General features: G+C 68.3%; 100 protein-coding genes, 3 tRNA genes and 1 riboswitch (1 of these 104 cut by a window edge). Of the genes, 50 read left to right on the forward strand and 53 right to left on the reverse strand.

The window, feature by feature from the left end; all coding sequences use genetic code 11:
* Both ROJ8625_RS08005 and ROJ8625_RS08010 read left to right on the forward strand, forming a co-directional pair.
* Nucleotides 1-344, forward strand: a 344-nt coding sequence (locus ROJ8625_RS08005; RefSeq protein WP_143535081.1) for an integrase core domain-containing protein, incomplete at its 5' end; no start/stop codon positions are given.
* A 37-nt stretch (nt 345-381) separates the two neighbouring features.
* Nucleotides 382-2,214 (forward strand): TniQ family protein, encoded by a 1,833-nt coding sequence (locus ROJ8625_RS08010; protein WP_085791377.1) that lies wholly within the window; start codon nt 382-384, stop codon nt 2,212-2,214.
* A 181-nt stretch (nt 2,215-2,395) separates the two neighbouring features.
* Here ROJ8625_RS08010 and ROJ8625_RS08015 read toward each other — a convergent pair whose 3' ends face one another.
* Entirely contained in the window at nt 2,396-4,681 is a 2,286-nt protein-coding gene (locus tag ROJ8625_RS08015) for an adenosylcobalamin-dependent ribonucleoside-diphosphate reductase (protein WP_085791378.1), read from the reverse strand.
* Between the two features lie 92 nt (nt 4,682-4,773).
* Between ROJ8625_RS08015 and ROJ8625_RS08020 the strand changes: the two genes are divergently transcribed.
* The gene (locus tag ROJ8625_RS08020; RefSeq protein WP_085791379.1) at nt 4,774-5,205 is read left to right on the forward strand and encodes a DUF1489 family protein; all 432 of its coding nucleotides are present in this window, start codon (nt 4,774-4,776) and stop codon (nt 5,203-5,205) included.
* 354 nt (nt 5,206-5,559) lie between these two features.
* Complete coding sequence (gene yghU / locus ROJ8625_RS08025; protein ID WP_085791380.1) at nt 5,560-6,417, forward strand: glutathione-dependent disulfide-bond oxidoreductase; 858 nt, start codon at nt 5,560-5,562, stop codon at nt 6,415-6,417.
* 57 nt (nt 6,418-6,474) lie between these two features.
* Here yghU and choX read toward each other — a convergent pair whose 3' ends face one another.
* Nucleotides 6,475-7,404 carry a choline ABC transporter substrate-binding protein gene (choX, locus tag ROJ8625_RS08030; RefSeq protein ID WP_085791381.1) on the reverse strand — a complete coding sequence of 310 codons (930 nt, stop codon included), beginning with the start codon at nt 7,402-7,404 and terminating at the stop codon, nt 6,475-6,477.
* Between the two features lie 236 nt (nt 7,405-7,640).
* On the opposite strand from choX, the gene ROJ8625_RS08035 reads away from it, so the two are divergent.
* The 7 genes from ROJ8625_RS08035 (at nt 7,641) to ROJ8625_RS08065 (ending at nt 14,352) form a co-directional block, all read left to right on the forward strand.
* Entirely contained in the window at nt 7,641-8,945 is a 1,305-nt protein-coding gene (locus ROJ8625_RS08035; protein ID WP_085791382.1) for a DUF8689 domain-containing protein, read from the forward strand.
* 102 nt (nt 8,946-9,047) lie between these two features.
* Nucleotides 9,048-9,124 (forward strand) — tRNA-Met (locus ROJ8625_RS08040).
* 500 nt (nt 9,125-9,624) lie between these two features.
* Nucleotides 9,625-9,738, forward strand: a riboswitch (guanidine-I (ykkC/yxkD leader).
* A 96-nt stretch (nt 9,739-9,834) separates the two neighbouring features.
* Nucleotides 9,835-10,902, forward strand: coding sequence for a putative urea ABC transporter substrate-binding protein (locus ROJ8625_RS08045; RefSeq protein ID WP_085791383.1), 1,068 nt, complete (start codon nt 9,835-9,837; stop codon nt 10,900-10,902).
* A gap of 75 nt (nt 10,903-10,977) precedes the next feature.
* Nucleotides 10,978-11,790, forward strand: coding sequence for an ABC transporter permease (locus ROJ8625_RS08050; RefSeq protein ID WP_085791384.1), 813 nt, complete (start codon nt 10,978-10,980; stop codon nt 11,788-11,790).
* Nucleotides 11,787-12,572 carry an ATP-binding cassette domain-containing protein gene (locus tag ROJ8625_RS08055; RefSeq protein ID WP_085791385.1) on the forward strand — a complete coding sequence of 262 codons (786 nt, stop codon included), beginning with the start codon at nt 11,787-11,789 and terminating at the stop codon, nt 12,570-12,572. Before ROJ8625_RS08050 ends, ROJ8625_RS08055 begins: the two co-directional genes overlap by 4 nt.
* 108 nt (nt 12,573-12,680) lie before the next feature.
* Nucleotides 12,681-13,940: an agmatinase family protein gene (locus ROJ8625_RS08060; protein ID WP_085791386.1), complete on the forward strand. Its 1,260-nt coding sequence runs from the start codon at nt 12,681-12,683 to the stop codon at nt 13,938-13,940.
* Nucleotides 13,930-14,352 (forward strand): hypothetical protein, encoded by a 423-nt coding sequence (locus ROJ8625_RS08065; RefSeq protein ID WP_085791387.1) that lies wholly within the window; start codon nt 13,930-13,932, stop codon nt 14,350-14,352. Before ROJ8625_RS08060 ends, ROJ8625_RS08065 begins: the two co-directional genes overlap by 11 nt.
* A 30-nt stretch (nt 14,353-14,382) precedes the next feature.
* On the opposite strand, the gene ROJ8625_RS08070 is transcribed toward ROJ8625_RS08065, so the two are convergent.
* From ROJ8625_RS08070 to pdxH, 7 genes are all read right to left on the reverse strand, one after another.
* On the reverse strand, nt 14,383-15,207 hold the full coding sequence (locus ROJ8625_RS08070; protein ID WP_200813300.1) for a sulfite exporter TauE/SafE family protein: 825 nt from the start codon (nt 15,205-15,207) through the stop codon (nt 14,383-14,385).
* 316 nt (nt 15,208-15,523) lie between these two features.
* On the reverse strand, nt 15,524-19,180 hold the full coding sequence (locus ROJ8625_RS08075) for a vitamin B12-dependent ribonucleotide reductase (protein WP_085791389.1): 3,657 nt from the start codon (nt 19,178-19,180) through the stop codon (nt 15,524-15,526).
* Nucleotides 19,181-19,595: 415 nt separating this feature from the next.
* Complete coding sequence (locus tag ROJ8625_RS20980; RefSeq protein WP_159456742.1) at nt 19,596-19,748, reverse strand: hypothetical protein; 153 nt, start codon at nt 19,746-19,748, stop codon at nt 19,596-19,598.
* 127 nt (nt 19,749-19,875) lie between these two features.
* Nucleotides 19,876-19,952: transfer RNA gene (locus tag ROJ8625_RS08080), tRNA-Pro, on the reverse strand.
* 45 nt (nt 19,953-19,997) lie between these two features.
* Nucleotides 19,998-20,480: a DUF192 domain-containing protein gene (locus tag ROJ8625_RS08085; protein WP_085791390.1), complete on the reverse strand. Its 483-nt coding sequence runs from the start codon at nt 20,478-20,480 to the stop codon at nt 19,998-20,000.
* Complete coding sequence (locus tag ROJ8625_RS08090) at nt 20,450-20,986, reverse strand: cold-shock protein (protein ID WP_085791391.1); 537 nt, start codon at nt 20,984-20,986, stop codon at nt 20,450-20,452. Before ROJ8625_RS08090 ends, ROJ8625_RS08085 begins: the two co-directional genes overlap by 31 nt.
* Before the next feature lie 152 nt (nt 20,987-21,138).
* Nucleotides 21,139-21,744, reverse strand: coding sequence for a pyridoxamine 5'-phosphate oxidase (gene pdxH, locus ROJ8625_RS08095; RefSeq protein WP_085791392.1), 606 nt, complete (start codon nt 21,742-21,744; stop codon nt 21,139-21,141).
* A gap of 105 nt (nt 21,745-21,849) precedes the next feature.
* Between pdxH and fabI the strand changes: the two genes are divergently transcribed.
* The 5 genes from fabI to ROJ8625_RS08120 all read left to right on the forward strand — a co-directional run bounded on the left by fabI (nt 21,850) and on the right by ROJ8625_RS08120 (nt 26,983).
* On the forward strand, nt 21,850-22,656 hold the full coding sequence (gene fabI / locus ROJ8625_RS08100; RefSeq protein WP_085791393.1) for an enoyl-ACP reductase FabI: 807 nt from the start codon (nt 21,850-21,852) through the stop codon (nt 22,654-22,656).
* Nucleotides 22,657-22,668: 12 nt separating this feature from the next.
* On the forward strand, nt 22,669-23,283 hold the full coding sequence (locus ROJ8625_RS08105) for a LysE family translocator (protein WP_085791394.1): 615 nt from the start codon (nt 22,669-22,671) through the stop codon (nt 23,281-23,283).
* A 5-nt stretch (nt 23,284-23,288) separates the two neighbouring features.
* Nucleotides 23,289-23,792 (forward strand): xanthine phosphoribosyltransferase, encoded by a 504-nt coding sequence (gene gpt / locus ROJ8625_RS08110; RefSeq protein WP_085791395.1) that lies wholly within the window; start codon nt 23,289-23,291, stop codon nt 23,790-23,792.
* 99 nt (nt 23,793-23,891) lie between these two features.
* A complete protein-coding gene (locus ROJ8625_RS08115; RefSeq protein ID WP_085791396.1) occupies nt 23,892-25,085 on the forward strand; it encodes an aminotransferase in 1,194 nt (397 codons plus the stop codon).
* Between the two features lie 47 nt (nt 25,086-25,132).
* On the forward strand, nt 25,133-26,983 hold the full coding sequence (locus ROJ8625_RS08120; protein ID WP_085791397.1) for a peptidyl-prolyl cis-trans isomerase: 1,851 nt from the start codon (nt 25,133-25,135) through the stop codon (nt 26,981-26,983).
* Between the two features lie 101 nt (nt 26,984-27,084).
* On the opposite strand, the gene ROJ8625_RS08125 is transcribed toward ROJ8625_RS08120, so the two are convergent.
* The 5 genes from ROJ8625_RS08125 to purC form a co-directional block, all read right to left on the reverse strand.
* Nucleotides 27,085-28,419: a sigma-54-dependent transcriptional regulator gene (locus tag ROJ8625_RS08125; protein ID WP_085791398.1), complete on the reverse strand. Its 1,335-nt coding sequence runs from the start codon at nt 28,417-28,419 to the stop codon at nt 27,085-27,087.
* 6 nt (nt 28,420-28,425) lie between these two features.
* Nucleotides 28,426-30,192 (reverse strand): sensor histidine kinase, encoded by a 1,767-nt coding sequence (locus tag ROJ8625_RS08130; protein ID WP_085791399.1) that lies wholly within the window; start codon nt 30,190-30,192, stop codon nt 28,426-28,428.
* 36 nt (nt 30,193-30,228) lie between these two features.
* Nucleotides 30,229-30,897 (reverse strand): phosphoribosylformylglycinamidine synthase subunit PurQ, encoded by a 669-nt coding sequence (purQ, locus tag ROJ8625_RS08135; protein ID WP_085791400.1) that lies wholly within the window; start codon nt 30,895-30,897, stop codon nt 30,229-30,231.
* Entirely contained in the window at nt 30,897-31,127 is a 231-nt protein-coding gene (purS, locus tag ROJ8625_RS08140; protein ID WP_085791401.1) for a phosphoribosylformylglycinamidine synthase subunit PurS, read from the reverse strand. Before purS ends, purQ begins: the two co-directional genes overlap by 1 nt.
* 136 nt (nt 31,128-31,263) lie before the next feature.
* Nucleotides 31,264-32,025, reverse strand: a complete 762-nt coding sequence (purC, locus tag ROJ8625_RS08145) for a phosphoribosylaminoimidazolesuccinocarboxamide synthase (protein WP_085791885.1) — start codon at nt 32,023-32,025, stop codon at nt 31,264-31,266.
* Nucleotides 32,026-32,186: 161 nt separating this feature from the next.
* On the opposite strand from purC, the gene ROJ8625_RS08150 reads away from it, so the two are divergent.
* The 4 genes from ROJ8625_RS08150 (at nt 32,187) to ROJ8625_RS08165 (ending at nt 36,774) form a co-directional block, all read left to right on the forward strand.
* Nucleotides 32,187-32,501 (forward strand): DUF1476 domain-containing protein, encoded by a 315-nt coding sequence (locus ROJ8625_RS08150; RefSeq protein ID WP_085791402.1) that lies wholly within the window; start codon nt 32,187-32,189, stop codon nt 32,499-32,501.
* A 160-nt stretch (nt 32,502-32,661) separates the two neighbouring features.
* A complete protein-coding gene (locus ROJ8625_RS08155; protein WP_085791403.1) occupies nt 32,662-33,345 on the forward strand; it encodes a response regulator transcription factor in 684 nt (227 codons plus the stop codon).
* A gap of 44 nt (nt 33,346-33,389) precedes the next feature.
* Nucleotides 33,390-34,562 (forward strand): FIST N-terminal domain-containing protein, encoded by a 1,173-nt coding sequence (locus tag ROJ8625_RS08160; RefSeq protein WP_234984213.1) that lies wholly within the window; start codon nt 33,390-33,392, stop codon nt 34,560-34,562.
* A 4-nt stretch (nt 34,563-34,566) separates the two neighbouring features.
* Nucleotides 34,567-36,774 (forward strand): hybrid sensor histidine kinase/response regulator, encoded by a 2,208-nt coding sequence (locus ROJ8625_RS08165; RefSeq protein ID WP_085791405.1) that lies wholly within the window; start codon nt 34,567-34,569, stop codon nt 36,772-36,774.
* Nucleotides 36,775-36,802: 28 nt separating this feature from the next.
* On the opposite strand, the gene ROJ8625_RS08170 is transcribed toward ROJ8625_RS08165, so the two are convergent.
* Entirely contained in the window at nt 36,803-38,089 is a 1,287-nt protein-coding gene (locus ROJ8625_RS08170; protein WP_085791406.1) for an ATP-binding protein, read from the reverse strand.
* Between the two features lie 78 nt (nt 38,090-38,167).
* On the opposite strand from ROJ8625_RS08170, the gene ROJ8625_RS08175 reads away from it, so the two are divergent.
* The 3 genes from ROJ8625_RS08175 to ROJ8625_RS08185 all read left to right on the forward strand — a co-directional run bounded on the left by ROJ8625_RS08175 (nt 38,168) and on the right by ROJ8625_RS08185 (nt 40,533).
* Nucleotides 38,168-39,082 carry an MBL fold metallo-hydrolase gene (locus ROJ8625_RS08175; protein ID WP_085791407.1) on the forward strand — a complete coding sequence of 305 codons (915 nt, stop codon included), beginning with the start codon at nt 38,168-38,170 and terminating at the stop codon, nt 39,080-39,082.
* 80 nt (nt 39,083-39,162) lie between these two features.
* Nucleotides 39,163-39,237, forward strand: a tRNA-Asn gene (locus ROJ8625_RS08180).
* A gap of 426 nt (nt 39,238-39,663) precedes the next feature.
* Complete coding sequence (locus tag ROJ8625_RS08185; RefSeq protein WP_085791408.1) at nt 39,664-40,533, forward strand: bifunctional allantoicase/(S)-ureidoglycine aminohydrolase; 870 nt, start codon at nt 39,664-39,666, stop codon at nt 40,531-40,533.
* Here the strand turns inward: ROJ8625_RS08185 and bhcR are convergent.
* Entirely contained in the window at nt 40,514-41,362 is an 849-nt protein-coding gene (gene bhcR / locus ROJ8625_RS08190; protein WP_234984214.1) for an HTH-type transcriptional regulator BhcR, read from the reverse strand. The genes ROJ8625_RS08185 and bhcR overlap by 20 nt on opposite strands.
* A gap of 166 nt (nt 41,363-41,528) precedes the next feature.
* Between bhcR and bhcA the strand changes: the two genes are divergently transcribed.
* The 4 genes from bhcA to bhcD all read left to right on the forward strand — a co-directional run bounded on the left by bhcA (nt 41,529) and on the right by bhcD (nt 45,954).
* Entirely contained in the window at nt 41,529-42,719 is a 1,191-nt protein-coding gene (gene bhcA / locus ROJ8625_RS08195; RefSeq protein WP_085791409.1) for an L-aspartate--glyoxylate aminotransferase BhcA, read from the forward strand.
* Nucleotides 42,719-43,699 (forward strand): beta-hydroxyaspartate dehydratase BhcB, encoded by a 981-nt coding sequence (gene bhcB, locus ROJ8625_RS08200; RefSeq protein WP_085791410.1) that lies wholly within the window; start codon nt 42,719-42,721, stop codon nt 43,697-43,699. Before bhcA ends, bhcB begins: the two co-directional genes overlap by 1 nt.
* Nucleotides 43,700-43,713: 14 nt before the next feature.
* Entirely contained in the window at nt 43,714-44,877 is a 1,164-nt protein-coding gene (gene bhcC, locus ROJ8625_RS08205) for a 3-hydroxy-D-aspartate aldolase BhcC (protein WP_085791411.1), read from the forward strand.
* A 111-nt stretch (nt 44,878-44,988) separates the two neighbouring features.
* A complete protein-coding gene (bhcD, locus tag ROJ8625_RS08210) occupies nt 44,989-45,954 on the forward strand; it encodes an iminosuccinate reductase BhcD (protein ID WP_085791412.1) in 966 nt (321 codons plus the stop codon).
* Between the two features lie 223 nt (nt 45,955-46,177).
* On the opposite strand, the gene ROJ8625_RS08215 is transcribed toward bhcD, so the two are convergent.
* The 4 genes from ROJ8625_RS08215 to puuE all read right to left on the reverse strand — a co-directional run bounded on the left by ROJ8625_RS08215 (nt 46,178) and on the right by puuE (nt 50,295).
* Nucleotides 46,178-46,795 (reverse strand): deaminase, encoded by a 618-nt coding sequence (locus ROJ8625_RS08215; protein ID WP_085791413.1) that lies wholly within the window; start codon nt 46,793-46,795, stop codon nt 46,178-46,180.
* Between the two features lie 129 nt (nt 46,796-46,924).
* Nucleotides 46,925-48,349: a uracil-xanthine permease family protein gene (locus tag ROJ8625_RS08220; protein WP_085791414.1), complete on the reverse strand. Its 1,425-nt coding sequence runs from the start codon at nt 48,347-48,349 to the stop codon at nt 46,925-46,927.
* A 51-nt stretch (nt 48,350-48,400) separates the two neighbouring features.
* Nucleotides 48,401-48,886, reverse strand: coding sequence for an ureidoglycolate lyase (locus ROJ8625_RS08225; RefSeq protein ID WP_085791415.1), 486 nt, complete (start codon nt 48,884-48,886; stop codon nt 48,401-48,403).
* Nucleotides 48,883-50,295, reverse strand: a complete 1,413-nt coding sequence (puuE, locus tag ROJ8625_RS08230; RefSeq protein ID WP_234984215.1) for an allantoinase PuuE — start codon at nt 50,293-50,295, stop codon at nt 48,883-48,885. Before puuE ends, ROJ8625_RS08225 begins: the two co-directional genes overlap by 4 nt.
* A 147-nt stretch (nt 50,296-50,442) precedes the next feature.
* Here puuE and uraH point away from each other — a divergent pair, with 147 nt between their 5' ends.
* The gene (uraH, locus tag ROJ8625_RS08235; protein ID WP_085791417.1) at nt 50,443-50,796 is read left to right on the forward strand and encodes a hydroxyisourate hydrolase; all 354 of its coding nucleotides are present in this window, start codon (nt 50,443-50,445) and stop codon (nt 50,794-50,796) included.
* Nucleotide 50,797: 1 nt separating this feature from the next.
* On the opposite strand, the gene ROJ8625_RS08240 is transcribed toward uraH, so the two are convergent.
* A complete protein-coding gene (locus ROJ8625_RS08240; protein WP_085791418.1) occupies nt 50,798-51,721 on the reverse strand; it encodes a LysR family transcriptional regulator in 924 nt (307 codons plus the stop codon).
* Nucleotides 51,722-51,821: 100 nt separating this feature from the next.
* On the opposite strand from ROJ8625_RS08240, the gene ROJ8625_RS08245 reads away from it, so the two are divergent.
* The 3 genes from ROJ8625_RS08245 to ROJ8625_RS08255 all read left to right on the forward strand — a co-directional run bounded on the left by ROJ8625_RS08245 (nt 51,822) and on the right by ROJ8625_RS08255 (nt 57,142).
* The gene (locus ROJ8625_RS08245) at nt 51,822-53,054 is read left to right on the forward strand and encodes a urate hydroxylase PuuD (RefSeq protein ID WP_085791419.1); all 1,233 of its coding nucleotides are present in this window, start codon (nt 51,822-51,824) and stop codon (nt 53,052-53,054) included.
* A 342-nt stretch (nt 53,055-53,396) separates the two neighbouring features.
* Complete coding sequence (locus ROJ8625_RS08250) at nt 53,397-54,527, forward strand: metallophosphoesterase family protein (protein WP_085791420.1); 1,131 nt, start codon at nt 53,397-53,399, stop codon at nt 54,525-54,527.
* Nucleotides 54,524-57,142, forward strand: coding sequence for an AAA family ATPase (locus tag ROJ8625_RS08255; protein ID WP_085791421.1), 2,619 nt, complete (start codon nt 54,524-54,526; stop codon nt 57,140-57,142). The genes ROJ8625_RS08250 and ROJ8625_RS08255 overlap by 4 nt, the downstream gene beginning before the upstream one ends.
* A 53-nt stretch (nt 57,143-57,195) precedes the next feature.
* Here ROJ8625_RS08255 and ROJ8625_RS08260 read toward each other — a convergent pair whose 3' ends face one another.
* Nucleotides 57,196-57,939, reverse strand: coding sequence for an SDR family NAD(P)-dependent oxidoreductase (locus tag ROJ8625_RS08260; RefSeq protein WP_085791422.1), 744 nt, complete (start codon nt 57,937-57,939; stop codon nt 57,196-57,198).
* A gap of 69 nt (nt 57,940-58,008) precedes the next feature.
* Entirely contained in the window at nt 58,009-59,286 is a 1,278-nt protein-coding gene (locus tag ROJ8625_RS08265; protein WP_234984216.1) for an NAD(P)/FAD-dependent oxidoreductase, read from the reverse strand.
* Between the two features lie 89 nt (nt 59,287-59,375).
* On the opposite strand from ROJ8625_RS08265, the gene ROJ8625_RS08270 reads away from it, so the two are divergent.
* Nucleotides 59,376-59,774 (forward strand): rhodanese-like domain-containing protein, encoded by a 399-nt coding sequence (locus ROJ8625_RS08270; RefSeq protein WP_085791423.1) that lies wholly within the window; start codon nt 59,376-59,378, stop codon nt 59,772-59,774.
* Between the two features lie 140 nt (nt 59,775-59,914).
* Complete coding sequence (gene katG / locus ROJ8625_RS08275; protein WP_085791888.1) at nt 59,915-62,134, forward strand: catalase/peroxidase HPI; 2,220 nt, start codon at nt 59,915-59,917, stop codon at nt 62,132-62,134.
* Between the two features lie 79 nt (nt 62,135-62,213).
* On the opposite strand, the gene ROJ8625_RS08280 is transcribed toward katG, so the two are convergent.
* The 10 genes from ROJ8625_RS08280 to dusB form a co-directional block, all read right to left on the reverse strand.
* Entirely contained in the window at nt 62,214-62,519 is a 306-nt protein-coding gene (locus ROJ8625_RS08280) for an SH3 domain-containing protein (RefSeq protein WP_085791424.1), read from the reverse strand.
* 68 nt (nt 62,520-62,587) lie between these two features.
* The gene (gene hflX / locus ROJ8625_RS08285) at nt 62,588-63,841 is read right to left on the reverse strand and encodes a GTPase HflX (RefSeq protein WP_085791889.1); all 1,254 of its coding nucleotides are present in this window, start codon (nt 63,839-63,841) and stop codon (nt 62,588-62,590) included.
* Nucleotides 63,842-63,858: 17 nt separating this feature from the next.
* Nucleotides 63,859-64,098: an RNA chaperone Hfq gene (gene hfq / locus ROJ8625_RS08290; protein ID WP_085791425.1), complete on the reverse strand. Its 240-nt coding sequence runs from the start codon at nt 64,096-64,098 to the stop codon at nt 63,859-63,861.
* 128 nt (nt 64,099-64,226) lie between these two features.
* Entirely contained in the window at nt 64,227-65,741 is a 1,515-nt protein-coding gene (locus tag ROJ8625_RS08295) for a TrkH family potassium uptake protein (RefSeq protein WP_085791426.1), read from the reverse strand.
* A 7-nt stretch (nt 65,742-65,748) separates the two neighbouring features.
* Nucleotides 65,749-67,125 carry a Trk system potassium transporter TrkA gene (gene trkA / locus ROJ8625_RS08300; RefSeq protein ID WP_085791427.1) on the reverse strand — a complete coding sequence of 459 codons (1,377 nt, stop codon included), beginning with the start codon at nt 67,123-67,125 and terminating at the stop codon, nt 65,749-65,751.
* Between the two features lie 189 nt (nt 67,126-67,314).
* A complete protein-coding gene (ntrX, locus tag ROJ8625_RS08305; RefSeq protein WP_085791428.1) occupies nt 67,315-68,739 on the reverse strand; it encodes a nitrogen assimilation response regulator NtrX in 1,425 nt (474 codons plus the stop codon).
* Between the two features lie 15 nt (nt 68,740-68,754).
* The gene (locus tag ROJ8625_RS08310) at nt 68,755-71,019 is read right to left on the reverse strand and encodes a sensor histidine kinase NtrY-like (RefSeq protein ID WP_085791429.1); all 2,265 of its coding nucleotides are present in this window, start codon (nt 71,017-71,019) and stop codon (nt 68,755-68,757) included.
* 121 nt (nt 71,020-71,140) lie between these two features.
* The gene (locus ROJ8625_RS08315; protein ID WP_085791430.1) at nt 71,141-72,511 is read right to left on the reverse strand and encodes a response regulator; all 1,371 of its coding nucleotides are present in this window, start codon (nt 72,509-72,511) and stop codon (nt 71,141-71,143) included.
* Nucleotides 72,511-73,596, reverse strand: coding sequence for a two-component system sensor histidine kinase NtrB (locus ROJ8625_RS08320; RefSeq protein WP_085791431.1), 1,086 nt, complete (start codon nt 73,594-73,596; stop codon nt 72,511-72,513). Before ROJ8625_RS08320 ends, ROJ8625_RS08315 begins: the two co-directional genes overlap by 1 nt.
* A complete protein-coding gene (gene dusB / locus ROJ8625_RS08325; protein ID WP_085791432.1) occupies nt 73,593-74,576 on the reverse strand; it encodes a tRNA dihydrouridine synthase DusB in 984 nt (327 codons plus the stop codon). Before dusB ends, ROJ8625_RS08320 begins: the two co-directional genes overlap by 4 nt.
* Nucleotides 74,577-74,760: 184 nt before the next feature.
* Between dusB and ispD the strand changes: the two genes are divergently transcribed.
* Genes ispD through ROJ8625_RS08345 form a run of 4 tightly spaced genes read left to right on the forward strand, consistent with a single transcriptional unit; the run spans nt 74,761 to nt 76,853 of the window.
* Complete coding sequence (gene ispD, locus ROJ8625_RS21175; RefSeq protein ID WP_085791433.1) at nt 74,761-75,441, forward strand: 2-C-methyl-D-erythritol 4-phosphate cytidylyltransferase; 681 nt, start codon at nt 74,761-74,763, stop codon at nt 75,439-75,441.
* Nucleotides 75,413-75,892, forward strand: a complete 480-nt coding sequence (ispF, locus tag ROJ8625_RS21180; protein ID WP_085791434.1) for a 2-C-methyl-D-erythritol 2,4-cyclodiphosphate synthase — start codon at nt 75,413-75,415, stop codon at nt 75,890-75,892. Before ispD ends, ispF begins: the two co-directional genes overlap by 29 nt.
* Nucleotides 75,889-76,374, forward strand: a complete 486-nt coding sequence (locus ROJ8625_RS08340) for a phosphatidylglycerophosphatase A family protein (protein ID WP_085791435.1) — start codon at nt 75,889-75,891, stop codon at nt 76,372-76,374. Before ispF ends, ROJ8625_RS08340 begins: the two co-directional genes overlap by 4 nt.
* Complete coding sequence (locus ROJ8625_RS08345) at nt 76,371-76,853, forward strand: CinA family protein (protein ID WP_085791436.1); 483 nt, start codon at nt 76,371-76,373, stop codon at nt 76,851-76,853. Before ROJ8625_RS08340 ends, ROJ8625_RS08345 begins: the two co-directional genes overlap by 4 nt.
* Nucleotides 76,854-76,856: 3 nt before the next feature.
* On the opposite strand, the gene ROJ8625_RS08350 is transcribed toward ROJ8625_RS08345, so the two are convergent.
* Nucleotides 76,857-77,300 (reverse strand): type II toxin-antitoxin system RatA family toxin, encoded by a 444-nt coding sequence (locus ROJ8625_RS08350; protein WP_085791437.1) that lies wholly within the window; start codon nt 77,298-77,300, stop codon nt 76,857-76,859.
* A gap of 72 nt (nt 77,301-77,372) precedes the next feature.
* On the opposite strand from ROJ8625_RS08350, the gene hpt reads away from it, so the two are divergent.
* Together hpt and ROJ8625_RS08360 are read left to right on the forward strand one after the other, a co-directional pair.
* Nucleotides 77,373-77,912 carry a hypoxanthine phosphoribosyltransferase gene (gene hpt / locus ROJ8625_RS08355; protein ID WP_085791438.1) on the forward strand — a complete coding sequence of 180 codons (540 nt, stop codon included), beginning with the start codon at nt 77,373-77,375 and terminating at the stop codon, nt 77,910-77,912.
* The gene (locus tag ROJ8625_RS08360; RefSeq protein WP_085791439.1) at nt 77,909-78,088 is read left to right on the forward strand and encodes a hypothetical protein; all 180 of its coding nucleotides are present in this window, start codon (nt 77,909-77,911) and stop codon (nt 78,086-78,088) included. Before hpt ends, ROJ8625_RS08360 begins: the two co-directional genes overlap by 4 nt.
* Nucleotides 78,089-78,090: 2 nt before the next feature.
* Here ROJ8625_RS08360 and arsJ read toward each other — a convergent pair whose 3' ends face one another.
* From arsJ to ROJ8625_RS08400, 9 genes are all read right to left on the reverse strand, one after another.
* Nucleotides 78,091-79,368 (reverse strand): organoarsenical effux MFS transporter ArsJ, encoded by a 1,278-nt coding sequence (arsJ, locus tag ROJ8625_RS08365; protein ID WP_143535082.1) that lies wholly within the window; start codon nt 79,366-79,368, stop codon nt 78,091-78,093.
* Nucleotides 79,365-80,366 (reverse strand): ArsJ-associated glyceraldehyde-3-phosphate dehydrogenase, encoded by a 1,002-nt coding sequence (locus tag ROJ8625_RS08370; RefSeq protein WP_085791440.1) that lies wholly within the window; start codon nt 80,364-80,366, stop codon nt 79,365-79,367. The genes arsJ and ROJ8625_RS08370 overlap by 4 nt, the downstream gene beginning before the upstream one ends.
* Nucleotides 80,367-80,469: 103 nt before the next feature.
* Nucleotides 80,470-82,164: an adenine deaminase gene (ade, locus tag ROJ8625_RS08375; RefSeq protein ID WP_085791441.1), complete on the reverse strand. Its 1,695-nt coding sequence runs from the start codon at nt 82,162-82,164 to the stop codon at nt 80,470-80,472.
* A gap of 126 nt (nt 82,165-82,290) precedes the next feature.
* Nucleotides 82,291-82,443 (reverse strand): hypothetical protein, encoded by a 153-nt coding sequence (locus ROJ8625_RS20985; RefSeq protein ID WP_159456743.1) that lies wholly within the window; start codon nt 82,441-82,443, stop codon nt 82,291-82,293.
* Nucleotides 82,444-82,558: 115 nt separating this feature from the next.
* Nucleotides 82,559-83,299: a gamma-glutamyl-gamma-aminobutyrate hydrolase family protein gene (locus ROJ8625_RS08380; protein ID WP_085791442.1), complete on the reverse strand. Its 741-nt coding sequence runs from the start codon at nt 83,297-83,299 to the stop codon at nt 82,559-82,561.
* A complete protein-coding gene (locus ROJ8625_RS08385; protein WP_085791443.1) occupies nt 83,296-84,252 on the reverse strand; it encodes an amidoligase family protein in 957 nt (318 codons plus the stop codon). The genes ROJ8625_RS08380 and ROJ8625_RS08385 overlap by 4 nt, the downstream gene beginning before the upstream one ends.
* A complete protein-coding gene (locus ROJ8625_RS08390; RefSeq protein WP_085791444.1) occupies nt 84,252-85,979 on the reverse strand; it encodes a sensor histidine kinase in 1,728 nt (575 codons plus the stop codon). The genes ROJ8625_RS08385 and ROJ8625_RS08390 overlap by 1 nt, the downstream gene beginning before the upstream one ends.
* A 3-nt stretch (nt 85,980-85,982) precedes the next feature.
* Entirely contained in the window at nt 85,983-86,540 is a 558-nt protein-coding gene (locus ROJ8625_RS08395) for an RNA polymerase sigma factor (RefSeq protein ID WP_085791445.1), read from the reverse strand.
* On the reverse strand, nt 86,537-86,737 hold the full coding sequence (locus ROJ8625_RS08400) for a NepR family anti-sigma factor (RefSeq protein WP_306372289.1): 201 nt from the start codon (nt 86,735-86,737) through the stop codon (nt 86,537-86,539). The genes ROJ8625_RS08395 and ROJ8625_RS08400 overlap by 4 nt, the downstream gene beginning before the upstream one ends.
* A gap of 100 nt (nt 86,738-86,837) precedes the next feature.
* Here ROJ8625_RS08400 and ROJ8625_RS08405 point away from each other — a divergent pair, with 100 nt between their 5' ends.
* Both ROJ8625_RS08405 and ROJ8625_RS08410 read left to right on the forward strand, forming a co-directional pair.
* Nucleotides 86,838-87,638, forward strand: coding sequence for a response regulator (locus ROJ8625_RS08405; protein ID WP_085791446.1), 801 nt, complete (start codon nt 86,838-86,840; stop codon nt 87,636-87,638).
* Between the two features lie 155 nt (nt 87,639-87,793).
* Nucleotides 87,794-88,042 carry a hypothetical protein gene (locus tag ROJ8625_RS08410; RefSeq protein WP_085791447.1) on the forward strand — a complete coding sequence of 83 codons (249 nt, stop codon included), beginning with the start codon at nt 87,794-87,796 and terminating at the stop codon, nt 88,040-88,042.
* Nucleotides 88,043-88,057: 15 nt separating this feature from the next.
* Here ROJ8625_RS08410 and ROJ8625_RS08415 read toward each other — a convergent pair whose 3' ends face one another.
* The 3 genes from ROJ8625_RS08415 to ROJ8625_RS08425 form a co-directional block, all read right to left on the reverse strand.
* Nucleotides 88,058-89,458 carry a TRAP transporter large permease gene (locus tag ROJ8625_RS08415; RefSeq protein ID WP_085791448.1) on the reverse strand — a complete coding sequence of 467 codons (1,401 nt, stop codon included), beginning with the start codon at nt 89,456-89,458 and terminating at the stop codon, nt 88,058-88,060.
* On the reverse strand, nt 89,458-90,087 hold the full coding sequence (locus tag ROJ8625_RS08420; protein ID WP_085791449.1) for a TRAP transporter small permease subunit: 630 nt from the start codon (nt 90,085-90,087) through the stop codon (nt 89,458-89,460). The genes ROJ8625_RS08415 and ROJ8625_RS08420 overlap by 1 nt, the downstream gene beginning before the upstream one ends.
* A gap of 76 nt (nt 90,088-90,163) precedes the next feature.
* Nucleotides 90,164-91,183 carry a C4-dicarboxylate TRAP transporter substrate-binding protein gene (locus tag ROJ8625_RS08425; RefSeq protein ID WP_085791450.1) on the reverse strand — a complete coding sequence of 340 codons (1,020 nt, stop codon included), beginning with the start codon at nt 91,181-91,183 and terminating at the stop codon, nt 90,164-90,166.
* 420 nt (nt 91,184-91,603) lie between these two features.
* On the opposite strand from ROJ8625_RS08425, the gene acs reads away from it, so the two are divergent.
* The 7 genes from acs (at nt 91,604) to ROJ8625_RS08460 (ending at nt 100,396) form a co-directional block, all read left to right on the forward strand.
* Nucleotides 91,604-93,556 (forward strand): acetate--CoA ligase, encoded by a 1,953-nt coding sequence (acs, locus tag ROJ8625_RS08430; RefSeq protein ID WP_085791451.1) that lies wholly within the window; start codon nt 91,604-91,606, stop codon nt 93,554-93,556.
* A 5-nt stretch (nt 93,557-93,561) separates the two neighbouring features.
* Nucleotides 93,562-94,251: an adenylate kinase gene (locus ROJ8625_RS08435; protein WP_085791452.1), complete on the forward strand. Its 690-nt coding sequence runs from the start codon at nt 93,562-93,564 to the stop codon at nt 94,249-94,251.
* Nucleotides 94,252-94,352: 101 nt separating this feature from the next.
* Nucleotides 94,353-94,637 carry a DUF4212 domain-containing protein gene (locus ROJ8625_RS08440; protein WP_085791453.1) on the forward strand — a complete coding sequence of 95 codons (285 nt, stop codon included), beginning with the start codon at nt 94,353-94,355 and terminating at the stop codon, nt 94,635-94,637.
* Between the two features lie 6 nt (nt 94,638-94,643).
* Nucleotides 94,644-96,428: a sodium:solute symporter family protein gene (locus ROJ8625_RS08445; RefSeq protein WP_085791454.1), complete on the forward strand. Its 1,785-nt coding sequence runs from the start codon at nt 94,644-94,646 to the stop codon at nt 96,426-96,428.
* 224 nt (nt 96,429-96,652) lie between these two features.
* Entirely contained in the window at nt 96,653-98,476 is a 1,824-nt protein-coding gene (locus tag ROJ8625_RS08450) for a DUF294 nucleotidyltransferase-like domain-containing protein (RefSeq protein WP_085791455.1), read from the forward strand.
* 19 nt (nt 98,477-98,495) lie between these two features.
* Entirely contained in the window at nt 98,496-98,999 is a 504-nt protein-coding gene (locus ROJ8625_RS08455) for a hypothetical protein (protein ID WP_085791456.1), read from the forward strand.
* A gap of 5 nt (nt 99,000-99,004) precedes the next feature.
* A complete protein-coding gene (locus tag ROJ8625_RS08460) occupies nt 99,005-100,396 on the forward strand; it encodes a 3'-5' exonuclease (protein WP_085791457.1) in 1,392 nt (463 codons plus the stop codon).
* A gap of 21 nt (nt 100,397-100,417) precedes the next feature.
* Here the strand turns inward: ROJ8625_RS08460 and ROJ8625_RS08465 are convergent, their stop codons facing one another.
* Together ROJ8625_RS08465 and uvrA are read right to left on the reverse strand one after the other, a co-directional pair.
* The gene (locus ROJ8625_RS08465; protein WP_234984217.1) at nt 100,418-101,422 is read right to left on the reverse strand and encodes a LacI family DNA-binding transcriptional regulator; all 1,005 of its coding nucleotides are present in this window, start codon (nt 101,420-101,422) and stop codon (nt 100,418-100,420) included.
* 101 nt (nt 101,423-101,523) lie between these two features.
* Nucleotides 101,524-104,388, reverse strand: a complete 2,865-nt coding sequence (gene uvrA, locus ROJ8625_RS08470) for an excinuclease ABC subunit UvrA (protein WP_085791459.1) — start codon at nt 104,386-104,388, stop codon at nt 101,524-101,526.
* Nucleotides 104,389-104,587: 199 nt separating this feature from the next.
* Here uvrA and ROJ8625_RS08475 point away from each other — a divergent pair, with 199 nt between their 5' ends.
* On the forward strand, nt 104,588-105,736 hold the full coding sequence (locus ROJ8625_RS08475; protein WP_085791460.1) for a hypothetical protein: 1,149 nt from the start codon (nt 104,588-104,590) through the stop codon (nt 105,734-105,736).
* A gap of 6 nt (nt 105,737-105,742) precedes the next feature.
* Here the strand turns inward: ROJ8625_RS08475 and ROJ8625_RS08480 are convergent, their stop codons facing one another.
* The 5 genes from ROJ8625_RS08480 to ROJ8625_RS08500 all read right to left on the reverse strand — a co-directional run bounded on the left by ROJ8625_RS08480 (nt 105,743) and on the right by ROJ8625_RS08500 (nt 112,309).
* Nucleotides 105,743-106,828: an ABC transporter ATP-binding protein gene (locus ROJ8625_RS08480; RefSeq protein ID WP_085791461.1), complete on the reverse strand. Its 1,086-nt coding sequence runs from the start codon at nt 106,826-106,828 to the stop codon at nt 105,743-105,745.
* Nucleotides 106,829-106,853: 25 nt separating this feature from the next.
* On the reverse strand, nt 106,854-108,509 hold the full coding sequence (locus ROJ8625_RS08485) for an alpha-glucosidase (protein ID WP_085791462.1): 1,656 nt from the start codon (nt 108,507-108,509) through the stop codon (nt 106,854-106,856).
* Nucleotides 108,510-108,634: 125 nt separating this feature from the next.
* A complete protein-coding gene (locus ROJ8625_RS08490; protein WP_085791463.1) occupies nt 108,635-109,903 on the reverse strand; it encodes a carbohydrate ABC transporter permease in 1,269 nt (422 codons plus the stop codon).
* Nucleotides 109,904-109,916: 13 nt separating this feature from the next.
* Nucleotides 109,917-110,894 (reverse strand): carbohydrate ABC transporter permease, encoded by a 978-nt coding sequence (locus tag ROJ8625_RS08495; RefSeq protein WP_085791464.1) that lies wholly within the window; start codon nt 110,892-110,894, stop codon nt 109,917-109,919.
* A gap of 62 nt (nt 110,895-110,956) precedes the next feature.
* The gene (locus ROJ8625_RS08500) at nt 110,957-112,309 is read right to left on the reverse strand and encodes an ABC transporter substrate-binding protein (protein WP_085791465.1); all 1,353 of its coding nucleotides are present in this window, start codon (nt 112,307-112,309) and stop codon (nt 110,957-110,959) included.
* A 263-nt stretch (nt 112,310-112,572) separates the two neighbouring features.
* On the opposite strand from ROJ8625_RS08500, the gene ROJ8625_RS08505 reads away from it, so the two are divergent.
* Nucleotides 112,573-113,146 carry the 5' portion of a substrate-binding domain-containing protein gene (locus ROJ8625_RS08505; protein ID WP_085791466.1) on the forward strand. It continues 458 nt past the right edge of the window, so only the first 574 of its 1,032 coding nucleotides appear in the window; it begins with the start codon at nt 112,573-112,575; the stop codon falls past the right edge of the window.

The following is a 113,146-nucleotide window of genomic DNA, read 5'->3' on the forward strand; positions in this document are numbered from 1 at the left end:
CCGAGGCCCGCGGCTATCCCTGCATGGTGGTCAGCGACAACGGAACTGAACTGACCTCGAACGCCATCCTGAAGTGGCAGGAGGAGCGCCATGTCGAGTGGCACTACATCGCGCCAGGCAAGCCCATGCAGAACGGCTTCGTGGAGAGCTTCAATGGCCGGCTCCGCGACGAATGCCTCAACGAGCACCTCTTCGCCAGCCTGCGCCATGCCCGCCATTTGATTGCGACATGGCGCGAAGACTACAACCATCACCGCCCGCACACGAGCCTCGACGGGCTTACCCCGCGGGAATACTTCAACAGGTCAGAGAAGGACCAAACCCGGAACGGACTAAACTTCTGAACGAGGACAATCCGGGGAGCAGGTCAACGGCCAATACATGCTGCGAACGCCATTGCCGTTGCGTGTCGACCTCGCAGATAGGGAGACTGCCTTTTCATTCATGGCGTGTCTCGCCGCGATGAATGGGACCGATGCGCAAGGCTTCGGCCTGGAACAGGACATCGCGTTCCAGCGCGTTCTCGATGGTGAGCCCCAGGCGGTCGCTGAACTGGCCGTGCTGGGAGGCACTGATGCGTTTCAACTGGCGGCTTGGACGGCGCGGAAACGGGAGGGGCGGCGCCACGTTCTGTGCGGCGAACCGTTCCCCGGCAAACTCATCCGTGAGCCCGTGATCCGAGGGTGTCCGGTCTGCTTGCGGCAGGATGCGGCCGCCTCCCTTCTGCCACCCGAACAGGCGATGGCTCTACGCGGCATCTGGACGGTGCCGAACCTGACGATCTGCCTGAAGCACGATCACCCGCTCGTTCCCCTTTGGCGCCACGTGCGGCCGACCGAGCGGTACGACACGGTCGTGCGCTTTCGGTCCATCGCGCCGGACATCGTATCTGGAGTGTTCGACCGCGAGACACGGGAGCCGACCGAGTTCGACGAATGGATCGAGGCACGCCTGACAGACGGACCAGGCTCGTCCTGGCTTGACCAGCACCCCCTGCATGCAGCTGCTACGTTCTGCTACCTGCTCGGCAGCGCGCTAATGCGCCACGAGACCGCCGCGCCGTCGGATGTTCACCCCGACGACCGCTGGGCGCTTCTGCAGATGGGTTTCGCCGTGGCGCGACACGGTCCGACGCGCATCCGCGAGGCCTTGCAGCGCCTCCAGGATCTGCCTGGTGAACCACATCGGGGTCCGAAAGCGATCTATCCGGTCCTCTATGATCGCCTGTCCCGAGATTACCGGCACGCTCCCGAGTTCATTCCGTTTCGCGAGGTGTTGCGCACCCATCTCATCGAGACCTGGCCGTTCGGGACCGGCGACGACCTGCTGGGCGAACCGGTCGAGCAACGCAAGCTCCACTCCGTCCAGTCGGCATCCCGAGAAACCGGTATCGATCCTCGGCGGCTCCGAAAGATGCTGAGAAGCAGAGGACTGATCGCCGATCAGCGACCCGATGCCTGGGAGGTCTTCGATGCAGCAGCAGCCGAGCCGCTCCTGAACGCGATGACCCGCCTTGTGCCAGCCACGCACTTCGCCAGGTCCCTGGGCATGTCACGGTCTCAGTTCGACCGCCTGGTGGCCGACGGAATTCTCCAGCCTGCGCTCGATACATCCGGGACGAAATCGGTCTGGGACCCGCGGGCCGGCCAAGCAATGCTGACCGAGCTCTTCGCCGGCGCAGAACCGCTTCGCCAGGCGCAGCACGGCTGGGAGCACATCTCGAAATCGGCAAGCCGCTTGAAGATCGGTCCAGGCGTCATCATTGACGGCATCAGGGAGGGCCTGATCCGTCGCGTCGGCCGACACTCGGATTTTGATGGCTACGCGGCTCTCTATGTCTACCACGACGAGGTCGCATCGGCTGTCGCCGATGAGGCTCCTGAGGCCATGTCTCTTGAGCTCTTCGCGAAAACGGTCGGGATCGGCCGACCGGCACATCTGAGGCGGCTGGTCGCAAACGGGCATACGACCGCCACAAGGCTCCGCAATCCGCGCACGGGCGCTCTCCAGCCTTACATCACCGGCGAGGATGCGGACGCCTTCCACGCCACTTTCTACACGCTACGCACCGCATCGAGATCACACGGCTTCTCGTGGCAGAGCCTCGTTGCCCGCCTCAAGCGAGCCGGGGTGCAGCCGTTCAGCTCGGCGGACGAGGAATATGGTGACCTCTATCTGAAACGCGACGTCGACGAGGCCCTGGAGCAGCCCTAGAGGGCGGCGCTGGACGGAGCCGAGCGAATTGTCCATTCAAGTCGGGAGCTTAGACCTTCGGACGTGGTGTTGTGCGAGCCTAGAACAAACGCTGACAAAACGGCTTGACAGAGCTTGCGCATTCTTTTCGCGTCGTTTGCGCACTCTTTTGGTTTTTCTGGCTACGCCTCGCACCCGCGCGTCAGCCGCACTTGGAATGGCCGCAACTCGCGCAGGTCATGCAGCCCTCGACCATGCGCATCTCGAATTGACCGCAGGAGGGACAGGCCTTTCCGCGCGGCGCGTCGAGGCCGACGACACGGGCCTGCGGATCGGACTTGAGCCCCATGCCCTCGCTTTCGAGAAAGCCGGTTGCGACGAGATGCTGTTCGATCACGCCGCCGATCGCGGCAAGGATCGAGGGGATGTACTTTCCCTTCACCCACGCGCCGCCGCGCGGGTCGAACACCGCCTTGAGCTCCTCGACGACGAACGACACGTCGCCGCCGCGCCGGAACACCGCCGAGATCATCCGCGTGAGCGCCACCGTCCAGGCGAAATGCTCCATGTTCTTGGAGTTGATGAACACCTCGAAAGGCCGCCGGCGCCCGCCCACGACGATATCGTTGATCGTCAGGTAGATCGCGTGCTCGCTGTCGGGCCACTTGAGCTTGTAGGTGTTGCCCTCGAGCGCCTGCGGACGGTCGAGCGGCTCGGACATGTAGACCACCTCGGCGCCGTCCTCGGCCTCCTTCACGAGGACCGGCGTGTCGCCCTGCCCGGCCGTGTCGCCCTCCGACACGCTCAGCACCGAGCCCGTCACCTCGTTCGGCCGATAGGTGGTGCAGCCCTTGCAGCCGGTCTCGTAGGCCTGAAGGTAGACATCCTTGAACGCCTCGAACGAGATGTCCTCCGGGCAGTTGATCGTCTTGGAGATCGAACTGTCGATCCAGCGTTGCGCCGCCGCCTGCATCCGCACGTGATCCTCGGGCGGCAGGGTCTGGGCGTTGACGAAGTACTCCGGGAACGGCGCGTCGCCCTGGGTTTCGCGCCACATCTGCACCGCGTAGTCGACGACCTCTTCCTCGGTGCGCGAGCCGTCGTTCTGCAACACCTTCCGTGTGTAGGCATAGGCGAAGACGGGTTCGATCCCCGACGACACATTGCCGGCATAAAGCGAGATCGTGCCCGTGGGCGCGATCGAGGTGAGAAGCGCGTTGCGGATCCCGTGGGCGCGCACGGCGTCGCGCACCTCGTCGTCCATCGCCTGCATCATCGGCGTGGCGAGGTAGGCCTCGGCATCGAAGAGCGGGAACGCGCCCTTTTCCTTGGCCAGCTCGGCGCTGGCAAGGTAGGAGGCGCGCGCGATGCGGCGCAGCCAGTCCTCGGTCTGGGCGGCGGCGGCCTCCGAGCCGTAGCGCAGGCCGAGCATGAGAAGCGCATCGGCGAGACCGGTGACACCGAGACCGATCCGGCGCTTGGCCGCCGCCTCGCGCGCCTGCGCCTCGAGCGGAAAGCGCGAGGCGTCGACGACGTTGTCCATCATCCGCACGGCCATGCGTACGAGATCCTCGAGCGCGGCATCGTCGATGCGCGCTTCGGGCGTGAACGGATCGGTGACCAGCCGTGCCAGGTTGACCGAACCGAGCAGGCACGCGCCGTAGGGGGGCAACGGCTGTTCGCCGCAGGGATTGGTCGCCGCGATCGTCTCGCAGTAACTCAGGTTGTTGGTCTCGTTGATGCGGTCGATGAAGATCACGCCCGGTTCGGCGTAGTCGTAGGTTGCGCGCATGATCCGGTTCCAGAGCTCGCGCGCCGGCAGCGTGTGGTAGACGCGACCGTCGAAGACGAGATCCCAGGACCCGTCGGCCTTGACCGCCTCCATGAAGGCGTCGGACACGAGAACCGAGAGGTTGAACATCCGCAGCCGCGCACTGTCGGCCTTGGCGCCGATGAACTCCTCGATGTCGGGATGATCGCAGCGCATCGTCGCCATCATCGCGCCGCGGCGGCTGCCGGCGGACATGATGGTGCGGCACATCGCGTCCCACACATCCATGAAGCTGAGCGGGCCCGACGCATCGGCGGCCACGCCGGTCACCGCCGCGCCGCGCGGGCGGATCGTCGAGAAATCGTAGCCGATGCCGCCGCCCTGCTGCATCGTCAGCGCGGCCTCCTTCAGCATGTCGAAGATCCCGGCCATCGTGTCGGGTATCGTGCCCATGACGAAGCAGTTGAAGAGCGTCACGGACCGCGCGGTGCCCGCCCCCGCGACGATGCGGCCGGCCGGCAGGAAGCGGAAATCCTCCAGCGCCGCGTAGAACCGAGGCTCCCATTCCTCGGGATCCGCCTCGGTCTCCGCGAGCGCGCGGGCGATCCGACGCCACGTCTCCTCGACGCTGCGGTCCACCGGGGTGCCGTCCGCCTCTTTCAGACGATACTTCATGTCCCAGATCTGTTCGGCGATGGGAGCGGCGAAACGGCTCATGGGGGCGGCTCCTGTGGCTGGCGCGACGTCCGCTAGGGTTTGCCCCGAGCGACGGAAGGACTACAATATAGAGCGTGGTGAGTGGAGATTCCATGACAGATGTCGTGCATCTGGTAAAACTGAGCGCGGGCACCGAAAGCGTCGAGCAATTGCAGCGCTGGCAGGCCTCGCGCGCGGCGCAGGGCCCCGACGGCCACCCGCGCCACGTGACGCGGATGTGGCCCAAACGCGAGCAGGCGATCCTGGCCGGGGGCTCGATCTTCTGGGTGATCAAGGGCCTGATCCAGTGTCGCCAGCGGATTCTGCGCCTCGACGAGGTCACCGGTCAGGACGGCATCCGCCGCTGCGCCATCGTGCTCGAGCCCGAGATCGTGCGCGTGACCCCGGCCCCGCGCCGGCCGTTCCAGGGCTGGCGCTACCTCGCCGCCCAGGACGCGCCCGCCGACCTGAGATCGGCGCGCGCCGACGACGACGCGCTGCCGCCCGAACTCGCCGGCGCCCTGGCGGAGATCGGCGTGATCTGAGCGACCGCCGACTTGCTGGGTGCGCAGGGTATGAGGACCGGACCGGGGGCGCTGCCCCCGGACCCCCGGAGTATTTGTCCAAGGAGAACGGGCTGGGGCGGGCGTCGCTGCCGGTGTGTGCGCCTGACGGGGCGAGCGCGGGGTCATGTCGATGCGCGCACACGCCGCGCGGGGGCCGGCGCGCGGGCAAGGGATCGTCGAAGGGTCTTGAAGCCGGAGAGAGCCCGGGCGCGGCGGGGTGCCGGGCGGGGGGCTGTGCGGTGCCGCAGATGTGGTGTGTCCGGCGGAGGCGGCTCTGGCGTTCCGGGCGCACGACGTTAGCTTCGCCGTGACCGCAGCCGACAGGAGGCCGACATGAGCTACACCCCGCCCGAGATCTGGACCTGGGACGCCGAGAGCGGCGGCACCTGGGCGAGCCTCAACCGGCCGATCGCCGGACCGACGCACCAGCGCGACCTTCCCGTCGGCGCGCACCCCTTCCAGCTCTATTCGCTGGCGACGCCGAACGGCGTGAAGGTGACCGTTCTCTTCGAGGAACTGCTGGCGGCGGGCCACGAGGGCGCGGAGTACGATGCGTGGCTGATCCGGATCCAAGAGGGCGACCAGTTCGGATCGGGCTTCGTCGAGGTCAATCCGAACTCGAAGATCCCGGCTCTTGTGGATCGCAGCGGATCCGAGCCGGTGCGGGTGTTCGAATCGGGCGCGATCATGCTGCACCTCGCCGAACGGTTCGATGCGTTCCTCGGACCGAAAGAGAGCCGGCCGGAGATGCTGTCATGGCTGTTCTGGCAGATGGGATCCGCGCCCTATCTTGGTGGCGGGTTCGGGCATTTCTACGCCTATGCGCCCGAGCCGATGGAATACCCGATCAATCGCTACGCGATGGAGGTGAAGCGGCAGCTCGACGTGCTCGACCGCACGCTAGCCGATCGCCGCTTCCTGACCGGCGAAAGCTACACGATCGCCGACATGGCCAACTGGGCCTGGTACGGACAGCTCGCGCTGGGGCGGCAATACAACGCCGCGACCTTCCTGCAGGTGGAGAGCTACGAAAACGTGCAGCGCTGGGCGACGGAGATAGACGCCCGGCCGGCGGTGCAGCGCGGGCGCATGGTCAACCGGACCTTCGGCGAACCGCAGATGCAGCTGCACGAGCGCCACGCGGCGGAAGATTTCGAGACGCGCACCGAAGACAAGCGCGCGTCCGAGTGACCGGACGTTCCGCGGGCGGCGGGGCCCCGTGCGGCACCCCGCCGCCCGCAGGCGGTGTCAGCCGAGCTCGGCCATGACCGCCTCGACGCCGTCTTCGCCGTCGACGGTCGTCACGCCGTCCAGCCAGCCTTCGACCATGTCGGTGTTCTCCGACAGCCAGGTGCGCGCGGCCTCGGTCGGGTCGGTGCCGTCGTTGAGGATCGCGCCCATGATCTCGTTCTCCATCTCCAGCGTGAAGGAGAGGTTCTCGAGCAGCGCCTGCACGTTCGGGCAATCCTCGGCGAAGCCTGCGCGGGTGTTGGTGTAGACCGTCGCGCCGCCGAGATTCGGCCCGAAATAGTCGTCCCCGCCCTCGAGATAGGTGAGATCGAAGTTGGCGTTCATCGGGTGCGGCTCCCAGCCGAGGAACACGATCGGCTCGTCGCGGTCGCTGGCGCGGCCGACCTGGGCCAGCATGCCCTGCTCGGAGCTCTCGCGGATGTCGAACTCGCCGAGGCCGAAGGCGTCCTCCTCGATCATCGACAGAATCAGCCGGTTGCCGTCGTTGCCGGGCTCGATGCCGTAGATCGTCTGGTCGAGCGCATCCGCGTTCTCGGCGATGGCGTCGAAGCTGTCGATGCCGAGCTCCGCCCCGGCGGCGTTGGTGGCCAGCGTGTACTTGGCGCCCTCGAGGTTGGCGCGCACGGTTTCGACCGTGCCGTCCTCGCGATAGGGCGCGATGTCGTTCTCCATCGTCGGCATCCAGTTGCCGAGGAACACGTCGACATCGCCGTCCGACATCGCCGTGTAGGTCACCGGCACCGAGAGCACCCGCGTTTCGGTGTCGTAGCCGAGCGCCTCGAGCACCACCGTCGTCGCGGCGGTCGTCGCGGTGATGTCGGTCCAGCCGACATCGGCGAAGACGACCTCGGAGCAGGTCTCCTGGGCCTGCGCGGCGCCGCCGGCCGCGAGCGCAAGCGCGAGGCTCGCCGTGAACGTGCGTGTCATGTTCGTCTCCCCTGTCGATGTGATGATGGGCGCATCATGGCCAAATTGACTCGTGAATCAACCGTTGCGGCCCCGGCGGTTTCCACTGCGTCGTCCAGGGGCGCTCCCCAACGATCTTCCCGAGCCCACAAGCGAGGGCGACGCCGCATATTTTCAAGGTCGGGCCGCTGTCCTGCCACAAAGCTCTGCCAGCGTCCCGCGCGAGGACATCACAGAGCAGCAGGGGGACACCCGCGATGAACATGCAGACCTCGGTCATGGCGCCGCCGCCGCCGAAGCGGCTGGAGGACATGCAGCTGCCTCGGGTGATGATGCGCGACATCGTCCTCAAGACCATGTTCCGCAAGAACGCGAGCACGGCGAGCGAGCTCGCCGCGGCGATCTGCCTGCCGGTGCCGATCACCCAGGAGCTGATCGACCTGGCGCGCTCGCAGCTCCTCCTCGAGGCGATGGGCACGATGAGCGCCGGCGCCAGCACCGAGATGGGCTATCAGCTGACCGACACCGGCAAGGCCCGGGCGATGGACGCGCTGCAGCAGTCGGAATATTACGGCGCGATGCCGGTGCCGCTGCCGGTCTACCGCGAGCAGGTCGCCCGACAGTCGATCCGCAATGTGCAGATCACCCGCGATCAGCTGATGGGCGCAATGGGTCACCTGATCCTGCCGCCGTCGCTTCTGGACAATCTCGGCCCCGCCGTGGGCGCGGGCCGCTCGATCCTGATGTACGGCCCCCCGGGCAACGGCAAGTCGTCGATCTCGAACGGGATCCGCGACGCGATGGGCGACAAGATCTACGTGCCGCGCGCGCTCGAATACGCCGGCCAGGTCATCACGGTCTACGACCCGATCGTGCACTCGGCCGCCGAAGAGCAATCCGAGGATCCCACGCAGCTGCGCCGCCGGATCCTGTTCGACACGCGCTACGTTCTGTGTGACCGGCCGACGGTGATCACCGGGGGCGAGCTGTCGCTCGACATGCTCGACCTCGTCTACAACCCGACCGCGCGCACCTACCAGGCGCCGTTGCAGCTCAAGTCGACCGGCGGCATCTTCATCGTCGACGACCTCGGCCGGCAGGCGGAGCCGCCGCAGAAGCTCGTGAACCGCTGGATCGTGCCGCTGGAGGAATCCAAGGACATCCTCGCGCTGCAATCGGGCGAGAAGTTCGAGGTGCCGTTCGACACGCTGGTGATCTTCTCGACGAACTTCCACCCCAACGAGATCTTCGACAAGGCGGCGCTGCGGCGGATCTTCTTCAAGATCAAGATCGACGGCCCGGACCAGGAAAACTTTCTCAAGATCTTCGCGCTGGTGGCCCGCAAGAAGAAGATGCAGCTCTGCGAGAAGAGCCTCGTGCACCTGCTGAAGACGAAGTACCCGACGATCGACAACGTCTATGCCAACTACCAGCCGGTGTTCCTCATCGACCAGATGATCGCCGTCTGCGACTTCGAAGGCATCCCCTACAAGATGACTCCCGAACTGGTGGACCGGGCCTGGGCGAACATGTTCGTGAAGGACGAGACAATCGTGAAATGACGGCCCGGCAGAGCCGTCCGGGCCGCCGCGATTTTTTCGCCGCGGCGCCCGGAAAATCGGCTTGACCGTCGCGGGGGCGCCCGATACTCAGCGCCACGCTCTGGCGGAGTAGCTCAGTTGGTTAGAGCAGAGGAATCATAATCCTTGTGTCGGGGGTTCAAGTCCCTCCTCCGCTACCATCCCCCACCTCGACCGCGATGCGGATTGGCGCGACGGCGTGCCGATTGTGATTGGTGGCGGCTTTGCCTCATCCGTGTGCATCGCTTTGAAGCGATCCGACGGGGTCAGAGCGTCAGCCTTCCGGCATCTGAGCCGCACCTTCCGCGCTGGCGCCTGGTCCGACGCGGGAGAGCGTGTTGCACCGCTTTGTCCGCAGGCGGCGCGCAAACCTGCGGCAGCCACATGACCCTGCAGACGCCGCGCCTGTAACCTCCCAAAAGATCCCAAGACGTTGCCAAGCGGCGCAGTCGCTCGGCACGCCCCTGTGCGTTTGATCACCGCCACAGGCGGCGGCTCGTCTCCATTCGCCCCGCGCCAGGGACAATGCCCGCGTCGGCGAAGCGCCCGCGAAATGGGCATCGGCCGCGATGACCGCCCGTTCCACGTGCAGATCGGCCCGATCCGCGCGGCGCCGCGGTGCAACGATTGAAGCGTCGCGGCCCGCGATGCTCCGGTGAAACTGCAGGGCTCTTAGGGTTCCGCTGCCGGTGTGTCCGGCAGGACCGGTCCGAGAAGAGCCACCCCGCCGGCAAATTCCGGCCGGGGCACACGGCGGGCCAAAATCCCGGGAGAGTACTGCGCAGGTCCGGCCCGCGCTCAGTGTTCTTGTTCCGCCGGCGGCCGGATCCGTTCGACGAGGGATGGCGGGACGTCGACAACGGGGAAGACCATGACAAAATCGATGATCACGTCCGCCGGTGTGGTGTCCTTGGCGGCTCTCGCGGCGCTCGGCGCGCCCGCAGCCGCGCAGGAAAAGACCGAGTTCCGGGTCGCCTGGTCGATCTACGTGGGATGGATGCCCTGGGGCTATCTCGAGGATTCGGGCATCATGGACACGTGGGCCGAGAAATACGGCATCGACGTCGAGATCGTTCAGATCAACGACTACGTCGAATCGATCAACCAGTACACGTCCGGCGCCTTCGACGGAGTTTCGGCGACCAACATGGACACGCTGTCGATCCCGGCCGGCGGGGGCGTGGACACGACCGCGCTCATCATCGGCGACTATTCCGACGGCAACGACGCGGTCATCACCAAGGGCGACACGACGCTCGAGGGGCTGGCCGGCACGCGGGTGAACCTCGTTGAACTCTCGGTGTCGCACTACCTGCTCGCTCGGGCGCTCGACAGCGTCGGTCTGGCCGAGCGCGACCTCGACGGTGTGGTGAACACCTCCGACGCCGACATGGTCGCGGCCTTCTCCAGCGAGGACGTGCAGACGGTGGTGACGTGGAACCCGCTCGTGTCGGCGATCCTCGACGGCAACCCGGACGCGCAGACGCTCTTCGACAGCTCGGCCATCCCGGGCGAGATCCTCGACCTGATGGTCGTGAACACCGAAACGCTCGAGGCGAACCCGGATTTCGGCCGGGCGCTCGTCGGCGCGTGGTACGAGGTGATGGGCCTGATGGCCGAGGGCGACGAGGCGGCACTGACCGCGATGGCCGAAGCGGCGGGCACCGACCTCGAGGGCTACCGCGCGCAGCTCGAGGCGACCGCGATGTTCTACGACCCGGCCGAGGCCGTGGCACAGGCCGAAAGCGACTCGCTTCCCGAGACAATGACGACCGTGGCGGAGTTCCTGTTCGAGCAGGGCATCCTCGGCGTCGATGCGCCCTCGCCCGATTTCGTCGGCATCGAGTATCCCGACGGCACGATCACCGGCAGCGACCAGAACGTGCAATTCCGGTTCGACTCCTCGTTCATGCAAATGGCCGCCGACGGCGCGCTCTGAGCCGTCGCGGCGCGCCCGTGGCCCGGCCGCGTCCCGGCCGGGCCCGTTCCTTCCGGACGAGACAGGCCGACACTCATGCGCCTCATCAACAGACGTCCCGCGCGGCCCGCCGCGGTCCTTCTGACCGCCCTGCCCTTTGTCGCGGTGGCGATCGCCTACGCGATCGCGTCCGAGATCCGGCTCGCCGCCAACCCGCAGGACAAGCTCCTGCCGGCACCGGCGACGATCTGGGACACGGCGGTCCGGCTCTTTTCCGAACCCGACCGGCGCACCGGCGAGATCCTGTTGTGGCGCGATACGGCCGCCAGTCTGCGCCGGCTGGCCGTCGGTGTCGGCGCCGGCGCACTGGTTTCGCTCCTGCTCGGCGTGCTGATCGGCCTGCTGCCCTATGTCCGGCGCACGCTGTCGGATTTCGTGGCGGTGATCTCGATGGTTCCGCCTTTGGCCCTGCTGCCGATCCTCTTCATCGTCTTCGGACTGGGCGAGATGTCGAAAATCGTGCTGATCGCCATCGGGATCACGCCGCTGATGATCCGCGACCTCGCGCAGCGCGTCCTCGACATCCCGCACGAAGAGATCGTCAAGGCGCAGACGCTCGGCGCCTCGACCCCGGTGATCGCGCTCCGCGTCGTGCTGCCGCAGATCCTGCCGCGCCTCATCTCCGCCGTGCGGCTTCAACTCGGGCCGGCCTGGCTTTTCCTCATCGCGGCCGAGGCCGTGGCAGCCGAAGTCGGGCTCGGTTACCGGATCTTCCTCGTCCGGCGCTACCTCGCGATGGACATCATCCTGACCTACGTCATCTGGATCACGCTGTTGGCGTTCGTCATCGACTGGGCGCTGAAGCAGCTGTCGCGGCGCGCCTTCCCGTGGAAGGAGGCCGGGCTGTGAGCTTCGTGACCGTCCGGGACGTCTGGCAAAGCTACGGCGCGCGATCGATCCTCGAGCGCGTAACCCTCGACGTGTCCGAGGGCGACTTCGTGTCGATCGTCGGCGCGTCCGGCTGCGGCAAGTCGACCTTCCTGCGGCTGCTTCTGGCCGACGAACGCCCGGTCCGCGGCGAGATCCGGGTCGACGGCGCCGAACCGGCGACAGAGCCCGGCCGATCCCGCGGCGTCGTCTTTCAGCGCTACTCGGTCTTTCCGCACATGACCGTGCGCGAGAACATCGTCGCGGCGGAAACCTTCTCGCGGCCGTTGGGCCGGGTCTGGGGCCGGGCGCGGCGGGAGGCCCGGGAACGGGCCGACGCGACGCTGGAGCGGGTGGGCCTCGCGCATGTGGCCGACGCCTACCCGGCGACGCTCTCGGGCGGGATGCAGCAGCGGCTGGCGATCGCGCAGGCGCTGACGGCGCGTCCGCGGATCCTGCTTCTCGACGAGCCCTTCGGCGCGCTCGATCCCGGCACGCGGCTGTCGATGCACGCGTTCCTGCAGGACCTGCGCGCCGAGACCGGCATGACCGTCTTCATGGTGACCCACGACCTCGAGGAAGGCTTCAAGCTCGGCGACCGCGTTCTCGTGTTCGACAAGCCCCGCTGGGACACGCAGGCGCCCGAGCGCTTCGGCGCCACGATCACCTACGATTTCGATGCGCGCGACGGCGGCGTGCCGTTCCAGCGCATCCTCGACCGGTATCCATCGCTCGCGCCGCGTCCGCCCGCGGCGACGGGCTGACCCCGACCCCCATGCGCGCCGCCGGACCCCGCGCATGGGCCGTGCCAAGGTCCGGAAAGCCGTGCCCCGCGCGACGCTGCCGCCGGGGCCAGTGAATGGGAGACAGCGATGTTGTCCGAACCGCCCCGCGCCGGCCGCCGCGCACATCATCCGCGCGACCTCGCCGCGCGCCTCGCCGCCCGAGAGCGCCGGAACCACCACCCGGATCTGACCAGGCTCGCCGGCTGGAAAGCCATGCAGAAAGAGGGCGAGATCCCCGAAGGCCGGTGGGATCAGGAGCGCCGCTGGGCGCTGCGCATGGGTCTGACCGGCGCGGACACGATCGAGGATCGCTCGATCCCCACCTTCGCGCGCGGCGAACTGCCCCACTACGCGGGCATCAACACCTTCCTCAAGGCGCCCTATGCCGAGGACGTGCTGGAGGTCGCCAACTACGATGCGACGGTGCTGGGCATCCCGTTCGACGGCGGCACGACATACCGTCCGGGCACGCGCTTCGGGCCGCAGGGCGTGCGCAAGATCTCGGCGCTCTACACGCCCTACAATTACGAGATCGGCGTCGATCTGCGCGAGCAGATGACGCTCTGCGATGCGGGCGACGTCTTCACCATCCCGGCCAACATCGAAAAGAGCTTCGATCAGATCAGCCGGGCGGTCAGTCACGTGTTCTCGTCGGGGTCCCTGCCGATCATGATCGGCGGCGATCACTCGATCGGCTTTCCCTGCGTGCGCGGCATCGCCGAGTGCACGTCCAGGAAGATCGGCATCGTGCATTTCGACCGTCACGCCGACATCCAGGAAAAGGACCTGGATGAACGCATGCACACAACACCCTGGTTTCACTCCACGAACCTGCCCAACGTGCCGGCGCGCAACCTCGTGCAAGTGGGCATCGGCGGCTGGCAGGTCCCGCGCGAGGCGGTCAAGGTCGCGCGCGAGCGCGAAACCAACATCATCACCATGGGCGACATGGAGAAGATGGGCATCGACCGCACCATCGAGATGGCGCTCGAAATGGCGTGGGACGGCGCCGACATGGTCTACATGTCCTTCGACATCGACTCGATCGACTGCGGCTTCGTGCCCGGCACCGGCTGGCCGGAGCCCGGCGGCTTTCTCCCGCGCGAGGCGCTGGCGCTTGCCGCCGGCGTCGCGGCCGAGGGGATCTGCGGGCTCGAACTCGTCGAGGTCTCGCCGCCCTACGACCAGTCCGAGATCACCGCGCTCATGGGCACGCGCGTCATCGTCGACGTGCTCGGATCGCTGGTGGCGCACGGCAAGCTCGGCACCCACAAGCCGCACATCGACAAGCCCGTGCAGATCCCGCATGGCGAGTTCGAAGGCAAGAGGTGGTCCAATGCCACATGACCACGCGGGCCCCGGCCACAACCACGCGCATGGCACGGACCACCTGCACAGCCACGTTGACGGCGGCGACGCCGCCGAAGACCTGCAGGTCCTCGCGACGCAGTTCATCGACGGCTTCGTCGCGGCGCGGGACAAGACCAGCTACCTGCGGCTGGCCGGTGTCCCGTTCGAGCGCCCCGGGCGCGACGGTGCCGCCGCGCTCAAGCTCGTTGACGTGGACCTCCGGACCGAGTGGCAGGTCGGCACCGCCTCGCCGAGCTTCGGCTCGCGCGAGCTGAGCTACCTGCCCTTTCCGGGCGAGATGGTCCGCGAACGCACGAACATGGGCTTCGTCTACGTGTCGCTCGACGAGAAGGTGACGGTCGATTTGCGCGATGTGCTCGCCGAGCGGCAGGCGCACGGCGCGATGTGACCGGGCCGGCGGCGCCCGCGCCGCCGGATCTCAGCCGCCGAAGACGAGGTCGCGCGCCATGTTCAGCGCGGTCGCGATCAGGAACAGCCCGAACAGCAGTCGCAGCCGCCGCTGCGGGATCGCGTGCGCGATCCGCACACCCACCCGCGCAAAGGTCATGGTCAGCGGCACGAGGCAGACGAGCGACAGAAGGTTCACGTACCCCAGCGAAAACGGGGGCAGATTCTCCTGCCCGAGCCCGGTCAGCGCGTAGGTGATCGCCCCCGGCACGCCGATGACGAATCCGATCGCGGCCGAGGTGCCGACCGCGCGCCGGATGTCGTAGCCGAGGAAGTTCAGCGTCGGCACGCAGACGGTCCCGCCGCCGATCCCCATCATCGCCGAGATCGCGCCCGCGCCGAGGCCCGACGCCGCCCAGACCGGCGCCGAGAAACTGCGTGGCGTGTCGGACGGCGTGGCCGTCCGGAAGATCATGTCGAGCGCCACCGCCAGCGCAACGACGACGAACACGGCGATCAGCACCTTGCCCGATACCAGCCCGCCGATCAGCCCGCCGAGGATCGTCCCGACAAGGATCCACGGCCCCCAGCGCTTCAGCAATGCCACGTCGATCGCCCCCTTGCGCCAGTGCCCGTAGGACGACGAGGCGGAGGTGAAGATGATCGAGGCCAGCGACGTGCCCACCGCGACCTGCATCATCAGGCCCGGGTTCATGTCGGTCAGAGACAGCGCCCAGTACAGCGCCGGAACGATGACGATGCCGCCGCCCACCCCGAGAAGCCCGGCCAGCGTGCCGCCGAAGATGCCGGCCGCCACCGCGATGCCCACGAACAGGGCGATCGTCCCGCCGTCCATCACGTGGCCTCCCGCTGGCGTCGCGTCTCGGTTTTCGCTGTCGGTGCAGTCACCTGCGGATCTCCCGGTTGTCTTCGGTGAACTGGCGCCCGCGCCCGCGGGGCCGCCGTCGCGCCAGCCGGTCGGACATTCCACACCCCCGCCGCGGCGTCAACGCGAGCGCCCCGGACCCACGTCCCCCACGCACGAAAAAGGGGCGCCCGAAGGCGCCCCGCAGTCGATCCGGCTGGGCTCATCGTTACACTGCCCTGATGTGTTCTGCCTGCGGCCCGGGCGGCCGGCGCCGTGGCGCCGCCCGTCCCGACCTCTGGCCCTCTCAGCTACATCCCGACGTGCCGCCGCAGGTGTTGCACTTCATGCAGGTGCCGTTGCGCACCAGCGTGTAGTTGCCGCACTCGCCGCAGGGATCGCCCTCGTAGCCCTGCATCCGCGCCTTTGTGGCGGCGTCGACCTTGGGGGTCGCGCGGGTTGCCACGGCGACGGTGCTCTCGGCCTCGCCCACGACCGCCGACAGCGCCGAGGACGGATCCTGCGGGCTGGCGAAGCCGGTAACCTGGCCGCCACCCTGCAGCACCACCAGTTCCTGCGGCACGCGCTTGCGCAGATACCCCGAGGAGCTGATCTGCTTGAGCACTTCGAGCGACTTCGACGCGGCGCTCTCGGAGATTTCCTTGACGTTGGACACGCCCTCTTCCTCGCCGCGGCCGATGTCGTCGAAGGTCGCGCCCTCGGGCTTGACGTGCGCGAGGTCCGTCCGGTCGAGGTAGCTGACCGCCAGTTCGCGGAAGATGTAGTCGAGGATCGAGGTCGCGTTCTTGATGCTGTCGTTGCCCTGCACCATGCCCGCGGGCTCGAACTTGGTGAAGGTGAAGGCGTCGACGAACTCCTCCAGCGGCACGCCGTATTGCAGGCCGACGGACACCGCGATGGCGAAGTTGTTCATCATCGCCCGGAAGCCCGCGCCTTCCTTGTGCATGTCGATGAAGATCTCGCCCAGGCTGCCGTCGGCGTATTCGCCCGTGCGCAGGTAGACCTTGTGACCGCCGACGATCGCCTTCTGGGTATAGCCCTTGCGGCGCTCCGGCATCTTGGTGCGGGCGGTGGCGCGCTCGACCTCCTTGACGATGATCTTCTCGACCACCTTCTCGGCCAGCACGGCGGCCTTTTCCTGCATCGAGCCCGTCTCCAGCACCTCGGCCGCTTCGTCGTCATCCTCGACGAGCGCCGCGGCGAGCGGCTGGCTGAGCTTGGAGCCGTCGCGGTAGAGCGCGTTTGCCTTCACCCCGAGCGACCAAGACAGCTCGTAGGCCGCCTGGCAGTCCTCGATCGTGGCGTCGTTGGGCATGTTGATCGTCTTGGAGATCGCCCCCGAGATGAAGCTCTGTGCCGCCGCCATCATGTGAATGTGGCTCTCGACGGACAGGTAGCGCTTGCCCTTCTTGCCGCAGGGGTTGGCACAATCGAAGACCGACAGATGCTCGTCCTTCAGGTGCGGCGCCCCCTCGAGGGTCATCGTCCCGCAGACATGGTCGTTCGCCGCCTCGATGTCGGCCTTGGAATAGCCGAGATGCCGCAGCAGGTCGAAGGACGGATCCACGAGCTTCTCGGCGGGGACGCCGAGAACGCCGGTGCAGAACTCCTCGCCCAGCGTCCACTGGTTGAAGACGAAGCGGATGTCGAAGGCCGAGGCCAGCGCGCTTTCCACCTTCTCGATCTGCGCCGGGCCGAAGCCGTGACCGATCAGCGAGGTGTGGTTGATGCCGGGCGCGTTCCCGAGGCTGCCGTGACCGACCGCGTAGCTGACGATCTCCTCGATCTGGTTCGACGCGTAGCCGAGCTTTTCGAGAGCCGCCGGAACGGATTGGTTGATGATCTTGAAGTAGCCGCCGCCGGCCAGTTTCTTGAACTTCACCAGCGCGAAGTCGGGCTCGATGCCGGTGGTGTCGCAATCCATCACCAGGCCGATCGTGCCCGTGGGCGCGATCACCGTGGCCTGCGCGTTGCGATAGCCGTGCGTCTCGCCCAGCCGCAGCGCCTCGTCCCACGAGGTGACCGCGAGATCGATCAGGCGGCTGTCCGGGCAGTTGGCGTGATCGAGCGGCACCGGCGGAACCGCCAGCCCCTCGTACCCCTGCGTCGCGCCCTGCGCGGCGTTGCGATGGTTGCGGACGACCCGCAGCATGTGCTCGCGGTTGCGCTCGTAGCCGGCGAACGGGCCAAGCTCGCCCGCCACCTCGGCCGAGGTCGCGTAGGCCACGCCGGTCATGATCGCGGTCAGCGCACCGCAGAGCGCGCGGCCCTCGTCGGAATCGTAGCTGAGGCCCATGTTCATCAGCAGGCCGCCGATGTTGGCGTAGCCGAGACCCAGCGTCCGGAAGTCGTAGCTGAGCTGCGCGATTTCCTTCGAGGGGAACTGCGCCATCGTCACCGAGATCTCGAGCGTCAGCGTCCAGAGCCGGGTGGCATGCATGTACGCCTCGGCGTCGAACCGGCCGTCACGGTAGAACGTCAAAAGGTTCATCGAGGCGAGGTTGCACGCCGTATCGTCGAGGAACATGTACTCCGAGCAAGGGTTCGAGCCGCGGATCGCACCGTCCTCCGGGCAGGTGTGCCACGCGTTCACGGTGTCGTGGAACTGGATGCCGGGGTCGGCGCAGGCCCACGCGGCGTGGCCCACCTGCTCCCACAGGTCGCGCGCCTTGATGGTCTTGGCGACCTTTCCGTCGGTGCGGCGGATCAGCTCCCAGTCGGCGTCATCCTTGACCGCCTGCAGGAATGCATCGGTGACGCGGATCGAGTTGTTGGAGTTCTGGCCCGACACCGACGCGTAGGCCTCGCTGTCCCAGTCGGTGTTGTAGGTCGGGAACTCGATCGAGGCGTAGCCCTGCCGCGCGTAGTCGAGCACGCGCTTCACGTAGGTCTCGGGGATCTGCACGCGCTTGGCGGCGCGGACCGCCTGCTTCAGCGCCTCGTTCTTGGCGGGATCGTGGGCGTCGGCCTCGGCACCGTCCCAGCCGCGGATGGCGGCGAAGATGCCGTTCAGCATCTTCTCGTGCATCTTGGAGCCGGCCACGATCGACGCGACCTTCTGCTCCTCGCGCACCTTCCAGTTGATGAATTCCTCGATGTCCGGGTGGTCGGCGTCGCAGATCACCATCTTGGCCGCGCGCCGCGTGGTGCCGCCGGACTTGATCGCGCCCGCCGCGCGGTCGCCGATCTTGAGGAAGCCCATCAGGCCGGAGCTGCGGCCCCCGCCCGACAGGGCTTCCCCTTCGGCACGAAGGGAGGAGAAATTCGTGCCGGTTCCGGATCCGTATTTGAACAGGCGCGCCTCGCGCACCCACAGATCCATGATGCCACCCTCGTTCACCAGGTCATCCCCGACCGACTGGATGAAGCAGGCATGAGGCTGCGGATGCTCATAAGCCGACTTCGACTTGGTGAGTTTGCCGGTTTTGTGGTCGACGTAGAAATGGCCCTGGCCCGGACCGTCGATGCCGTAGGCCCAGTGCAGGCCGGTGTTGAACCATTGCGGGCTGTTCGGCGCGGCGGTCTGGGTCGCCAGCATGTGCCGCATCTCGTCGTAGTAGGCGCGCGCATCCTCTTCGGTCGAGAAGTAGCCGCCCTTCCAGCCCCAATAGGCCCAGGCGCCGGCGAGACGGTCGAAGACCTGCTTGGCCGAGGTCTCGCCGCGCGTCTCGGTGTCCTTTTCGGCGGGCACGGAGCGCCACAGGAACTCCGGCACGTCCTTTTCGGCCACGCGCTTCAGCGCGCCGGGCACGCCGGCCTTGCGGAAATATTTCTGCGCGATGACGTCGGACGCGACCTGGCTCCACGCCGCGGGGACCTCGACCTCGTCGAGGCGGAACACGATCGTCCCGTCGGGGTTTCGGATCTCCGACGCGGTGGTGACGAAATCAATGCCCGCATATGCGTCTTCGCCGGCCTGCGTGTAATGTCTCTCGATCTTCATTTTATGCCCCGTGTCAGATCGTCTTCGTTCGCCATCCGACCCCGCCGCGCCGCGCGCAGAGACACCTCCGCCGCCGCCGGTTCCGCACCGGGGCGCCCTTGGATCGGATGCTCGTGTCTCTGTTCGCCGTGCCGCGGCCCACTACATCTTGTGCGACTTGGGGCCAGCCCGCACAACCTGACGCGACTCGCGGGTCTGAGTCAAAGAGTTTTTAACCAAATGTTGTGCGTATTGGAGAGTGCCCCACCACCCCTGCGATACGGCGCCGAGTTACCCACATGGCGCGAAGGCGCGGAACCCGCAGGCACCACCGCCTTCCGCACAGCTTTTCCACAGAGCTTTCCGGCCGAAGGTCGGGACAATCCGCACACCCGAACGTGGCGCTTCGGACACGCCCGGCGGCGCGCTTGGACAATCAGCGCGTCTCGGCCTCCGTCAGCATCGCCTCGAAAAGGAATCGCAGGCGCTCGAATTCGCGGCGCTGGTCGTCGAGGCCATGCAGCGCGCAATAGCGTTCGAGATCGCGTAGCGTCTCGAGCATCGCGTGATCGTCGCCGCTGTCCTGCATGACCCGGTCTCCTCGGTCGAGCGCGCGCGCACTCGTACGCACGCGCACGCGGCCGCAGGAGTTTCAACCTTTCAGGAAAATTGGAAGGCGTAACGCAACGTCCACACGAGCCATCGCGCCGTGCCTGTGGTCGGGGCGAGAGGATTCGAACCTCCGACCTACGGTACCCAAAACCGTCGCGCTACCAGGCTGCGCTACGCCCCGAACGGCGCGTGTGTAGCCGCAGCGATGCACTTTGAAAAGGCCCGATCAGCCCTCGTCGCAAGGCCAGGCGGCATCGTCGATCGCCGGGTGGCGCAGCTCCGCCCCGGCCTCGATCCCGAGCTCGGCAGCCAGCCCGCCGTTGATCTCCAGAACGTACTGGATCCCGTCGCCGCCGGGGATGCCCGACAGGTCGCCCGGCTGCGCCTCGGGATGGACGCGCTGCACCACGCCGGCCGCGTCGGCAAAGATCATGTCCAGAGGAATCAGCGTGTTCTTCATCCAGAAGCGGACCGGCTGCGGTCGCTCGTAGACAAAGAGCATGCCGGCAAAGCGCGGCATCTCCTCGACGAACATCAGCCCCTGCGCGCGTTCCTCGGCATCGTCGGCGACATCCGCGCGGAAGCTGACGCTCCCGAAATCGCCCCGGATCTCGACCTTGTCGGTCGCGCACTGCGCGATGGCCGCCATCGGCGCCATCATCGCCATTCCGCCCGCGATCACTGCCCGGCGGACACCGCGTATTCCCATGCGCTCACCTCGGTCGCCATGCGGCCCCTCTTGCCGTCCACCACCCGGATGGCGAGCGCCTCGCCGGGCTGAAGCTCCGCCAGACCGGACCGGCGCAAGACTTCGATGTGGATGAACACGTCTTCGGCACGTCCGAACACGTTGGCAAAGCCGAACCCTTTCGCCTTATCGAACCACTTGACCCGCGCAGGTTCAAGCGGTGCGGCACGCAGGACGTCCGGATCCATGTCCTCGAAATCCACGAGCGGCGCGGCCTCCGACGGCTCCGGCGGCGAGATCTCGAAAACCTGAACGGCCTGGACGCCGCGTTCGGTGCGCTGCGTGGCGATGTCGATGCGCGCGCCGTCGGCCACCGAACTCTGCCCGAAGTTGCGCAGGACATTGGCGTGCAGCAGGATATCGGGTCCGCCGTCCTGCGACAGCACGAAGCCAAACCCCTTGTTGGGGTCGAACCACTTCACCCGGCCCTGAACCCGTTCCATCTGATCGTCGCGTTGATCGCGCATCTCGTTCCACCCGATATGCCGTTTTCCGCACGCAAATCCTGATTCACACGTGCAAAGAAGGTAGGGCGCTTATGGACACATTCAAAAAGTGAGTTCAACTCCGCCGTTTCATTCGACTATTCGCAGCAAGAACCCGCCGACCCGACACTCAATCAGGGGCTGAGCCGCTCGACCGACCACACCCCGTCCGTCGCATCACGACGCCACACGAACCGGTCGTGCAGGCGGTAGGCGCCGTCGGCCCAGAACTCGATCTCCAGCGGCCGAATCCGGATGCCGCCCCAGAACGGCGGGCGCGGCGGATTGACACCCTTCTCGGCGGTGACCTTCGCGACCTTCGCCATCAGCGCCGCGCGGCTCTCGAGCGGCGAGGATTGAGCAGAGGCCCAGGCGCCCAGCCGGCTCTTGAGCGAGCGCGACGCGAAATAGGCGTCCGCCTGCTCTCCGTCCTCGATCTCGGTCAGCCCCCGCACCCGGATCTGCCGGCGCAGGCTCTTGGCGTGCCAGACGAAGGCGGCCCGGCCTGCGGCCGCGATCTCGCGGCCCTTCGCGCTGCCGTAATTGGTGTAGAAGACGAATCCCGCGTCCTCGATATCCTTCAGAAGCACCATGCGCGCGTTCGGCAGGCCCTCCGCGTCCACCGTCGACAGCGCGATGGCGTTGGGGTCGTTGACCTCGCTCTGCTCGGCCGCGGCGAGCCAGTTCCGGGCGATCTCGAACGGGTCGTCGCCGGCAAAAACCCCTGTCCTCTCCGTCATCTCCGTCTCCGTCGCTGGGGATCCGCCGTCCGGGGCGCAGCCCTTGATGGCCGCAGGTCCTTCGCCTAAAGGACGGCATCACGCAATGTCGGCTGGAGGGCGCGGATGTCAAACACTCTGATGGCGGGGAAGCGCGGGCTCATCATGGGGCTCGCCAACGACAAGTCCATCGCCTGGGGCATCGCGCGCGCCTGTGCCGATGCCGGCGCCGAGCTCGCCTTCTCCTACCAGGGCGACGCGCTGAAAAAACGCGTGGCGCCGCTCGCCGAAAGCCTCGGCTCGTCGGTGGTGCTGCCCTGCGACGTCGGCGACGAGGCCTCGATCGACGCGCTCTTCGACGAGCTGAAAAAGAGCTGGGACAGCCTCGACTTCATCGTTCACGCCATCGGCTATTCCGACAAGTCCGAGCTGCGCGGCCGCTACGTCGACACCTCTCGCACCAACTTCCTCAACTCGATGGACATCTCGGTCTATTCGTTCACCGCGGTCACGCAGCGCGCCGCGGCGATGATGAATGCCGGCGGCTCCTGCCTGACGCTGACCTATTACGGCGCCGAACGCGTGATGCCGCACTACAACGTCATGGGCGTTGCCAAGGCCGCGCTCGAGGCCTCGGTGCGATACATGGCCGAGGACCTCGGCCGCGACGGTATCCGCGTCAACGCGCTCTCGGCGGGCCCGATCCGAACCCTCGCGGCCTCGGGCATCGGCGATTTCCGCTACATCATGAAGTGGAACGAGCTGAACTCGCCGCTGCGGCGCAACGTGACCACCGACGATGTCGGCAAATCGGCGCTGTACCTGCTGTCGGATCTCGGTTCCGGCGTGACCGGCGAGACCCATCACGTCGATTGCGGCTATCACATCGTCGGCATGAAGGCGCCCGACGCTCCCGACATCGAAAAGGCCTGAGCGGCCGCCCGCATGGACTGGCCGCACCTGATCGCCTTCAACCTCACCCTGCTCGCGGCGATGGCGAGCCCGGGGCCCGCGCTGCTTCTGGCGCTGCGCACCTCGCTCGCCCAGGGCCGCGCCGCCGGCATCGCCGCCGGGTTCGGCCTCGGTCTCGTGGCGGCGGGCTGGACCGCGGCGGCGCTCCTGGGGCTCGAGGCGGTCTTCGCCCTCGTGCCGGTCGCCTACACCGCGCTCAGGATCGCCGGCGCGCTCTACCTGCTGTGGCTCGCGGTCGGCATGTGGCGCGACGCGCGGCGCCCGGCGCCGCCGGCACGCGCCCCGGCCCCGCGCGCGATCGCCCGCGCGTTCCGCACGGGGCTTCTCGTCAATCTCGCCAACCCCAAATCCGTGCTCTTCGCCTCGGCGGTGCTCCTTGTCGTCTTCCCGCCCGGCCTCTCGGGCGCGGACAGGGCGCTGATCGTCGCCAACCACCTCGCGGTCGAATGGGCGGTCTACACGCTCTTCGCCCTCCTCCTCGCCACCCGCCCCGCGCGCGACGGCTACCTCGCGCTCAAGCCCATGCTCGACCGCGTCGCCGCGGTCGTCCTCGGCGCGCTCGGGCTCAAGCTTCTCATCGACAGGTGACCGCCATGGACCGACTGCCGCACGAAAAAGGCTTCCACGTCAGCTGGGACCAGCTCCACCGCGACGCGCGCGCGCTCGCCTGGCGGCTGCAGGACACCGGCCCGGGCGAGACCGGCTGGCGCGCCGTGGTCGCCATCACCCGCGGCGGGATGGCCCCGGCGATGATCGTCAGCCGCGAGCTCGATATCCGCACCGTCGACACGATCTCGGTCAAGTCCTACAACCACCAGACCCAGGCCGAGCCGCAGGTGATCAAGGCCCCGGACATGGATCTCGTGGGCGACGGGACCGGCGTGCTCATCGTCGACGATCTCGTCGATACCGGCCGCACGCTCGAGGTCGTCCGCGCCGCCATGCCACGGGCGCATGTCGCCACGGTCTACGCCAAGCCGCAGGGCAAGCCCCAGGTCGACACCTTCGTGACCGAGGTCAGCCAGGACACCTGGATCTTCTTTCCCTGGGACATGGCCCTGCAATACGTCAAACCCTACCACGGCGCCGACGACTGACCGCGCGCGCGGCGCGTCCCTCTTCATCTTGCCGGGAAACCCCGGGGGTCCGGGGGCAGCGCCCCCGGTCCCGCAGCCTGCCACAGGACGGACCGCCCGATGCCGAGCCGCACCGAAGCCACCTTCGCCCCGCCGGTCATGGAAGCGCGCCGCTGGCTCGCGGAGGCGACGCTGCCGCCGACCCTGCCGCTCCTGAACGTGAGCCAGGCCGCCCCGGTCGCGCCGCCGCCCGAAGCCCTGCGCGACGCGATGGCCCGCGCGCTCGCGGCGCCCGAGACGCATCTCTACGGCCCCGTGCTCGGGCGGCCCGAGCTGCGCGCGGCACTCGCGGCGGACTGGGCGCGGCACTACGGCGGGCCCGTCGCCGCAGACGAGGTGGCGATCACCGCCGGCTGTAACCAGGCCTTCGCGGCTACCATCGCGGCGCTGACGACCGAGGGCGACGAGGTCGTCGTCCCCGTCCCGTGGTACTTCAATCACAAGATGTGGCTCGACATGGCCGGCGTCCGCGCGGTGTCGCTGGCGACCGGCCCAGACCTTCTGCCGTCGGCGGACGCGGCGCGCGCACTGGTCGGCCCGCGCACCCGCGCCATCGCGCTCGTGTCGCCCAACAATCCCGCCGGCGTCGAATACCCGGCCGCGACCCTCCGCGCGTTCCGCGACCTCGCGGCCGCGGCCGGCATCACGCTGATCGTCGACGAGACCTACCGCGACTTCGACAGCCGCGCCGGTGCGCCGCACGATTTGCGCGCCGGCGGCCCGGATCCGCATCTCGTGCAGCTCTACTCGTTCTCCAAGGCCTACCGGCTCACCGGTCACCGCGTCGGCGCGATCGTCGGGCCGCCGTCGCTGATGCCCGAGGTCGAGAAGTTCCTCGACACCGTCGCGATTTGCGCGCCGCAACTGGGCCAGATCGCGGCCGCGCACGGGCTGGCGCATCTCGGCGACTGGGTCGCCGGGGAACGCGCCGAGATCCTCGGCCGCCGCGCCGCGATCGAGGCGCAGATGCCCGCGCTCGCCGCGAAAGGCTGGCAGTGTCTCGGGCTCGGCGCCTATTTCGCCTATCTCGCGCATCCCTTTGCGGAGCCGTCCGACACGCTCGCCCGCGCGCTCGTCTCCGACGCCGGCATCCTCTGCCTGCCGGGCACGATGTTCCGCGCCGCGGACGACCCCCTTGGCGCGCGCGAGCTGCGCATCGCCTTCGCCAATATCGATGCAGACGGCATCGCCACGCTCTTCGGCCGGCTCGCCGCGCTCGACCGGCCCCTTGCGAGCCGGGCCGCCCGCGCATAGAGATCGCGCGATTTCGCAGACAATCCTCGGGCAGGAAGGATATCCGCATGGCATTGAAGGCCAAGGGCCTGTCGAAGGCCTTCGTCTGGGCGCTGATGGGGCTTCTGTTCCTCGGCCTCATCGGCTTCGGCGCGACCAACCTCTCGGGCACCGTGCGCAGTGTCGGCAGCGTCGGCGACGAGGACATCCCGGTCGACGCCTATTCCCGCGCGCTGCAGAACCGTATCTCGCAGATGCAGCAGCAGAGCGGCCAGCCGGTGACCCTGGCGCAGCTTCAGGCCGCCGGCATAGACCGACAGATCCTCGGCCAGCTCGTGCGCGAAACAGCGCTCGACTGGGAGGCCGGCCGCATCGGCATATCGGCGGGCGATTCCGTGCTCGCCGAGGAACTCGCGCGCATCGGCGCGTTCCAGGGGCCCGACGGGTCGTTCGACCGCGACGCCTACAGCTTTGCGCTGCAGAATGCCGGACTGACCGAATCCGAGTTCGAGGAGGACCTGCGCGACGAGGTCGCCCGCTCCGTGCTGCAGGCCGCCGTGTCGCAGGGCAATCGCCTGCCCGACGCCTATACCGACACGATCGTCGCCTTCGCCGCCGAGACGCGCGATTTCACCTGGGCGATCCTCGACCGCGCCGATCTCGAGACCGACATCGCCGAACCGTCCGAGGACGACCTGCAGGCGTGGTACGACGCGAACGTCGACAGCTATACCCGCCCCGAGACGAAGCGCATGACCTATGCCTGGCTCACGCCCGACATGATCGCCGAGGAGGTCGAGGTGTCAGAGGCGCGCCTGCGCGAGGCCTACGAGGAGCGCGAGTCGGAGTTCAACCTGCCCGAGCGCCGGATGGTCGAACGGCTCGTGTTTTCGTCCGAAGACGCCGCGGAGGACGCCGCCGCGCGCCTGGCCTCCGGCGAGACCGATTTCGAGAGCCTCGTCGCCGCGCGCGGGCTGGCGCTCGCCGATATCGACATGGGTGTTGTCACCGAGGATCAGCTCGACGACGCGGCCGCCGAGGCGGTGTTCGACACTGCCACCGGTGAGGTCGCGGGCCCTGCGCCCTCTCCGCTCGGTCCCGCGCTCTACCGCGTCAACGCCCAGCTCTCGGCGCAGTCCACGCCCTTCGAGGAGGCCGTGCCGGCGCTGCGCGACTCGCTGGTGCTCGACGAGGCGCGCCGGGTGATCGATTCCCAGATCGAGGATCTGGACAATCGTCTCGCCGGCGGCGCCACGCTCGAGGATCTCGCGGCCGAGACCGACATGCAGTTGGGCGAGATCGACTACGCCGGCCAGAACGGCGACGGCATCGCCGGCTATCCGGCCTTCGCCGAACTGGCCGACGACCTGACGCCGAACGACTATCCCGAGATCGCCGAAACCGGCGACGGCGGCATCTTTGCCGCCCGCGTCGACGAGGTGCTCCCCGAGGCGCCGCGCCCGTTCGACGAGGTGCGCGACCGCGTGCGCACCGGATGGGAACGCGCGCAGGTGACCGAGGCGCTGTCCGAGCGCGCCGAGCGGCTCGCCGGGGAGCTGCGTGACGGCGCGGGGTTCGAGGCTGCGGGCCTCGAGCCGACCACGCTCGAGGCGGTGGGCCGCTCGACCCCGCTCGACGCCCTGCCCTCCGGCGCGGTGGAACGGATCTTCGAACTGGAGGAAGGTGAGGTCGCGATCATCCGCGGCCAGGGCCGCGTCGCACTGGTGCGTCTCGACGCCGTCGTTCCGGCCGATCTCGAAAGCCCCGAGGCGCAGCAGATCGTGGAGCGCCTGCGCCAGCAGGCATCGGGCGACATCGCCGCCGATCTCGTGCAGGCGCTGACCGCCGACATCCAGACGCGGGCCGGCGTCCAGATCGACCAGCAGGCGCTGAACGCCGTCCACAGCCAGATGCAGTGAACCTGCGGGTGGCGTACCGGCGCCGCCCGTCCCCGCACATCGGGACATGAAAAAGCCGCCGCGCGAGGTTTCGTCTCGCGCGGCGGCTTTGGTTTGTGAGGTCAGATGTAGTCGGCGCGCTGCAGGCCGTACTTGGCCATCTTCTCGTTCAGCGTCCGGCGCGGCAGGCAGAGTTCTTCCATCACCGAAGAGATCGAGCCCTTGTGCCGCCGCATCGTGTTGTCGATGAGCATCCGCTCGAACGCCTCCACGTATTCCTTCAGCGGCTTGCCCTCGGTGGTCATCACCGGGCGCATTTCCTCGTGGTCGTTCATCAGCAGCGACGCGATCGTGCCGGTGCCGCGGCGCGACTGCAGCGTCGCGCGCTCGGCGAGGTTGATGAGCTGCCGCACGTTCCCGGGCCACGGCGCCTGCAGTAGCTGCGCCGCCTCCTGCGCCGACACTTCCGGTGCGTCGCAGCCATACTCGTCGGCGTATTGCTCGGACAGCCGCGTGAAGAGCGTCAGGATGTCCTCGCCCCGCTGGCGGAGTGGCGGCACGGTAATCCGCAACGCTGCCAGCCGATAGAACAGGTCCGACCGCAGCGCCGTCTCGCAGGTCTTGCCCTCGTCCTGCAGGTTGCAGATCGCGACGATGCGCGTCTCGGGCGGATTGCCCTGCTCGTTGATGATCGATTGCAGGCGCGCCTGCGCATGGTCCGACAGCGCCTCGATATCCTCGAGCACCAGCGTGCCGCCGCGTGCGTCCTCGATCGCCGGAAGCTGCGTGTCGCCGTCCTCCATCGGGCCGAACAGCCGCTTCAGCAGCGTGGCTTCGTCCATCGCGGCGCAGGGCAGCAGCACGAACTTCTTGCCCGCACGGCTGCCCACCGCGTGAAGCGCGTGCGCCACGAGGGTCTTGCCCGTCCCGGTCTCGCCGTCGATCAGCACGTGACCGTCGGCCTGGCCGAGATCGAGGATATCCTCGCGCAGCCGTTCCATCGCCGGCGACGAGCCGATCAGCTTCTGCATGATCTGCGTGCCGTCGGACAGTTCGCGCCGCAGTTGCCGGTTGTCGAGCGTCAGCCGCCGCGCGGCCGTCGCCTTCTTCGCCAGCTCCGACATGCGGTCGGGATTGAACGGCTTTTCCAGGAAGTCGAAGGCGCCGATGCGCATCGCCTCCACCGCCATCGGCACGTCGCCGTGCCCGGTGATCATGATGACCGGCAGCGCGCTGTCGACCCCCATGAGCTTTTTCAGGAAGGCGATCCCGTCCATGCCGGGCATCTTGATGTCGGAGATGACGATGCCGGGATAATCCGTGCCGAGGCTCGACAGCGCCTCCTCGGCGCTCGCGAAGCTTTCGGTGTCGTATCCCGACAGGGCCAGCCACTGGCTGATCGACTGGCGCATGTCCTTTTCGTCATCGACGATCGCAATCTTCATGGCCTTGGCCATCGCGTTTCACTCCGCGGCTTGTTGGTCTTGTTCCCTCAGGATCGGCAGCTGCATCTCGAAAACCGCCCCGCCCCCTTCCGCGTTCCGCGCAGTGAGGCGACCGCCGAGGTCGGCGACGATCCCGGAGGAGATGGCGAGGCCGAGGCCGGTGCCGTCTCCGGGTTGCTTGGTGGTGTAGAACGGCTCGAACAGCGCATCGAGATCCTCGATCCCGTGGCCGTTGTCGCGAACCGACAGGGTCGCTGTCTCGCCCTCGGCCAGCAGCACTTCGATTTCGGGATTGCGCACGCCCTTCGTCGCGTCGAGCGCGTTGCGCAGAAGGTTCACGAGCACCTGCTCGATGCGCACCCGGTCGCCCAGCACACGGACGGGATGCTCGGGCGCGATCCGGCTGATGCGGACCTTTCGGCTCTTGAGTTGCGGCTCCATCATCGACAGGGCAGACCCCAGCGCCTCGCCCATGTCCACCGGGCTCAGCCGGTCGGCGCCCTTGCGTGCATAGGACTTGAGTTGCCGGGTGATCGCCCCCATGCGCTCGATCAGGTCGTCGATGCGATGGAACGCGGTCTGCGCCTCTTCGGGCCGGTTCCGCCGCAGCAGAAGGCGCGCACCGGCCAGGTAGGTCTTCATCGCCGCGAGCGGCTGGTTCAGCTCGTGGCTCACCGCTGCCGACATCTCGCCGAGCGCGGCGAGCTTCGAGCTCTGCTCGAGCGTCTGCTCGGCGACGGCGAGGTTCTCCTGCACGCGCTCGCGCTCCGCGATCTCGCGCTGGAGCCGCACGTTCAGCCGCCGCAGCTCCGCGCTCTCGCGCTGGAACAGCGCCATGCGCAGCGCGGTCTTGCGGCTGAGCGCGTAGAACGCCAGTGCCGCCAGCAGCGCGAAGACCATGATCTCGAGCGCCAGGACCGCGTTCACGCGCTCGCGCACGCTCGCATAGGTCGTGAAGGACGAGATCGACCAGCCCCGGAATGCCAGGTTGCTGTCGACGCGCATCACAGCTTCGCCGCGCAGGTAGGCATCGGCCGACACCGCGGTCCAGTCCGCCGTGGCCTGGATCGCGCGTTCGATCGCGGTGTCCGGCGGCTGCCGCTCGAGCGCCTCGGCCACTTGCAGTCCGCGCCAGCGTGGTTCGGTGGCGAGGATGATCTGTCCCTCGCTGTTCGTCACAAGAACCGCGTCGGTGACGCCCGACCACGCCCGTTCGAACTTGCCGAGGTCGAGCTCGACGAGGATCACGCCGAGGATCGTGCCGCCCGCCGACACGCGGCTCGAGTAGTAGAAACTGAAATCGCCGGTCTCGCGCTGGCGCGTGGTGAACACCTTGGCGTTGGAACGCAGCGCGTCCACGAAATACGGCGCCTGCCGGTGGTTCTCGCCCAGCCGGTTGCGGTCGGTCGCCGCGACGGTCCGCCCGTCGCGATCGAGAAGCATCAGCGACGCCCCGCCGATCTGCTCCGCGTAGAACATCAGCCGCTGCGAACTCTGCACGAACTCGTCGGCCTGCAGCGCATTGATCAGCGTCTGATCGAGGGCCAGAAGCTCCGGCACGATGGCGTTCCGCCGGATCTCGGCCAGCAGGTTGCCGGAATAGAGCGCGAGCCGCAGCTCGGCGCGGTTGCGCGTCGTTTCGGTGAATCGCTGGGTCAGCAGGTGGTTCGTCACCCACACGGTCGCGACCGCCGCCGCGAAGAGCACCAGCAGCGCGGCCCTGACCCGCCAGCTCAGCGGGCCCGGCCCCGCCTGCTCGTCGCTCGTGTCTTCAGCGTCCGACATGCACAGATGCTACGCGGCGCCCGGCACGCTCACAAGTCAAGCGGGATCCATCGCGGCGGTCAGATGGGCGAAAAGCCGCTGCCCGTCGGTCCCGCCATGCCCCCTGTCCGCGGCGCGCTCGGGATGCGGCATCATTCCCAGCACGCGCCGGTTCTCCGACAGGATCCCGGCGATGTCGCGCACCGACCCGTTGGGATTGTCGCCGTAGCGGAACGCGACACGGTCCTCGCCCTCCAGCCGGTCGAGCGTGCCGGCATCCGCGATGTAGTTGCCGTCGTGATGCGCGATCGGCACGTCGATCCGCTCGCCCGCGGCGTAGCCGGCGGTGAACACGCTGTCGGCGGTCCCGACGGTCAGCGGCACGGTCCGGCAGATGTATTTCAGACCCGCGTTGCGCAGCAGAGCGCCCGGCAGAAGCCCGGTCTCGGTCAGGATCTGGAAACCGTTGCACACCCCGAGGACGTAGCCGCCGCGCTCGGCATGGCGGATGACGGCGCCGATCACCGGCGATGTCGCGGCGATCGCGCCGCAGCGCAGGTAGTCGCCGTAGGAGAACCCGCCCGGTACGCCCACGAGGTCGGTACCCTCGGGAAGCGCGGTATCCTTGTGCCAGACCATCGTGGTCTCGATGCCGGCGGCCTCGAGCGCGACGGCGAGGTCGCGGTCGCAGTTGGAGCCCGGGAAGACGATGACGGCCGCGCGCATCACAGGGTCTCGATCCGGTAGCTTTCGATCACCGTGTTCGCGAGAAGCCGCTCGCACATCTCGGCGATCCGCGCCTCCGACGTTCCATCGGCGAGGTCGAGCTCGATCACCTTGCCCTGCCGCACGCCGTCGACGCCGTCGAACCCCATCGCCCCGAGCGCGTGGCGCACCGCCTCGCCCTGCGGGTCGAGCACACCGTCCTTCAGCATCACGTGCACCCGTGCCTTCATGCTTCGTCTCCTTCGATCCGGCGCGGGCCGCGGACCGGGGCGGCATCCCTCGCCGCCGCCGTCACGTGCGACCCGGCCCCCGCGTCTTCTTGGCTGAAGTGGTCAGTACCCGGACGTTGCCGCCGGTCTTTCGCTTTCAATTGATCAGCGTGGGCTTCGTGATCGGCGCGGCGTTCTTGGGCATCACGCCAAGACGACGCGCCACTTCGGTATAGGCATCGGCCAGGTCGCCCAGGTCGCGGCGGAACACGTCCTTGTCGAGCTTCTGGCCGGTCTCGGCATCCCACAGCCGACAGCTGTCGGGCGAGATCTCGTCAGCCACGATCAGGCGCTGGAAATCGCCGTCGAAGACCCGCCCGATCTCGATCTTGAAATCCACGAGCCGGATGCCGACCGCGATCATCACGCCGGACAGGAAATCGTTGACCCGGAGCGCGAGGCTCAGGATGTCGTCCATGTCCTGCTGGCTGGCCCAGCCGAACGCGGCGATGTGTTCCTCGGTGACCAACGGATCGCCGAGCTTGTCGTCCTTGTAGTAGTATTCGACGATCGGGCGCGGCAACGCGGAGCCTTCCTCGAGCCCGAGCCGCTTGGCCAGCGAGCCCGCCGCGACGTTGCGCACGACCACCTCGAGCGGGATGATCTCGCACGAGCGCACCAGCTGCTCGCGCATGTTCAGTCGCCGGATGAAGTGGGTCGGGATGCCGACGTTGTTCAGCCCGGTCATGAAGAACTCGGACAGGCGGTTGTTCAGCACGCCCTTGCCGTCGATCACGTCACGTTTCTCGGCGTTGAAGGCGGTGGCGTCGTCCTTGAAGTACTGGACGATCGTCCCGGGCTCCGGGCCCTCGTAGAGAATCTTCGCCTTGCCTTCGTAGATCTTCTTGCGACGCGCCATGACGGCCCTTTCGATGATGGGTTGCAACAGGCATGCCCCCGCACGCGTCCCTTTAGTCCAAGCCCCGTGCACTCGCAAGCGGCGTAGGCCGCGCATGACTTGCGCCGGACGCGGCAGAGCGGCATACCCGGAACGGGATCCAACAGGCCAGGACCGGGACAATGAGTACCTTCGACGATCGCGAAAGCGCCTTCGAGAACAAGTTTGCCCATGACGAGGAGATGAAGTTCCGCGCAGAGGCGCGTCGCAACAAGCTGCTCGGGCTGTGGGCCGCGGAGAAGCTCGGCCTTTCGGGCGCCGACGCCGACGCCTACGCCAAGGAAGTGGTGAAGGCCGATTTCGAGGAGGCCGGCCACGAGGACGTCGTGCGCAAGGTCGCGGGCGATCTCGGCGACAAGTCGTCGCCGGACGAGATCCGCGCGCGGATGGCCGAGTGCCTGCTCGAGGCCAAGAAGCAGCTCACCGAGGAACACTGAGCCGGCGGCGGCGCGCGACCGGGGAGCCTACGCGCCCCGGCCCCGCCCAGCCTATCGGGGGCGGCGGCAGACCTAAGACCTTTCGGCAAGTGACCAGGGCGCGCGAAGTCGATAGCGTTCGAGGACCGCAAGACGTCACGACCCAGCCCCGGACCCACCGATGACCCGGACCGCCGAAGCGCAGATCTCCACCGTGCCGACCTCGGCGCTCGTCGTCGACGACCATCCGCTGTTTTGCGATGCGCTGACGCTCACGCTCAATTCCATCGCCGACTTCGAACGGATCGAGACAGCCGGCACGCTCGAGGCCGCGCTGGCGGTTCTGCAGTCGGACCCGGTCGATTTCGTCGTGCTCGACCTCAACCTGCCGGACGTGAACGGGCTCGACGGGCTGGTGCGGCTGCGCCGGGCCGCGCCACGCGCCGCGATCCTGGTCGCCTCGTCGATGGCCGACAACCGCATGATCTGCCAGGCGCTGAAGGCCGGGGCCAACGGCTTCGTGCCCAAGCACTCCCAGCGCGGCGTCTTCCGCCGCGCGTTCGAGGCCGTGGTCGCGGGCCAGTCCTTCGTGCCCGAAAGCTACATCGATCCCGAGGGCGGCGCCGACGGGTCGGACACGCTCGCGCGCCTCGCGACGCTCACCAACCAGCAGGCCCGCATCCTCGCACTGATCTGCGAGGGCAAGCTCAACAAGCAGATCGCCTACGAACTTTCTATTGCCGAGACCACGGTCAAGGCGCACGTGACCGCGATCATGCGCAAGCTCGGCGTCCAGAGCCGGACGCAAGCGGTGCTGATCGCAAACGACGCCAGCTTCGCGCGGGTCTTGCCAACCGAAGAATGACACGCCTATCCTGCATCCCAGCTTTTGGGAGGAAAGGCGACATATTGGACGGAGGCCGGCACGGCGGTGCGCCGGGGGCCGATGCCGTGGACGAGATCCTGCGCGTGGCGCAGGCCTCGGCGTCAGCCCCCAGCCCTCTTGACGATGTGGTCCGTGGACTGGGTCCGGGACCGTTCGCGCTCGTGTGCCTCTTCGTGTCGCCCGACGCCGATTTCGTCGCCCTTTCGGCGGACGCGCCTGCCCGCTTCGGCGACGCCGACGTCATCGCCTGCACCACGGCCGGTGAGATCGGGCGCGACGGCTACGAAGACGGCCAGATCATCGCCATCGCCTTCCCGTCCGACCTCTTCGCCGTCGACACCTACACGGTCGAGGGACTCGACACGCTCGACGAAAGCCGCATCACGGACGAGCTGATCCAGAGGCGCATCGCGCTGGCCAATGCGGCCGCGCCCGAGATGGAATCCGAGTTCGCCTTCCTGCTCGTCGACGGTCTGTCGATGCGCGAGGAATACCTCGCTGCGATGCTGTCTCGGGGGCTGGGCTCGATGCCGCTCTTCGGCGGATCGGCCGGCGACGGAGAGCGCTTCGGCGCGACGTGGCTGATGCGGAACGGCCGCGTCCTGCGGAACGCCGCGCTGGTGTCGCTCGTCCGCTCGCGATGCCCGGTGCGGGTCTTCACGCTCGATCACCTGACCCCCACCGCGACGCGGATGGTCGTGACCGCCGCCGACCCGGCGCGCCGCGTGGTGCGTGAGATCAACGCCGAACCGGCCGCGCGCGAATACGCGCGCCTTCTGGGCAAGGATCCAGCACAGCTCGATCCCTTCACGTTCGCGGCCTATCCCGTCGCCGTGCGCCTTGGCGACACGCACCATGTGCGCGCCATCCGGCAGGTGGGCGACAACGAAGAGCTCGTCTTCTTCTCGGCGATCGAGGAAGGCATGGTGCTGACCCTCGCCCATCCCGAGGACATGGCCGAGCATCTGGACCGCAGCCTTGCGGCGCTGGCCGAAGAGCGGGCCCCCGCGCACGTCCTTGCCTGCGATTGCATCCTGCGCAGGATCGCCGCCGGTCAGAGCCAGCAGACCCGCGCGATCAGCCGCATCCTCGCCCTGCACAACGTCAGCGGCTTCTCCACCTACGGAGAGCAATACGGCGGGCTGCACGTCAACCAGACCCTGACAGGCGTCGCCATCTATCCGCCGGAGCGATGAGCCGATGTCGCTGATCGATCCCGCCGATACGCTCGAGCGTCAGAACGACAAGCTGGTCAAGATCGCCGAGGCGCTCATGCGCCGCGTCGAGCACCAGATCGCGGAGGAAGGCGCCGCCTACGCCCAATTCGAGCGCGCCGCGCTCCTCGAGCAGCGGGTGCGAGAGCGCACGCGCGAGCTCGAGCGCACGCTCGACCTGCTGCACCAGTCCAACGCGCAGCTCGCACAGGCGACGAACGAGGCCGAAGCCGCGCGCCGCAACCTCGCCGACGCGATCGGCACGCTGAGCGAGGGGTTCGCGCTGTTCGATCCCGACGAGCGGATGGTGATGTGCAACGCCCGCTTCTGCCGCGACTTCCGCGATGCGGCGCTGGACCTGTCGCCCGGCCTCGCCTTCACCGAGTACGTGCGCCAGATCAGCCGGTCGCGCGCGCTCGCCCTGCCCCCGGGCACCGATCCGGAGACCTGGGCGCAGGAGCGTCTGCAGCGGCACCGCGACCGGCACGTCATGTTCAACGTCGAACTGACCGGCAATCGCTGGCTGCAGGTGTCCGAGCACCGCACCGCGAACGGCGGGACCGTGGTCGTCCAGACCGACGTCACCGATATCGTTCAGATCGAACGGCAGGAACGCGCCCGCCTCAAGGACAGCCAGGCGCGGATGATCCGCGCCACGCTCGACCACCTGAACCAGGGCGTCGCGATCTTCGACGATGGCGGGCGCCTGGTGGGCTGGAACCGCAAGGTCGGCGCGCTGCTGTCCGTCTCTGCGCGCTACCTGCGGATCGGCGCGGGCTTTGACACCCTGCTCGGGCGCCTGTCGACCGACTTCCGCTTCTCCAGCGCCGCGACCCGCGCTGATTTTGCCCGCTGGGCGGCCGAGCGCGGCCGCGCCGGTCCGATCCGCTTCGAGGTGCGGCGTGGCTCCGGTCAGATCCTCGACGTGTTCGGCCAGGGCATTCCCGACGGCGGTTTCGTGGTGTCCGTCACCGACGTCACGCAGGAGCGCGAGGCGGCGGAACGGCTCGCCGATCTGAACGAGGCGCTCGAAAGCCGGGTCATGGAACGCACGCTCGATCTCGAGGATGCGCTGGCCACCGCCGAGCGCGCCAACGCGTCCAAGAACCGCTTCGTCGCGGCGGCCTCGCACGACCTCCTCCAGCCCCTGTCGGCGGCCAAGCTCTTCATCTCCGCGCTGTCCGACCGGCTCGAGACGCTGCGCGACCGCGAGACGCTGGCCAAGGCCGAAAGCGCGCTCACCTCCGCCGAGGGGCTCATCGAGGCCCTTCTCGACATCTCGAAACTCGAAAGCGACCGGCTCAGCTTCGACATCCGCCCCATCGCGCTCGAGGAATTGCTGGCCCCGCTCCGCGACGAGATGGAGGTCCTGGCCGACCGCAAGGGCCTCGGTCTGACCATCGTGCCCTCCAGCCTGTGGGTCGAGAGCGATCCCACCTACCTGCGCCGGGTCGTGCAGAACCTGATATCGAACGCCGTGCGCTACACGCAGACCGGCCGCGTCCTCGTCGGCGCGCGCCGCGCGGCAGGCTGTGCCCGGATCGAGGTCTGGGACACCGGCCCCGGCATCGCCGAGGCCGACCAGAGCGCGATCTTCGAGGAGTTCCGCCGCCTCGATTCGCGCGCCAGCCGCAACGACGGGCTCGGGCTCGGCCTCGCCATCGTGGAGCGGGCCTGCGCGCGTCTCGGGCATCCGGTCGGCCTGCACTCCGAGGTCGGGCGCGGCTCGTGCTTCATGGTCTCGGTGCCGGTCGCAGGCGCCGATGCCAGCCCCCGGGTGGTGCGCGGCCGACCGGTCCGACCGGCCGGCCTGTCGGAATCGGGGCTCATCGTCCTGCTCGTGGAAAACGACGCCGAGTTGCGGCGCGCGCTCACGCAGCTCGTCGAAAGCTGGGGCGTCAGCGTGATCGAGGCCGCCGACGCGGTCGGCGCCATCGGGCTGCTGGAGGATCTCGAGCTCGTGCCGGATGCGGCGCTTCTCGATCAGCAGCTGGGCGACGGCGCGAGCGGCACCGAGCTCTACCGCCAGATCCGCAACCGCTGGGGCGTGGTGCCCACCGCGATCATCACCGCCGACCGGTCCGAAAGCGTCCGGCGCGACTGCGCCAATCTCGGGCTTCTGCGCCTGCTGAAGCCGATCGATGGCGCCGCGCTCGGCGAGTTTCTGAAGGAAGCGGCGGCGCCGCCGGTCTGACGCCGCGCAGCCCCAAGCCCGCCAGCCGTCAGCGCGCGATCACGATATCGGCGCAGAGCCCGCCCAGCCGCTCGCTGTCGCCCAGCCGCAGAACGCCGCCATGTGCCCGCGCGATGTCCGCCGCGATGGCAAGGCCGAGGCCCACGCCGCTGCCGCGATCCTGGTTGCGCGCCGGATCCAGCCGCATGAACGGGCGCATCGCATCCTCGCGCCGGTCGGCGGCGATCCCGGGGCCGTCATCCTCGATCCGGATCCGAAGCGAACGTTCGGACAGGCGGACGCTCGCCTCGCAGCGCGTGCCGTAGCGCACCGCATTCCCGATCAGGTTCTCGACCGCGCGCCGGATCGCCACCGGCTTCAGCGGCACCTCGCCCGTGCCCTCGACCCGGCCGAGCGCGACCGCGTGCCCCGCGCGGGCCGCATCCTCCACCGCGGCGCGCACCAGCGCGGCGGGGTCCGTCGGCTCCGCCTGCCCGCTCTCGGCGTTGTCCCGGGCGAAGTCGAGGAACGCGTCGACGAGCTTCTGCATGTCGTCCACGTCGCGCAGCAGCGGCTCGGCTTCCGCGTCGTCCAGCATCGACAGCCCCAATCGAAGCCGGGTCAGCGGCGTGCGCAGGTCGTGGCTCACGCCCGAGAGCATCAGCGTGCGCTGCTCGATCTGGCGCTCGATCCGGGCGCGCATGTCGACGAAGGCCGCGCCGGCCGCCCGCACCTCGACCGCGCCCGACGGCGCATAGGGCTCGTGCCGGCCGCGGCCGAACGCCTCCGCCGCCCGGGCAAGCCGGGTGATCGGGCGCAGCTGGTTGCGCAGGTAGAGATACGCGATCGCCGTCATCAGGATCCCGAAGACCAGCATGTTGACCAGAAGCTGGTGCGGATTCGACGCCGACACCCGGTCCCGCGCGAAGGCAAAGCGCGTGATCCCCTCTTCGCGGCGCACGTAGATCACCGCTTCCTGGTCGCTCGGGAGGATCACCCGCTCGAGCCCCGGGATGCGCGCGCGCAGTTCCCGGATGACGACCGCCCCGGCGAAATCCCACCAGCGGCGGAAGTCCTCGTCGGGCAGATCCGCCGCCGCCACCGCTTCGGCGTCGAGGTCGAGCATCCCGCTCAACCACGGCGCGTCCGCCGCCAGCGTCGCGTTGACCTGCTGCGAAAGCTGCCCGGTCAGCTGTTCCGTCACCCCCTCGAAATGGCGCTGGATGAACACCACCGACACCACGAGCTGCAGCGTTACCACCGGCAGCACCAGGATGAGGAAGGCCCGGGCATAGATGCCGCGAGGCACGTAGTGTTTGAGCCATCGAAACCACATGCGCTAGGTCTAGGGCCAAGCGCGTCCGGGGGAAACGCCCGGCCGGCCAGTTTTGCGCGATTGCCGGGGCACCCAGTGATGCACGACCCAGAGCCAGAGTTCCGGCCCGTTGCCGGCGTGGCCGAGCCGCTCGCGCCCGGACTGCGTCGCGTGCTCGCGCCCAACCCCTCGCCGATGACCTTCCGCGGCACCAACACCTACCTCGTTGGCGACGCCGAGATCGCGGTGATCGATCCCGGGCCCGCGGACGACGCGCACCGCGACGCGATCCTGCGCGCGGTCGGCCCCTCGGCGCGGGTCGCGGCGATCCTCGTGACGCACGCGCATCTCGATCATTCTCCGCTGGCGCGCGCGCTGGCGTCAGAGACCGGCGCCCCGGTCCTGGCCTACGGCGACGCCCGCGCGGGACGCAGCCCGGCCATGCAGCGCCTCGCCGCCGCCGGCGCGCTCGGCGGCGGCGAGGGCGTGGATCTCGGCTTCGTGCCCGACCGAGAACTGGGGGACGGCGCCGTGGTCGAGACCGCAGAGTGGCGGATCGAGGCGCACCACACCCCCGGTCATTTCGGCAACCACCTATCCTTTTCTTGGGGCGACATCCTGTTCACCGGCGACCTGGTGATGGGCTGGGCCAGCTCGCTCGTCTCGCCGCCCGACGGCGACGTGACCGACTTCATGGCCTCGCTCGAACGTCTCGCGGCGCGGCGCTGGTCGGTCTTTCATCCCGGCCACGGCGCGCCGGTCGCCGAGCCCGGAGCGCGCCTCGCCGCGCTCGCGGCGCACCGCCGGGCCCGCGAGGCCCAGATCCTCCAGGCCCTGACCTCCGGTCCCGCCGACGCGTCCGGCCTGGCCGCGGCCATATACACCGACACGCCTGCCGCCCTGCACCCGGCCGCCGCACGCAACGTGCTCGCGCACCTCATTGACCTTGCGGGAAAAAACCGGATCGAAGCGCTCGACCCCCTCGGCCCCGACGCGCGCTTCGTCCGCCTCTGACCCGGCCGTCATCTTTCGGTGATTTTTCTGCTCCCCCCTCTGGACGCCCCCGACCCGCCTTGCTATACGCCACGCCGTGTTCCGGCGTAGCTCAGCGGTAGAGCAGTTGACTGTTAATCAATTGGTCGTAGGTTCGATCCCTACCGCCGGAGCCAAAACTTCCTCAGTCGTTTGAGATTGAAAGATTTCGGAGATCGGCTCGAACGATGTCCGACTTCTTGAGTGCCCATATCCACACGTCAGCCGAAGCCGACGCGGTGTGATCTTCGGCCGCGCGACGGCAGCGGGATTGCATCATGTCAGCCCCGTGGCGGCCCTGGTCTCGGGGCACGCCTCCTGAACGAATGACGTCGCTCCGTTCCGCCGACGTTACGGCTGTGTCGGCGACCGGAACCCGGACCGTGCGCGCCTCGGGATGCCGGTGATACGCGCGCCGCGCTCGTGGACGATTTCAAACGCGGGCAGCAGACCATTGGCGTCTTTCAAAAAATGCCGAAGGGTGCTGTCGGGCCGCGACCGGTGGCGGCACGTTTCGGCCTGCCCCATACTCCGGCAGAACCGTCAGCACGTTCGGAGCCACCATGACCGCCAAGTACTACGCGCCGCACGGCGGCCACCCGGGCCAGGAGACGCTTCTCACGGATCGCGCCGTCTTTACCGAGGCCTACGCGGTGCTGCCACGCGGCACCATGCGCGACATCGTGACGAGCTTCCTGCCTGGCTGGGACGGCACACGCCTGTGGGTGCTCGCGCGGCCGATGACCGGCTTCGCCGAGACGTTCTCGCAGTACATCATGGAGGTCGCGCCGGGCGGCGGATCGGAGCATCCCGAAACCGACCCGGAGGCCGAGGGCGTGCTCTTCGTCGTCGAGGGACGGGCGACGCTGACGGTGAACGGCGACATGCACGAGATGACGCCCGGCGGCTACGCCTACCTGCCACCGTCGGCGCACTGGACCCTGCGCAACGCGGGCGATGACGCCCTGCGGTTCCACTGGATCCGCAAGGCCTACGAGCCGGTGGACGGGCTCGACGAGCCCGATCCGCTGGTGCTCAACGAGAACGACATCGCGCCGACGCCGATGCCCGGCACCGACGGCAAATGGGCCACCACCCGCTTTGTCGATCCTGCGGATCTGCGCCACGACATGCACGTGACTGTGGTCACGTTCGAGCCCGGCGCCGTCATCCCGTTTCTCGAGACCCACGTCATGGAGCACGGGCTCTACGTGCTCGAGGGCAAGGCCGCCTATCGGCTCAACACCGACTGGGTCGAGGTCGAGGCCGGTGACTTCATGTGGCTGCGCGCCTTCTGCCCGCAGGCCTGCTATGCCGGCGGGCCGGGGCGCTTCCGCTACCTGCTCTACAAGGACGTGAACCGGCACATGGCGCTGCGCCCGGCCGCCGCCGCGCGCCCGGCCGCGCGTCGCCTCAGGTCCGCGGCGGAGTGACCGGCCCGCCGATCGCGGCGGTGAGGGCCCGCGCGGCAGCAATGACGCGCCCGCTCAGGGCGGGTATCTGGTCGCGGTCGATCCGGCTCGTCGGGCCGGACACCGACAGGCCCGCCACGATCTCTCCGCTCAGGTCGAAGACCGGCGCCGCGATACAGCGCATCCCGGCGGTCTTTTCCTCGTTGTCGACGGCGTAGCCGCGCGCACGGATCTGCTGCAGATCGTCCCGCAGCAGCTGCAGATCGGTCAGCGTGTGCTCGGTGAACGCGGCCAGCCCTGCCACGCCGAGCAACCGGTCGCGCCGGGCGTCGTCCATGTGCGCGAGGATGGCCTTGCCGATCCCCGACGCGTGCAGCGGCGACAGCGTTCCGGGCGGAAAGAACGCCCGGATGCTCGCCTCGGTCTCGACCTGGCTCAGGAACAGGACGGCGGCCTCCTTCGCGATCCCGAGGTTGGCGGTCTCCCCGGTCTCTTCCATCAGCGTGCGCAGCACCGGGCGGGCGCGTTCCACGAGGCTCGTGCGGCGCAGGAAACGCGCCCCGATGACGAAGGCCCCGGCACCCACGTGCCACAGCTGCTCGTCGGGTTCGAACTCGACGAGGCCGCGCCCCTCCAGCGTGACGAGAACGCGGTAGACCGTGGCCGGAGACTGCCCCATCTGCCCCGCGATCGCGGTGAGCGCCATGCCGCGCGACTCGCTCAGGAACTCGAGGATCTCCATCGCGCGGTCGAGCGACTTGATCGTGTTCTGCTCGGTCTTGTCGTGCCAGTCGCGGGGCCGGCCGCGCGCCCGGCGTGGCCCCGTCTCGTCGATTTCCTTGGGTTTCACGACAGTCCTTCACGCTTCATTGAAAAACGCGCTCACGATATGAAAAACACAAGACGCTGACAATCCTGCGTTTTCAGAGACCGCGCCATTCTGAAAAACATTTTTAAAAAACTCTGCCGACGCGCGGCGACGCGCTATCGTGCCGCCATCGACGGAGGAGACACCGATGAGCTTTCAGAACCCCGTTTTCATTCCCGGCCCCACGAACATCCCCGAACGCCTGCGCAAGGCCTGCGACATGCCGACGATCGATCACCGGTCGCCGCTCTTCGGCCAGATTCTCCATCCGGCGCGCGAGGGCGTGCGCCGGGTCTTCAAGAGCGAAAGCGCGGAGGTCTTCATCTTCCCGTCCACCGGCACCGGCGGCTGGGAAACCGCGCTGACCAACACGCTGTCGCCGGGCGACCGCGTGCTCGCGGCGCGCAACGGCATGTTCTCGCACCGCTGGATCGACATGTGCCAGCGCCACGGGCTCGACGTCACGGTGGTCGACACGCCCTGGGGCCACGGGATCCCGGCCGAGCGCTACGAGGAGATCCTGACCGCCGACAGCGCCCACGAGATCAAGGCCGTCCTCGCCACGCACAACGAGACCGCGACCGGCGTGACATCCGACATCGCCGCGATCCGCCGCGCGCTCGACGCCGCCGCGCATCCCGCCATGCTGTTCGTGGACGGGGTCAGTTCCATCGGCTCGATGGACTTCCGGTTCGACGCGTGGGGCGTCGACGTCGCCGTGACCGGCTCGCAGAAGGGCTTCATGCTGCCCGCCGGCCTCGCCATCGTCGGCTTCAGCGACACGGCGATGCAGGCGACGAAAACGGCCACCCTGCCCCGCACCTTCTTTGACGTGCACGACATGGCGGCGGGCTATGCCAACAGCGCGTATCCCTACACGCCGGCCGTCGGCCTCATGAACGGGCTGAACGACGCCTGCGGGATGCTTCTGTCCGAGGGGCTCGACGCCGTCTTCGCCCGCCACCACCGCATCGCCGAGGGCGTGCGCGCCGCCGTCGGCGCGTGGGGCCTCGAGCTCTGCGCGGCGACACCGGCGGTCTATTCCGACACCGTCAGTGCGATCCGGACACCAGAAGGCTTCGACGCCACGCGCATCGTCACCCACGCCGCCGACACCTACGGCGTCGCCTTCGGCGTCGGTCTCGGTGACGTGGCCGGCAAGGTGTTCCGCATCGGTCACCTGGGCAGCCTGACGGACGTCATGACCCTTTCGGGTCTCGCCACGGCCGAGATGTGCATGGCCGATCTCGGCCTCGACATCCGGCTCGGCTCCGGCGTCGCGGCGGCGCAGGACTATTACCGCGCGCATCCCGCGCTCGCACGCAAGGACGCCGCCTGATGAAGGACCATGCGATGCAGATCCCGACCTACGAGGACATGCTGGCCGCGCACGAGCGCATCCGGCCGCACATCCGGCGCACGCTTGTCTTGACCTCCGACTACCTCGACGAGATCACCGGCGCGCAGCTCTTCTTCAAGTGCGAGAACCTGCAGGAGCCCGGCGCCTTCAAGGTGCGCGGCGCCTCGAACGCGGTCTTCGGCCTGGACGACGACCAGGCAAAGCTCGGCGTGGCGACCCATTCCTCGGGCAACCACGCGCTGTGCCTCAGCTATGCCGCCGGCCGGCGCGGCATCCCGTGCAACGTGGTCATGCCGCGCACCGCGCCGCAGGCCAAGAAGGACGCCGTGCGCCGGTACGGCGGCCGCGTGACGGAATGCGAGCCCTCCACCACCTCGCGCGAGGAGGTGTTCGCCAAGGTCCAGGCCGAGACCGGCGGCGAGTTCGTGCACCCCTATAACGACCCCCGCGTGATTGCCGGTCAGGGCACGTGCTCCAAGGAACTGATGGAGCAGATCGCCGAGCGTGACGGCGGCGGGCTCGATATCGTCACCGCGCCCATCGGCGGCGGCGGCATGATCTCGGGCACCTGCCTGACGCTGTCGACGCTGGCGCCGGACACGCAGATCATCGCCGCCGAGCCCGAACAGGCCGACGACGCGATGCGCAGCTTCCGCGCCGGGCACATCATCGCCGACGACGCGCCCGACACCATCGCCGACGGGCTCAAGGTGCCGCTCAAGGATCTGACATGGCATTTCGTGTCGTCCCACGTGAGCGACATCCTTACCGCCTCCGAGGACGAGATCGTCGAGGCGATGAAGATCACGTGGAAGTACCTGCGGATCGTGATGGAGCCGTCCTGCGCGGTGCCGCTCGCGATCATTCTGAAGAACAAGGACCGGTTCGCGGGCAAGCGGGTCGGCGTGGTCGTCACGGGCGGCAACGTCGATCTCGACCGCCTGCCGTGGATCAAGTGAAGGGAGACCCAGCCATGAACGCCCCCGTCAATCTCGAGACCCTCGAAGTCGGCTTCGACGTCCCCGCCCAGCCCGGCATGGACGAGGCCGACATCCAGACCCCCTGCCTCGTCCTCGAACTCGACGCACTCGAACGCAACATCCGCAAGATGGGCGACTACGCCCGCGCCCACGGCATGCGCCACCGCGTGCACGGCAAGATGCACAAGTCCGTCGACGTGGCGAAGCTGCAGATGGACCTCGGCGGCGCCTGCGGCGTCTGCTGCCAGAAAGTGTCGGAGGCCGAGGTCTTCGCCCGCGGCGGCATCACCGACGTGCTGGTCTCCAACCAGGTGCGCGACCCGCAGAAAATCGACCGGCTGGCCCGCATGCCCAAGCTCGGTGCGCGCACCATCTGCTGCGTCGATGACGTGGCCAACGTGTCGGACCTGTCGGCCGCCGCGCAAAAGCACGGCACCGAGATCGAGTGCCTCGTCGAGATCGACTGCGGCGCCGGGCGCTGCGGCGTGACCACGACCGAGGCGGTCGTCGAGATCGCGAGGGCGATCGACGCCGCACCGGGCCTCAGGTTCGCCGGCATCCAGGCCTACCAGGGCGCGATGCAGCACCTCGACTCCTACGACGACCGCAAGGCCAAGATCGACGTCGCCGTGGCGATGGTGAAGGACGCCGTGGACGGCCTGAAGGCCGAGGGGCTCGACTGCGACATCGTCGGCGGCGGCGGCACCGGCTCCTACTATTTCGAGAGCACGTCCGGCGTCTACAACGAGCTTCAGTGCGGCTCGTACGCCTTCATGGACGCCGATTACGGCCGCATCCTCGACAAGGACGGCAACCGCATCGACCGCGGCGAGTGGGAAAACGCCTTCTTCATCCTCACCCAGGTGATGAGCCACGCCAAGGCGGACAAGGCGATCTGCGACGCAGGCCTCAAGGCGCAGTCGGTCGACAGCGGCCTGCCGGTCATCTTCGGACGCGACGACGTCGAATACGTGAAGTGCTCGGACGAGCATGGCGTGATCGCGGACCCCGGGGGGGTGCTCGCGGTCGGCGAAAAGCTCCGCCTCGTGCCGGGGCACTGCGACCCGACCGCCAACGTGCACGACTGGTATGTCGGTGTGCGCGGCGGGAAGGTCGAAACGCTCTGGCCCGTCTCCGCGCGCGGCAAGGCCTACTGAGCCAAGGGACGGGAAGGTCCGGTCCCGGAGGGGCCGGAAAGTCGTCCGCGTGTAGGCTCTCCTTCCGGCGGTGGCACGCGGACGCACGACCAAGAACCAGAGGACAGACCCATGCTGATCGTGCCCGAGCGAGAGATCGCAGACCTGATGACCCGCGAGGCCGCCTTTGCCGCCGTCGAAAAGGTCTTCGCCGCCATGGCCGCCGGCGACGCCTACAACTTCCCCGTGGTGCGCGAGGCCATCGGTCACGAGGACGCGCTCTACGGCTTCAAGGGCGGATTCGACCGCGCGGGCCTCACGCTCGGCCTGAAGGCCGGCGGCTACTGGCCGAACAACATTGCCAAACACGGGATCATCAACCACCAGTCCACGGTGATCCTGTTCGATCCCGACACCGGCAAGGCCAAGGCGATGGTGGGCGGCAATCTCCTCACTGCGCTGCGTACCGCGGCCGCCTCGTCGGTGTCGATCCGGCATCTCGCCCGCTCCGACGCCAGGGTGATCGGCATGATCGGCGCCGGCCACCAGGCCAGGTTCCAGCTGCGCGCGGCGCTCGAGCAGCGCGACTTCGAAAAGGTCATCGGCTGGAACCTGCATCCCGAGATGCTGTCGAATCTCGAGGAGGTCGCGACAGAGGCCGGCCTGCCCTTCGAGGCCGTTCAGCTCGACGACATGACACGCGCCGACGTGATCATCTCGATCACCTCGTCCTTCGACGCGATCCTGTCGGCCGACCAGGTGGCGGCCGGCACGCACATCGCCTGCATGGGCACCGACACCAAGGGCAAGCAGGAGGTCGACCCCCGTCTCCTGACCCGCGCGCAGGTCTTTACGGACGAGGTGGCCCAATCGGTCACCATAGGCGAAGCGCAGCATGCCGTCGGCCAGTCGCTGGTCTCGGAGAGCGACATCGCGCAGCTTGGCGCGGTCATCAACGGCGCGCATCCCGGCCGGACCTCGGACGCCGACATCACGCTCTTCGATGGCACCGGAGTCGGCCTGCAGGATCTCGCCGTGGCCGCCGCGGTGGTCGATCTTGCCGTCGAGAGAGGCGTCGCGATCGAGGTCGACTTCTAGCGCGGCGCCCTTCTGCGACACGACACCGGGCGGCCCATGGGCCGCCCGTTTCGGTTTGGATGCGTGGATCCCGTGGCGCTCCGCACTATGCGCTCGGCGCACCGTAACCGGATTGCAGCGCGCCAGCCCCGGCGCCGCGGCCGACATGGCTCCGCTTCACCCGACGCCGATGCGTCTTCGCGTGGCGGCGCCGGGCCCGTCGCGCGACAGGGCCGCGCAGCGCCTAGCTCAGCGGGATGGCTGAGCCGTCCTTCGCGCTTTGGTACGTTCCTGAGAACTCACCGTACAATTCGTACAGACGCGCGGCCCGATCCGACAACGCGGCGCGCTCCGCGTCGTCCAGGCGCGCGATCTCGTCCTTGATGCTCCAGCTCGTCCAGTATGCGTTGCTGCGGTTGTATTCCCCGTCCGTCAGCCCGAAGACCTCGCTCAGGATCTTCAGGTCATGCGGGATCGAAAAGCTGTCGCGGCTGTCCTGGTGGCTGAAGAAATAGAAGAAGTTGTCGAACCCCGCCCACGTGATCGCCGACAGGCACAGCGAGCATGGCTCATGCGTCGACAGAAAAATCAGGTCGCGCGTGTCCGGCCGTTCACCCTGCTCGTAGAACCGCTTGAGACAGTGCATTTCTCCATGCCACAAGGGATTTTCCGTCTCGTTGTTCGTCTCGGCGAGGACCAGCGACAAGTCCGATTTCCGCAGCAGCGCGGCGCCGAAGACCTTGTTGCCGGCGGCCACGCCCTCGGCCGTCATCGGCGCGATGTCGTGCTCCATCGTGTCGAGCAGGCGCGACAGCAGCGCGGCGCGATCTGCGGGAAGGTCGAACGGAGTGCGGGTCGTCATTCTGATGTCCTCGTGACGGTATGATGCGAAGGGCGCCGCGCTGGCCTTCCTCGCGCGAACGATAAGAAAGCCAGCGCAACACATTGAAAAGACGGGCGGCGTCCGGCCAAACGCCGCCCGGAGCGAGCCTCAGGCCCGCCGGTCCTTGGCCAGGCTGCCCCGCGAATGCCCCGACATGCCGCCCGACACCTCCTCGGTCGACTCGTCGGACAGATCCTCGGGCAGAGCGAGGTTCAGCACGATCGCGATGAGCGCCGCCGGCAGGATCCCCGAGGTCGCCAGCACCTGCATCGTCTCCGGCAGGTACTGCAGCGCGTTCGGCTCGAGTTGAAGCCCAAGCCCCAGCGACAGTGCGATGGCGAAGATCACCATGTTGCGGCGGTTCCAGTGGACGTCCGACAGCATCGAGATGCCCGCCGCGACCACCATTCCGAACATGACGATCACGCCCCCGCCCAGCACCTCGATCGGAACCGACGAGATCACCGCACCGATCTTCGGCACGAGGCCGCAGGCGATCAGGAACAGCGCGCCGATGGTGACGACGCCACGGCTCATCACGCCGGTCATGGCGATCAGGCCGACGTTCTGGCTGAACGAGGTGTTCGGCAGCGCACCGAACAGGCCCGAGATCGCCGTCCCGATCCCGTCGGCGAAGGTCGCGCCCTGGATCTCGGTATCGGTCGCCTCGCGACCGGCGCCGCCCTTGGTGATGCCCGAAACGTCGCCCACGGTCTCGACCGCAGACACGAAGGACATCAGGCCGAAGCCGAGGACCGCGGCGACGCTGAACTCCAGCCCGAAGTGCAGCGGATCCGGCAGGGCGAACGGCGCGGCGGTCGCGACATTGCCGAGGCTGACCTGCCCCATCGCGAACGCGAAGACGTATCCTGCCAGCAGCCCGAGAAGGACGGCCGACAGCGACAGCATCCCGCGCGCGAAGAACTTCAGGCCCAGCGTGACGAGGATGACGATCCCCGCCATCGACCAGTTGAGCGCCGAGCCGTATTCCGGCGCGTCCATCGCAGGGACGCCACCCGCGGCGTACTGCACGCCGACCTTGACCAGCGCGAGGCCGATCATCGTGACCACGAGCCCTGTCACCAGCGGCGGCAACGCGAACCGGATCCGACCGATGAACAGCCCGAGAAACGCATGGAAGATGCCACCCACGAGGACACCACCCATCAGCACGCCGATGGCCTCCACGCCCTTGCCGGCGACGAGCGGGATCATGATCGGGATGAACGCGAAACTGGTGCCCTGCACGATCGGCAGGCGCGCGCCAACCGGTCCGATGCCGATCGACTGGAACAGCGTCGCGACGCCGGCAAAGAACATCGACATCTGGATCATGTAGATCATGTCCGGAAAGTCCGGGCTGTCGGACCCGAAGCCGAACCCGGCCGCGCCGCAGACGATGATCGCGGGCGTGACGTTGGATACGAACATTGCCAGAACGTGCTGTATTCCCAGCGGGATCGCCTGTGCGATCGGCGGCGTGAAGTTGGGATCGCGGAGTTGTTCCGGCGACCCGATAGACCCGTCGGCCATGGTGGTTCCTCCCTCTTGAGATACACGCCCGCTCCTCCGCGGGCGGTCGGTTCACGTCACGATGTCGTAGGGCTCCTCGAACCAGTGCTCTTCGAGGTTCGCGCCCGCGCCGATCCGGTCCACGACCGCGAACAGCCCCGGCGCAGCCAGCGGCGTCAGCACGCCGTGCCAGACACCGCGGTGGTAGTTCACGCCCTGTCCCGGCGCCGTTCGGAAAGCGCGCGGCACGCCCGGCACGCCCGCCTCGTCGGGCGCCACGATCACCAGGAACGGCTCGCTGCTCATCGGCAGGAAGGCCTGGCTTCCATCGGGGTGGCGCTCGACCATCTCGAGCCGCAGCGGCAGATCGCGCGGCACCGCGTCGAAAATGCTGATGCCGGCGCGCCCGTCCGAGACATCGATCCGCGCCCGGTCGTGGTAGCGGCCGCACAAACCCTGATTGATGAGCTTGTCCGGCGCGCCGGCGGCGTCGAGCACGTCGCCGAACGGCGCGAACGCCTCGGCGACGAGCGGCTCTATGCGGATCGCCCGGCTCATGTTGCGAACTTGTCCCTCAGGCGCAGCTCCGCGATGCGCTCGACCTGGCGGCAGGCCGTGGCGAATTCCGTCGCACGGTCGTTTTCGAGCCGGTCGCGGAACGCCTGCATGATCGACGCCTTGTCGTGGTCGCGCACCGCGATGATGAACGGAAAACCGAACTTGGCGGTGTAGGCGTCGTTCAACTCGGTGAAGGTCGCACGCTCCTCGTCGGTGAGCGCATCGAGGCCGGCGGAGGACTGTTCCGCCGTCGACTCCGCGGTCAGCCGTTTCGCCGCGGCGAGCTTGCCGGCGAGATCGGGATGCGCCGTCAGGACGCCCAGCCGGCTCGCGTCCGGGGCTGTGCGGAACACGCGCGCCAGCGCGGAATGAACGCCCGTCGCCGTGTCGTGCGTGGGGCCGAGCTCGAGCGCGTGCGCGCCTTCGGCGATCCACGGGCTGTGCTCGAACACGCCGCCGAACTCGGCCACGAAGGTGTCGCGATCCATCTCGGACGGGCGCAGGCCCCTCCGCACCGGGTGTTCCCGCGCCCAATGGTCGGCGATCTCTTCGCGCGTTGCGAACCAGACGCCCTCATGCGCGCGCATGTGATCGAGAACCCGCTTCAGCGCCATCGCCCGGCCGGGCCGCCCGATCAGCCGGCAATGCAGGCCGATCGACAGCATCTTCGGCGCCCCTGCGTCGCCCTCGGCGTAGAGCATGTCGAAGCTGTCCTTCAGGTAGCTCTCGAACTGGTCGCCCGCCGTGAAGCCCGCTTGGATCGCGAAGCGCATGTCGTTGCAATCCATCGTGTAGGGCACGATCAGCTGATCCTTGCCCCCGGCCTTCGTCCAGTACGGCAGGTCGTCGGCATAACTGTCTGCGATATAGGCGAATTCGCCTTCTTCCGCAGCAAGGTCGATGGTGTTCATCGAGCATCGGCCGGTGTACCAGCCGCGCGGCGGCGCTCCGGTCACCTCCGTGTGCAGGCGGATCGCCTCGCGGATCTGCGCGCGCTCCTCGTCAGGGCTCATGTCCTTGTGTTCGATCCACTTGAGCCCGTGGCTCGCAATCTCCCATCCGGCCGCCTGCATCGCTGAAAGCTGCTCGGGCGCCCGCGCCAGCGCGGTCGCGACGCCGTAGACGGTGACCGGCAGATCCGAAAGAAGCCGATGGACACGCCAGAACCCGGCGCGCGCGCCGTATTCGTAGATCGTCTCCATGTTCCAGTGCCGCTGGCCCGGCCAGGGCTGCGCGCCGGTGATCTCCGACAGGAACGCCTCGGAGGCAGCGTCGCCGTGCAGGATATTGTTCTCGCCGCCTTCTTCGTAGTTCAGCACGATCTGAACGGCGATCTTCGCGTCACCCGGCCAGTTCGGCCGGGGCGGATGCGCACCGTGGCCGGTCATGTCTCGCGGATAGCGTGTCAAAGCATCGGTCCTCCAGTTTCCCGGTGGATAAACCGAAAAGTGAGGAACGATTATCAAAAACTTCAGAAAGGAGCCTTCTGCGCGCGCCGCTTTGCGTGTCCGGCACCCCGGGCCTAGAACCTCTCAACGGATCGAGGAGACGCTGCCATGACCGGATACCTGACGACCCACGTGCTCGACACCGCGCGCGGATTGCCCGCCGCAGGCCTCGAGATCGAGCTCTATCGGATCGAGGGCGACAATCGCACCAAGCTCAAGACGGTGCGGACGAACGCGGACGGGCGCACCGACGCGCAGATCCTGCCCGAGGCCGAATTCGCCACGGGCGTGTACGAGCTCGTCTTTCACGCCGGCGCGTATCTCGACGCGACCGGCACGCCGGCGGAGGATCCGCGTTTTCTCGACGTGATCCCGATCCGGTTCGGCATGTCGCAGGCGGCGCACTACCACGTGCCGCTGCTGCTGTCGCCGTTCGGCTACTCCACATACCGGGGCAGCTGAGTCACCGCGTTTTCGACTCGGTGTCGCGGACGGTTGCGCCGATCCGCTCGATGACGAACTCCATGAAGAGCCGGGTCTTCGGATCCTGCCGTCGTCGATGCGTGAACAGGCACGCCATCTGGATCGGCTCGGGCGGGGTTTCCGCGGCGACCGGCACCAGCGTGCCGGCGCGCAGATGATCGGCGATCTCGAACACCGGCTTGAGCGCGATGCCGTGCCCCGCGACCGCCCAGTCGGTCAGCACGTCGCCGTCGTCGGATTCGTAGCGGCCGGCGACGCGAAACCGCTTCGGCCCCTCGGGCGTCGACAGGCGCCACTGGAACTCGGTCGCGCCGGGAAACCGAAGGTTCAGGCATTCGTGCGCGCCCGTTACAAGGTCGGCGCCGCGTCGCGGCATGCCGCGCGCCGCGACGTAGGCCGGCGCGGCGCACAGCACCCGCTTCACGTCGGCGATCTTGCGGATCCGCAGGTTGCTATCTTCCGGCTGACCGAGGAAGAACGCGAGATCGAGTCCTTCGGTCGTCAGGTCGACCTTTCGGTCGGTCAGCCGCAGGCGGACGCTGACCTCGGGATATTCCTTCAGGAATTCAGGCACCTGCGGTGCGATCAGGCGGCGACCGACGCCAAGCGGCGCGGCCACGTAGAGCGAGCCCTTCGGGTTCTCGGTGATGCTGACGATCTGCGCCTCGGCGCTTTCCACCGCCTCGAGGATGTCCATGGCACCGCGATAGAAGGCGTTGCCCTGCTCGGTCGGGGTCAGGCTGCGTGTCGTGCGCTGGAACAGCCGCACGCCGAGATGCTCCTCGAGCTGGGAGATGCGCGCCGAGGTCACCGCCGGCGAGATTCTCAGGTCGCGTCCCGCGGCCGACATGCTGCCGAGTTCGTAGACACGGACAAAGGTGCGGACATTGTCGAGATAGGACATTATTCGGCAATTTTTGATGCTGCTTGGCGCTCATCGCAAATACCAGAACAAACAGGGATGGAATAGGGTCGGCCCGAGTTCTGATCTTTGGAGGCCTGCCATGTACGATCTGGCGATCATCTGGGACTGGATCGCGTTCTCGGTCCGCTGGCTGCACGTCATCACCGCGATGGCGTGGATCGGCGCATCTTTCTACTTCATCGCGCTCGACCTGATGCTGAAGCCCAACCCCGATCTGCCGGACGGCGCCCACGGCGAGGAGTGGGAGGTTCACGGCGGCGGCTTCTACCACACCGTGAAGTACACGGTCGCGCCGGCGCGCATGCCCGAGCACCTGACCTGGCACAAGTGGCAGAGCTACACGACATGGCTGTCCGGGGCGGCGCTGCTGATGATCCTCTACTGGGTCAGCGGCGAGCTTTACCTGCTCGATCCCACGAAGGCCGATCTGACGCTCTGGCAGGGCATCGTCATCTCCGGCGGCTCGCTGACAATCGGCTGGCTCGCCTACGACCAACTGTGCAAGTCGAAACTGGGCGAGACGCCGACCGTCCTCATGCTCGTCCTTTTCGGCATTCTGGTCGTGATGTCATGGGGCTATCACCAGATCTTCACGGGCCGTGCGGCGCTTTTGCATCTCGGCGCCTTCACCGCCACGATCATGACGGCGAACGTGTTCTTCCAGATCATGCCGAACCAGCGCATCGTCGTGGAGGACCTGAAGGCCGGGCGCACGCCCGACGCAAAATACGGCAAGATCGCCAAGCTGCGCTCGACGCACAACAACTACCTGACGCTGCCGGTCGTGTTCCTGATGCTGTCGAACCACTACCCGCTCGCCTTCGCGACCGAGTACGCGTGGATCATCGCGGCCCTGATCTTCCTGACGGGCGTGACCATCCGGCATTACTTCAACACCATGCACCGCACCGGAACGGGGCCGCACTGGACCTGGGCGGTCACCGTCCTGATCATGGTGGTGATCGCGTGGCTCTCGACCGTGCCGGGGGGCGAAAGCTACGAGCAGGCCGAAGCCCGCAGCATGACCGCCCACGAGACGCGGTTCGCCTCGGCCGACGGCTTCGACGACGCGTACTATGCCGTGGTCGGAAACTGCTCCATGTGCCACGCGCGCGAGCCCTCGTGGGACGGCATCCGCTGGGCGCCGCGCAACGTGGTTCTCGAAACCGAGGCGGATGTCGCGCGGCACGCCGAGCAGATCTATCTGCAGGCGGGCCGCAGCCACGCCATGCCGCCGCCGAACGCGATCCAGATGGACCCCGAGGCGCGCGCCGACATCGTCGCATGGTTCCGAAGCGCGACCGCGAACTAGGCGTGCGCTGCGATCTGCCGCCCTGGCGTTTGCGTCCCGCACGCCCTCGGGTGCCGAAGACACCGCCTTCGGACCGCGGTCTTTCGACCGCACGGTCTGCGTCGACGGGCGGCACCCGTCCGAGACCGGCAAGCGCTCTCACCCATGCCGCGCCCACGTCTCCCGACGCCGCAACGGCAAACGTTCCGGCTCGACCGCGCCGAGCCCTAGCCGACCGTCGCAAACACACACCGGCGAGCCCGAATTCTCGCAGCGTCCGCGTGACAGCTTTTGACGCCCCTGTGCGTCATTCATAAACCAGCGGTCAGGCCCGACCGCGGGACTCAGTCATTGGAGAGGCACATGGCGCTTCGTTTCATCCACGCCTCCGATCTGCATATCGGCCGGAAATTCTCCAACATCCCCGAACCGCCCGACGGCAACGTGCGCGGCCGGCTGATGGAGGCGCGGCACGGTGCGATCGGCAAACTGGCGGCGGCGGCGCGTGCGCACGGCGCGGGCCACATCCTTCTGGCGGGCGACACCTTCGACACCGCCACGCCCTCGCCCTCGGTGATCCGCCAGGCGCTCGCCGCCATGAAGGACGCCGCCGACGTGACGTGGTGGCTCCTGCCCGGCAACCACGACAACCTGCGCGACGCCGAACCGCTCTGGGACCAAATCGGGCGCGATGCCCCGGCCAACGTCGTGGCGCTGACCGAGGCGCGGCCGCATGACCTGGGCGAGAGCGCGTGTCTGCTGCCCTGCCCGGTCGCGTTCCGCGCCGGCGCGAGCGACCCGTCCGAGCCCTTGGTCAACATGGACAGCGACGCGGACAAGCTGCGGATCGGCCTGGCCCATGGCGGCGTGACCGACTTCACCGAAAGCGGCGATGCCATCGCGCCGGACCGCGATCGCACCGCGCGGCTCGACTACCTTGCGCTGGGCGACTGGCACGGCCGGATGTCCGTGTCCGACCGCGTGCAGTATTCCGGCACGCCCGAACAGGACCGGTTCAAGCATGGCCGCCGCGGCGTCTGCCTGGCCGTGTCGCTGGAGGGGCCCGGAGCGACGCCGCAGGTGACCGAGGTGGAGACCGGCACCTTCCTGTGGTCCGACGTGGCGCTGCTGCTGCACGCGCGCCAGGACGCCGCCGCGGCGCTGACCGCCGTCCTGCCCGACGGCGGCCGCCGCGATATCCTGCTCAGGGTCACGGCCTCCGGCTGGGCGGCGCTTCCCGACCAGGTCGAATTGCGCCGTGCGGCAGAGGCTTGCGCGCCGGACTTTGCGCATTTCGACCTCGTGACCGGGGCGCTCGGCACGCAGTACGACTCCACCGATCTCGACGCGATCGACCGGGGCGGCGCGCTGCGCCTCGCCGCGCGCGGGCTGATGGACGAAGCGGGGTCCGAAACCCTGTCCCGGCACCAGCGCGACGTCGCGGCAGACGCGCTCGCGCGCCTCTATGCCTATGTCCGGGAGAGCGAGGCATGAAGATCCGCGCCATCACGCTCAACAACGTGCGCCGTTTCACCGCGCCCGCCCGGGTCGACGCCATCGGCGACGGGCTGAACGTGTTGTGCGAGCCCAACGAGCACGGCAAGTCGACGCTGTTCGACTCGATACAAGCCGCATTCTTCAAGCCGTACGGATCGCGCGACCAGGAGGTCCGGTCCCTACGGCCCCATGCCGGGGGCGCGCCCGAAGTGACCGTGGAGCTGGAGATCGACGCCGGCCGCTTCATGATCACCAAGCGCTGGCTGCAGAAGCCCGCGGCGACGGTGCACCGCGACGGCACGCTCATCGCACAGGCGGACGCCGCCGAGGCGTGGATCGCCGATGCGCTGGGCGGCGATGCCGGCGGCCCGTCGGGCCTGATCTGGGTGCGGCAGGGCGTGACGCGCCTGACCGGCGGATCGCCCAAGGAGGAACAGGCGGCGCTCGACGCCCGGCGCGACCTGATGACCTCGGTCGGCGAAGAGGTCGAGGCGATGACCGGCGGGCGCCGGATGGATGCCGCGCTGGCGCGCTGCCGCGCCGAGCTCGAAATCTACGCCACCGGCAAGAACCGCGCCCCGCGCAAGAACGGCCCGTGGAAAGAGGCGCAAGAAGAGGTCGAAAGTCTCGAAGCCCGGCGCGAGGCCCTGGCCGCCACGGCGCAGGATCTTCACGAGTCGCTGGCCGCCCGCAAACGCGCCCGCCGGGATCTTCGCGGCTGGGAGGCGCCGGACGCCGTCGAGGACCGGCGGACGAAACTCGCCGCGGCGCGCGCGGCCCATGCCGCGGCCGAGCGCCATGCCGAAAAGGTCGAGACCGCCACGCGCGCGCTCGAGATGGCCCAGCTCACCGCCGACAACGCGCGCGCACGCCGTGACAGCTTTCGCGAGGCGCTGGCCGAGCGGGCCGCCGCCGCGGAAAAGGTCAGCGCCGCCGACACCGAGGCCGCAGACAAACGCGCCGCGCAGGACGAGGCCCGCCAGCGTCGCGACGCGGCGGCGCGCAAACTCGAAGAGGCGCAGGCCGCCCTCAAGGCTGCGGAGCGGGCCCGCGCGCTGGCGCTTCGGGCACGAACCGCGCGCGACGGCGCCGCGCGGCGCAAGGAGTTCGAGGACCGGATCGCGCGGGCCGAGGGCGCGCGCCGCGAGATGGAAACGGCCGCAGCCGCGGCCCGGACCGGTCCGGACGCCGCCACGCTGCGCCGGATCGAGGCGCTGGCCGCCGCCCACACGGCCGCGATCGCCGCCCGCGAGGCCACCGCCGCACAGGTCGTCGCGCACTACGACGCGGGCCGGGACGGCACGATCCGGGCCGACGGCACGGCGCTCGCCGACGGCCAGCCCCTGCCCCTGCCGCGCGCGACACGCCTGACGATCGAAGGCATCGGCCAGTTGGAGATCCGCCCCGGCGAGGCCGGCCAGAACGACCGGTCCGTCGAGGACGCGGCGGCGGCCCTGGCCAAGGCGCTCGCCGCCGTGGGCGCAGAGGACCTCTCCGGCGCGCGCGCCGGTACCGATGCGCGGGCCGACGCCGAGCGCCGCCACAGCGAGGCCAAGGCGGTGTTGGCGAGCCTCGCCCCCGACGGGATCGACCGCCTGCGCGAGGCGTTGGCCGCCATCCCGCAGCTGGACGAGGTCGTTGACGCGCCAGATCCGGACACGGCCGAGGCCGCGTTCGACGCGGCGCGGGCCGCGCACGAGGCCGCGCGCCTTGCCTCCGACACCGCGACCGAGCGCCTTTCGGACCTGCGGAACGACGCGACCCGCGCCGACACCACGCTCGCATCGCTGCGCGACCGCCTGAAACGCGCCGAGGAGGCGCTGGCAAAGGGCGGCGACACGTCCGAAGCCGATCTTGCCGCCACGGCGGACGCGGCGGCTGTCGCGCTGGAGGCGGCCCGCGCCGCCCACGCAGAGGCGACGAAGGACGCGCCCGATCTCGTCAGCACGCAGGCTGCGCTGTCCCGCGCGGAATCGGTCGAGACCCGCGCGCAGGAAGAAATCGCGCGCCTCAAGCCGCAGCTCGCACAGCTCGACGAGCGGATCCGCCGCTCGTCGGGAGAGGCCGTCGAGGAGCAGCTGGCCGAGACCGAGCAGGAGCTTGAGACCGCCCGCGCCCGCCTCGACCGGATCGAGCACGAGGTGGCCGTCCTCGTCCGCCTGGAGCAGGCGCTCGAGGCCGCGCGTGCCGAGGCGCGAGAGCGGTATTTCGAACCGATCGCCAAGGAGTTGAAGCCGCTTCTTCATCTCCTCTGGCCGGATGCCGAACTGACCTGGCGCGAGGACACGCTGCTGCCTGACGCGCTGATCCGCGACGGCCGGGAAGAGCCGATCTCCATTCTCTCCGGCGGCACGCAGGAACAGGTGGCGCTGCTCGTGCGCCTGGCCTTCGCGCGGATGCTGGGACAGGCCGGCCGGACCACGCCGGTCATCCTCGACGACGCGCTCATCTTCACCGACGACGACCGGATCGAGCGCATGTTCGACGCGCTGCACCGTCAGGCCGGCGATCTGCAGATCATCGTCCTGACCTGCCGCCAGCGTGCGTTCCGCGAGCTCGGCGGCAAGGCGCTTCGGCTCTCGACCGCCGCCGAGTTGGAGGCGCCTGGCTGAGCCTGCAGCCAGGCCGCTGGGGGCCGCCGGCGAACTCCGGCGGCTCGCGCCGGTCAGACGGTGTAGTTCAGACCCAGGCGTCCGCCGTCGATGTAGATCGTCTCGCCGGTGACGTAGCTGGCGCGCTCGCTGGCCAGGAAGGCCACGACCTGTGCCACCTCGTCGGCCCGGCCGACGCGGCCAAGAGGGGTCCGCGACATCACCCGCGCCATCGCTTCCGGGTTCGCGTTCACGCCCGCCATCATGTCCGTATCGATGGATCCGGGCCCGACCGCGTTGACGCGGATGCCGTGCGGCGCGAGCGCCAGCGCCGCCGCCTTCGTCAGCTGCATCACCCCGCCCTTCGACGCGCAGTACGAGGCGATCGCCGGGATCGCGACCTGCGCGTTGACCGAGGACATGTTCACGATCGCACCCCGGATCCCCTCGGCGACCATGCCACGGGCCGCGGCCTGGGTCGCCAGGAACGTTCCGGTCAGATTCACGTCGAGGACCTTGCGCCAATCCTCGAGCGACAGGTCGAGGAAATCGCCCGGCACCGCGATGCCGGCGTTGTTCACCAGAACCGACAGCGCACCGTGATCGGCCTCGATCCGCTCGAAGAGGTCGGTCACGGCGTCCGGCGCGCCCATGTCGCACGCCAGCCCGGTGCCGCCCAGCCGTTCGGCCGCCTCGGCGACCGCGTCGCCCTTGATGTCGGCGAGGATGACCTCCGCGCCATCCGCCGCCAGCGCCTCGGCGCAGGCATATCCGATTCCCTGGGCGGCGCCGGTGATGAGTGCGAGCCGTCTGGCCATATCTGTCGTCCCTTTTTCGATGTGTCTTCGTCTTCGTAGGCAAGGCCGGACCGCGCCGCCAGTCCGCGATCAGAGCGCGCGCAGCGCCTGGTGCGCCGACAGCGCGGCGTCGAGCAGCCGCGCGGTCAGCCGTCCGCGCGGCGCCGTCGCCGGCGACCCGAGCGGCAACGGCAGGTCGTCCGGATCGCCGCCGGTCAGCAGCCGCGCCATCGCCGCGCCGAACACCGTGCCGGTGGTGATCCCCCGCCCGTTGTAGCCGATCGGCGTGTAGAGCCCGTCCGCCAGCTGATGGATCCGCGGCAGGTGATCCGGCGTCATCGCGATCACGCCGTCCCACGCGCTCTCGATCCGCACCGGCGGAAGGTCGGGATAGAGACGCCCGATCTGCCGCATCGCCCACCTGCGGGTGAGGCCGGCGTCGGCGTCGCCGTGAAGCCGGCCCATCGTGCCGAGGATCAGCCGCCCCTCCGCATCGCGTCGCAGCGCGCGCATGACCCGGCCGGTGTCCCACAATCCCTGCCCGTCCGGCAGGATGTCCGCCCCCGCAGTCCCGAGAGGCTCGGTCGCGACCTGTACGAAGCGAAGCGGCACGAGGCTGTCCGCCAGTCCCGGCCAGAGCGTATCGGTATACGCGTTCGTGGCGAGAACCACATCGCGCGCGGCGACCGGGCCGCGCGGCGTGTCGACCTGCCATGCGCCGCCATCGTGCCGGAGACCGGTGACGCGGCAGCCGGTCGTGATCGCGGCGCCGGCACCGCGCGCGGCGCGCGCCAGCCCGCGGCAATAGGCCATTGGGTTGATCGTGCCGGCCCGCGCATCGACCAGCCCGCCGTGAAAGGCCCGCGATCCGGTCAGCCGCGACACCTCCGCGGCATCGAGCAGCGTGACCGGCGCGCCCCGCGCCTCCCACGCGTCATGGCGTCCGCGGAGGTCCGCCATCGCCCGCGGCGCATGCGCGGCGTGGATCGTGCCGGTGCGCGTGGCGGCACACCGGATCTGGTGTCGTTCGATCAGGTCGAACACCGCCCGGGGCGCGTCGCCGAACAGATCGAGAAACCGCTCGCCGCGGTCCTGCCCCAGCGCGGCGCGCACGGCTGCTGGCGGCATCCACACTCCGGCATTGACCAGTCCCACGTTGCGGCCCGATCCGCCCTCGCCCAGCCTGCCGGCCTCGATCACCTGCACCGACAGACCGGCCTGCGCCGCATGAAGCGCGGTCGACAGTCCGGTGATCCCGCCGCCCACGATCGCGAGGTCGACGCGCGGCTCGGGCGCGGTGTCCTGCGCCCCGGGCGCGGACTCGAGCGCGGTGACGTCCCACAGCGACACGGGCGCGTGATCTGGCAAGGCGACCCCTCCGGAGATGCGCGGCTTGCACGCCGCGCGCAGTGCCATCACCATCGACCCGAACGCGCGCACCGGACAAGGGTCATCGCATGAAATCCTCCGCCCAGATGGTCGCCGAGGCGCGTGCCCGCATCCACGAACTGGACACCGCCGAGGTGATGGACCTGCACGGCCGCGACGACGTGGTGATCGTCGATATCCGCGACGTGCGCGAACGCCAGAAAACCGGCTGGATTCCGGGCTCGGTCCATGCGCCGCGCGGCATGCTGGAATTCTGGGTCGATCCCGACAGCCCCTACCACCGCCCCGTCTTCGCCCGCCCGGACGCGCGATACATCCTGCATTGCGCCAGTGGATGGCGCTCCGCGCTGGCGACCGCGACGCTGGCCGACATGGGCTTCGAGGCGGCGCATCTGCGCGATGGCTTCACCGACTGGCTGGCGCAAGACGGCCCGGTCGAGATGCCGGACGACGACGAGCGGCGATAACCTTTTGCAATCGATGCGATCCAAAGATCAAAATTCTACCTATCGGCGAGGGTTGATAAAACCCGCGTGACGACGACGGAGTGCGCGCTGCGCCCGTCCTCGCGATGCAGCGAACCACAGAAGATTGGGAGAGCGACATGATGGACGGCGACGACATCCAGGGCAACGGCGGCTGCCCGGTCGTGCATGGCACGATCAAGCACACGACGTTCGGAGCACGCACCAACAAGGATTGGTGGCCGAACCAGCTGAACCTTAAGATCCTGCACCAGAATTCGCCGCTCGGCGATCCGATGGGCGGCGACTTCGACTACGTCGAGGCCTTCAAGACGCTCGACCTCGACGCGGTGAAGGCCGACATCGCGAAGACGCTGACCGACAGCCAGGACTGGTGGCCGGCGGACTACGGCAATTACGGCCCGTTCATGATTCGCATGGCGTGGCACTCCGCCGGCACCTACCGCACCGGTGACGGCCGCGGTGGCTCCTCCTCGGGCAGCCAGCGCTTTGCGCCGCTGAACTCCTGGCCCGACAACGGCAACCTCGACAAGGCCCGCCGCCTGCTGTGGCCGGTCAAGCAGAAGTACGGCCGGGCGCTGTCCTGGGCAGACCTCTTCATCCTGACCGGCAACGTCGCGCTCGAGACCATGGGCTTCAAGACGTTCGGCTTCGGCGGCGGTCGCGAGGACATCTGGGAACCCGAGGAGGATATCTACTGGGGCTCCGAGGAGAAGTGGCTCGCCACGTCCGACGAGGAAAACTCCCGCTATGCCGAGGGCCGAGCGCTCGAGAACCCGCTCGCCGCGGTGCAGATGGGCCTCATCTACGTGAACCCCGAGGGCCCGGACGGCCAGCCCGATCCGCAGGCATCGGCCAACGACATCCGCGAGACCTTCGCGCGCATGGCCATGAACGACGAGGAAACCGTCGCGCTGACCGCCGGCGGCCACACCTTCGGCAAGATGCATGGCGCCGGTTACGCCGCGCATGTCGGCTCCGAGCCCGAGGGCGGCGAGCTGCAGGCCATGGGCTTCGGCTGGAGTTCGACCTTCGAGAGCGGCAAGGGCAAGCACGCGATCACCTCGGGTCTCGAGGGACCGTGGACCCCGACGCCGACCCAGTGGGACATGAGCTACTTCGACATGCTCCTGGGCTACGATTACGAGCTGGTGAAATCGCCGGCCGGCGCGTGGCAGTGGCATCCCAAGGACCTCAAGGCCGAGGATCACGCGCCGCAGGTCGACGGCTCGGGCGAGACGGTCACCACCGTCATGTCGACCGCCGACATGGCGATGAAAACCGACCCGTCCTATCGCGCGATCTCCGAGCGGTTCCACAAGAACCCCGAGGAATTCGCCGACGCCTTCGCCCGCGCGTGGTTCAAGCTGACCCACCGCGACATGGGTCCGAAGGTCCGCTACCTCGGCAACGAGGTGCCGGCCGAAGACCTGATCTGGCAGGATCCGGTGCCCGCGGTGGATCACCCGCTGGTGGACGAGGCCGACGTGAAGGGTCTGAAGTCGAAGATCCTCGACAGCGGTCTCAGCACGCGTGAACTGGTCTACACTGCCTGGTCCTCCGCCGCGACGTTCCGCGGCTCGGACAAGCGCGGCGGTGCCAACGGTGCGCGCGTCCGGCTCGCGCCGCAGAAGGATTGGGAAGTGAACGAGCCCGAACAGCTCGCCCGTGTCCTCGGGTTCTACGAAGGCATCAAGGACGCGTTCGACGCGCAAGGCGACAAGAAGATCTCGCTCGCCGATCTTATCGTGCTCGGCGGCGGGGTCGGCATCGAAAAGGCCGCGGCCGCCGGAGGCTACCCGATCGAGGTGCCGTTCACGCCCGGCCGGACCGACGCGACCGACGAGATGACCGACGCCGAGAGCTTCGAGGTTCTGGAGCCCTACGCCGACGGGTTCCGCAACTACCTCAAGACGTCCTACGCCGTTCCGGCGGAAGAGCTGCTCATCGACCGCGCGCATCTGCTGACGCTGACCGCGCCCGAGATGACGGTGCTCGTCGGCGGCATGCGGACCCTCGAGGCCAATGCAGGCGGATCCGAGCACGGCGTTCTGACCACGCGCCCGGGCACGCTGACGAACGACTTCTTCGTCAACTTGCTCGACATGGGCACGGAGTGGACGCCGGTGGACGAGACGCAGCAGGTGTTCGAGGGCCGCGACCGCAAGAGCGGCGAGCTCAAGTGGACCGGCACGCGCGTCGACCTCGTCTTCGGCTCGAACTCGCAACTGCGTGCGCTGGCCGAGGTCTACGGCTGCGAAGACGCGGGCGGCAAGTTCGTGCAGGACTTCGTCAAGGCATGGACCAAGGTCATGGATGCGGACCGCTTCGAGGTGAAGTGACCCGGCACCCGGGACCGCCCGAAACGGCGCGCGGGGGATACCCCGCGCGCCTTTTTCGTTTGCGACGCACGGCCCCGGGTCAGAGGCGGCAGAGGTAGCCGGTATAGACGTAGCCATTCGGCTGATCGCGCAGGACGGTGCGGCCGCCCGTTTGCTGCACCGCGACGGCCAGCCAGCCGTTCTGCACGTCGCCGCGGCTCTCGACGACGTCGCCGGGCCCGAGCTTCATGATCATCCGGTTGGATGACCCGGGGCCCGTGCGAAGCGCGAGGAAGTTGTCGCCGTTGGGATCGAGTTTGCACACCGCGTAGCCGTCGCCGGAATAGGCGTGGACCGCGGTCGCAATCGTCAGGGCCAGGCCGAGGCCTGCAACGCCGGAACGCATGATCGAAAATCTCCTGAAGGAATGTCGCCGCCGGACGATAGCACGGTGGCGCCCCCCGCGGGAGAGGCTTAGACCTTCTCGAACTGCGCCGCTTCCTTCGCCGTCCAGCGCACGTGCAGGTCGTAGCCGTCCTCGGTCTGGGCCTCGTCCTCGACAAGGCCGCGCTCGAACAGCCACGCGCGCTTGCGCCCGTCCTCGAAACCGAGATGCAGTGCTTCGCGCGTCTTCTCGCCCTCGATGGCGCGGGCGATACCGGCCAGCAGCGGCGCCATGCCCTCGCCCGTCCATGCCGACAGCGCGAAGATCGAGGGCACGCGCTCGGCGCGGGTCATCGCGGCCTCGCGCGCCTCGGGCCCCAGCTGGTCGATCTTGTTCCACACCTCGATCTGCGGCGTCGTCTCGGCCACGCCGAGCGACGCGAGGATCGCGTGCACGTCGTCCGCCTGCTCCTGTGCGTTCGGATGCGAGATGTCGCGCACATGCACGATCAGGTCCGCCTCAAGCACCTCTTCGAGCGTCGCGCGGAACGCTGCGACGAGCTCGGTCGGCAGGTCCGAGATGAAGCCCACGGTATCCGACAGGATGACCTCGGGCCCATCCTCCAGCTTCACGCCGCGCATCGTCGGATCGAGCGTGGCGAACAGCATGTCCTTGGCCATCACCTCGGCGCCGGTGAGCCGGTTGAACAGCGTCGACTTGCCCGCGTTCGTGTAACCCACGAGCGCGACGATCGGATACGGCACCTTGGCGCGCGCCTTGCGGTGAAGCGAGCGGGTCTTCACCACCTTGTCGAGCTGTCGGCGCAGGCGCACCAGCTGTTCGTCGATGGCCCGGCGGTCCGCCTCGATCTGCGTCTCGCCCGGGCCGCCGACGAAGCCGAGCCCGCCGCGCTGCCGTTCGAGGTGCGTCCAGGCCCGCACGAGGCGGGTGCGCTGATACGACAGATGCGCCATCTCGACCTGCAGAACGCCCTCACGCGTGGCCGCGCGGTCCGAGAAGATCTCGAGGATCAGGCCGGTCCGGTCGAGCAGCTTGACCTTCCACGCCTTCTCCAGATTGCGCTGCTGCACCGGCGTGACCGGCCCGTCGACCAGAACCAGTTCGATGCCCTCGGCGCTGATCCGCTCGCCCAGCTCGTCGATCTTGCCCGACCCGAACAGCGCGCGCGGATGCGGATCCGGCAGCGGCACGACCTCTTGGCCCACGACTTCGAGCCCCGGCAAGGCCGAGGCGAGCGCGACCGCTTCGTCGAGCGCCATCACCGGATCACGGCGTTGGCGGTCACTGCGGATGTCGGGATGCAGGACCCACGCGCGGGTCACATGCGGTGCGGTATCGTTCAATTGCCCTCTTCGGCGTCGTAGAGATTGATCGGCTGCGCCGGCATGATGGTCGAGATCGCGTGCTTGTACACCAGCTGCGACTGTCCGTCGCGGCGCAGAAGCACGCAGAAATTGTCGAACCAGGTAATCACACCCTGCAGCTTCACGCCGTTGATGAGGAAAACGGTAACCGGAACCTTGGTCTTGCGAACATGATTAAGAAATGCGTCCTGCAGGTTCTGTCTGTCGGAAGCCATTGAAAAAGCCTTTTTTCTTGTTGACGCCGCATAGCGGCACGAGCCTCGCCGCAGGGAGTATGGAGTGCGTGCCTCCGGACTTCCAGAGAAAATCCGAAACGTGTGCGCTGCCGTGGCGGAGACCGCGCTCAGTCGCGCCAGAGTTCCGGCGTGACGATGACGGCCAGCGCCAGCACCTCGAGCCGCCCGAGGATCATCGCGAACGCGAACACGAGCTTTGTCTCGGCGCTGAACTGCGCCAGCGCGATCGGCATGTCGGTCGCGAAGGTCACGAGCGGCCCGGCATTCGTCAGCGCCGCGATGGTCACGACGAAGGCGGGCTCGAACCGCAACCCCGTGGCCGAAAGCGCAAGCATCACCGCCGTCAGCGTCAGGGCGAAGATCATGAAGAAGACCCACGCGATGAACGCGCCCTCGCGCCGGGTGCGCCGGCTCAGCAGGCTCGACCGGCCGACCGAGCGGGGATGGATCAGCAGTTCCAGCTCGCGCTTTCCTGTCAGGAACAGGATGTAGACCCGCAAGAGCTTCACCCCGCCGGCCGTCGTCGCGACCCCGCCGCCGATGATCGCGAGGCCCATCAGGACAAGCCCCGGCGTTTCGAGCCCCGACCAATCCTGCGCGCGCTCCCAGTCCGCGCTCTCGAACCCGGTGGTCGTCAGGAACGAGAACGCCGTGAAGAGCGCGCCCCAGAACGCCCGCGCCCCGGCGATTAGGTTTTCCTCGTCGCCGACATCGAAGGAGGCCAGCCAATGGCGCAGGAACAGCGCGGTCGGCACCCCGATCCCGATCAGCAGCCCCAGCCGCACCTCGGGATCGAACCAGAAGCCGCGCTTGCGCGCCACGCTCGTATCTCCCGAGAAGGTCAGCCGCGACAGCGCGAAGCCGAGGAAGACGAGGATTACCGCCTCCGACAAGATCCCGCCCTGCGCCTCGGCGAGACCGCCGATCGGCGATATGCCGGATGTCGACATGGTCGCCATCGCGTGACACAGCGCGACGAACGGCAATTCCCCGGTCATCAGCAAGAGCACCCAGATCGCCGCCGTCAGCCCGATATAGAGCGGCACCAGCGCGCCCACCGCACGCGAGAGACGGCTCGCCGGGTCGGCGATGTCGCGGTGTGCCGCACCCGAGGTCGGGCTCTGCCCCGGCTCGCCCGCGGCCGTGACCTCGAACCCGCCGAGCGTCAGCGGCGCAAGGATCGCCGCAGCCGCGACCCATAGCAGCCCCCCGCCCATCCATCCGACTTGCGCGCGCCACAGGTGCTCGGCATCCGACAGCCGTTCGGGTGCAAACAGCGTCGCCCCGGTTGTCGTCAGGCTGGACACCATCTCGACATAGGCGTTGAGAAAGCTCGTCGTGCGCACCGCCTCGTGGAACGGAACGGCAAGGATCGCCGGCAGGATCAGGTAGCCTGCCGCCAGCGCCAGAAGCTGCCGGGTCGGGTGCGCGTTGTGCCGCCGTCCGGACACCGCCACCCCGATCAGCGCCGCCAGGATCAACCCCGACAGCCCGGAATAGAAGAAGCTGCGCGCGTCGTGATACTCTTCCTGCACCAGCGCCAGCCACGCCGGCGCGATCATCCCGGCCGAGAACAGCCCGACCAGCAGGAGCAGAAGCGGCAGGGTGACGAGCGCGCGCATGCCCGGCTCAGAAGAAGTCGATCGAGACCTGCAGGAGCCGCTCGACCTCCGGCACGTCCTTCGACATGGCGAAAAGCACGATCTGGTCGCCCTCCTCGATCCGGAGCCCGCCGGTGATCTTCTGGATCCGGTCGCCGCGTTTCACCGCGCCGACGAGCACGCCCTCGGGAAAGTCGATGTCGCGGATCCGCTGGCCGGCGATGGTGGAGGTCGACATGACCTCGGCCTCGATCACCTCGGCCTCGCCGTCGCCGATCGAATAGACCGCCCGCACGCGCCCGTGACGGATGTGCCGCAGGATCGAGCTGACCGTGGTGGCGCGCGGATTGATGAAGGCGTCGATCCCCAGCGGCTCCATCAGCGGCACCAGCGTCGGGTCGTTCACCAGGACGATCGACATCTTCGCGCCTGCCGCCTTGGCGCGCACCGCGGCGAGCATGTTGGTCTTGTCGTCGTCTGTCACGCACAGGACGGCGTCGGCGCGGTCGATGTTGGCCTCGGCCAGAAGACCCGCATCGAGCCCGTCACCGTTCAGCACGATCGTCTTCTCCAGCGCCTCCGCCGCGCGCTCGGCGCATTTGCGCTCCTTCTCGATGACCTTCGCGCGAATGCGATGCTCGGCGGTCTCGAGTTCGCGCGCGACCATCAGGCCCACGTTGCCGCCCCCGACGAGCACGACGCGCTCCTGCTGGCGGTAGGGCTTTCCGAGGATCTCGAGAAGCCGCGCGATGTCGTCGCGGTGGCACACGAAATAGGCGGAGTCGCCCTCGAACAGCTGGTCGCGCGGCTCGGGCGCGAAGATGCGGCCATCGCGCACCACGCCGACCACCACCGCGCGCAGCGTCGAGAACAGGTCGGTGAGCTGCCGCAGCGGCGTGTTCACGATCGGGCAGCCTTCGTCGATCGTCAGGCCGATCAGCTGAGCGTGCCCGCCGAGGAAGGTCTCGGTGTCGAAGGCCGCGGGCAAGGCGAGCCTCTGCAGCGCCGCGTCGGCCACCTCGCGCTCGGGCGAGATCACCACGTCGATCGGCATGTGATCGCGGCGGTAGAGATCCGAGTAGATCGCCGTCAGGTAGGACTTGGAGCGCAGCCGCGCGATCTTGCGCGGGATCGAAAACACCGAGTGGGCCACCTGGCAGGTGACCATGTTGACCTCGTCGGAATGCGTCGCCGCGATGATCATGTCGGCATCGCGCGCGCCGGCCCGGTCGAGCACATCCGGATACGACGCGAAACCGGCGATACCCTGCACGTCGAGCGTATCCGTGGCCCGGCGCACGAGGTCGGCGTTGTTGTCGACCACGAACACGTCGTTGCGCTCGCCCGAGAGATGGCGGGCGATCTGCCAACCCACCTGACCCGCGCCGCAGATGATGACCTTCATGGATCGCCTTTTCGCGAAGTGCCCCGACAGGATTAACTGACAGCTTGCCCCAAGACGGTCAATCGCCACCCCGCGTCACCGCTGCCGCGGGCGCGCTCACCGATTTCCCCGGGGCCCGGCGGCCGCCGAAGCGGCCCTGTGGCTCTCGCGGGCCGCTCGGGTCCGAGCGGCCGGCCCCGCCGCCCGGCCTCAGCCGACCTGCCGCTCGGCCTCCCGCTCCTCCTCGTCGAACTGCGCGAGCCGCGCGCCGCCCTTGGACGAGGTGACCACGCCGAGGGACTTCAGCTTGCGGTGCAGCGCCGAACGCTCCATCCCGACGAAGCTCGCGGTGCGCGAGATGTTTCCGCCGAACCGGTTGATCTGGGTCAGCAGGTATTCACGCTCGAACGCCTCCCGCGCTTCGCGCAGCGGAAGGGTGGCCAGCGTGCCGGCCAGGACCACGCGCCCTTCCTCGGCGTCGCGCGGCCCGTCCTGCGGCAACTCGCGCGCCTCGATCGGCCCGCTGCCCTCGCCAAGGATCAGCACGCGCTCGACGAGGTTCTTCAGCTGGCGCACGTTGCCCGGCCAGACCATCGTCTGCAGCAGCGCCACCGCGTCCTCGGAGAAGTCGCGCGCCGGCAGGCCCTGCGCCTTGTGGCATTGCTCGACGAAGTGCCGCGCGAGCGTGGGAATATCCTCGCGCCGGTCCTCGAGGCTCGGCACGCCGATCGGCACCACGTTCAGGCGGTGGTACAGTTCCTGGCGGAACCGTCCGGCGGCGATCTCGTCGTCCAGATCGCGGTTGGTGGACGAGATCACGCGCAGATCCACGCGCACCTTGTCCGACCCGCCGACACGGGTGAACTGCTGGTCAACGAGAACGCGCAGGATTTTCGACTGTGTGCCCAAAGGCATGTCGGCGACCTCGTCGAAATAGACCACGCCGCCATGCGCCTGTTCGAGAAGCCCAGGCTCCACGCCGCGGTCGGCGGTTTCGCGGCCAAAGAGCGTCTCTTCCATCGTCTCCGGCGAGACGCCTGCGCAATTGACGGTCACGAAGGGGCCCTGCGCCCGGTTCGACCGCGCGTGGATGTAGCGGGCCGCCACTTCCTTGCCGGCGCCCGCGGGCCCGGTCAGCATCACCCGCCCGTTCGACTTCGTCACCTTGTCGAGCTGCGAGGACAGCGTGCGGAAGGCGGGACTTTCACCGATCATCTCGGCCGCCTGCGTCTCGCGGCGCTTCAGCGACAGGTTCTCGCGCCGCAGACGCGAAGTCTCCATCGCGCGGCGGATCACCACCAGCAGCTGGTCGATGTTGAACGGCTTCTCGATGAAGTCGTAGGCGCCCTGCTTGATCGCCGCGACCGCGATCTCGATGTTGCCGTGCCCCGAGATGATGACGACGGGAATGTCGGGATTGTCCCGTTTCACCGTCTTGAGGATGTCGATCCCGTCCATCTTGCTGTCCTTCAGCCAGATGTCGAGGATGATGAGCGCCGGCGGCTCGCCGTTCACCTCGGCCATCGCCTCGCCGGAATTGCCGGCCAGCCTTGTGGTATAGCCCTCGTCCTCGAGGATGTCCCCGATCAGCTCGCGGATGTCGCGTTCGTCGTCGACGATCAGAATGTCGCCCATGTCACTGCCCTCCTGTCATGCTGTTTCGACCGCACGCGCGGTCTCCGGCGGCGGCGCCTCGGCCACCGGCAGTCGGACGACCGCCATCGCGCCGCGATGGTGCTCGCCCTCCCGGACCGGCGCATCCTCGAGCGCCAGCGTGCCGCCGTGTTCCTCTATGATCTTCTTGACGATGGGCAGGCCGAGGCCGGTGCCCTTGTCGCGGGTGGTCACATACGGCTCGAAGAGCCGTGCGCGGTCTTCCGGCAGGCCGATCCCGTTGTCGGCGATGCGGATTTCGACGAAGCCGTCGGCGCTGCGGCAGCTGACGCGGATCGTCGGCGTCCAGGCCTCCGGCGCTCCGGCCTCGCGCAGGCTCTCGAGCGCCTCACCGGCGTTCTTCATCAGGTTGGTCAGCGCCTGGCTGATCATCGTGGCATCGAGCTCGGAGTGCAGCGGGCCCTCCGGCAGCTCGGTCTCGAACCGCACGCCCGGCTGGCCGCTTTCCTGCAGAAGGATCGTGCCATTCAGCAGCGCGAGCAGGTCCTCGTGCTTGCGGTCGGGCTCGGGCATCCGCGCGAATTGCGAGAATTCGTCGATGATGCGGCGCAGGTCGTCGGTCTGGCGGACGATCCGGTCGCTGAGCGCCGCGACCCGTTCGGCCTCCGCCCCCTCGAGGTGCTTGGCGAAGGTCCGCGACATGCGCTCGGCGGCCAGCTTGATCGGCGTGAGCGGGTTCTTGATCTCGTGCGCGATGCGCCGCGCCACGTCGCCCCAGGCCGCGAGCCGCTGCGCCGAGACGAGGTCGGTCACGTCGTCAAAGGCGATCACGTAGCCCTCGAGGCTGCCATCCTCGCGCCGGCGCGTGGACATCCGCACCAGCAGATGCTCCAGCCGTCCTTCGCGCGAGACCTTGACCTCGTCTTGCACGACCTCGGCCTGAGTGTCGCGCAACCGGTCGAACAGCGCACCGAATTCCGGCACGGCCACGTGGATCGGCAGGCTCTGGTTCTCCTCCTGCCAGTCGAGCAGGCGCTCGGCCGATCGGTTGACGAAGGCCACCCGGCCCTGCGCATCGAGTCCGGCCACCCCCGAGGTGACCGAGCTCAGCACCGAGTCGAACAGCCGCTGCCTGCGTTCGATCTGGCGCGTGTTCTCCAGCAGGCGCTCGCGCTGCCGCTTCAGCTGCCGCGTCATCTGGTTGAAGTAGCGGCCGAGCATCGCGATCTCGTCGTCGCCGGTATCCTCCTTCACGTGCACGTCCAGATCACCGGCGCCCACGCGCTGCGCCGCGCCGGTCAGCCGCCCGACCGGTCGCGAAAGCCGCTCGGCGAACCACAGCCCCAGCCAGACCGCCGCGAGGATCAGAAGCACCGCGAAGCCCAGGTAAAGAAGCGCGAAATCGAAGAGCCGCCGGCCCCGTTCGCTTTCCTGCTGCTGGTAGAAGCGCGCGGTCTCCTGAGTGTCGTCGAGCAGGTTGAGGATGTCGCCGTCAACCGTGCGCGTGACGTAGAGATAGCGGTCCACGAACGCTTCGAGGGGCACGAGCGCCCGGAACTCGTCATTGTCCCAGTCCGGGATCAGCGCCACGCCGTCGGCATCGGCCTCGATGAAGTCGCCGGGCGCCGGCTGCTCGAAGTAGAACAGGTAGGATCCCTCGCCACGGGCGTGAATCTCGCCCGCACCGTCGATCACGAAGGCCTCGGACAGGCCCCGCTGGATCTGCAGCTGGCCGCTGGCCAGGAGTTCGCGCAGCCGTTCGTCGGTCAGAAGGGGCGCCGCCCGCCGGTTGGCGTCGAGGAACGATGCAAGCTCGCGCGCGTCGGTGTCGAGATCGGCCCGGTGCTCGGCCTCGTAGGCTTCGGCGGCGTCGAGCGAGGCACCGACGACGTTCTGCACGCGCGTCGAGAACCACGTCTCGAGCCCCGAATTGATGGTCAGCACGCCGAAAACCGCGACCGTGATCGTGGGCAGAAGCGCCATCAGCGCGAACACGCCCGTCAACCGCAGATGGAGCCGCGAGCCCGCCGACTGCGCCCGCCGCGCGGCGATGAGCATCGCCACGCGGCTGAGCACGAGACCGGCGATCAGGATGATGTAGACAAGGTCGGCGAGCAGGACGAGGCGAAGCGTCGTCGCGTTCGCCGGGCCGCGATCGAGCGGCCCCAGCACCGCGTAGGTCGCGACGGCAAGGATGGGGCCGAGTATGACCAGCCCCAGTGTGACAGCGTTCTGAACACGGCGCTGCCGCCGCAACCGGTCGAGGCGCGACCAGTCGATTGCACGTGCCCGAGTGGCCACAACCACCCCTCGCCTAGATGGACTGCCTCAGGCAGTCGACCGCCATATCTTGTGATCTCTCCGTCACAGCAGCCGCGCATTCGACGCGACGCTGCCACGGGGCCACGCTTATGTTGCGGTTTTACATCAACTTGCGGCGCCGTGTCACGCGAATATCGAGATCGGTGATCTTCTTTCTCAGCGTATTCCGGTTGATGCCGAGAAGGTCGGCGCATTTCGCCTGGTTGCCGCCCGTCGCCTCGAGCGCGATTTCGATCAGCGGCGCCTCCACTTCGCGCAGGATCCTCGCGTAGAGCCCGGGCGGCGGCAGCATGTTGCCGTGCAGGTCGAAATACCGCCGCAGGTGCCGCGCGACCGACGTTCCCAGCTTCTCCGAATCGCCGCCCTTCAGGATCGGCTCCGTCTCCGGCTGGTTGCCGAGCACGGCCTCGACCTCTCCGCGCGTGATCTCGTCGGCCCGGCTGGTCAAGGAAAGCCGCCGCACCGCGTTCTCCAGCTGACGCACGTTGCCGGGCCAGGAATACGCGCGGAACAGCTCCGCGGCCTCCTCCGACAACCAGCGCTTCGGCCCGCCCTCGCGCTCGACGCGGGCAAGGAAATGGTCGGACAGAAGCGCGATGTCCTCCACCCGCTCGCGCAGCGACGGCACCGCGATCGTCGCCCCCGACAGCCGGTAATAGAGGTCGCGCCGGACGCGGCCTTCCTCCATCGCGTGCGCGAGGTCGATCTGGCTTGTCGCCATGAAGCGCGGCACGTGGTCTCCGGGCGCGTCCATCATCCGCACGATGCGCGCCTGCACCTCGTCGGGCGTGTCCGCGATCTCGTCGATCAGGAGCGTGCCGCCCTTGACCCGCGCGAGCACCCGCGCCGGGCCTTCGAGATCGGCCAGTTCGGTCGAGGTGACGGTCACGAAGGGCAGCGTCCGCCGGTCCGAAAAGTCGTGAATGGCCTTTGCGATCAGCGACTTGCCGGTCCCGCTTTCACCGGTCACCAGAACCGGCAGGTCGGTGTTCATCACCTTGGCCACCAGCCGGTACAGTGCCTGCATCGCGGCGGTGCGCCCGACCAGCGGCAGCTCGTCCGGCGCGTCCGCGCCATGGGTCGGCTCCTCGCGCTTCGGCGCGCGATTGCGGTTGTCGAGCGCCCGCGCGGTCCGCTTCATCAGGTCCGGCAGGTCGAACGGTTTCGGCAGGTAGTCGTAGGCCTCGGCCTCCGCGGCCTGGATCGCCGTCATGATCGTGTTCTGCGCCGAGATCACGATCACCGGCAGGTCGGGACGGTCCTGCTGGATCTTCGGCAGCATTTCCAGGCCGTTGCCGTCCGGCATGACCACGTCCGAGATCACCACGTCACCCTTGCCCTCGGCCACCCAGCGCATGAGCGTTGTCAGCGAGGATGTCGCGTGAACCTTGCAGCCCGCGCGCGTCAGCGCCTGCGTGAGCACCGTGCGGATCGTGCGGTCGTCGTCGGCGACCAGAACCGTGCCGTCCATCAGTTTGTCTCCTTGGCATCGCGGGGGGCGCGCGGCAGCGAGATACGGAACCGTGTCCGCCCCGGCACGCTCTCGACGGAGATCCACCCGTCGTGGTCTGAAATGATCTTGGACACGAGCGCGAGGCCGAGCCCTGTGCCGTTCTCCTTGCCCGACACGAACGGGTCGAACACGTCGCCGCGGATGTCGTCCGGCAGGCCCGGACCGTCATCCTCGATCTCGATCTGCAGCGGCACCGACTGACCGCCGCCATCGGCGCGTCGCAGGCGGAAGCTGTGCTCGTAGAACGTCCGCAGGCGGATCTTGCCGCCGGATTTTGAATCAGCGGCTTCCGCCGCGTTCTTCAACAGGTTCAGCACCACCTGCAGCAGCTGGTCCGGGTCGCCCCGCGCCAGCGGCAGCGACGGGTCGTAATCCTCGATGATCTTCATGTGCCCGCCGAAGCCGAGCAGCGCAGAGCGCCGCGCCCGGTCCAGAACGTCATGGATGTTCACCGCGCGCATCTCGGGCGCCGACAGGTTGCCGAACTGCTCCACCTGTTCGAGCAGCTTCACCACCCGCCGTGTCTCGCCGACGATCAGGTCGGTCAGCTCCAGATCCTCCTTGGAGAGGTTCATCGAAAGGAGCTGCGCCGCGCCGGCGATCCCCGCCAACGGGTTCTTGATCTCGTGCGCGAGCATCTCGGCCATGCCGATGGCGCTCTTGGCGGCGGACTTGACCGAATGGCTCTGCGTCATCCGCCCGGCAAGCTCGCGCGGCGAAATCAGCATGACCATCCAGCCCGGCTGCCCCGACACCGGCGCGATATGCAGCGAGCAGACGAGCGGCGGACGCGCCCCGGTGCCCACGTCGACGTCGTTGACGAACAGCGGCGTGCCCTGCCGGCGGGCGCGCTCGAGGCTCTCCTCGAGCGGCGCGTCGACGGCGAGCCGGTCCCAGATCGGCTGCCCCACCAGCCACTTGGCCGAGTTGTTCATGAAGCCTTCGGCGGCCGGGTTGAGATCCGCGATGCGGTCCGCCCCGTCGATCAGAACCGCCGGCACCGGCAGCGACGACCAGATGTCGGCCTGCGTGGACGCGCTCATGCGGCGACCTGCCGGGCCGCGCCCACCGCCTCGGGCAACCGCGCCAGCACGGCGCCCGGGTCGGCCGCAGTCAGGATCTCGCGCCGCAGGCCCGCCGGCGTTCCGGCGTCATCCATGTACCAGCCGAGATGCTTGCGCGCGACGCGCACGCCCAGAGACATGCCGTAGAAGTCCAGCATCGCCTCGTAATGCCCTGAAACCATGTCGCTGAGGGCCGATCCCTGCGGCACGTCCGGCGCCCGGCCGGTCCCGAGTGCCGCCGCGATCCGCGCCAGCTGCCACGGCCGGCCCTGCGCGCCGCGGCCGATCATCACCCCCGCCGCGCCCGACAGGCGCAGCGCCTCGCGCGCGCTCGCGGCGTCCACGATGTCGCCGTTGGCGATCACCGGGACCGACACCGCGGACGTGACCGCGCGGATCGCGTCCCAGTCGGCCGCGCCCTTGTAGAACTGGCAGCGCGTGCGCCCGTGGATCACGATCATCGCGACGCCCGCGCCCTCGGCGCGGCGCGCGAGATCCGCCGCGTTGAGGCAATCGGCGTCCCAGCCGAGCCGGGTCTTGAGCGTGACCGGCACCTCGACGGCCCCCGCCACGGCCTCGATCAGGCGCTGCGCGTGGTCGAGATCGCGCAGCAGCGCGGACCCCGAATATCCGCCCACGACCTTCTTGGCCGGGCAGCCCATGTTGATGTCGATGACCGCCGCGCCCTGCCCCGCGACCATGCGGGCCGCCTCGGCCATCCAGTGCGCATCGCGCCCCGCCAGCTGGACCGAGGTGTTCGCGGCGTCGATGCCGAGCTCGGCCTTCTCGCGCACCGCCCACTTGCCCTGCACCATTTCCTGGCTCGCGATCATCTCGGACACGACGAGCCCCGCTCCGAAGCCCGAGACGAGGCTTCGGAACGGCAGATCGGTGATGCCCGCAAGCGGCGCGAGGAGCACCGGCATCGAAAGGTCGCGCTGTCCGAGAGTGACGCTCAAGCGATTATTCCTTGTGCACTGGGTTCCAGCTAACCCGCTCGCGTCAGGCGTTCAATTCTCGCCGCCGGTTCCGAACGCGCGAAAAAGAGCCAACGCCTAATTTTTAATCGCACGCGGCGCGGCGATTGCGTGCCTCCCGCGCAGCCCCTAGAGAAGCGCTGACCGGAAAGGAAGCGCCCCCACCATGCGTCACGCCGCCCTCATCGTCGCGGCCGGCCGCGGCACGCGGGCCGGCGGCCCGCTCCCCAAGCAATGGCAGGAGGTGGCGGGCCAGAGCGTCGCGCGCTGGACGCTGCAGGCCTTCGCCCATCTCGACGCCCGCGTTCTGGTGATCCACCCCGAGGACCGCGCCCGCGCCGAGGCCGAGGCCGCCGGCCTCGACACCCGGATCGTGCCGGGCGGCGCCGACCGCGCGGCGTCGGTGCGCGCGGGGCTCGAGGCGCTGGTCGCCGCGGCGCCCGAGGCCGTCCTGATCCACGACGTCGCCCGGCCGGCGGTGCCGCGCACCGTCATAGACGCGGTGCTCGGCGCGCTCTCCGGCGCGCCCGGCGCGGCGCCGGCGCTGCCGGTGACCGACGCGCTGTGGCGCGGCGCGGACGGCCGCGTGGCAGCCAGCGTGCCGCGCGACGGTCTTTTTCGCGCGCAGACACCGCAGGGCTTCCGCTTCCGCGCGATCCTCGATGCGCACATGGCTCATCGCGGCGCCGCCGCCGACGACGTCGAGGTGGCGCGCGCCGCCGGGCTCGACGTGGCGATCGTGCCGGGATCCGAGGACAATCTGAAAATCACCGCGCCCGGCGACTTCGCCCGCGCCGCGCGGATTCTGGAGGACAGGCATGGATATACGGCTCGGGAACGGATTTGACGTGCATCGCTTTCGCGACGGCGACGGCGTGACACTCTGCGGCGTGCACGTGCCCCACGATGCCGCGCTCGACGGGCATTCCGATGCCGACGTCGCGATGCACGCGCTGACGGACGCGATCTACGGCGCGCTGGCCGAGGGCGACATCGGAACGCACTTTCCGCCCTCCGACCCGCAATGGAAAGGCGCGGAAAGCCACGTGTTCCTGCGTCACGCGGTCGATCGCGCGGGCGCGCGCGGCTTCGCCCTGTCCAACCTCGACGTGACGATCATCTGCGAGATGCCCAAGGTCGGCCCCCATGCCGGCGCCATGCGCGCCGCGCTCGCGGGGATCACGGGCATCGACGCGTCCCGCGTGTCGGTCAAGGCGACGACCTCCGAACGCCTCGGCTTCACCGGCCGCGGCGAGGGGATCGCGGCGCTGGCCACCTGCGCGCTGGTGGCGGCATGAGCCGCGCGGTCGCAACCCTCTTCGGCGTCGGCCTCCTGCGGCCCGCGCCCGGCACGTGGGGATCGCTCGCCGCGCTGCCGCTGTTCTGGGCGCTGCACGCGATCGGGGGGATCTGGCTGACGCTCGCGGCGACCGTCGCCGTCACGCTCGGCGGCGTCGCCATCGTCCGTGCCGCGACCCAAGGCGCGGACACGGACCCACCCGAGATCGTCATCGACGAGGTCGCCGGCCAGTGGATCGCGCTCCTGCCGGTGTCCTACGGCGCGGCGTTTGCCGGTGTCGGCGTGCTCGCGCTCTGGCCCGGCTGGGTCGTGGGGTTTGCGGCATTCCGCCTCTTCGACATCCGCAAACCGTGGCTCGTCGGCCGCGCGGACCGCATGGGCGGCCCCTGGGGCGTGATGCTGGACGATGTCGTCGCCGGGATCCTCGCCGCGCTGGTGGTGATCGTCTCGGGCGCGGTCTACCACGTGGTGCTGATGTGACCGGGCACGAGGAAGCCGCCGAGGCGATCCGCCGCGCCGCCACCGACCGCGGCCTGACGGTGACGGCGGCCGAAAGCTGCACCGGCGGCATGGTCGCCGCCGCGCTCACCGACGTCGCCGGCTCCTCGGCGATCTTCGAGCGGGGCTACGTCACCTATTCGAACGCCGCGAAGTCCGAGATGCTGGGCGTGTCGCCCGACACGCTGGCGGCGCATGGCGCGGTGTCCGAACCGGTGGTCCGCGAGATGGCGCAAGGCGCGCGCGACCTCGCGCGCGCCGACATCGCCGTCGCGATCAGCGGGATCGCCGGGCCCGGCGGATCCGACACGAAGCCCGAGGGCCGGGTCTGCTTCGCGCTCGCAACCGACCGCGGCACGGATGTCGAGACGGTGGAGTTCGGCGCACTCGGCCGGGCGGCGGTGCGCGCGGCGGCGCGCGATCGCGCGCTCGCGCTCATCCGCGCCGCGCTCGAGACCTGATCCTCAGCCGTAGAGCTGTGCCGCGCGCCGTTCGAAGGCGCGCACGATTCGCTGCATCGCGTCGTTGAACACGACCCCGATGATCGAGCGCAGCATGGCGTTCTTGAACTCGAAATCGACGAAGAACGACACTTCCACGCCGCCCTCCACGTCCTTGAAATGCCAGCGACTTTCCATGTAGCGGAATGGCCCGTCGATATACTCGGTGTCGATCGTCCGGCTTTCGGGCCAGAGCGTCACCTTCGAGCCGAAGCGTTCGCGGAAGACGCGGAACGAGATCACGAGATCCGCCTGCATCACTGTGTGGTCGCCGTGATCCTCCGTGGAGCGCACGCGCGCGGCGGCGCACCAGGGCAGGAATTCGGGGTACGAACCGACATCGGCGACGAGATCGTACATCTGGTCTGCCGTATACGGCAGCACCTTCGTTTCGGAATGGGTCGTCATGGCCGGTCCGGTGATCTGCGTGACAGTGCGGGTCCATGTCGTATGGTGCGCACGGAAAATCAAGGGAATCCCATGACCACGCGACCCTATGTCATCGACGAGATGATCTCGGCCAAGTCGATCGCCGCCAAGGTCGAAAGCCTCGCGCGCGAGATCGCGTCGGAGTTCCGCGACACCGAACAGCTCGTGGTCGTCGGGCTGCTGCGCGGCTCGTTCATCTTCATCGCCGACCTCGTGCGCGAGCTGAAGCTGCCGGTCGAGGTCGATTTCCTCGAGGTCTCGTCCTACGGCAACGCGATGGAATCGAGCCGCGAGGTCCGGATCCTGAAGGATCTGCGCACCGGCGTGGAGGGGCGCGACGTTCTCGTGGTCGAGGATATCGTCGACACCGGCCACACCCTGCGACACGTGGTCAACCTGCTGCAGTCCCGCGGCCCGCGCCGCCTGCGGACCATCGCGCTTCTCGACAAGCCGTCCCGCCGGGAAACCGACATCAAGGCCGACTGGACCGGGTTCGAGATCCCCGACGAGTTCGTGGTGGGCTACGGCATCGATTACGCGCAGCGCGACCGCAACCTGCCGCATATCGGCAAGGTCCGGTTCACCGAATGAATCTGCACTGGCTCATGCGGATGCGCCGCTGGGCGCAGAATCCGCCGTCGTGGAAGATGGTGAAGTTCGTCTTCGCCATCATCGCGATCTGCGCGGCGCTTTTCTCGGTCGAACGCTATGTCGGCCTGCCCGAATGGATGAACGCGGCGCCCCGCGGACCGATGCGCCTGCCCTGACCTCAGGCCGCGGCGGGTGCCCCATCCGGCCGCAGCCGCGCGGCGCCGAGCGCCGATACCCCGAGAAAGATCGCGGCCGTCATCAGGCAGAGCCCGACCCCGCCGATCTGGTAGGTCAGCCCCGACGCGAGCGTGCCCAGAAGCCGCCCGGCGGCGTTGGCCATGTAGTAGAAGCCCACATCCATCGTCACGCGCTCGCCGCTCGTGAAGTGCAGGATCAGGTAGGAATGGAGCGACGAGTTCACCGCGAACACAGCGCCGAAGACCAGCAGCCCTGCGATCAGGGCGGCGGTTGTGACCGTGCTCTCCCCCCGGGTCCAGACGACGAGGGCGAGGATCGCAGGAATGGCGATCAGTGCCACGACCCAGCCGCGCGCCGCGGACACAAGCTCGCCCTCGGGCCGCGTGTCGGCGCGCAGCAGCTTCGGCGCCCAGGCCTGCACACCGCCATAGAGGATCGTCCAGACCGCCATGAACGTCCCGATCACGAAGAAGGCAAAGCGCGTGCCCTCCTCCGTCCCGTCCGACAACACGGCGTAGAAGTAGATCGGGATCCCGACAACGAACCATACGTCGCGCGCGCCGAAGAGGAACACCCGCGCGGCCGAGAGCCAGTTGACGTTGGCATCCTTGGAAAAGACCTCGCGGAACTTGGCCTCCTTGCGCCCCTTGGGCAGGCCGGACGGCATCTTCAGCGCGATGGCGGCAAAGATCACCGCCAACACGACCGCCATGCCGATGACCGAGGCCGTGAACCCGGCCAGGGCGAGGAGCCCGGCCCCGAGCAGGAAGCCCAGGCCCTTCACGGCGTTCTTCGACCCGGTCAGCACCGCGACCCAGCGGAAAAGTCCGCCGCGCGCCTTCGGCGCCAGGAGCTTGACCGCGCTCTTCGACGACATCTTGGCCAGGTCCTTGGCGACGCCAGACGCGCCCTGCACCGCCATCACGTAGACGACGGACATCCCCACGGCCCAGGACGGATCGAGTTGCGCGAGGGCGATCAGCGCGACGATCTGCAGCCCGAGCCCGGCATAGAGCGTCGAGGTCAGCCCGAACCGCGCCGCGATCCAGCCGGCCGACAGGTTCGTGACGATGCCCGCAAGCTCGTAGAGGATGAACAGGTAGGCCAGCTGCACCGGCGAGAAGCCGAGCGTGTGGAAATGCAGCAGCACGAGCATCCGCAACGCGCCGTCGGTCAGCATGAATGCCCAGTAGGCCGCCGTGACGGCGATGTAGGCCGAGAGGCCCTCCGGCCGGTCCTCGCGCGCCGCGTCTGTCACAGCCGGTCTCCCACCATGCGGGCGATGTCCACCAGTCGGTGCGCGTAGCCCATCTCGTTGTCGTACCACGCGTAGACCTTCACCTGCGTGCCGTTGACGACCATCGTGGACGGCGCGTCCACGATCGAGGATCGCGTGTCGTTCACGTAATCGGCCGACACCAGCGGCCGCTCCTCGAACCCGAGGATGCCGGCCAGCGGCGCGGTCTCCGCGGCCGCCTTCAGGAAGCCGTTGACCTCCTCGGCGTCTGTCGCGCGCTCCACCTCGAAGACGCAGTCGGTGATCGACGCGTTCAGAAGCGGCACGCGCACGGCGTGGCCGTTCAGCCGCCCCGTCAGCTCGGGGTAGATCTGCGTGATCGCGGTCGCGCTGCCGGTCGTCGTGGGGATCAGCGAATTGAGCGCCGAGCGGGCGCGGCGCAGGTCCTTTGCCGGCCGGTCCACCATCGTCTGCGTGTTGGTCACGTCGTGAATCGTCGTGATGCTGCCGTGCTTTATGCCGAGTTTTTCATGGATCACCTTCACCACTGGCGCGAGGCAGTTGGTGGTGCAGCTCGCGGCCGAGACGAGGTCGTGGCGCGCCGGATCGTAGATGTCGTGGTTGATCCCGAAAACGATGTTCGCCGCCTCCGCGTCCTTGACCGGCGCCGACACGACGACCTTCTTCGCGCCGCCGTCGAAATACGGGCGCGTCTTGGCCGCCGTCTTGAACACCCCGGTGCAGTCGATCACCACGTCCACCCCGTCGAGGGGCAGCCGCGCGGGATCGGTCTCCGACAGCATCGGGATGCGTGTGCCGTCGATCGTCACGCTGTTCGCGTCCGAGCCAAAGCGCGCGTTCCAGCGCCCGTGCACGGTGTCGAACTCCAGTAGATGCGCGTGCATCGCCGGATCGCCGACCGCGTCGTTCATCCAGGCGATGTCGAGCCCAGCCTCCAGCATCGGCCTCAGCGCCAGCTTGCCGATCCGGCCGAGCCCGTTCAGTGCGTATGTGGTCATACGAGATCCATACCGTGACGATGTGCAGCACAGATGACACGCGCGCCGCGCCATCCTTCGTTATTTCGGCAATTACCGAAATAACATCGCCTCTGCAAGTGCCTCAGCCGATGATCTCGAATTGGGTGACGTCGACCATGCCGCGATCGGTGATCTTGAGCGCCGGAATGACCGGCAGCGCGAGGAACGCCAGTTGCAGGAACGGCTCGTCCAGCGTGACGCCGAGCGCGCGCGCCGCCGTGCGCAGATCCGACAGCGCCGCCTGCACCTCCTCGAACGGCGCGAGCGACATCAGCCCGGCCACCGGCAGCGCGAGTTCGGCGCTGACATTGCCATCGACCGCGACAACGAAGCCGCCCTCGATTTCCGACAGGCGATTGGCGGCCACCGCCATGTCGCCGTAGTCGGCGCCGACCGCGACGATGTTGTGGTGATCGTGACAGACCGTCGCGGCGATCGCTCCGCGCGTCATGCCGAAACCGCGCACGAAGCCGGTGGCGATGTTGCCGTTGCGGCCGTGACGTTCGATCACCGCGATGCGCATCAGGTCGCGGGCGGGATCGGGCCGCTTGTCGCCGTCGACGATGGGAACGCGCTCGTCCAGGTGATCGGTCAGGATCTGACCGGGACGGATGCCGATCACGTCGGTCTCCTCCCGGTTGCCGGTGGCGCGGAACGCGTCGGCGTCCACGCGCGGCGCGCGGACGGAGTTGCGCCCCACCGGATCGAGCGGTTCGCGCGCGGCGAAGGCCGCGTCATCTGCGACGATACCGCCCGCGATCACCATCTCGACGTCGCAGGCCTCGAGCGATCCGATCACAGCGATGTCTGCCCTGTATCCCGGCGCGATCAGCCCGCGATCCTTGAGCCCGAACGCCTCGGCCGCCGACAGCGACGCGGCCCGGTAGGCGGCGAGCGGTGGCGTGCCGGCGGCGATCAGCCGGCGGATCATGTGATCGAGATGCCCTTCCTCGGCGATGTCGAGCGGGTTCCGGTCGTCGGTGCACAGGCACATGTATGGCGCGGTCCGCTCGGTCAGAAGCGGTTGCAACGCCTCCAGATCCTTCGACACGGACCCTTCGCGGATCAGCACCCGCATGCCTTTCCGGAGCTTCTCGCGCGCCTCTGCGGCGGTGGTGGCCTCATGCTCGGTGCGGATGCCGGCGGCGCAATAGGCGTTGAGATCGGTGCCCGAGAGAAGCGGGCAATGCCCGTCGATATGCCCGCCCTCGAAGGCGAGCAGCTTCTCCATCACCTGAGGATCGCGATGGATCACCCCGGGATAATTCATGAACTCCGCCAGACCGATCCCCGAGGGATGGTGCCGCAGCGGCTCGAGGTCGGACGCCGACAGGTCCGCGCCCGCGGTCTCCATGTGCGTCGAGGGCACGCAGGACGACAGTTGCACGCGCAGATCCATCACCGTGCGCTCGGACGCGCGCTGGAAGTAGCGGATGCCGTCCGCACCGATCACGTTGGCGATCTCGTGCGGGTCGCAGATCGCCGTCGTGATCCCGCGCGGACACACGCAGCGATCGAACTCAAGCGGCGTCACGAGCGAGCTTTCGACATGAAGATGCGTGTCGATGAATCCCGGCACGAGAAGGCGCCCCGTCAGGTCGATGACCTGCCGCCCCTCGTAGGCCGCGCCGGTTCCGACGATCCGGTCGCCGCAGATCGCCACGTCGCCCTCGATCTCGTCCCCGGTCACGAGGTCGAGCACGCGCGCCCCGCGCAGGACGAGGTCCGCGGGGACCTCGCCGCGGGCGGCGGCGATGCGGGTGGCAAGATCGGTCATGGCGGTCCTCCTGTCGGCATTGCCCCAGAGGACCGCGTTCGGCGGCGAAAGGAAAGGTGTCGCGGTCGGACGACGGCACATGTGGAAAGGGGCGCTCCGAAGAGCGCCCCTTTCACGACATGCCGGTCAGGACCGGCCGTCCCGTGCGAGATAGGACGGCTCGCGCCCCTGGTTGGCATGCATGTCACTCTTGCGCGTTGCACGTCCCGTCACGGCCACGATGAGGACCGCGACGAGGAACAACGCGCCGAGCCCTATGACAAAGACGTCAGTGAACATGCGCTCGGTTCCTCGTATGGTTTGCAGTCATAACCATGGCCGAGCCGTCAGGTTCCCGCAGGACAGCCATGACGTGAGGGCGTGTCCCTGCGGACACAGCGGCGCCTTGCCGGGATCAGCCCGGCGCCGAGCCGGCAAGGGCGTTGTCGCGGGCTTCGGCCTCCGCCGCGGCCAGTTGGCCGCCCGCGGTGCCCCGCGCCCGGGCCGCCTCGATCAGCGCGCGAAAGATGCGGCGATGCGCCCGGCGGTAGAAGATGTGCTCGGGGTGCCACTGAACGCCGAGCGCGAACGGGTCGCGCACGCGCTCCACCGCCTGGATCATGCCGCCGGAATCGCGCGCGGCGACCCGAAGCTCGGACCCCAGCCGCTTGACCGCCTGCGTGTGCAGCGCGTTGACCTGCAGGCAATGCGCGCCGGTCGTGCGCGCCAGCAGGCTGTCCTCGGTCACGTCCACGCGCTTGCGCGGCAGGATCGTGCGCAGGTAACGCGAGTCGTAGACCTCATAGGCTTCCTGGTGCAGGTCGCCGCCCAGCACCACGTTCAGCATCTGCGCCCCGCGGCAGATCCCGAGGACCGGCAGGTTCCGATCGAAGGCCTGCCGGATCACCTCCTGCTCCAGCGCGTCGCGGTCGGGATCGAGTCGCACGCCCAGCCGGACCTCGCCGCCATAGAGCTGCGGCGCGATGTCGTCGCCGCCGCCGATGACCACCGCGTCGACCTTGTCCAGATCGACCTCGCGGCCGGCGCGCCACTTGATCGCGCGGCCGCCGGCCAGCCGGATATTCAGCCACATCAGCGGGAAGATGCGCCAACCGGACCGGCGCGACACGGTCACTCCGACGATCGGACGGCTCATGCGACGTCTCCGAGGCGCGCCGCCACCTTGCGGGTCCAGTCTCCGCGCACCGAGGTCAGGGAGTCGCGGTGGGCGCGCCATTCGCGCGCGAGCTCGCGCACGAGCCCGGAATCCTCCGCGATCCGCTCGATCCGCACCCAACGGTTCCACTCGAGCGCCAGCGACCAGTCGGGCTCGTCGATGCGGCAATCGGGCAATCGGTAATGAAAGGTCGGACGCGCCGCGATCGAGGACAGGTCGAGCTTTTGCGCCACCCGGTCGCGATCGATGTGCGCGAAGAGGCACAGCATGTCGAGCCCGTGGTTCCGCGACGGCGCGCGCTCCAGGTAGAGATCGATCAGCGCCGCCATGTCCGGGATCACGCCCTTGGCCAGCCCGTCGAGCAGCGCTCTTGGATACGGGTCGACGAACGGCAGCGCCCGGCGGGCGATGTCGATCTCCATCTCGCGGCGCAGCGCGTCCTCGCAGAAGGCGTAGGCACTGAGGACGGGCTGCACGTCCGACAGGTCGGTCGACACGACCTCCGGGTTGAAATGAACCCCGTAGCCGGCAAAGAGCCCCGAGGCCGTCCCTGTGGCGCCGGCGGCGTGCAGCGCGCCCAGAAGCCGGTCGAGCGCCGCGATGTCGGCGGGCGCGATCGGGCTGGTGACGATTTCGACCGGCACAACGGTGCGTGCGACCGAATGCAGGCTTTCGCCTAGCCAGCCCTCGGGCCGCTTCAGGAGCGCCGTGTCGAGGTAGATCTCGAGGTCGCCGGCCGCGCTCCCCTGGACGACAAATCCCTTCTCGCCGCCAAGCCCGATCTCTCCTCCGAGCGTGTCGGCGGCGATTTCGGCGACCCGGCGCTCCTCGAGGCCGCCGAGCTCGATCTCGACGCCGACGCGCCGCGGCGTGCCCTCTCGGGTATCCGGCCGCGGCAGCTCCGCGATCTTGGGAGGGGTCCGGTCCGGCATCAGAAATCGACCACTTCGGGTTTGAAGTCGGACAGACGGAACAGGACCCGGACGCGATAGCGCCCGTCGACGCTTCCCTGTTCGAGCGCGCCGCCCAGCTGCGTGGCGAAGGCCTGGATCAACCGGTTGCCGAGCCCGGTGCGATCCGCGTCGTCCGCCAGCGGCATGTCTCCACAGCTGTTGACCACCTCCAGCGCCACGCCGCGCTCGGGCCCGTCGCGCTTCAGGTCGACATGAAGCCGATAGACCCCGTCGGCGTCCGGCTGCATGTACTTGCCCGCATTGGTCAGCGCCTCGGCCACGAGCAGCGACATGGGCACGGCCTGGTCCGGGTAGACCTCGATCTCGGCAAGGCTCTTGGTGACTTCCACCGTCACGTTGCTGTCGCGCGAGACGATGTTCATCTGCTCGATCAGCTCCGACAGCAGCTGCGCCGCGTTGACGTGGCCCAGGTCGCCGGTCTGGTAGAGATTGCGATGGATCGTCGCGAGCCCGCGGATGCGCTCCTGCAGACGCTGCAGGACGCGCCGCGTTTCCTCGCTGTCGCTCTGCCGGATCTGCATGTTCATGATCGACGAGATGAGCTGGAGATTGTTCTTCACCCGGTGGTGAACCTCCTTCAGCAGGATCGTCTTCTCGCGCAGCGTGTTCTCGAGCTGCGCCTCGTCCTGCATGATCGAGTCGGCCATGTGCAGGAAGTCGTTCTCCATGTCCCGCAGCTCCAGCGCCATGTCGGCCGAGGCGATCTGCCCTGGCACGCGCCGGTCGCGGGCGAAACTGCGCATCTGGTGACGCAGCGTCCGGATGTGGCGGATCACGAGACGGTTCACCGCGAGGTAGGCAACGATCACGCTTGCCACCCACATCACCAGCGGCAGCGACCGCGCCAGCCCGCCTGTGCCGAGCGTCGTCGCCGCCGAACTGTTCTGGGGCCACACCGACAACGCGTAGACGAGATCCGGAACGACCGGCGTGAACGCGAAGATCCTTTCCTCGCCATCCGCACTCCGCGCGAGAAAACTGTGCTCGGACCCCCCGGCGAGCGCCGCGAGATCCATCTGCGTCGGCAACAGCTCCTGCGCCTGATCGTAGCCAAGACCGGTCGTCAGGATCTGACCGGTGCGGCTGAACGTCAGCAGTTCGAGGTAATCCTCACCGCTCGGCCGGCTCGGGCGGAAGAACTCGACCGGGATCGAGATCGCCACGTGCCCCTGCAGCACGCCATCGGTCGAAAACGGCTCGGTCACGACGACGACCGGACCGGGGCTGACCGACGGGTCGTCGACGCGGATCACCGCCGGGAACGGCTCCTGAACGGCGTCTGTGATCCGCGGAAACCGGTCGAGGCTGATATCGCTGCCGGCCGAGGAACACCGGACGCGCCCGCTTTTCAGCAGGACGCCCACAAAGGTGTAGTTCTGGCTCGATCCACGGAAATCCGACAGGTACAGATCGCAGGTTTCGGTATCCGTGCCGACGATCCCGTCCGTCGCGCCGATTGCCTGCGCGGCGCCGAGCGCGCGCAGAACGTTGCGCCGCTCCGACGTGGCCGCGTTTTCGGTGATGCCGGTGACGCTAAGCTGCGCGCGGGCCCGGGTCTCCTCCTCGAGCTTCGCTGTCTGCCAGTACGCCACGATTCCCAGCGGCACGAGCGCGATGGTCAGGAACCCGATGATACGGGCGCCGAGCCCGCTTGGGACCGGACGCGGACCAGTCGCGCCGATCATGACTTATCCTGCTGCGGAGGATCGGTTGCCCGCGACCACCGCCATCGTTGCGCTGTCGGTCATTTCCAGCGCCTCGTCATCGGTCAGGTGCATCAGCTGCGCAAGTCGCGAGCGTGCGCGGTTCGTCCGGCTCTTGATCGTGCCGACGGCAACGCCACACATGTCCGCCGCTTCCTCGTAGGAAAAGCCGGACGCGCCCACGAGAACCAGCGCCTCGCGCTGTTCGTCATTCAGCTGTGCGAAGGCGCGGCGGAAATCCGAAAGCTGCAGGCGCCCGTCATGGGCCGGCTTTTCGGACAGACCCTCGGTCATCAGGCCGTCGCTGTCCGACACTTCCCGCCCGGCCTTTCGCCGGTTGGAATAGTAGGTGTTGCGCAGGATCGTGAAGAGCCAAGCCCGCATGTTCGTCCCGGGCTCGAACGTATGGATCTTTGTCCACGCCTTTACGAGGCTGTCCTGCACCATGTCGTCGGCGAGGGAAGAATTGCGCGTCAGGCTGAGCGCGAAGGCACGCATCGCCGGCAGGTGCTGAACGATTTCGTCGCGAGGATCCGCATTCATTTGCTGCGCCTGCTTTCCGGCTCCGCGGAAACGCCGTTGAGTTGACCCGCGTCACCCTGCTCCTGTTCCTTCAGCTGCTCCAGCAGCGTGAGGAACCGATCGGGCACGTCTTCCTTGAGCATGTCCTGATACACACGCTTGAGATTATCATCTATCACTTGCGCTTGCTTCGTCTTGTCCCGGGGCTGAGCCATCATTTTCCTTACACGCGCCTGCCATCACTCTGTAACCTGAACTCGGGAACCAACTGCACGCGGGAGCGTTCGGTTCCCAACAAAGTTTTCAAGGGACGTATCCATGACACAAGCCGACCTGAGCAGCGAAATCGGTGCCGCGCTTCCCTACCTGCGCCGGTACGCCCGCGCTCTCACCGGGTCGCAGACGACCGGGGACAAATACGCCGCCGCCACACTCGAGGCGGTTCTCGCGGACAGAACGATGGTGGCCGAAGCGAGTTCCGGCAAGGCGGGACTTTTCCAGGTCTTCCATGGCATCTGGATCACCACCGGGGCACCCGTCACCGAGGACGACACCGGTCCGCGCGCCGCGGCGCAACGCCATCTCGCCAAGCTGACCACCAACAGCCGCGAAGCGCTGCTGCTGCACACCATCGAGGAATTCTCGATGGCCGAGGTGGGCGAGATCATGCAGACCGGCGCCGACGAGGCCGAGACGCTCATCGACACCGCCCGGCGCGAGATGGCCGACGGCATGTCGGGTCGCGTGCTCATCATCGAGGACGAGGCGATCATCGCCATGGATCTCGAGAGCATCGTGGCCGATCTGGGCCATCGGGTCACCGGCGTGGCCCGCACCCGCGACGGCGCGATCAAGCTCGCGCATCAGGAGGCACCCGACCTTATCCTCGCGGACATTCAGCTTGCGGACAATTCGTCGGGCGTCGATGCGGTCAACGACATTCTCGGGCAACTGGGCGAACGGCCGGTGATCTTCATTACCGCGTTCCCCGAGCGGCTGCTGACCGGCGACAAGCCCGAGCCTGCCTTCCTGATCTCGAAGCCCTACTCGGAAGAGCAGGTGCGCTCGGCAATCAGCCAGGCGATGTTCTTCTCCTCGACGGAGACGCTGCGCGCCTGAAATCGCGGCCCGCGCGACTGACACCGACGCCCCGCCGGTCCGCCGGCGGGGCGTCGTCGTTTCCGCCCTTGCCCCTCGCGGTCACAGGGCGCATGACTGAGGCCCGGCCGGGCCCGCACTTCGGGTCCGATGCCCATCCCGACCGGAGAGCCGCCGTGCCCCGCCTCGCCCTCGCCCTCGCGATCATCGCCGCCGCCGCCCCCGTCTCGGCGCAGGAGGCGCCCGCCCGCGCGGAGGTCGCGCAGATCCTGTCGGTGCTGGCCGACATGGGGTGCGAGGTCGCACCGAACGATATCGAGCGTACCGCACAGGGCTTCGCGATCCACGATGCACTGTGCTCCGACGGGCGCTACGAGATCGCGCTCGACCGCGAGTTCGGTGTCATCAACCGCCAGCGGAAGTGAGCGCGCCGCGCCGGCTCACGCCAGCGACGGCAGCCAGAGCACGATCCCCGGAAACGCCACGAGCAGCGAGATCGTCACCGCGTCGGCTATGAAGAACGGCGTGACCCCGCGGAACACGTCCTGCACCGAAAGATCCGGACGAACGCCCGCGACGACGAAGCAGTTGAGCCCGATCGGCGGCGTGATGAGGCAGAACTCGGCCATCTTGACCACGAGAATGCCGAACCAGATCGCGCACATCGTGCCGTTCATGCCGAAGGCCGATTGCTCGGCGCTCACGAACTCGCCGCCGTTCAGCGCCATCACCGCGGGATAGACCACCGGCAGCGTCAGAAGCAGCATCCCGATCGCGTCCATGAACATGCCGAGCACCGCGTAGGCCAGCAGGATGCACACCAGGATGAGAAGCGGCGGATAGTCGAGCGACGTGATCCAGTTCGAGAACGCGTCGGGCAGCTGCGCGAACCCCAGGAAGCGCACGTAGATCAGCACGCCCCAGATGATCGAGAAGATCATGATCGACAGCTTGGCCGTCTCGATCAGCGCGTCCTTCAGCTCGCCCCACCGCATCCCGCGCCAGAGCGCCATGCAGAACACGATGAACGCGCCGATCGCACCGCCCTCGGTCGGCGTGCCCCACGCATCGCCACCGAACGGGTTGTAGACGAAGAAGATGATGATGACGACGACCGCCACGATCGGCAGCGCCGGCGGCAGCGCCACCAGCCGCTCGCGCCACGTGAAGCCCGACACCGGCGGTCCGAAGCCGCGGATCGTCAGCGCCAGCCCGATGATGAGCGCACCGTAGACGAAGGCCGAGAACACCCCCGGAAGGAACCCCGCCAGCAGAAGCTTGCCCACGTCCTGCTCGACGATGATCGCGTAGATCACGAGGATCGCCGAGGGCGGGATCAGGCTGGCCAGCGTTCCGCCCGCGGCCACGACGCCCGCGGCAAACCGCTTGTCGTAGCCGACCTTCAGCATCTCGGGGATGGCGATCCGCGCGAACACCGCCGCCGTCGCCACGCTCGCGCCCGACACCGCGGCAAAGCCCGCGGTCGCGAACACGGTCGACACCGCCAGACCGCCCGGCACCCACGCGATCCAGCGCTTCGCCGCTTCGAACAGCGCCCGCGTCAGCCCCGCGTAGTAGGCGAGGTACCCGATCAGGATGAAGGTCGGAATGAGCGACAGGGCCTGGCTCGACACCTTGGAATGGGGCACCTGCCCCGCGGTCTGGACCGCGACCGACAGCGCCCAGCCGAATTCCTCGGCGGCGTAGTCCTTGCGCACCCAGAAGATCCAGACAAGCCCGAGGAGCCCGGCCAGGCCCGCGGCAAAGGCCACGCGCATGCCGAGCACGACCATGACGAGAAGCCCGCCAGTGACCCACAGCCCGATCTCGATCGGTTCCATCAGTCCCGGCCCTCCACCTGCCGCGCCTCGGCCGCCGCGATCTCGGCCGCGGACTGCACCAACGGCACCGCGACCGGCGACTCGAGCCCGAGCACGAACGCCCGGCCGTAGCCCCAGAGTTGCAGCACCAGCCGCACGCACATGACGGCGAAGGCGATCGGCACCACGAGCTTGGCCGGCCAGATCGGCAGGCCGATGTCGATCGAGCTGTCACGGCTCCACATCGGGGCGCCGAAATCGAAGCTGCGGTCGAAATGCGCCCAGGAGCCCCAGACCAGCGCCACCATCAGCACGAGGATCAGGAAGGTCGTGATCCACTCGGCGAGCCACAGCGCCCGGCCGCGCAGCGCGCCGACGACGATGTCCATGCGGATATGGCCCCCCTGCCGCTGGACATACGAAATTCCGAGGATCGCGATCAGCGGCATGAAAGCCTCGATCCAGTCGACATAGCCGGGCAGCGGCTCGTTGAAGCCGTTGCGGCCCGTGACCGACACGACGGCGAGCACCATCAGCCCAAAGGCGAAGACGCCCGAGATCAGGGCAAGGACGCGCTCGGCCCGCGCCAGCCGCCGATCGAGGCGGCTGAGCAGGCTGTCGTCCTCGAGGACGGCAGCGGCTCCGGCCATGGAGATCCTTTCGCGAGGGGCGGCGTCCGGGCAGGCGCGCAGGCCCGCCCGGAAGCGGAACGGACGGGTCGGCGGATCAGTTCGTGCCGCGCTGCTCGTTCAACGTCGACTTCACGAGGTCGAACAGTTCCTGCGCCGGCAGGCCCTGCCCGCTCATTTCCTCGATCCAGGCCTGTTGGATCGGGGCGCCGCCGACCTCCTCGAACTGCGCGAGCTGCTCTTCGGAGATCATCACCTTCTCGACGCCGCGCTCCTCGAGCACGCTGTCCCAGCGCGCGAGCAGCTCGCCGTAATTGGCGAGGTAGTGGTCGATCGCCTCGGGCACGGAACTGTCGAGCGCCGCGCGCTCGTCCTCGGACAGCGACTCGTAGGCGTCGATATTGACCACGACCGGGCAGTTCACCGTCCCGGGGTTGAGGTTCGCGGTCCACCAGTCGGCCTCGTTGATGGTGCCGAAGGACAGGTGCGCGTGCTGGGCGAAGGCCACGGTGTCGACGACCCCGCCCTCCATCGCCTGGTAGGCCTCGGACGAGGTGACCGACGTCGGCACCGCGCCCACGGCGCGGAACGCCTCGCCCAGGCCGCCGGTCGCCCGGACCCGCATCCCGTCGAAGTCCGCCAGTTCGTCGCGCGGCTCGCCGGTGCCGACGATGTTGTATTGCGGCATCGGCGACGTCATCAGCATCTTGGCGTTCCACTGCGCCATCTCTTCGGTCACCGCGGGGTGATCGTAGACGGCGTGACTGACCGCGGTCTCCTCCTCGAGCGTCGAGACCCCCATGAAGGGCAGTTCCAGCACCGTGATCGCGCGGTTCTTGTCCGGATGGTAGCCGGCACAGAACTGCGCCATCTCGAACGCGCCGATCGAGATCCCGTCGAGGTTCTCGCGGTTGTTCGACAGCCCGCCATACGAAATGTTCATCGTGAATTCGCCGTCCGTCTTCTCCTCGACCAGCTCGGCGAGCTTGTGCACGTGCTCGGTGAAGGCGCGGCGCTTGCCCCAGAGCGAGACGTTCCATTCCGTCGCCATCGCCTCGCCGGCGAAGCTGATGGCGAGCGCGGAGACGACCAGGCGGCCGGTGATGCGTCGTGTCATTGCGATGTCCTCCCTGTGGTGCGGGCTCTGCGGCGCCGCTGCCGATCAGCCTACGGGCTCGGACCCGAAGCGCAAGCGTCGAGTCGCGACAGGCCTCGCGCGCGCTCCGATACCGCCCCGCGCGACCCGCTGCGGGCCAGGCGCGGCGCTGTCGGCGCCCACGCTTGCGACGCAACGTCACGCCAGGGCCTGCGGCGGCGCGGTCGGCGCTTCGGGCCTGATTGCGCTAAACACCCGTATTTCCATGTGATTACGGATTGGGCGGTTAACGAACTTTACAACACGCTGACGTCCGCGGAAAACAATTTACAGAAAAACCATTTCGATTGAGTGACTTATTTCATTGTTTTCGCCGATCGCTATGCTTTGCGCAAAATCGGAGGAGGAGGCCTCCGATCCGGCGATGAGGAGGACCGGTCCATGAACGATCATGCCAAGACCTTCACCCCCAGCGATGCGACCGTGTCGCGGGCGCATGTGGATCATGCGCGGTACGCGGAGATGTACGCGCGTTCTGTGGAGGATCCCGAGGGGTTCTGGGCCGAGGAGGCGAAGCGTCTCGACTGGCGCCGGGCGCCGACGAGGATCAAGGACGTGGACTTCACCCACGGGTCGGTGTCGATCAAGTGGTTCGAGGACGGCACGCTGAACGTGGCCGAGAACTGCGTCGACCGCCATCTCGCCACCCGCGCCGAGCAGACCGCGATCCTGTGGGAGCCCGACGATCCCGAGGAGCCGGCGCAGGCGATCACCTACCGCGAGCTGCACGAGAACGTCTGCCGCATGGCCAACGTGCTCAAGGACCACGGCGTCGGCCGCGGCGACCGCGTGGTGCTCTACCTGCCGATGATCCCCGAGGCCGCCTACGCGATGCTGGCCTGCGCGCGGATCGGCGCCATCCACTCGGTCGTCTTCGCCGGCTTCTCGCCCGACGCGCTCGGCCAGCGGATCAACGGCTGCGGCGCCAAGGTCGTCATCACCGCCGACGAGGCGCCGCGCGGCGGCCGCAAGACCGCGCTCAAGTCGAACACCGACAAGGCGCTGATCCACTGCGACGACCGGGTGAAGTGCCTGGTGGTCAAGCGCACCGGCGGCCAGACCACCTGGACCGGCCAGGACGTCGACCTCACCGCGGCGATGCGGGACGCCGCCACCGACTGCCCGGCCGAGGAGATGGGCGCGGAGGATCCGCTCTTCATCCTCTACACCTCCGGCTCGACCGGCCAGCCCAAGGGCGTGGTGCACACCTCCGGCGGCTACCTCGTCTACGCCGCGATGACCCACGAGATCACCTTCGACGTCCATGACGGCGACATCTACTGGTGCACCGCCGATGTCGGCTGGGTCACCGGGCACAGCTACATCGTCTACGGCCCCCTCGCCAACGGCTCGACCACGCTGATGTTCGAGGGCGGGCCCACCTGGCCCGACGCCTCCCGCTTCTGGCAGGTCTGCGAAAAGCACGCCGTCACCCAGTTCTACACCGCGCCGACGGCGATCCGCGCGCTGATGGGCCAGGGCGACGCCTACGTGACCGGCTCGGACCTGTCGTCGCTGCGCATCCTCGGCACGGTGGGCGAGCCGATCAACCCCGAGGCCTGGGCGTGGTACAACGACGTGGTCGGCCAGAACCGCTGCCCGATCGTCGACACCTACTGGCAGACCGAGACCGGCGGGCACCTGATCACGCCCCTGCCCGGCGCCCACGCCACCAAGCCCGGCGCGGCGATGCAGCCGTTCTTCGGCGTGCGCCCGGTGGTGCTCGAGCCCGAGAGCGGCAAGGAGATCGACGACACCGAGGCCTCGGGCGTGCTCGCCTTCGCCGACAGCTGGCCGGGGCAGATGCGCACCGTCTGGGGCGATCACGAGCGCTTCGAGAACACCTACTTCCAGCAGTACAAGGGCTACTACTTCTCGGGCGACGGCTGCCGCCGCGACGCCGACGGCGACTACTGGATCACCGGGCGCGTCGACGACGTCATCAACGTCTCGGGCCACCGCATGGGCACCGCCGAGGTCGAGAGCGCCCTCGTCGCCCACGAGAAGGTCGCCGAGGCCGCGGTCGTGGGCTACCCCCACGACGTCAAGGGCCAGGGCATCTATTGCTACGTCACCCTGATGACCGGGGTCGAGGCCTCCGACGAGCTCAAGAAAGAGCTCCAGACCTGGGTGCGCCAGGAGATCGGCCCGATCGCCAAACCCGACCTCATCCAGTGGGCCCCCGGCCTGCCCAAGACCCGGTCCGGCAAGATCATGCGCCGCATCCTGCGCAAGATCGCCGAAAACGACTACGGATCCCTCGGCGACACATCGACGCTCGCCGACCCCGCCGTCGTCGACGACCTCATCGAAAACCGGCAGAACAAGGGGTGAGGGCGATGGACGGGCAAAGTCAGGTCTCCGCGACGACACCGGTCTTTCTCCTGCTCGGCCCCCCGGGCGCCGGCAAGGGCACGCAGGCGCGGATGCTGCAGGAGCGCTTCGGCCTCGTGCAGCTCTCGACCGGTGACCTTCTGCGCGAGGCGGTCCGCGCCGGCACCCCCGCCGGCCGCGCCGCCGAGGAGGTCATGGCGCGCGGCGATCTGGTGTCGGACGGCATCGTGGTCGCGATCCTGCGAGACCGGCTCACGCAGCCCGACACCCGCGCGGGCGTCATCCTCGACGGTTTTCCGCGCACCACCGCGCAGGCCGAGGCGCTGGACGGGCTCCTCGCCGAGCGCGGCGAGCGGATCGACGCCGCGATCAGCCTCGACGTCGACGACACCCGGATGGTCGAGCGGATCTCCGGGCGCTTCACCTGCGCCGGCTGCGGCGAAGGCTACCACGAGACGTTCAAGCCGACCGCCGCGCCCGAGACCTGCGACAAGTGCGGCGGCACCGAGATGATCCGGCGCGCCGACGACACCGCCGAGACGGTGGCGACCCGCCTCGCGGCCTACCACGCGCAGACCGCGCCGCTCATCGCCCATTACGACGCGCAGGACGCGCTGGTGCGGATCAACGCGATGGGCTCCATCGGCGAGATCGGCGACCGTCTCGCGGCGGTGATCCGCGCGGCGCGGCACTGACACGACGACCCGGCGGGGCGCGGAGCGACCGCGGCCCGTCGACACGGAGGAACGGGCCGTCACCGGCCCGGACAGTTTCACAGGAGGAGGACCCGCAGCTCATGGCGGATCAGACACAGCACGCGTCCCGCGCGACGTCCGACGGGGTGGCCTACTGGAAGGCCAACATCCGTCTCATCATCGGCTCTCTCATCATATGGGCGCTCGTGAGCTTCGGCTTCGGCATCCTGTTGCGCCCGGCCCTGTCGGGCATCGGCATCGGCGGCACCGACCTGGGCTTCTGGTTCGCACAGCAGGGATCGATCATCGTCTTCCTGGCGCTGATCTTCTTCTACGCGTGGCGGATGAACAGCCTCGATCGCAAATTCGGCGTGGACGAGGAGTAACCCGCCATGGACCAGACGATCATCAACATCATCTTCGTGGGCGCGTCCTTCGCGCTCTATATCGGGATCGCCATCTGGGCGCGCGCCGGCTCCACCAGCGAGTTCTACGCCGCAGGCCGCGGCGTGCATCCCGTCACCAACGGCATGGCGACGGCGGCGGACTGGATGTCGGCGGCCTCGTTCATCTCGATGGCCGGCCTGATCGCCTTCACCGGCTACGACAACTCCACCTACCTCATGGGCTGGACCGGCGGCTACGTTCTGCTCGCGCTCCTGCTCGCGCCCTACCTGCGCAAGTTCGGCAAGTACACGGTGTCCGAGTTCATCGGCGACCGGTTCTACAGCCCGACCGCGCGGCTCGTCGCGGTGATCTGCCTCATCGTCGCCTCGGTGACCTACGTGATCGGGCAGATGACCGGCGTCGGCGTGGCCTTCGGCCGCTTCCTCGAGGTGGACAGCACCACCGGCCTGCTGCTCGGCGCGGTCATCGTGTTCGCCTACGCGGTGTTCGGCGGCATGAAGGGCGTGACCTACACGCAGGTGGCGCAGTACGTCGTGCTGATCTTCGCCTACACCATCCCGGCGATCTTCATCTCGCTGCAGCTGACCGGCAACCCGATCCCGGCCCTCGGTCTCTTCGGCGAGCATCAGGGCTCCGGCGAGCCGCTGCTCGCGCGTCTCGACCAGGTGGTGACGGATCTCGGCTTCAACGAGTACACCGCGCACAATGGCGACACGTTCAACATGCTGCTGTTCACGCTGTCGCTGATGATCGGCACCGCGGGTCTGCCGCACGTCATCATGCGCTTCTTCACCGTGCCGCGCGTGGCCGACGCACGCTGGTCCGCGGGCTGGGCGCTGGTGTTCATCTCGCTTCTGTACTTCACCGCCCCGGCGGTTGGCGCGATGGCGCGGCTCAACATCACCGAACTGTTCTGGCCGAACGGCACGGACGGCGAGGCGGTGGCGATCGAGACGATCGAGAGCGATCCGGCCTATGACTGGATGCCGACCTGGCAGCAGACCGGCCTTCTGGGCTGGGAAGACAAGAACGGCGACGGCCGGATCCAGTACTACAACGACGGCGATGCCGACATGCAGGCGCGCGCCGAGGAAGCCGGTTGGGAAGGCAACGAGCTGACCAACTTCAACAACGACATCCTCGTGCTCGCCAACCCCGAGATCGCCAACCTGCCCGGCTGGGTCATCGGCCTCGTGGCCGCAGGCGGGATCGCGGCGGCGCTGTCGACGGCGGCGGGCCTGTTGCTCGCGATCTCCTCGGCGGTCAGCCACGACCTCGTGAAGGGGGCGATCAACCCCGGCATCTCGGAGAAGGGTGAGCTTCTGACCGCCCGGATCGCGATGGCGGTGTCGATCGCGATCGCCACGTGGCTCGGGCTCAATCCGCCGGGCTTCGCGGCGCAGACGGTGGCGCTGGCCTTCGGCCTCGCGGCGTCGTCGATCTTCCCGGCGCTGATGATGGGAATCTTCTCGACGAAGATCAACAACAGCGGCGCCGTGGCGGGCATGCTCGCAGGTCTCGGCACCACGCTGATCTACATCTTCCTGCACAAGGGCTGGTTCTTCATCCCCGACACCAACATGTTCACCGATGCGGACCCGATGATCGGCACGATCAAGTCGACCTCGTTCGGCGCGGTCGGCGCGGCGATCAACTTCGCGGTGGCCTACATCGTGGCGTCGATGACCAAGCCGGTGCCGGACGACATCAAGGACCTGGTGGAAAGCGTGCGCGTGCCGCGCGGCGCCGGAACCGCCCAGTCCCACTGACCCCGGCGGCGGGCGGCGCATGACGCCGCCCCTGCCACGGCGGCGCATGACGCCGCCCCTGCCACGGCGGCGCATGACGCCGCCCCTGCCACGGCGGCGCATGACGCCGCCCCTGCCCCGGCGGCGCCAGCCGCCCCTGCCCCTGCGGCGCGTGACGCCGCCCCTTGTTCCGGCCCGTCCGCGACACCTCGCGGGCGGGCCATCCATCCACCGGAGACCCGGCCATGGCGCTCGATCCCGACGCTCTCGTCGATTTCCTCTCGGCGATGGATCCCTACGCGGCCCTGACGCCCGAGGCGCGCCGCGCGCTCGCCCACAGGTTCCGCCAGCAGGACGTGGCCGCCGGCCACCCCGTCTACACCTTCGGCGATCGGCTCGACGGGCTCTACATCGTCGTCACCGGAGAGATCGAGGTGCGCGACGAACACGGCGCGCAGATCTCCCTGCTCGGTCCCCGCAACTCCTTCGGCGAACGCGGGCTCGGCCGCGACGGCCTCGCCGCGACCACGGCCACCGCGCGCAGCGACGCCACGCTGCTCGTCCTGCCGGCCGCCGAATATCACGACCTCGTCGCCGCGCACGACCACGTGCGCCGCTTCTTCGACCGCCGCCGCCAGGCCCGGCCCGAGGGCAACGACCTCGCAACCAGCCGGGTCGAGACCCTGATGGCGCGGTCCCCGCTCACCTGCCCGCCCGACGCCACTGCGCAGGACGCGGCACGCCGGATGCGCGCGGCAGGCGTCTCCTCGATCTGCGTGACCGAGGGCGACCGGCTTGCCGGGATCGTCACCCTGCGCGACGTGTCGGGCAAGATCGTCGCCGAGGGCCGATCGCTCGACACGCCGCTGTCGGACATCATGACCCGCGACCCGGTCACGCTCGAACCGTCGGCGCTCGGCTCGGACGTCCTTCACGCGATGATGGAGCACGGCATCGGCCACCTCCCGATCTGCGTCGCCGGGCGGCTCGTCGGGATCGTCACCCAGACCGATCTGACCCGCTACCAGGCGGTCACGTCGGCCGACCTCGTGGGCGAGGTGGCGACCGCCGACACCGCCGAGGAGATGGCGCGCGTCACCGCGCGGATCCCGCAACTGCTGTCGCAGCTCGTCGCCGCCGGCAACCGCCACGAGGTGACCACCCGGCTCGTGACCGACATCGCCGACGCCGCGACGCGCCGCCTGCTCGCGCTGGCCGAGGCCGAGTTCGGGCCGCCCCCGGTGCCCTATCTCTGGCTCGCCTGCGGCAGCCAGGGCCGGCAGGAACAGACCGGCGTCTCCGACCAGGACAACTGCCTGATCCTCGACGACGCGGCGACCGAGACCGATTTCGGATATTTCGACAGGCTGGCGCGGTTCGTGTCGGACGGGCTGCACACCTGCGGCTACGTCTACTGCCCCGGCGACATGATGGCGACCAACCCGCGCTGGCGGCAGCCATTGCGCGTCTGGCGCGACTACTTCCGCACGTGGATCTCCCGGCCCGACCCCGAGGCGCAGATGCTGGCGTCGGTGATGTTCGATCTTCGCGCCATCGGCGGCACGCGGTCACTGTTTGACGACCTGCGCGAGGAGACGCTCGCAAAGGCGCAGAAGAACTCGATCTTCGTGTCCCACATGATCGCCAACTCGCTCAAGCACACGCCGCCCCTCGGCCTCATCCGGGGCTTCGCGCTGATCCGCTCGGGCGAGCACAAGAACACGCTGGACCTCAAGCATTCTGGCGTAGTGCCGGTGACCGATCTCGGCCGCGTCTATGCGCTGCAGGGCCGGCTCCTGCCGGTGAACACGCGCGCGCGGCTCGCCGCGGCGCGCAGCGCGGGCGTCATCTCCGAGCGCGGCGGGCAGGATCTGCTCGATGCCTATGACCACATCGCCGAGACGCGCCTGAACCACCAGGCCCGGCAGGTGCGGCGCGGCGAGGCGCCGGACAATTTCCTTGCGCCGGCCGAGCTGTCGGATTTTGATCGCGCGCACCTGCGCGACGCCTTCGTGGTGGTCAAGGGCATGCAGTCCTCGGTCGGCCACGGACGCGGGATGCTGAGCTGAGTTTCGGGGAGGAAACGGCATGGTCTTCGAACTCGTCGCGGTGGTCCTCGCCGGGGTGGCGGGCGCCGGCCTGATGCTCCTGGCGAGCAGGCTTCTCGGGGAACGCGTGCCGCGCTGGCTCGTGCCGGTCGCTGCCGGGGGCGCAATGCTGGCCGCGGCGATCTCGAACGAATACGGCTGGTACGACCGCACGCGCGGCAGCCTGCCCGACGGCATGGTCGTGGCCAGCGCAGTCGAGGGCCGGCACTGGTGGCGTCCGTGGACCTACGCCGTGCCGATGGTGGAACGCTTCGTCGTCGTCGACGCGGCGGGCCTCCGCGCCAACGCGCAGGATGAGGGGCTCTACCTCGCCGATCTCTATTTCTTCGGCCGCTGGCGCGCGACGCAGGCGCTCCAGGTGATGGTCGATTGCGAGGACGGGCGCCGGGCCGATCCCGCCGGCGGCGACGGCGGAGAGCCGGTCTGGCGCGAGGTCGGCGCCGACGACCCGATCGTCGCGTCGGTCTGCGCCGCGGCGGCCTGACCCCGATGCGCGGGTCCTTCCGCCTCCGCGTCCTGGCGATGTTCGCCGCCCTCGCCGCCGGCGCGATCGGTGCCGTGGGCGCCGGCATCGCGCTCGGCAGCGCCCGGCCCGACAGCGGCTTTCTCATGGCGTTCGTGGTCTCCGCCTTCCTGCTGCTCGGGCTTTGCACGCTCTTCTGGTGGCTCTTCGACACGAACGTCGCGCGCCCGCTCGAACGGCTCGCGGCCGAGCTTCGGGTCCGGGCGCATTCCGGCGCGACGACGACGCTCGACCTGTCGGCCGCGCGCTATCTCGGGGATCTCGCGCCCGCGGCCGACGCGGTCACGCGCGCCCTGGGCGACGGCGCGCTCGCCACTGCCGAGGCGGTGGCCGCCGAGACCCGGAACCTCGAGGCCGAGCGCGCGCGGCTGACCGCGCTCCTGACCGAGATCCCGGTCGCCACGATCCTCGTGAACGCCGACGACCGGATCGTGCTCTACGACGGTCAGGCGGCCGAGGTGCTGGCGCAGATGGCGCCGCCGCGGCTCGGCGCGCGCCTGTCGGAGTATTTCGAGGCCGGACCGCTGCGGGCCGTTCGGGCCGAAATCGACCGGTCCGGCCTCGCCGCCTCGGCCAAGCTGCCCGCGCGCGGTGGCGCGCAGACCTTCGCGGCGCAGCTCAAACCGATGGATGGCGGCGGTTACCTGCTTGTCATCGACGCCGAAGAGACGACGCTCGACCCGAGCGCCGCGCGGCCCATCGTCTACGATTTCGCCCTGTCGGACCGGTCCGGCGACGGTGGCGCGGTCGCCGATCAGCGATTGTCCGACCTGACCTATTGCGTCTTCGACACGGAGACGACGGGCCTTCTGCCGCATCGCGACGAGATCGTGCAGATCGGCGCGGTGCGCGTCCTGAACGGGCGCATCGTGCCCGGCGAGCGGTTCGAGACGCTGGTCGATCCGGGGCGCCCGATTCCCGAGGGCGCGACGCGCGTGCACGGCATCTCCGACCGCATGGTCGCCGGCGCGCCGCGCATCCTGCAGGCCGCGCGCCGCTTTCACGACTTCGCCACCGGCGCGGTGATCGTCGCCCACAACGCCCCGTTCGACATGGCCTTCCTGCGGCGCCACGCGGCCGAGGGCGGACTCGTCTGGGACCACCCGATCCTCGACACCGTGCTGCTGTCGGCGGTGCTCTTCGGCACGACAGAGCGCCACACGCTCGACGCGCTGGCCGAACGGCTGGGCGTGGCGGTGCCGGCGGCGGGGCGCCATACGGCCATGGGCGACGCCGAGGTGACCGCGCAGGTTCTCCTGCGCATGATCGCGATGCTCGAAGGCCGCGGCATCGACACGTTCGGCGCGCTGATCGCCGAGACACGCCGGCACGGCCGCCTGCTCGAGGATCTGAACTAGGCCCTCTCGTCGCGATACGCCCTAGCGCGCCTCGCCACGACGGAGCCAGACCGGGCCGGCGATATCCGCGATCGACGCGCCGGGATCCGCGCATCGCGCGATCAGCGCGCGCCCGATGCGCCGACCGAGATCCCGCGTGTCCGCCGCGATCCAGGCGCCGGCCCCGGGATGCGCCGCTCCCACCGTCACGATCCGTGCAGCCGGCATGCCGCATGCCCGCGCACGCGTGGCCGAGGCGGGCGAAAGGCAGACAACGCCGTCGGCCGGGTCAAGCGCATCGATCCATCGCTCGGGCGCCGTCGACTCCGTCGGAGCGTTACTGTCCCTGCCGAGCGATTTTCCCAACCTCGCACAGAGCGAAGACTCCGCGTCCCGCAGGCAGACCCAGGATGCCTCGCGCCACGGTGCGCCCGGATCGATCACGGGCGACGCTCCGGCGATCACGAAGCGTGTCGCGCCGCCGGCCGCGAGCACGGAGCGCGCCAGCCGAAACGCCTGCGCCGCGTCGAGGCACGCCGACGGCACGCTCCCGTCCGCGCGGCCGAGCGCGATACCCGGCACGGGCCCGATCGGCCCGATCCGCCCGGCCCGACCGTCAAGCACAAGCGCGGCTGCCCCCTCGGCCCGCAGCCGCGCCGCGACCGGCAGCACCGGGTTTTCGGCCCCGACGGTTGCCGCTTGACCCGGATCGTCCGGCGCCGCCAGCAGAAGCGCCCGGCCCGCCTCCGATGCCGCGGCCGACAGGCCCGTGAGTACGCCTGCCACCAGCGGATCGTCGAGCGGCGCCAGCGCCACCCCGATCGGCCCCGCACCCCCGGTCCGAAACCGGACGGCGCGCCCGTCGTGGACATAGCCGAGCCGTGCCACTGCCGTCCGGACGCGCGCCGCGGTCTCCGGGCGCACGGGCCCGCCGCGGAGCACGACCGACACCGTCGACTTCGAGACACCGGCGTGCCGGGCGACATCACGGATCGTCGGCCGGGCGAACGCGACCTGCGTACCCCTGTCGCCCGTCCCGTCCGCCAAGATCCGCCGCCTCGCAACGCTCGCCGTGCCCGCGACCGGCCCCTTGGTCCGGTCACCGAAGACCATCAAACCCGCAAAAGACTAAGAATGCCTTAAGGCGGCTACTCGGCGGCGACCTTGCGCGGCTTGAGCATATCCTTGAGGTAGCGCCCGGTGTGTGAACGCTCGACCTGCGCGACGTCCTCGGGCGTGCCAACCGCAACGATCTCGCCGCCACCGTTGCCGCCTTCCGGCCCGATGTCGATCAGCCAGTCCGCCGTCTTGATGACGTCGAGATTGTGCTCGATCACGATTACGGTGTTTCCGGCGTCCACAAGGGAATGAAGCACTTCGAGAAGTTTCTTCACGTCCTCGAAGTGCAGCCCGGTGGTCGGCTCGTCGAGAATGTAGAGCGTCCGGCCGGTCGATCGCTTTGCCAGCTCCTTCGACAGCTTCACACGCTGCGCCTCGCCGCCAGACAGCGTCGTTGCCTGCTGGCCGACCTTGATGTAGCCGAGCCCGACCTGAACAAGCGCGTCCATCTTCTCGCGGATCGACGGCACGGCCTTGAAGAAGTCCTGCGCGTCTTCGACCGTCATGTCCAGAACGTCGGCTATGCTCTTGCCCTTGAAGCGGATTTCCAGCGTCTCGCGGTTGTAGCGCGCGCCCTGGCAGGTTTCGCAGGTGACGTAGACGTCCGGCAGGAAGTGCATCTCGATCTTGATGACGCCGTCGCCCTGGCACGCCTCGCAGCGGCCGCCCTTGACGTTGAACGAGAACCGGCCGGGCTTGTAGCCGCGCGCCTTCGCCTCCGGCAGCCCGGCGAACCAGTCGCGGATCGGCGTGAACGCTCCCGTATAGGTCGCCGGGTTCGACCGCGGCGTGCGCCCGATCGGGCGCTGGTCGATGTCGATCACCTTGTCGAGATGCTCGAACCCCTTGATCGTTTCGCAGGGCGCCGGCGTCTCGCGCGCGCCGTTCAGCCGCGTCGCCGCGGTCTTGTAGAGCGTCTCGATCGTCAGCGTCGACTTGCCGCCGCCGGACACTCCGGTCACGCAGATGAACTTGCCGAGCGGGAACTCGGCGGTCACGTCCTTGAGGTTGTTGCCGGTGGCGTTGACCACCTTCAGCTTCTTGCGATTGCCCTTGCGCCGCTCCGCCGGAACGGGGATTTCGCGTGTCCCGGCAAGGTATTGGCCGGTGACGCTCTTCTCGTTCGCGGCGATCTCCTGCGGCGTGCCGTGGGCCACGACCTGTCCGCCGTGCACGCCCGCACCGGGGCCGATGTCGAACACGTAGTCGGCCTCGCGGATGGCCTCCTCGTCATGCTCGACGACGATCACCGTGTTGCCCTGGTCGCGCAGGTTCTTCAGCGTCCCGAGCAGGCGGTCGTTGTCGCGCTGGTGCAAGCCGATCGAAGGTTCGTCCAGCACGTAGAGCACGCCGGTCAGGCCCGAGCCGATCTGGCTCGCCAGCCGGATCCGCTGGCTCTCGCCGCCCGACAGGGTGCCGGCCGAGCGCGACAGCGTCAGGTAGTCGAGGCCGACATTGTTCAGGAATCCAAGGCGTTCGCGGATCTCCTTGAGAATCGCGCGCGCGATCTCGTTCTTCTGCTTGGTCAGCGAATCCGGCACGCCGGCGCACCAATCATAAGCACCCTTGATCGACATCTCGACCACTTCGCCCACGTGCAGACCGCCGATCTTGACCGCCAGCGCCTCTTCGCGAAGCCGGTAGCCGCCACAGACCGAGCAGGCCTTGTTGTTCTGGTAGCGCTCGAATTCCTCGCGGATCCAGCTCGAGTCTGTCTCGCGGTAGCGCCGCTCCATGTTCGGGATCACGCCCTCGAAGGTGCGGGTCACATTGTAGACGCGCCCACCTTCATCGTAGCGGAACGGGATCTCGTCCTCGCCCGAGCCGAACAGGAACACCTGTTTCACGAAGTCCGGAAGATCCACCCACTTGGTATTGGCGTCGAATTCGTAATGCTTCGCAAGCGCCTGAATCGTCTGCGTAAAGTACGGGGACTTGCCCTTGCGCCAGGGCGCGATCGCCCCGTTCGAGATGGTCAGGTTCTGATCGGGGACGACCAGCCGCTCGTCGAAGAACAGCTCCACCCCCAGACCGTCGCAGGCCGGGCACGCGCCGAACGGCGCGTTGAACGAAAACAGCCGCGGTTCGATCTCCGGGATCGTGAAGCCCGATACCGGGCAGGCGAAGTTCTCGCTGAAGGTGATGCGCTCGGCTTCGCCCTCGCCCTCGCGCGGCGCGGTCTCCAGCACGGCGATGCCGTTGGCGAGGTCGAGCGCGGTGCGGAACGAATCCGCCAGCCGCGTCTCCATCCCTTCGCGCACCACGATGCGGTCGACGACCACGTCGATGTCGTGGCGATACTTCTTGTCGAGCGTCGGGGGCTCGTCCAGTTCGTAGAACGTGCCGTCCACCTTCACCCGCTGGAAGCCCTGCTTGCGCAGCTCGAGAAACTCCTTGCGGTACTCGCCCTTCCGGTCGCGGATCATCGGCGCGAGGAGATAGCCGCGCGTGCCCTCCTCCATCTTCATCACCGCGTCGACCATGTCCTGCACCTGCTGGGCCTCGATCGGCAGGCCGGTCGCCGGCGAATACGGCGTGCCGACCCGGGCAAAGAGCAGCCGCAGGTAGTCGTAGATCTCGGTCACCGTACCGACGGTCGAGCGCGGGTTCTTCGACGTGGTCTTCTGCTCGATCGAGATCGCCGGCGAGAGGCCCGAGATGTGGTCCACGTCGGGCTTTTCCATCATGTCGAGGAACTGCCGCGCATAGGCCGACAGGCTCTCGACGTACCGTCGCTGGCCCTCGGCATAGATCGTGTCGAAGGCGAGCGACGACTTGCCCGACCCCGACAGGCCGGTGATCACCACCAGCTGGTCGCGGGGGATGTCGACATCCACGCTCTTGAGGTTGTGCTCGCGCGCGCCGCGCACCTCGATGTGCTTCAGTTCGGGCATGTCCGCTCTCGTTCCTGCGCCAATCGCAGCATGTAGTCGGCTTTCCGCGCCGTGCCAATCGCAGCCTGGAACATTCCGAGAACTTTTACCATGATTTTACACTTTGTCCGGAATCGGGTCGGCGTGCGGGCCTGACGCCTGCGCGGCGGGCAGCGACGGACAGGCTTCACACGGCGCCGGCACCGGGTAAGGTCGGGCCATGACGTGCCTGATCCCCTCGTGTCCCGTCCCGATCCTGGCCGCCGGCCTCGGCCTCTTCGTCGCCGTCGTACCGGTGGCGGCGCAGGAGCCCGCGACCCAAGTCACGAACGTGGTGCTCGAGGCCGACGAGGTGGTCGACGCGGGCGAGCCGGTGCCGGTGGTCTGGCTCGGACCGGACTCGCCGGGCGACTACATCGCCGTCGCCGCGCCGGACGATCCCGGATACGTCGCGCTGGAGCCAACGGGCCGGGGCAGTCCGCTGCGGCTGACGATGCCGGCCGAGCCCGGGCAGTACGAGCTGCGATACGTTGCCGCGGCGGGCAGCGAGGTCCTCGCCCGCCGGCCGATCGAGGTGCTGCCGGTCTCCGCCACGCTGTATGCCGCGCCGCGGGCGCGCGCGGGCGACGCGCTCTCGGTCGACTGGGACGGGCCGGACTATCCCGGCGACCGCATCGCCATCGCGCGGGCGGCGGACGGCGGCACCGCCGCGTCGACGCCGACGCGCATGGGCGCGCCGCTGACCGTGACGGCGCCCCACGCCCCCGGCGCCTACGAGCTGCAATACGTGATGAACACCGGCGACACGGTGCTGGCAGCCCAACCGCTCGAGGTGGTCGAGGTGTCCGCGACGCTCGACGCCACGGAGACGGCCACCGCCGGCGCACCCGTCGTCGTGACGTGGGACGGCCCGGCCTATCCGCGCGATTTCCTCAGCGTCGCGCGCGCCGACGATCCCGGCTACGAGAGCTTCCGCTACGTGCGCGACGGCAGCCCGCTGATCCTCGACATGCCGACCGAGGCCGGCACCTACGAGCTGCGCTACGTCGCCGCCGGCGTCGGAGAGACGGTGCTCGCGCGCCGCCCCATCACGCTCACCGAGGTCTCCGCCCGCATCGAAGCACCCGAGACCGTGCCGGCAGGCGAAAACATCCCCGTGGCATGGGAGGGGCCGAACTACCGGCGCGACTTCGTGAGCATCGCCGGCGTCGCCGCGCCCGACGGGGACACCCTGTCCTTTGTCTACGTCGGCGACGACAGCCCCGCGCTCCTGCAGGCGCCCGAAACGCCGGGCCGCTACGAGCTGCGCTATCACCTCGGCGCGGACGACCGCGTGCTGGCCCGCCGGCCGATCACCGTGACCGAGTGACCCGGCTCAGCGATAGAGCATCGACCGGCCGTCGTGGAACAGGTGCACCTTCTCGGGCTTCGCGCCGAGCTTGACCTGCCGGCCCCGCAGGTCGGCGTGCACGCCCGGAAGCTTGCCGATCACCGGCTCGTCTGATTTCGTCTCGAAATAGAGCAGCGTCACCTCCCCGAGCGCCTCGGTGATGTCCACCCGGCCCTCGTAGATGTGCTCGCCCTCGGTCTCGACGAAGTCCTCGGGGCGCACGCCCACGTTGACCGTCTTGCCCTTGTCCTCGGGCCGCGTCCCGATCGCCGACACCGCGGTGCCGCCGCCGGTCATCTTCACCGTCGTCCGGTCGCCCGTCTCCACGATCTCGCCCGGCAAGAGGTTCATCGCCGGAGAGCCGATGAACTGCGCCACGAACTCGCTGTTCGGCGTCTCGTAGAGCTCGAGAGGCGTGCCCACCTGCGCGATGCCCTTGTTGGCGAGCACCACGATGCGCGAGGCCAGCGTCATCGCTTCCACCTGGTCGTGGGTGACGTAGATCATGGTCGAGTCGGGCATCTGCTCCTTGAGCTGCGCGATCTCGATCCGCGTGGCGACACGCAGCGCGGCGTCGAGGTTCGACAGCGGCTCGTCGAAGAGATAGACCTTCGGGTCGCGCACGATCGACCGGCCGATGGCGACGCGCTGGCGTTGTCCGCCCGACAGCGCCTTGGGCAGGCGGTCGAGATAGGGATCGAGCTGCAGCATCTTCGCGGCCTTGGCCACCGAGGCGTCGATCTCGTCCTTCGACTTCTTCGCGATCTTCAGCGCGAAGCTCATGTTGTCCCGCACCGTCATGTGCGGATAGAGCGCGTAGGACTGGAACACCATCGCGATGCCGCGCTGCGCCGGCGGCACGTCGTTGACCAGCTGTCCGTCGATCTCGAGCGAGCCGGAACTGATCTTTTCCAGCCCGGCGATCATCCGCAGGAGCGTCGACTTCCCGCACCCGGACGGCCCGACAAAGACGATCAGCTCGCCCTTGTCGATGTCGAGATTGATATCCTTGAGCACCTCGACCGTGCCACCGTACGTCTTGCCGACATCGGTGAGTTTCAGTGTCGCCATCTCGGGTCTCCTCCTCCCGTCCGTCCTAGTCCGCAGCCTTCAGAAGCAGGGCCGGCTGCCACGGCCCGAGATGCAGGCGTCCGTCGGGCGCCGGCCCGGCCGAGCCGAGCTCGATCCCGATCTGCCGCCACGTACCCTCGGGCATCTCCAGCAGTCCCGGATCACCCGACAGGTTGAACGCGCAGAAAATGGTCTCCTCCCCGTCGCTGCGCGTGAAGGTCAGCACGTCGCCGACCGCCTCCATGCGCGACTGGTCGCCCATCATCAGCGCCGTGTGAGCGTGCCGGAACGCGATTGCCCGGCGGTAGTGGTGCAGGATCGCCGCGGGGTCCTGCTCCTGGGTCGACACCGCGCGGTTGAGGTGCTCGTGGCTGACCGGCAGCCACGGCATCCCCGCCGAAAAGCCGCCGTTCTGGTTCGAGGGCTCCCACACCATCGGCGTGCGGCAACCGTCACGCCCCTTGAAGGCCGGCCAGAACTTCTTGCCGTAGGGGTCCTGCAGATCCTCGTAGGCGATCTCGGCCTCCGGCAGCGCCAGCTCCTCGCCCTGGTAGAGGCAGCAGGATCCGCGCAGGCACATCATCAGCGTGTTGAACAGCCGCGCCCCCGCCTCGGTCAGTTTCCAGCGGGTCAGGTGCCGCGGCACGTCGTGGTTGGAGAACGCCCAGCACGCCCAGCCCCGCGCCGCCACCGCCTCCACCTTCTCGAAGACCTCGGCGATGTAGGGCGCCGTCGGCATCTTGTCGGACAGAAGCTCGAAGGCGTAGCTCATGTGGATCTTGTCGTCGCCGCCGGTGTACTCGCCCAGCACCTCGAGCCCGCGCTGATCCTCGCCGACCTCGCCCACGGCGGCGGCGTTGTATTCGTTCATCAGAACGCGCAGTTTCTTCAGGAATTCAAGGTTCTCCGGCTGCGTCTTGTCGTAGAGATGGTTCTGCCACGTGTAGGGGTTCACCGCCGGCGCGGTGATCGGATTGCGTTCTTCCGGCGGAAGCGGAGGATTGTCGCGCAACTCCTTGTCGTGGACGTAGAAGTTGATCGTATCGAGGCGGAAGCCGTCGACCCCGCGGCCGAGCCAGAACCGCGCGATGTTCAGAAGCGCCTCCTGCACCTCCATCGAATGGAAGTTCAGGTCCGGCTGCTCCGTCAGGAAGTTGTGCATGTAGTACTGCATCCGCGTGCCGTCCCACTGCCACGCGGACCCGCCAAAGATCGACAGCCAGTTGTTGGGCGGCGTGCCGTCGGGCTTGGGATCGGCCCAGACGTACCAGTCGGCCTTGGCGTTGTCGCGCGAGGTCCGCGACAGCTTGAACCACGGATGCTCGATCGAGGTGTGCGACAGCACGAGGTCGATGAAGACCCGGAGCCCGAGCCTGTGCGCCGTGGAGATCAGGATGTCGAAATCCGCGAGACTGCCGAACATCGGATCGACGTCGCAGTAGTCGCTGACGTCGTAGCCGAAATCGTGCATCGGCGAGGTGAAGAACGGCGAGATCCACACCGCGTCCACGCCCAGCGACGCGACATGCGGCAGCCGCTGCGCGATACCGAGCAGATCGCCGATCCCGTCGCCGTTCGAATCCTGGAACGAGCGCGGGTAGATCTGGTAGATCACCGCACCCCGCCACCAATCCGTGTTCGCGTCGTCGCGGGTGGGCTGAACCGAGGGGGCCACATTCATCCGCGTTGTCCCTTTTCCTGGGGCGCGCGCCGCGCGCCCGGTCTGTCTGGTCTCGCCGCCTCCACGCGCGGGCTGCCGCGCGGTCTCCCTTCGGCGTCGATACGGGGGGGTCTCCTCCCTGTGACTTACTTGACGGAGCCCGCGAGCAGGCCGCGCACCAGGTATTTCTGCATCGCGAAGAACACCAGCAACGGCACCGCGATCGACACGAACGCGGCAGCGGCGAGGATGCCCCAGTCGCCCCCGCGCGAGCCCAGCAGGTCGTCGGCGATCTTCACCGTCATCACCCAGCTGTCGGATTGCGACGGCAGGAACACCTTGGCCACGAGCAGGTCGTTCCAGGTCCACAGGAACTGGAAGATCGCGAAGCTCGCCAGCGCCGGGAACGACAGCGGCAGCACGATCCGCGTGAAGATCTGGAAATCCGTCGCCCCGTCGACCTTGGCGCATTCGATGATGTCGCGTGGCAGCCCGATCATGTAATTTCGGAGCAGGTATATCGCGAGCGGCATCCCGAACGCCGTATGCGCGAGCCATACCCCGAGGAAGCTCTGCCCGATGCCCACCTGGTTGTGCAGCGTCAGCAGCGGCACCAGCGCGATCTGCAACGGCACCACCAGAAGGCCCACCACCATCGCGATCATGAAGCCGCGCGCGGCGAAATCCATCCAGGCCAGCGCATAGGCCGCGAAGGCCGCCACCACGATCGGGATGATCGTCGCCGGAATCGCCACCGTCAGCGTGTTCATGAACGCCTGGTCCATGTTGTCCGACGTCAGGATCTGCTCGTAATTGTCGAGCGTGAACTCCGGCGGCTGTGGCGCGGTGATGTAGACCGACGGCGCGCGGTCGATCTCGTCGACGTCCTCGTATCGGAAATCGCCGTTCTCCATGACGGTCAGCGCCCGGTCGAAGACCGGCGCGGGATCCGACAGGATCTCGTTGCCGTCCTCGTCGGTGTCGGGAAACTCCGGCTGCCCGTCCGCCGGATAGGCGATCTCGATGTTGGTATCGTCCTGTTCGCCGTCTTCCATGACGAACACCTCGTAGCGGGCGTAGGTCTGGCCCGGCTCCGCCGCCGACGGGTCGCGCGAGGTGATGCCGAAGCCCGAAACCGTGCCCGATCCGGCCCCTTCCTCGTTCTCGAAGAGGTTGCCCTCGAGCACCCAGCGGTCGCCGTCCTGCACCGCGCCGTCGGCCGACGGCGACACCCGGTAGGCCTGGCTCACGCTGAACGCCGCGCGCCACCAGCCCGATTCCGAGATCTGTTCGCGCTCGCGGAACGAGGACACGAGCAGCCCCACGGTCGGGATCAGCCAGATCAGCACCAGCGCGATGACGCTGAGGTTCGTGGCGATCGACAGGCCCGACTTCTGACCGGCGATGTTGTCCATGACGCGGGTCTCCTCAGCGCATCTCGCGGCGGGCCTGGATGATGTTCCAGACCATGACCGGCGTGACGATGATCATGATGACGAAGGCGACGGCCGTCGCCCGCCCGTCGTCGCGGAACATGTAGTCCATCATGTACGACGGCAGGATCTCGGTATCGAAGTTGCCGCCGGTCATCGCGTAGACGATGTCGAAGACCTTGAGCACGAGGATGGTGATCGTGGTCCAGACCACGACGATCGTCGGCATGATCTGCGGGACCTTGATCTTGAAGAAGATCTGGAACGGTCCGGCGCCGTCGATGATCGCGGCCTCGATCGTCTCTTCGGGGATGCCGCGCAGCGCCGCGGACAGGATCACCATGGCAAATCCCGTCTGCATCCAGACCATGATGAACATGATGAAGAAGTTGTTCCAGAACTGGATCTGGAGCACGTCGATCGGCTCCATCCCGAACAGGTCGCGAACCGCGTTGATGATGCCGATGTCGGGGTCGTTGGCGTAGACGAACTTCCAGATCAGCGACGCGCCCACAAAGCTGATCGCCATCGGCATGAAGATCATCGACTTCGCCAGGTTACCCCATTTCAGCCGGTCGGTGAGCTGCGCCACCAGCAGGCCGAAGAACGTCGCCGCCGCCGGCACGAAGATCACCCACAGGATGTTGTTGAACAGCGCGACGCGGAAGCCCTCCTCCGAGAACATCTGCGCGTAATTGCCGAGGCCGATGAACTCCTCGCCCGACCGGTTGAACAGCGACCGCCAGAACGAGCCGACGACCGGGTAGATCAGGTAGAGCGACAGAAAGAAGATCGCCGGGAACACGAACAGCCACGGCCGGACCATCTCGGCCCGCGCGATGTTGCGGCCCTTGTCGTCGGTGCGCGGCGGAAAGATGAACCGGTCGAGCACGTAGTTCGACGCATAGAAATATGCCGCGCAACCGCCCACGCCGATGGCTATGGTGACGAACCCCAGAAGGATGGGTGACATCGGTCGTGCCTCCGCCGTTGGAACCGCGGCCCCGGATCCGGGGCCGCGTGTGGATCAGCGGCTCAGTTGAGCCCGTCCCAGCGCTGCTGGATCTGCGAGGCCACCGCGTCGGCCTCGGACCCGGTCACGTAGTCGACCATCCCGGTCCAGAACGCGCCGGCGCCGATCTCGGCCGGCATCAGGTCCGACGCGTCGAAGCGGAAGGTGGTCGCGTCACGCAGGATGTCGCCCTGCGCCTGCAGCGCCTCGTTCGCGTAAAGGTCCGTGTTCACGCCCAGATGCGCTGTCAGGAACGCGTCCTGCGCCATCCAGATCTCGTGCGCGATCGGCAGCTTCAGGAACTCGATCATCGCGCTCGCCGCGTCCGACGGGTTGGTGATCGAAAAGAGCGTGCCCGCCCCGAGCAGCGGCTGCCCGAGATCCGAATCCTCGAAGGCCGGGAAATAGAAGAAGTCGACGTTCTCGCCCTGCTCCGCGTCCTCGGGGAAGAAGGCGGGGATGAACGACGCCTGACGGTGCATCGCGCATTCCGGCGGAATGGTGAACAGGCCCGCCGGGCTGTCGCGGAAATCGGTGGTCGCGGCCGCCTCGGCGCCGCCGGCGACGAACTCGTCGGTCTTGGCGTACCAGCCAAACTCCTCGATCGCCTCGACCACCTGCGGGTCGTCGAACGGGATCTCGTTGGCCACCCAATGGTCGTAGACCTCCGGCTCGTGCAGGCGCAGCATCATGTCCTCGACCCAGTCGGTCGCGGGCCAGCCGGTCGCCGCGCCGGATCCGAGCCCGATGCACCACGGCGTCAGCCCGTCATCGGCCATGTCCTCGGTCAGCTCCTTGAGCTCGTCCATCGTCTCGGGGATGTCGTAGCCGAACTCGTCGAAGGTGATCGGGTTGTACCAGACGAGGCTCTTCACATCGATCCGGTAGAACATGCCGTAAAGGTCCTCTTCGCCCTCCGGCCCCTCGTAGGTGGCGAGGTCCACGAGGCTCTCGCCCGCGGCGTAGTTCTCGGCCACCCAGTCGCCGGTGCCGTCCGGCAGCGGCGTCAGGAAGCCCTGGCTCGCCATGTCGGCCGCGAGACCCGGCTGCGGGAACACGGCGAGGTTCGGCGCCGAGCCCGAGCGTGCGGAGATCACGATGTCCTGCTCGAAGCTGTCGGATCCCGAGTAGTTGACGCTGGCGCCCGTCGCCTCGGCGAAATACTTGAAGACCTCGTCCACCTTCTCCTTTTCGTTGCCGGTCCAGGGGCCGGTGATGGTCACCGTCTCGCCCGAGAAATCGTAGCTGTCGGCGAACTCCTGATACCCGTCCCAGGTGTAATCGCCCTCGCCCACCGGAACGATGAGATCCTGCGCGGCGGCCGAGCCGGCCCAGAGCGCCAGCGTCGCCACGCTCGCGGTCAATGCACGTGTCATGTCTCCAGATCCTCCCGTTATCCTGTCTGCCGGACCCCACCGATCCGGCGATTTTGCGCGCCCGGGGATAGGGAACTGCCCAAAGCGCTTTGATGGCGCAACGCTCCCGCGTTTCCTCCGTTCTGTCAATGGCCGCCCCTGCAAAGGTTCCAAGACAATCAATGCCGCAGCGCAGCAAGGGCGGGCGGCAAACGGAGCTTTTCTCGCAGCGTCATTTGCGTCTATCCTCGCTCGGAATTGAAAGCGCTTTGGGGCGCCCGACCATGAATCTCAAGGAGCTTGCGGAGCATCTGGGCCTCAGCCCGACGACGGTCAGCCGCGCGCTGAACGGCTATCCGGAAGTGAAGGAGACGACCCGCGCCCGCGTCGAGGCCGCCGCCCGCCGATACAACTACACGCCGAATGCCTGGGCCAAGGGACTGGCCACCGGGCGGGCCATGTCCATCGGTCACGTCATGCCGGTCTCGAAGATGCACGAGATGGTCAATCCGGTCTTCGGCGACTTCATCACCGGCGCGTCCGAGGCCTATGTCGAGGCCGGCTACGACCTCAAGCTCACGCTCGTGGGCGACGACGACGAGACCGCCCGCTACCGCGCGCTGTCGGCCAAGGGCAATGTCGACGGGATCATCGTGCACGGCCCGCACCTCACCGACCGCCGCATCGACCTCTTGCGCGAACTCGGGCTGCCCTTCGTCGTGCACGGCCGCGCCTCCGAGATGCCGGCGGACTACGCGTGGATCGACATGAACAACCGCCGCGCCTTCGACCGCGCGACCGAACTGCTGATCGAGCTCGGCCACCGGCGCATCGCGCTGGTCAACGGGCTCGAGCACA

Source organism: Roseivivax jejudonensis (assembly GCF_900172265.1).
In the GTDB taxonomy this organism is placed as follows: domain Bacteria; phylum Pseudomonadota; class Alphaproteobacteria; order Rhodobacterales; family Rhodobacteraceae; genus Roseivivax; species Roseivivax jejudonensis.

Excerpts from the sequence above, each read along its gene's own strand:
- ROJ8625_RS08215 (WP_085791413.1), bottom strand. The coding sequence starts at position 46,795 with ATGACGACCCGCACTCCGTTCGACCTTCCCGCAGATCGCGCCGCGCTG.
- uraH (WP_085791417.1), top strand. The coding sequence starts at position 50,443 with ATGACCGGATACCTGACGACCCACGTGCTCGACACCGCGCGCGGATTG.
- ROJ8625_RS08155 (WP_085791403.1), top strand. The coding sequence starts at position 32,662 with ATGACCCGGACCGCCGAAGCGCAGATCTCCACCGTGCCGACCTCGGCG.
- ROJ8625_RS08115 (WP_085791396.1), top strand. The coding sequence starts at position 23,892 with ATGCCGAGCCGCACCGAAGCCACCTTCGCCCCGCCGGTCATGGAAGCG.
- ROJ8625_RS08440 (WP_085791453.1), top strand. The coding sequence starts at position 94,353 with ATGGCGGATCAGACACAGCACGCGTCCCGCGCGACGTCCGACGGGGTG.
- ROJ8625_RS08075 (WP_085791389.1), bottom strand. The coding sequence starts at position 19,180 with ATGAAGATCGAGAGACATTACACGCAGGCCGGCGAAGACGCATATGCG.
- ROJ8625_RS08475 (WP_085791460.1), top strand. The coding sequence starts at position 104,588 with ATGACGTGCCTGATCCCCTCGTGTCCCGTCCCGATCCTGGCCGCCGGC.
- ROJ8625_RS08385 (WP_085791443.1), bottom strand. The coding sequence starts at position 84,252 with ATGCCGGACCGGACCCCTCCCAAGATCGCGGAGCTGCCGCGGCCGGAT.
- ROJ8625_RS08175 (WP_085791407.1), top strand. The coding sequence starts at position 38,168 with ATGCACGACCCAGAGCCAGAGTTCCGGCCCGTTGCCGGCGTGGCCGAG.
- bhcB (WP_085791410.1), top strand. The coding sequence starts at position 42,719 with ATGAAGGACCATGCGATGCAGATCCCGACCTACGAGGACATGCTGGCC.
- ROJ8625_RS08010 (WP_085791377.1), top strand. The coding sequence starts at position 382 with ATGCTGCGAACGCCATTGCCGTTGCGTGTCGACCTCGCAGATAGGGAG.
- pdxH (WP_085791392.1), bottom strand. The coding sequence starts at position 21,744 with ATGACGGAGAGGACAGGGGTTTTTGCCGGCGACGACCCGTTCGAGATC.
- yghU (WP_085791380.1), top strand. The coding sequence starts at position 5,560 with ATGAGCTACACCCCGCCCGAGATCTGGACCTGGGACGCCGAGAGCGGC.
- ROJ8625_RS08380 (WP_085791442.1), bottom strand. The coding sequence starts at position 83,299 with ATGAGCCGTCCGATCGTCGGAGTGACCGTGTCGCGCCGGTCCGGTTGG.
- ROJ8625_RS08065 (WP_085791387.1), top strand. The coding sequence starts at position 13,930 with ATGCCACATGACCACGCGGGCCCCGGCCACAACCACGCGCATGGCACG.
- ROJ8625_RS08130 (WP_085791399.1), bottom strand. The coding sequence starts at position 30,192 with ATGTCGGACGCTGAAGACACGAGCGACGAGCAGGCGGGGCCGGGCCCG.
- ROJ8625_RS08240 (WP_085791418.1), bottom strand. The coding sequence starts at position 51,721 with ATGTCCTATCTCGACAATGTCCGCACCTTTGTCCGTGTCTACGAACTC.
- bhcC (WP_085791411.1), top strand. The coding sequence starts at position 43,714 with ATGAACGCCCCCGTCAATCTCGAGACCCTCGAAGTCGGCTTCGACGTC.
- ROJ8625_RS08435 (WP_085791452.1), top strand. The coding sequence starts at position 93,562 with ATGGACGGGCAAAGTCAGGTCTCCGCGACGACACCGGTCTTTCTCCTG.
- ROJ8625_RS20985 (WP_159456743.1), bottom strand. The coding sequence starts at position 82,443 with ATGTTCACTGACGTCTTTGTCATAGGGCTCGGCGCGTTGTTCCTCGTC.
- gpt (WP_085791395.1), top strand. The coding sequence starts at position 23,289 with ATGGACCGACTGCCGCACGAAAAAGGCTTCCACGTCAGCTGGGACCAG.
- ROJ8625_RS08255 (WP_085791421.1), top strand. The coding sequence starts at position 54,524 with ATGAAGATCCGCGCCATCACGCTCAACAACGTGCGCCGTTTCACCGCG.
- ROJ8625_RS08420 (WP_085791449.1), bottom strand. The coding sequence starts at position 90,087 with ATGGCCGGAGCCGCTGCCGTCCTCGAGGACGACAGCCTGCTCAGCCGC.
- bhcA (WP_085791409.1), top strand. The coding sequence starts at position 41,529 with ATGAGCTTTCAGAACCCCGTTTTCATTCCCGGCCCCACGAACATCCCC.
- acs (WP_085791451.1), top strand. The coding sequence starts at position 91,604 with ATGAACGATCATGCCAAGACCTTCACCCCCAGCGATGCGACCGTGTCG.
- ROJ8625_RS08495 (WP_085791464.1), bottom strand. The coding sequence starts at position 110,894 with ATGTCACCCATCCTTCTGGGGTTCGTCACCATAGCCATCGGCGTGGGC.
- ispD (WP_085791433.1), top strand. The coding sequence starts at position 74,761 with ATGCGTCACGCCGCCCTCATCGTCGCGGCCGGCCGCGGCACGCGGGCC.
- ROJ8625_RS08015 (WP_085791378.1), bottom strand. The coding sequence starts at position 4,681 with ATGAGCCGTTTCGCCGCTCCCATCGCCGAACAGATCTGGGACATGAAG.
- ROJ8625_RS08170 (WP_085791406.1), bottom strand. The coding sequence starts at position 38,089 with ATGTGGTTTCGATGGCTCAAACACTACGTGCCTCGCGGCATCTATGCC.
- ROJ8625_RS08165 (WP_085791405.1), top strand. The coding sequence starts at position 34,567 with ATGTCGCTGATCGATCCCGCCGATACGCTCGAGCGTCAGAACGACAAG.
- ROJ8625_RS08395 (WP_085791445.1), bottom strand. The coding sequence starts at position 86,540 with ATGAATGCGGATCCTCGCGACGAAATCGTTCAGCACCTGCCGGCGATG.
- ROJ8625_RS08445 (WP_085791454.1), top strand. The coding sequence starts at position 94,644 with ATGGACCAGACGATCATCAACATCATCTTCGTGGGCGCGTCCTTCGCG.
- ROJ8625_RS08020 (WP_085791379.1), top strand. The coding sequence starts at position 4,774 with ATGACAGATGTCGTGCATCTGGTAAAACTGAGCGCGGGCACCGAAAGC.
- ROJ8625_RS08090 (WP_085791391.1), bottom strand. The coding sequence starts at position 20,986 with ATGCGCGATCAACGCGACGATCAGATGGAACGGGTTCAGGGCCGGGTG.
- ROJ8625_RS08480 (WP_085791461.1), bottom strand. The coding sequence starts at position 106,828 with ATGGCGACACTGAAACTCACCGATGTCGGCAAGACGTACGGTGGCACG.
- ROJ8625_RS08220 (WP_085791414.1), bottom strand. The coding sequence starts at position 48,349 with ATGGCCGACGGGTCTATCGGGTCGCCGGAACAACTCCGCGATCCCAAC.
- ROJ8625_RS08460 (WP_085791457.1), top strand. The coding sequence starts at position 99,005 with ATGCGCGGGTCCTTCCGCCTCCGCGTCCTGGCGATGTTCGCCGCCCTC.
- katG (WP_085791888.1), top strand. The coding sequence starts at position 59,915 with ATGGACGGCGACGACATCCAGGGCAACGGCGGCTGCCCGGTCGTGCAT.
- ROJ8625_RS08150 (WP_085791402.1), top strand. The coding sequence starts at position 32,187 with ATGAGTACCTTCGACGATCGCGAAAGCGCCTTCGAGAACAAGTTTGCC.
- ROJ8625_RS08085 (WP_085791390.1), bottom strand. The coding sequence starts at position 20,480 with ATGGGAATACGCGGTGTCCGCCGGGCAGTGATCGCGGGCGGAATGGCG.
- ROJ8625_RS08105 (WP_085791394.1), top strand. The coding sequence starts at position 22,669 with ATGGACTGGCCGCACCTGATCGCCTTCAACCTCACCCTGCTCGCGGCG.
- ntrX (WP_085791428.1), bottom strand. The coding sequence starts at position 68,739 with ATGGGCGACATTCTGATCGTCGACGACGAACGCGACATCCGCGAGCTG.
- ROJ8625_RS08425 (WP_085791450.1), bottom strand. The coding sequence starts at position 91,183 with ATGACACGACGCATCACCGGCCGCCTGGTCGTCTCCGCGCTCGCCATC.
- ROJ8625_RS08490 (WP_085791463.1), bottom strand. The coding sequence starts at position 109,903 with ATGGACAACATCGCCGGTCAGAAGTCGGGCCTGTCGATCGCCACGAAC.
- ROJ8625_RS08415 (WP_085791448.1), bottom strand. The coding sequence starts at position 89,458 with ATGGAACCGATCGAGATCGGGCTGTGGGTCACTGGCGGGCTTCTCGTC.
- ROJ8625_RS08185 (WP_085791408.1), top strand. The coding sequence starts at position 39,664 with ATGACCGCCAAGTACTACGCGCCGCACGGCGGCCACCCGGGCCAGGAG.
- ROJ8625_RS08350 (WP_085791437.1), bottom strand. The coding sequence starts at position 77,300 with ATGACGACCCATTCCGAAACGAAGGTGCTGCCGTATACGGCAGACCAG.
- ROJ8625_RS08225 (WP_085791415.1), bottom strand. The coding sequence starts at position 48,886 with ATGAGCCGGGCGATCCGCATAGAGCCGCTCGTCGCCGAGGCGTTCGCG.
- ROJ8625_RS08260 (WP_085791422.1), bottom strand. The coding sequence starts at position 57,939 with ATGGCCAGACGGCTCGCACTCATCACCGGCGCCGCCCAGGGAATCGGA.
- ROJ8625_RS08270 (WP_085791423.1), top strand. The coding sequence starts at position 59,376 with ATGAAATCCTCCGCCCAGATGGTCGCCGAGGCGCGTGCCCGCATCCAC.
- ROJ8625_RS08370 (WP_085791440.1), bottom strand. The coding sequence starts at position 80,366 with ATGACCACATACGCACTGAACGGGCTCGGCCGGATCGGCAAGCTGGCG.
- ROJ8625_RS08250 (WP_085791420.1), top strand. The coding sequence starts at position 53,397 with ATGGCGCTTCGTTTCATCCACGCCTCCGATCTGCATATCGGCCGGAAA.
- ROJ8625_RS08125 (WP_085791398.1), bottom strand. The coding sequence starts at position 28,419 with ATGGCCAAGGCCATGAAGATTGCGATCGTCGATGACGAAAAGGACATG.
- ROJ8625_RS08500 (WP_085791465.1), bottom strand. The coding sequence starts at position 112,309 with ATGACACGTGCATTGACCGCGAGCGTGGCGACGCTGGCGCTCTGGGCC.
- fabI (WP_085791393.1), top strand. The coding sequence starts at position 21,850 with ATGTCAAACACTCTGATGGCGGGGAAGCGCGGGCTCATCATGGGGCTC.
- choX (WP_085791381.1), bottom strand. The coding sequence starts at position 7,404 with ATGACACGCACGTTCACGGCGAGCCTCGCGCTTGCGCTCGCGGCCGGC.
- ROJ8625_RS08060 (WP_085791386.1), top strand. The coding sequence starts at position 12,681 with ATGTTGTCCGAACCGCCCCGCGCCGGCCGCCGCGCACATCATCCGCGC.
- purQ (WP_085791400.1), bottom strand. The coding sequence starts at position 30,897 with ATGCGCGCGGCCGTCATCGTCTTCCCGGGCTCCAACTGCGACCGCGAC.
- purC (WP_085791885.1), bottom strand. The coding sequence starts at position 32,025 with ATGGCGCGTCGCAAGAAGATCTACGAAGGCAAGGCGAAGATTCTCTAC.
- uvrA (WP_085791459.1), bottom strand. The coding sequence starts at position 104,388 with ATGCCCGAACTGAAGCACATCGAGGTGCGCGGCGCGCGCGAGCACAAC.
- ROJ8625_RS08295 (WP_085791426.1), bottom strand. The coding sequence starts at position 65,741 with ATGCGCGCGCTCGTCACCCTGCCGCTTCTGCTCCTGCTGGTCGGGCTG.
- ROJ8625_RS20980 (WP_159456742.1), bottom strand. The coding sequence starts at position 19,748 with ATGCAGGACAGCGGCGACGATCACGCGATGCTCGAGACGCTACGCGAT.
- ROJ8625_RS08450 (WP_085791455.1), top strand. The coding sequence starts at position 96,653 with ATGGCGCTCGATCCCGACGCTCTCGTCGATTTCCTCTCGGCGATGGAT.
- trkA (WP_085791427.1), bottom strand. The coding sequence starts at position 67,125 with ATGAAGGTCATCATCTGCGGCGCGGGTCAGGTGGGTTGGCAGATCGCC.
- bhcD (WP_085791412.1), top strand. The coding sequence starts at position 44,989 with ATGCTGATCGTGCCCGAGCGAGAGATCGCAGACCTGATGACCCGCGAG.
- ROJ8625_RS08120 (WP_085791397.1), top strand. The coding sequence starts at position 25,133 with ATGGCATTGAAGGCCAAGGGCCTGTCGAAGGCCTTCGTCTGGGCGCTG.
- ROJ8625_RS08045 (WP_085791383.1), top strand. The coding sequence starts at position 9,835 with ATGACAAAATCGATGATCACGTCCGCCGGTGTGGTGTCCTTGGCGGCT.
- ROJ8625_RS08390 (WP_085791444.1), bottom strand. The coding sequence starts at position 85,979 with ATGATCGGCGCGACTGGTCCGCGTCCGGTCCCAAGCGGGCTCGGCGCC.
- ROJ8625_RS08320 (WP_085791431.1), bottom strand. The coding sequence starts at position 73,596 with ATGAGCGCGTCCACGCAGGCCGACATCTGGTCGTCGCTGCCGGTGCCG.
- ade (WP_085791441.1), bottom strand. The coding sequence starts at position 82,164 with ATGACCGATCTTGCCACCCGCATCGCCGCCGCCCGCGGCGAGGTCCCC.
- ROJ8625_RS08400 (WP_306372289.1), bottom strand. The coding sequence starts at position 86,737 with ATGATGGCTCAGCCCCGGGACAAGACGAAGCAAGCGCAAGTGATAGAT.
- ROJ8625_RS08405 (WP_085791446.1), top strand. The coding sequence starts at position 86,838 with ATGACACAAGCCGACCTGAGCAGCGAAATCGGTGCCGCGCTTCCCTAC.
- ROJ8625_RS08485 (WP_085791462.1), bottom strand. The coding sequence starts at position 108,509 with ATGAATGTGGCCCCCTCGGTTCAGCCCACCCGCGACGACGCGAACACG.
- ROJ8625_RS08455 (WP_085791456.1), top strand. The coding sequence starts at position 98,496 with ATGGTCTTCGAACTCGTCGCGGTGGTCCTCGCCGGGGTGGCGGGCGCC.
- ROJ8625_RS08315 (WP_085791430.1), bottom strand. The coding sequence starts at position 72,511 with ATGGACGGCACGGTTCTGGTCGCCGACGACGACCGCACGATCCGCACG.
- ROJ8625_RS08245 (WP_085791419.1), top strand. The coding sequence starts at position 51,822 with ATGTACGATCTGGCGATCATCTGGGACTGGATCGCGTTCTCGGTCCGC.
- ROJ8625_RS08050 (WP_085791384.1), top strand. The coding sequence starts at position 10,978 with ATGCGCCTCATCAACAGACGTCCCGCGCGGCCCGCCGCGGTCCTTCTG.
- ROJ8625_RS08070 (WP_200813300.1), bottom strand. The coding sequence starts at position 15,207 with ATGGACGGCGGGACGATCGCCCTGTTCGTGGGCATCGCGGTGGCGGCC.
- purS (WP_085791401.1), bottom strand. The coding sequence starts at position 31,127 with ATGAAGGCACGGGTGCACGTGATGCTGAAGGACGGTGTGCTCGACCCG.
- ROJ8625_RS08280 (WP_085791424.1), bottom strand. The coding sequence starts at position 62,519 with ATGCGTTCCGGCGTTGCAGGCCTCGGCCTGGCCCTGACGATTGCGACC.
- ROJ8625_RS08340 (WP_085791435.1), top strand. The coding sequence starts at position 75,889 with ATGAGCCGCGCGGTCGCAACCCTCTTCGGCGTCGGCCTCCTGCGGCCC.
- ROJ8625_RS08360 (WP_085791439.1), top strand. The coding sequence starts at position 77,909 with ATGAATCTGCACTGGCTCATGCGGATGCGCCGCTGGGCGCAGAATCCG.
- hpt (WP_085791438.1), top strand. The coding sequence starts at position 77,373 with ATGACCACGCGACCCTATGTCATCGACGAGATGATCTCGGCCAAGTCG.
- ispF (WP_085791434.1), top strand. The coding sequence starts at position 75,413 with ATGGATATACGGCTCGGGAACGGATTTGACGTGCATCGCTTTCGCGAC.
- ROJ8625_RS08035 (WP_085791382.1), top strand. The coding sequence starts at position 7,641 with ATGAACATGCAGACCTCGGTCATGGCGCCGCCGCCGCCGAAGCGGCTG.
- hfq (WP_085791425.1), bottom strand. The coding sequence starts at position 64,098 with ATGGCTTCCGACAGACAGAACCTGCAGGACGCATTTCTTAATCATGTT.